We start from the raw sequence: 115,343 nt of genomic DNA, 5'->3' as shown, positions 1-115,343 counted from the left end.
TGCGAGCCGGGCGACGCGGTGTCGCTGTCGGAGGCGCTCGGCGCGCTGCGTCACGACCGCGAGCGCCGCGAGCGGCTCGTGGCGAACGGCTTCGAAACGGCCGTGCGCCGCTTCGGCACGAGCGGTTATGTGGAGGCGGTCGAGCGGATTCTGGTCGAAGTGGCGCGCAAGAAGCGCTGACACCGGGCAGGAGCAGGACTCGAATCGAAAGCGCGTTGCGCGGCATGCAGGAGCCGCGCAACGCGCTTTTTACGTGCAGGCCCGTCCACGATCAATGCAAAAAAGCGGCCGGACGTTTCCGTCCGGCCGCTGCATTCCCACTCAACTCACGCGGTTCAGACCGTCGCTGCCGGCGCCGCCGTGCGCGCCGGCTTGGCCGACGGCTTGAAGCTGGCCGCCCAGCGCATCGCGGGCCGTTCCACGACCTGGTAGACCACCCACGCCACCGGAATCGCGGCTGCCATGAACGCGAACGACGGCCAGATCGAGGTCTGCAACTGCGAGCGGAACAGCACCGAACCGAGGCAGACGAACAGCGGCAAATGCACGAGGTAAAGCGAATAGCTGAAATCGCCGAGCCACGCGAAGCCGCGCACGGCGAGGTTGGCCGGCGCGGGCCGCGCGATCGCCGCGTGCAGGTAGCAGGCGAAGCCGATCGACCAGAGCTGGAATGCGCCGTATTGCCCGAAATGAAACACCACGCAGCCGAGCGCGATGCCGGCCGCGCCCGCCAGATACCAGAGGCGCGACGGCGCGGTGCCGGCCGCGCGGCGCGCGCGCAGGTCGGCGATCAGCGCGCCGAGCGTCCATGACAGCCAATAGGACGTGAAGATCTGCACGTCGTGCCGCTCGAACAGCCAGGCCGACGCCAGATTGACGAGCGCCACCGCCGCCACCAGCGGCGCGATGCCGATCCGCTTGCGCAGCGCGAACCACAGCGGATACACCGCATAGAACTGCACCTCGAGCGACAGTGTCCAGAGCGCGCCGTTCGAGCCGTAGGTTTGCCCGGCAATGCCCTGCAGCGACAGCAGGTTGACCGCGAAGGCCGTCCAGCCGATCTCGCGGATCTTGTGACTGACCGGCGCGAACTGCAGGCTGATCAGGTCGAGCGCCAGCGTGATCAGCAGCGCGGCCAGCAGCACCGGATAGATGCGGGCGAAGCGCCGCGCCCAGAAGTTCGGCGTATCGAGCCGGTAGTCGGGCGACGCGGCCTGCTTGAGCGCGATGTTGCGATGGATGCAGTAGCCGCTGATCACGAAGAACACCGGCACGCCGGCCGAGCCCCACGCGAACGGAAACGTCAGATAGGCGAGCAGCGTGCCCGGATCGTGCAGCTTGGGATGGCCGTGATGGAAGGCCTGCATGCCGATCCATACAACCTGCCGGCAATGGAAATAGGCCACGAGCAACGCAGCGAAGCCGCGCAGCGCGTCGATCAGGGCGTCCTTGTTGTCGGGGGCGGCGGGGCGCGCGAGCGTCGGCGCGCTGAGAGCGTTCATGCGTCGGATTCCTCGGCCTGAGAGTGGATCGGAAGCCCGCGGTGAGCGAAGGCTCGCAGCGGGCTGCGCGTTCATCCTAAGGCGTGAGAAATCGAACATTGAAATAAAAAAACACCCACGAAATTGCAACAAGACGTTTCGACAGGCGGGCTATTCCGGGTTGCGAAATCGGGCCAATTATTTCTCGATTTTTTTTTGATAGTTTGGCTTCGGGTCGAATCAGACGAGGAATGCATCATGGATATGAATTGGATCGCCAGCGGCGCCGTATTACTCGTGATGGTCGTGTTGTCGGCCTATCGCGACGCACTGAAGAACGAACCGATCAGCCGTTTCGGACTCGAGGGCGACGCGCTCGTCGAGGAGTTCGACTGATCGCCGAGGTGCGCCGGGGCCGCCCTGGTGGCGCATCCCGGCGCGCCGACGCACACGCCGTATCAACGGGCCGCGCCGCCGTCGCGGCCCGCAATTTATCCGGGATTTCATCACCATGCTCAAAGTCAAAAAGGCCGTGTTTCCCGTTGCCGGACTCGGCACGCGCTTTTTACCGGCGACCAAGGCCAGTCCTAAGGAAATGTTGCCGGTCGTCGATAAACCGCTGATTCAATATGCGGTCGAGGAGGCGATTAATGCCGGCATTACCGAAATGATTTTCGTGACCGGGCGCAGCAAGCGCGCGATCGAGGATCACTTCGACAAATCGTATGAGATCGAGGCCGAACTCGAAGCGCGCGGCAAGGACAAGCTGCTCGAACTCGTGCGCGGCATCAAGCCGAGCAACGTCGATTGCTATTACGTGCGCCAGCCCGAGGCGCTCGGCCTCGGCCATGCCGTGCTGTGCGCCGAGAAGCTGGTGCACGGCGAGCCGTTCGCCGTGATCCTCGCCGACGATTTGCTGCACGGTGAACAACCCGTGCTCAAGCAGCTCGTCGACGTATTCAACCACTATCACAGCTCGGTGATCGGCGTCGAAACCGTCGCGCGCGAGGACACCCGTTCGTACGGGATCGTCGAGGGCCGCGAGTGGGAAGAAGACGTGATCAAGCTGTCGGGCATCGTCGAGAAGCCGGCGCCGGAAGACGCGCCGTCGAACCTCGGCGTGGTCGGCCGCTATGTGTTCATGCCGAGCATCTTCGATCATCTGCGCCGGATCAAGCCGGGCGCGGGCGGCGAGCTGCAACTGACCGATGCGGTGCAGTCGCTGCTGGCCGACGAGCAGGTGCTGGCGTATCGCTACTTCGGCACGCGTTTCGATTGCGGCAGCAAGATCGGTTACCTGAAGGCGACCGTCGAGCTGGCGCTCCAGCATCCGGAAGTCAGCCGCGAATTCGAGGCCTACCTGCGCACCTGTCTGGCCGTGCTGGCCCAGGCCGCCTGACGGGCCGCACTTACTGTTTCTTCACGTCCATGTGGTGTGGTTGTTGCATTCGCCCCGGCTTCGCGCCGGGGCTTTTTTGTGGGTGCTGTTCGGGAAGGAATTGCCGGGCAGTGGGCGCAAGCCGCCGATCGCAATGACGTGAAGGACGTGGCTTGCCGACAGGGCCTGCGATGTCGCCAGCGACGATGCGTAGCGGTACGGCATGCAGGCGGTGCGACCGGGCCGGTGCGCCTGCAATGCGCACGACATGGCGCTACTCCATCGCCCTCGCCAGTCGCTTCGCACACCGCATCATTGCCCGCGCACGGCCGTCGCCGGAAACGCGCGCTGCAGCCCGCGCTTGACCGGCTCGCGATAGCCGAGCAGCCGCCGCTCGAAATACCGCCACGACAAATGCGCGAGGCCCACCGCCACGGCGAACTGCAGCACGACCGGCAATGCGTCGTCCACCGCCGGCGGCAAATCGAGCCGCGCGTCGAGCGCCGGCCACACGCCGAAGTGCGACGGAATCAGGTTGTGGAACAGGTAGAAGCCGTAGCTGATCGTGCCGAGGTAGGCGAGCGGCGTCCACTCGAGCCCGTCGACCATCGGATGATCGGGCAGCGCCACCACGCACAGCAGCAGCGCGCCTAGCGCGGCGCCGAGGCCGACGTCGGCGAGCCCGTCGTCGATGCCCGATAGCGGCGGCGCCCATGCCGGCAGCGTGACGAGCAGCGCCACGGCGGCCGTCGCGAGCCACGGCAGCCAATGCGCGAGCGGCGCACGCATGATGCGCAGGCCGGCCAGGCCACCGGCCCGGTTCGCGGCGATCCCGCCGATGCCGCCCAGCGCGATCAACGAGAAATTCCAAGGCGAGAACGCATAGATCAGCACCTGCGACGCGTTCGCGTCGTACAGCAGCAGATGGCCGGCCGCACCCAGCGCGACGGCCACCGCGCAACACGCCAGATGGCGCGAGGCGCGCGTCGTCAGCAGCACGACCGGCGCGGCCAGATAGAACTGCTGCTCGACGGCCAGGCTCCAGAAATGCGAGGTGCTGCCCGGCCAGCCCTGTTTCACGACGCCGATCCAGAAGTTCGACAGAAACACCGCATGCCACGCGAGGCCGAGATCGACGCCGCGCTGGTACACCGTGGCGTGCGCGATCGCGAGCGCGGCGAGCAGCAGGTAATAGACGGGGTAGATGCGCAACGCGCGCTTGGCGAGGAACAGGCTCAACGCGTAGCGGCGGGTGGACGTGCCGTGTTCGACGGCGAGCCGCGCGCGGTGCAGCTCGCCGATGATCAGGTAGCCGCTGATCAGGAAAAACAGCCACACGCCGAGCTGCCCGACATCGATCGCCTCGACGTGGGCCTTGTGAGACAGGAAAACCAGAATGACGGCGACGGCGCGCAGGCCGTCCAGACCTCTCACGGTTTTGAGGTTGCGCATGCGAATGTCCGGGCGGAAAACGTCCTCAGTATAGGGATGCAAATATCGAACATAATTCGACGCGCCCGGCTTGCGTTTTGGCGCATCCAGCGCGCGTGGCAGGGCATCGCGCCGGCACAAGACAACAAAACCTGCCGAAAACCCGCGAATTACGCATAAAAGTGCTGCACGAAGCGTCACGCCGCTTGTAGAATCCGGCCTTGGAGCATGCACATTGCGTGCTTCGTATCCAACGACCACACCAGGTAGGAGAAAAATGGCGACTTCCGCAAAAAAGGTGGCTACCAAGGCTGCCGCACCGGCGAAGAAAGTGACGGCAAAGAAGGCAGCCGCGCCGGCTAAGAAAGTAGTGGCGAAGAAGGCAGTCGCGAAGGCGCCTGCCGCTCCGACGCCGATCAAGGACAGCTTCACCAAGGCTTCGCTGGCTACGCACCTCGCCGAAAAGGCTGAAGTCGAGCTGAAGACGGTCAAGGCCGTGCTGGCCCAGCTCGAAAACGTGATTCTCGGCTCGATCCACAAGAAGGGTCTGGGCGAATTCACGCTGCCGGGCCTGCTGAAGATCTCGGCAACGGCAGTCGCAGCGAAGAAGAAGCGCTTCGGCAAGGACCCGTTCACGGGTGAAGAGCGCTGGTTCCCGGCCAAGCCGGCAAGCGTGCGCGTCAAGGCACGTGCGCTGAAGAAGCTGAAGGACGCCGCAGCGTAAGCGAAGCGTCGAGCAGGACGGGGAATTGCCGAGAGGCCCAGCTACACGGTGCCATCGACGCAGCCCAAAAAGATCCCCGCGTGCGGCAAGCGCGCGGGGATTTTTTTATGCGCGCGCGGCGCGAGCGAAGGCGGTGGACGAGCGAGAGCGGCGGCGCAAAACGCGCGGGCGTAAAAAAACCAGCCGTCGGCAAAGCTTCGGGCTGGTTTGATCGTTCCGGCAACGCACGGCACCCGAAGGCGCCGCCGTATTGCCGTGAAGCGGGTATGGCTTAGAACTTGTGGCGCAGACCCAGGGCGACGATCTCTTGCGAGCTCGTGCCGGCCAGGCCGTACGAACCGATCGAAGCTTGTGCCGTTTGCGTCGTACCGTTGGCCAGACGTTGCGTGCCGCTTGCGTGTTGGTACGCGCCGACCAGGTAGATGTCGGTGCGCTTCGACAGCGAGTAGTCCGCGCCCAGCGAAGCTTGGTGGTACTTGGCTTCCGTGTCGCCGCTTGCCTTCGTGTACGAGTAGCCGAGGCCCAGCAGGATAGCCGGCGTTGCCTGGTACGTGGCGAATGCGCGGCCCGTGTTGAACTTCTCGGTCGATGCGAACGACGAGAAGCTGTCACGCTTGTATTGTGCGTTGGAGTAGCCGAGGCCGACCGTGAACGGGCCGAATGCGTATTGGCCTGCAACCTGGCCGATACCGATCGACTTCGCGTTCGTGTAGCCGCTGTTGATCGGGCCGTCGAAGATCGCGTCCGACGAACCGCCCCAGTTTGCGCCACGTGCCGTGCCGTACAGGTTCGAAGCCTGGTAGTAGCCGCCGGCGATGCCGATCGGGCCATTGTTGTAGGCCACGGCTGCCGACCACGTTTGACCCGAACCGTTCGAGCCTGCCACGCCGCCCAGGGCGTAGAAGCCTTCGAATTGCAGGCCGGCGTACACCGGCGACGTGTACTTGATGGCGTTGTTCACGCGCAGGCTGTTGTCGTTGTTGTCGACGTCGCCCGGCGTTGCGAACACGCTGCCGAAGTAGTTGTCTGCCGTCACGGCCTGGACCATGTCGACCAGCGGGTCGTATTGGCGGCCCAGCGTCACGGTGCCGAACTGGTCGCTTTGCAGGCCGACGAATGCCTGACGGCCGAACATCCTGCCGTTTTGGCCCAGCGTGCCGTTGTTGGAGTTAAAGCCGTTTTCCAACTGGAACACTGCCTTCAGGCCACCGCCCAGATCTTCCGCGCCCTTCAGGCCCCAGCGGCTGCCCTGAATGTTGCCGCTGTTCATCTGCCAGCCGTTGTTGCCCGTACCGTTATTGCCGTGCGAATACAGGATTGCCGTGTCGATCACGCCGTACAGCGTCACGCTCGATTGAGCATGGGCTGCGCCGGCAGCGCCGAGGAGTGCCAACGAGAGGGTAGACAGAGCGAGTTTTTTCATAGGTAGTTTTCTCCACGCAAAGTGATTCGTTATTTGTTGCGAAATGGAGAATAGCGCAGTGCGTATCGCGCAAGAAACCCAAAAAAATAAAGTGTCTCCAAAACGTCACAACGGTAAAAAGTCCTTTGGTATCAAGCAATTGCGAAATTATTGCAATTGCGGGAATAAAGGCGAATTGACTCGTTGAGATTGTTGTGAGAATTGGGGATCGTAGTGTTGGCGGGGCGTAAGGTGGCGGTTTCGAGGCGAAAAAGCACGATGCCAAACGTTTGCGCGCGATGTTTCGGTGCCTTGTCGCGAGCGCATCCTGCCGATACGGCGGCGAATGCGTCGATTGATTAAGGGAAAACCCCGAGAGGTTCGAGTGGGGCGAATCCGGGGCGATTCACCCGTCACCGAATCAGGACGAGATGGGCGGTTGCGGGGGAGATGGCGGGTTCGATTGCGCCAATCGCGCCTCGGCGCGCGCGTGTTCGGCGTCGCCGCGGGCCGCCGCGAATTCGGCGCCGAGCAGCAGCACCGCCGCCGAGAAATACAACCACATCAGCAATACCGCGAGCGAGCCGGCCGCGCCGAACGCACTGGCGGTACCCGCATGCGCGAGATAAATCGCGAACAGCTTTTTGCCCGCCGAAAACAGCACGGCCGACACGACGCCGCCGGTCAGCGCATCGCGCCGTGTGACATGTGCGTCGGGCAGGAATTTCAACAGTGCGGCGAACGCGCAGGCAAGAATCGCGATGCCGACCGTGAACTGGATCACGTTGCCGATCACGACGAAACGCGTCGTGCCCCACAGCCATTTGCCGACGATCGTGATCGCCGTATCGAGCAACAGCGACACGATCAGCAGGAAGGCCACGCCCAGCACCAGGCCGAACGAGATCAGCCGCACCCGCACCAACCCGAACATCGACGACCAGCGCTTTTCGCTGGTCGGCCAGACGATGCCGAGTGCCGTATTCAGCGACGAAAACGTGGCCGATGCGCCGATCGCCAGCATGGCGAACGAAATCGCGGCGGCGACCCCGCCGTTGCTGTCGCGCCGATGCGCGTTCTCGACGATGGTCTGCACGCCGGCGGCCGCCTCGTTGCCGATCAGGCTGTGAACCTGGTTGAACACTTCGCCGCGTGCGGCGTCCGCGCCGAAGAACCAGCCGGCCACGGCGATCACCATTACCAGCATCGGCGCCAGTGAAAACGCGGAATAGAACGCGATGCTCGCGGCCATCGTCGTGCAGTGGTCGTTCGAGAAGCGTTTGAACGCGTCGAGCGCCCAGTTCACGTTGGTCTTGACGAGCTTTTGCGGTGGTTGCGAGAGCAGGGGCTTCATGGGCTTGAGCGCGGGGCGCGGCGAGCGCGCCTGAAAAGTTGTTTTGCGATCGGACGCATTCTGTCCCGAAAAGTTTATTCGATCGGGGGCGAAACCGGCCGCGTCATGAGCAAAGGCCATCGAGGCGGAGCACGGGCGAAACACGGGCGGCCGGTACAAGGCAGCCGGTCGCCCATTTGGCGCGCAAACGCCGTGCCCGCGCTCGGTGCGGTAGGGCGCGGCGGCTCGCGCCCCGAAACCGTGCGAATGCCGGTAAGCTGCGGGATTGATTTCCCGCATGCCAACCGATCCTACCGATCATGACAGACGTATCCCCCCGACATCCGAACCCGATTCGCTGTGAAATCGACCTCGACGCCGATGGCAAGCATGCAGGTTATCTACGCCTGCCGCATTCGGTGCATCGTTCCGCATACGGCTGGCTGCCGGTGCCGGTCGCGTCGATTCGCAACGGCGAGGGGCCGGTGGTGCTGGTGATGTCGGGCAATCACGGCGACGAATACGAAGGGCAGATCCTCACCTCGCGACTGATTCGCGAGTTGGAGGCCGAGCAGGTGCGCGGCCAGATCATCGTGCTGCCGATGGCCAATTACCCGGCCGCCGAGGCCGGGTTGCGCACGTCGCCGCTCGACGGCGGCAACCTGAACCGCACCTTCCCCGGCGATCCCGCCGGCACACCCACGCAAATCATTGCCGACTATATCGAGCACACGTTGCTGGCGCGTGCCGATTACCTCGTCGATCTGCATTCGGGCGGCAGCTCGCTGCTGTATCACGGCGGCAACCTGATCGCGCTCGAACCGCGCGACGCCGACGAGGCGCGGCACGTGAAGGCGGTGTTGAGCGCGTTCGGCATGCCGCGCGCGTACCTCACCGCGCCGAATCCCACCTATGCATCGGCCGCCGCGCGCCGTCAGGGCGCGATCTCGATCCTGACCGAACTGGGCGGCGCCGGCATGACCGATGCGACGTTGCTGCGCCAGGGCTGGCAGGGGTTGCTCAACTTCCTCGGCTTCATCGGCGCGGTGCATGGCCCGCTGGTGCCGGACGGCCCGCCCGCCGTCACGCGCTTCATGAGCACGAGCGGCCCGAGTCATTTCGTGTTCGCCTACGAGCAGGGTGTCTACGAGCCGCTCGTCGAGCTTGGCGATGTGGTGCGCGAAGGGCAGCCCGCCGCGCGCATCCATTTCCCCGACACGCCGATGCGCGAGCCGGTCGTGCATGTCTTCGAGGCGAACGGCGAGGTGGTGTGTCGCCGCGTGCCCGCGCAAACCCAGCGCGGTGATTGCCTGTTCCAGATTGCGGAGCCGCGCGACGCGCAGTGAGGCCGTGGGGCGTTTCGAATCGGCAGGCCGGCGCATTGTCGCCGGCCTGTTTGTTTTTGGCCGCCTTAATGGCTCGTTATGTTGTTATATATACAACGAGACCGAGTGAAATCAATCGCATTCGTCGCGAATTGAATGTCAAACGATGTGGAGAATCGTTAAATCAGAGTGGTGCGTTATGTATTTACAAATACAGCGAAGTGGATGAAATTCGCTGAAATCCTTTGTCGACAAGGGTTTGAAGGCGGCGGTGCGCATGCAGGCCGATTTCCGGGGTCATGAATTCGTGTCGATCCGACTTTCCATCTGCAACGCCATTTCCTATAAACAAAATGGCGCAATGTTGATTTTTTCGACATGCGACCGTGGAATGGACGGCGTAAAATCGTCGTGCAATTCCGTCGTCATACGAATTACGTTCCTCAATACCTCCTCGCCGAGACCACCATGCTCCACATGTCCCGGCGCCAGTTCTTGAAGGTGACCGCGTCTACGCTCGCCGGATCGAGTCTCGCCCTGCTGGGATTCTCGCCCGACGCCGCTCTCGCGGAAGTTCGCCAATACAAGCTGGCGCGCAGCGTCGAAACCCGCAACACCTGCCCGTATTGTTCGGTCGGTTGCGGCATTCTCATGTACTCGCTCGGAGACGGCGCCAAGAACGCCAAATCGAGCATCATCCACATCGAAGGCGATCCCGACCACCCGGTCAATCGCGGCACGCTGTGCCCGAAGGGCGCGAGCCTGATCGACTTCATCCACAGCCCGAGCCGGCTCACGCAGCCCGAATACCGCGCCCCCGGTTCCGACAAGTGGGAACCGATCTCGTGGGACGCGGCGCTCGACCGCATCGCGAAGCTGATGAAGGAAGATCGCGACGCGAATTTCGTCGAAACCTCGGCCGATGGCAAGAAGGTCAACCGGTGGCTGACCACCGGCATGCTGGCCGCCTCGGCCGGCAGCAACGAAGTCGGCTATCTGACGCACAAAACCATCCGCAGCATGGGGATGCTCGCATTCGACAACCAGGCACGTGTCTGACACGGCCCGACGGTGGCAGGTCTTGCCCCGACGTTTGGCCGCGGCGCGATGACGAACCATTGGGTCGACATCAAGAACGCAGACATCATCCTGGTCATGGGCGGCAATGCAGCCGAAGCCCATCCTTGCGGGTTCAAATGGGTCACGGAAGCGAAGGCGCACCGCAAGGCGCGGCTCGTGGTCGTGGATCCGCGCTTCACGCGCACGGCATCGGTGGCGGATTACTACGCGCCGATTCGTACCGGCACGGACATCGCATTCCTCGGCGGGGTGATCAACTACCTGCTGACGAACGACAAGATCCAGCACGAGTACGTCAAGAATTACACGGATTTCCCGTTCATCGTCCGTGAGGATTTCGCGTTCAACGACGGAATCTACTCGGGCTACAGCCCCGACACGCACACCTATCCCGATAAATCGACGTGGGATTACGAGCGTGGCGACGATGGCTTCGCGAAGGTCGATCCAACGCTTGCGCACCCGCGCTGCGTCTACAACCTGCTCAAGCAGCATTATTCGCGCTACACGCCCGAGATGGTCGAGCGCATCTGCGGCACGCCGAAGGACAAGTTCCTCAAGGTGTGCGAGATGCTGGCCACCACGGCGGTGCCGGGCCGCGCCGGCACGATCCTCTACGCGCTCGGCTGGACGCACCATTCGGTCGGCGCACAGATGATCCGCGCCGGCGCGATGGTGCAACTGCTGCTCGGCAACGTCGGCATACCCGGCGGCGGCGTGAACGCGCTGCGCGGGCACTCGAACATCCAGGGGCTGACCGACCTCGGCCTGATGTCGAACCTGCTGCCGGGCTACATGACTTTGCCGTCGCAGGCCGAGCAGGATTACGAGGGCTACATCGCGAAGCGCGCCTCGCAGCCGCTGCGGCCGAACCAGCTCAGCTACTGGAAGAACTACCGCGCGTTCTTCGTCAGCTTCATGAAGTCGTGGTGGGGCGATGCGGCTACCGCCGAGAACAACTTCGGCTACGACTACCTGCCGAAGCTCGACAAACCGTACGATCTGCTGCAAACCATCGAGCTGATGGCGCACGGCGAGATGAACGGCTATATCTGCCAGGGCTTCAACCCGCTGGCGGCGGCACCGTCGAAGGCGAAGACGGCGATGGCGCTCGGCAAGCTCAAATGGCTCGTGGTGATGGACCCGCTCGCCACCGAAACCTCCGAATTCTGGAAGCCGCACGACGATTTCAACGTCGTCGACCCGGCCGCCGTGAAGACGGAAGTGTTCCGGCTGCCGACCACCTGCTTCGCCGAGGAACGCGGCTCGCTCGTCAATTCCGCCCGCGTGCTGCAATGGCACTGGCAGGGCGCGGACGGCCCGGGCGAGGCGCGCAGCGACCTCGAGATCATGTCGGGCCTGTTCCTGCGCATGCGCGAGGCCTACAAGAAGGACGGCGGCAAGTTCCCCGATCCGATCGTGAACCTGACCTGGCCGTACGCAAACCCGGAAAGCCCCACGCCGGAAGAACTGGCGATGGAGTTCAACGGCCGTGCGCTGGTCGATCTGACGGACGCCAAGGATCCGACCAAGGTGCTCGTCAAGCGCGGCGAGCAACTGGCCGGCTTCGCGCAACTGAAGGACGACGGCTCGACCGCGAGCGGCTGCTGGATCTTCTGCGGCGCGTGGACGGCGGCCGGCAACCAGATGGGGCGGCGCGACAATTCGGATCCGACCGGCATCGGCCAGACGCTCGGCTGGGCCTGGGCGTGGCCGGCGAACCGGCGCATTCTGTACAACCGCGCCTCGTGCGACCCGGCCGGCAAGCCGTTCGATCCGACCCGCAAGCTGGTCGGCTGGAACGGCCGCGCCTGGGGCGGCGCCGATGTGCCCGATTTCAAGGTGGACGAACCACCTGAAAACGGCATGGGGCCGTTCATCATGAATCCGGAAGGCGTGGCGCGCTTCTTCGCCCGCGACGGCATGAACGAAGGTCCGTTCCCCGAGCACTACGAGCCGTTCGAAACGCCATTGGCCGCGAACCCGTTCCATCCCGGCAACCCGCGTGCGCTGAACAACCCGGCCGCCCGCGTGTTCCCGGACGACCGGGCCGCGCTCGGCAAGCCCGACAAGTTCCCGCACACGGCCACCACCTACCGCCTGACCGAGCACTTCCATTACTGGACGAAACACGCACGGCTGAATTCGATCGTGCAGCCGCAGCAGTTCGTCGAGATTTCGGAAGATCTCGCCAAGGAGGTGGGCGTGGTGCATGGCGACAGGGTCAAGGTGTCGTCGAATCGCGGCTACATCATCGCGGTGGCGGTCGTGACCAAGCGGATCAAACCGCTGATGGTCGACGGGCACAAGGTGCAGACGGTCGGCATTCCGCTGCACTGGGGCTTCAAGGGGCTGGCCAAGCCCGGCTATCTCGCCAATACCCTGACTCCGTCCGTGGGCGACGGCAACTCGCAGACACCGGAATTCAAGTCATTCCTGGTGAATGTCGAAAAGGCATAAAGGGGAAACGAGATGGCATTGCAATCGCTGGACATCAGGCGGCTGTCCGCCACCACCACGCCGCCGCCCACGGCGCGGGATCCCGTCACGGGCACCGTCGCCAAGCTGATCGACGTATCGAAGTGCATCGGCTGCAAGGCGTGCCAGACGGCCTGCATGGAGTGGAACGACCTGCGCGACGAGATCGGCGAGAACGTCGGCGTCTACGACAATCCGGCCGACCTGACCGAGCATTCATGGACAGTCATGCGGTTCTCGGAATACGAGAACCCGGCCGGCGACCTCGAGTGGCTGATCCGCAAGGACGGCTGCATGCATTGCGAGGATCCGGGCTGTCTGAAGGCCTGCCCGTCACCGGGCGCGATCGTGCAGTACAACAACGGGATCGTCGATTTTCACGAGGAGAACTGCATCGGTTGCGGCTATTGCGTGACCGGTTGCCCGTTCAACATCCCGCGGATCTCCAAGACCGACCACCGCGCGTACAAGTGCACGCTGTGCTCCGATCGCGTGGCGGTGGGCCAGGAGCCGGCCTGCGTGAAGACCTGCCCGACCGGGGCGATCATGTTCGGCACCAAGGAGGACATGAAGCAGCAGGCGGCCGACCGGATCGTCGACCTCAAGGATCGCGGGTTCGCCAACGCGGGGCTGTACGACCCGCAGGGCGTGGGCGGCACGCACGTGATGTACGTGCTGCACCACGCGGACAAGCCGACGCTGTACCACGGCCTGCCCGAGAATCCGTCGATCAGCCCATTCGTGAAGCTCTGGAAGGGCATCGCCAAGCCGCTCGCGCTGGCCGGGATTGCGCTGACCGCGCTGGCCGGGTTCTTCCACTACACGCGGGTCGGTCCGAACGAGGTGACAGAGGGTGAGGAGGCTGCTGCCCGGGACGAAGCACGCCGGATCAAGGAGGACGTGAAATGAGCCACGACGACCCGAACCTGATCGTCCGCTACTCGGCGAACGAGCGCTCGAACCACTGGATCACCGCCATCACGTTCGTGCTGCTCGCGCTGTCGGGGCTGGCGCTGTTTCATCCGTCGATGTTCTGGCTGACCGCGCTGTTCGGCGGCGGCCAGTGGACGCGCATTCTGCATCCGTTCGCCGGTGTCGTGATGTTCGTGTCGTTCGCGATCATGGTGGTGCGCTACTGGCACCACAACCTGATCGACGCCGACGACCGTCGGTGGATGATGCAGATCGGCGACGTGCTGAACAACCGCGAGGAGAACCTGCCGCCGGTCGGGCGCTACAACGCCGGGCAGAAACTGCTGTTCTTCACGCTGGTGTGCTGCCTGCTGGTGTTGCTGCTGTCGGGTGTGGTGATCTGGCGGCGGTATTTCTCGATCTATTTCCCGATCGAGGTGATCCGTCTCGCGGCGGTGGCGCATGCGGCGGCGGCCTTCGTGCTGATCGCCAGCATCATTACCCACATCTATGCAGCGCTGTGGGTGAAGGGCTCGATCGGCGCGATGGTGCGCGGCACCACCACGCTTGGCTGGGCGAGAAAGCATCATCCGAAATGGTTCCGCCAGACCGTCAAGGAATCGAGGCGCACGCGTTAGCGCGGCGTTCCGGTGCATTGAGGCCGGCACGCGAAGGCCATCCCTCGGGATGGCCTTTTTCATTGCGGTCGATCACGGCCGACGATCGTGACGTTCGGGATGCCAGTGCCGGCCGGATCGTGTTCGGTTTCCGCCTTGCAATGGATCAAATTTCATCGGCTGTTTTCGGCGTCATTTGCGCCTGCATGCTAGTTTGGCGTCCTCGGTTTTCATTCACTGCGTTGCCGTTCAAGGCGGTTGCAATGCGTGAAATGTGAAAAGAGTCGCGCTGAATCGCCATCGATGATTTGGCGCGATATTTTGTTGTGCGATTCGCTTCCCATGTGCTTTCCTCGCGCGGTCGTGTCCTGCCAAGGCCATCCGTCGCGATGTTTTCCTCCGGTCTAACGCGGCGCGCGAGCTGTGTTCGCCTATTCGGGCGATTCCTGGCCTCGCATTGGCGAATGCTTGCAGGAAGCTGTATTCTTCACGGCGATGATGCATCAGCCTCCGCCGCCAAGCCGGCTCGCGGGCCGGCGTGCATTTCCGATCGGTCAACCCTTTCGCAGCGGCTGCCGCGTCCCGCGCAGGCCGGTTGCGGCAGCCGATTCCGGCGCGCAAATCGCGGCGCCGGCCAGACAGTTTCAGGTGATTCTCGTGACACAACGCATACTCGACCCGAATGACATCACGGCCCTCGATCATTCGGCGATTCCCCGCTTTCGTCTGCCCGAGCGCGCGAGCGCATTTGCCGAGCGCGCCGCGCGCCTGCGCAAGCTGGCCGACCTCAATCCGATCTCGGGCTATCTGCGCCTGATGGCGACGCTGGCCGACGCGCAGCATGCGGTGCTCGGCACGCTCGACGCACCGTTGCCCGATGCCGACGCGATCCGTCACGCGCAAACCCATTCGATGCCGATCCTGCCCGCCATGACGGGCACACGCGATCCACGCTGGCGCGACGTGCTGCAACGCCTGCTCGACAGCGTCGAACAGGGCGGCCTGGTCACGCCGCCGCTCGCCAAGCTGATCGACACGCTGCGCCTGAAAACCGCCGAGCAGCTCGACGCGCAGGCCGATGCGATCGTCGCGCTGCGCGTGGCCGAAGTGGAGCCGGCCTCCGCGCCGTTCATCGCGGCCGCGCTGCAGGTGGTCTGGACCGATCTCGCCTCGCGCGTGCAGCCCGCCGACGTGCCGTATCTCGATCAACCCGGCCTGTGCCCCGTGTGCGGCTCGCATCCGGTCGCGAGCGTGATCCGCATCGGCGGCAAGTATCAGGGCTATCGCTTCCTGCAATGCTCGCTGTGCACGAGCGAATGGCACATGGTGCGCACCAAATGTTCGCACTGCGATTCAACCAAGGGCATCGCGTATCACGGCATCGAAGGCGGCAGCGAGGCGATCAAGGCCGAATCCTGCGACGAATGCCATACCTATCGGAAGATCGGCTATCAGGACAAGGATTTCGCGTTCGAGCCGCTGGCCGACGATCTCGCCAGCCTCACGCTCGATCTGCTGATGAACGAGGCCGGCTACCGGCGCAGCTCGCCGAATCCGCTGCTGTGGCCCGAACTGCCGTCGTCCGACGCGTGAACGGAGAGGCGCCCTTGAGCGATACCGGCGTCAACGACCTGAACGCGCGGCTCGCGCGCGCGCCGTCCGTCGATCGCGTGCTGTCGTCGTCGGCCGTGTTGCCGCTCGTCGAGACGCATGGCCGCACTCGTGTGCTGGCTGCCGTGCGCGCCTCGCTGGACGCATGGCGCGAGACGGTGCGGCGTGATCCGGCAAGTGCCGGCACGCCCGACGAGGCCGGCATGGCCGCCGACGTGCGCGCCCGGCTCGCGGCCGCCGACGCGAGCGCGATGCGGGCTGTCTTCAACCTGACCGGCACGGTCCTGCACACCAACCTCGGCCGCGCGCTGCTGCCCGACGAGGCCGTGCAGGCCGTGGTGGCCGCGCTGACGCGGCCGATGAATCTCGAATTCGATCTGGAAACGGGCCGCCGCGGCGATCGCGACGACCTGATCGACGCGCTGATCTGCGAGCTGACGGGCGCCGAGGCGGCCACCGTCGTCAACAACAACGCGGCGGCCGTGCTGCTCACCTTGTCCGCGCTCGCCGTGCGCAAGGAGGTGGTGGTGTCGCGCGGCGAGCTGGTGGAGATCGGCGGCGCGTTCCGGATTCCCGACATCATGAGTCGCGCCGGCGCGCGGCTGCGCGAGGTCGGCACCACCAATCGCACCCACGCGCGCGACTACGCCGAGGCGATCGGCCCGCGCACCGCGCTGCTGATGAAGGTTCACTGCAGCAACTACGCGATCACCGGCTTCACGCGCGAAGTGACGATCGACGAACTCGCGCCGATCGGCCGAGAACGTGGCGTGCCGGTGGCGGTCGATCTCGGCAGCGGCACGCTCGTCGATCTCGCGCAATGGGGGCTGCCGCACGAGCCCACCGTGCGTGACACGATCGCGGCCGGCGCGGATCTCGTCACGTTCAGCGGCGACAAATTGCTCGGCGGCCCGCAGGCGGGCTTGATCGTCGGATCGCGCGAGCTTGTCGCGAAAATCAAGAAGCATCCGCTCAAGCGCGCGTTGCGCGTCGGCAAGCTGACGCTCGCGGCGCTCGAACCGGTGCTGCGGCTTTACCGTGCGCCCGAATTCCTGCGCGACCGGCTGACCACGCTGCGCCTGCTCACGCGTGCGCAGGCCGAGATCGCCGACACCGCGCAGCGCATGCTGCCGGCCATGCAGCGGGCGGTGGGCGAGGCCTTCGTCGTCAGCGCCGAGCCGATGTTCAGCCAGATCGGCAGCGGGGCGCTGCCGGTGGACGTGCTGCCGAGCTACGGGCTCGTGATGCGGCTCGCCTCGGGCAAGCGCGCCGGGCGCGCGCTCGGTCAGCTCGAAGCACGGTTGCGGGCGCTGCCGCGGCCTGTCGTCGGCCGTATTGCCGACGACGCCCTGCGGCTCGACCTGCGCTGCCTCGAAGCCGGCGACGAGCCGGCCTTCGCGGCGCAACTCGCGGCCGGAGATGCTCACTCATGATCGTCGGGACCGCCGGCCATATCGATCATGGCAAGACCACGCTGGTGCGTGCGCTGACGGGCGTCGACACCGATCGCCTCAAGGAAGAGAAGGCGCGCGGCATCTCGATCGAACTCGGTTATGCGTACACGCCGCTCGACAACGGCGAGGTGCTCGGCATGATCGACGTGCCGGGCCACGAGCGGCTCGTGCATACGATGGCGGCCGGCGCGTGCGGGATCGATGTCGCGCTGCTGGTCATCGCCGCCGACGACGGCGTGATGCCGCAAACGCGCGAGCATCTGGCGATCCTCGAATTGCTCGGTGTCACGCACGGCATCGTTGCATTGACCAAATGCGATCGCGTGGATGCCGCGCGCCGCGCGCAGGTATCGGACGAGATTCGCGCGTGGCTCGATGCCACGGCGCTGGCCGGTGCGCCGATCGTCGAAACCTGCGCGACGCAGCCCGGCGACCCGGGCGTCGCGGCGCTCGGCGCGGCGTTGCGCGAGCTGGCCGCGCAGTGGCGCGCGCGGCGCGACGACGGGTTGTTCCGGCTCGCCGTCGATCGCGTGTTCACGCTGGCCGGGCAGGGCACCGTCGTGACCGGCACCGCGTTCGCCGGGCGGGTTGGCGTGGGCGAGACGCTCAACGTTGCGCGCACCGGCGAGCCGGTGCGCGTGCGCGGCCTGCATGCGCAGAACCGGCCTGCCGAAATCGGCCATGCCGGCGAGCGCTGCGCGCTGAATCTGGCCGGCATCGACAAGGCGGCGCTGTCGCGCGGCGACGTGATCGCCGACGCGCGGCTCGCCGCCACTTCACCGCGTATCGACGTCGAACTGAGCCTGCTGGCCGATGCCGATCTGACGCTCGCGCACTGGTCGCCGCTGCATGTGCATCTGGGCACGCAGCACCATGTGGCGCACGTCGCGCCGATCGACATCGACACGTTGGCGGCCGGCCAGCGCGGGCGCGTGCAGCTCGTGTTCGACGTGCCGGTGTTCGCGATGCCGGGCGACCGCTTCATCGTGCGCAACGCCCAGGCGACGCGCACCGTGGGCGGCGGCCGCGTGCTCGATCCGTTCGGCCCCACGCACAAGCGGCGTGCGCCGGCGCGGCTGGCGTGGCTCGGCGCGATTGCCGCGTGGCTCGACGAAGGGCGCATCGATGCGCTGCTCGACGAGGCGCCGCTCGGCCTGCCGATCGCCACGCTGGTGCACCTGACCGGCTTGCCGGCCGAGCGCTTGCCGCTGCCGGAAAACGCCGTGGTGGTGCCGGGCACCGATGGCCCGCGCGCGATCGCACCGCGCCGCCGCGCGGCGTTCCGCGCGCGCGTGATCGAGGTGCTGGCGGCATTCCACGAGCGCTCGCCCGACGAGCCCGGCCCCGATCTCGATCGCTTGCGCCGGATGGCGTTGCCGCTGGCCGACGCCGCCCTGTGGCGCGCGTTGATCGAGACGATGGCGGGCGAGGGCAGCCTCGTGCGCGAGGGGCGCTGGGTGCGCCTGCCCATGCATACCGCGAGCCTCGATCCGGCCGACGAGACGCTCGCGCAGCGCCTGCTGCCGCTGATCGCGGCGGGCCGCTTCGATCCGCCGTGGGTGCGTGATCTGGCCGCCGCGACCGGCGCGCAGGAAGACGCCGTGCGCGTGCTGCTGCGCAAGCTGGCGCGGCGCGGTGACGTGCATCAGGTGGTGCGTGACCTGTTCTACGACAAGACGGTGGTGGCGGAGTTGGCGCAGCTTGTGACCGGGATGGCGACGGGGTGCACGGGCGGTGTGGATGCCGCTACGTTTCGCGATGGCACGGGGCTGGGCCGCAAGCGCGCGATCCAGATTCTCGAGTTCTTCGATCGCGTTGGGTATACTCGCTTTCACCGTGACCGGCATTTGCTGCGTGCCGAAGGTTCGGAGGTGGAGTCGGGTTGATTGCGGTGGTAAGTGCTGCTTCAGGTTTCAGCTTCAAGTTCGCGGAAGGCATTCGTATCCGGTGGTGCGGCCAGACTTCAAATCTGGTTGGGGACGTCAAACGTTCCTGGGTTGGTTCGACTCCAGCTGCCTTCCGCCATAAGGCTTTGCGGGGTTTCCCGTTTCGGAATTTCTCCCCATTCGTGTTCCGCAAAAGAGATCAGCGCGTCGGTTTTCGACTCCGCACCGCGTTTGCCGGTATTCCTCGATCAACCCCTTTGTTTGCGCGTCGCCACACACACGAAGGCACTCGACAAGCGGACTTGTCAGGCCGGTTCGTAGTGCGGAATCTTCTCGAGTTCTTCCGCCAGGCGATCTTTGGTTGTCGCGGTGTCGTGGTCGAGTTGCAGGCCCGTCCAGAATTCATCGCTCGTTCCGAAGTAGCGGGACAGGCGCAGGCCGGTATCGACAGTCACGGCGCGCTTGCCGGCGATGATTTCACCGATGCGGATCTGTGTGACGCCGATGTCCTTGGCGAGCCGGTAGGCGGTGATCCCCATCGGGGTCAGGAATTCCTCCTGAAGGATCTCGCCCGGAGTCGGATATTTGACTTCGCGTGGCATGGTGTTTTCTCCAGTCAATCAGTGGTAATCGACGATCTCGACGTCGGACGCGGTGCCGTTTTCGAACTTGAAGCACACGCGCCACTGGTCATTGATGCGAATGCTGAACTGACCCTTGGTTACCTTTGAGTGCTTCGAGCCGGTAGTTCGGCGGGATGCGCAAGTCATTCACGTTCGCCGCACGCTGGAGCATCGCAAGCTTGCGCATGGCAACCGTCTCGATGTTGGCGAATCGCGCAACGCGCTTGCCAGCGAACATCTCCGCGGTGTCGGGGCATTTGAAGCTCGAGATCATGAGGTGAATGCTGTCGCGTGGCGGTAGTGTCGTCAAACGATATTAATCAGACTGCAGCCACCCTTGGCGGTGTTTTCTGCGTTTCTCGGACCGGTTCGACTCCGGCTGCCTTCCGCCGCTCCATTCATTCCCCCATCCCCTCCCAAAACCCCCGCCGATCCACCGCCTCCGGCAACGCCTCCCCAATCCTTGCCCGAAATACCGCCGTATCCGCCCCCACCGCCGCGCGTTGCGCCACGATGCGCGCGATCGGCCCGATATGTGTCGCGAGCCGCCGCGCGGTGCGTTCCACCAACGCCGGATCGACAGCCGCCACCGCCGCCACCGTCGTACCCAACCCGCCGCCATCGCGCCGCGCCGCGCGCACGGACGTAATCCCCGACGCCGTCGCATCGCGCGCCAACAGCGCAGCGAACGCATGCCGCGCCGCATCGTCGGGCAGATGCCGCGCCAGTTCGGCGGCCAGCCCGTGCGAATCGGTGGCATGCGCCGCCGCGCGCCGCACCAGCCGCGACGCCACCGGGCCGACGTGGCTCGCGAGTTGCCGCTCGATCCGCGACAAAAATTCCGCCGGCCAATCGGGCACGTGCGCAGGCGCGCTCGCGAGGTCGGGCGGCGCCAGCGCCTGCCGCGCAAGCGGCACGGCCACCACGGTCTGATCGGGATCGCGCGGCGCGGCCAGCGTATCGAGCATCGCCAGCAGTTCGACGCGCCAGCCGTGCGCCGACGCATGACGCTCCGCCGGCGCCTTCGCGAGCGCCTTCAGCACCATCGCATCGAGCACGGCCGGCAAGCCCGGCACGCATGACGACGGCGCGGGCGGCATCGCGGTCAGCACCTGATGCATGGCCGCCGCCGACGAACCCGAAAACGGACAACGCCCCGTCAGCATTTCGTAGAGCACCACGCCGGCGGAAAACAGGTCGCTGCGCGCATCGACCTCGGCCCCGGCATATTGCTCGGGCGACATGTAGTTCGGCGTCCCGATCATCATGCCGGCCTGCGTCAGCCGGCCGGTATCGAGCTGGGCGATGCCGAAATCGGTGATCTTGCATTCGCCGCGCGGCGCGATCAGCAGGTTGGCGGGCTTGATGTCGCGATGGACCACGCCGGCCTCGTGCGCATAGGCGAGCGCGTCGAGCAACTGGCTGAACCACACCAGCACGCGCGGCAGCGGCATCACGGTGCCGCTGGCGGCATGCTGCGCGAGCCGGGCGGCGAGCGTCTCGCCGCGCACGTATTCGAGCGACATGAACGCCACGCCGTCGGCCTCGCCGTAGTCGAACACGCCGACGATATGCGGATGCACGAGCCGCCCGGCCGCGCGCGCCTCGTTGATGAAGCGCGCCGGCAGCTCGGCCTCGGCGGCCGCGCCGCTGGTGTCGTGCAGCAACTCGGTGCGGATCGTCTTCAGCGCGACCTGCCGCTGGATATGCGGATCGGTGGCGAGATAGACGGTGCCCATCGCGCCCCGGCCGAGCACGCGCTCGACCTGGTAGCGGCCGATCCGCAGCGGCAGCGCCTCGGTGCGCGCGATCATGGCCGCGAGCCGGGCGGGGCGGTGTCGCCCGCGCCGGTTTCGTCGAGGATCTCGAACGCGGTCACGAGGCTGGTGCGCATGCGGCCGAACGAGACGGCCAGCGAGGCGATCTCGTCGCTGCCACGGGTGGGCAACGCGACCTCGCCGAGCTGGCCGAGGCTCACCTCGTCGGCCGCGCGCGACAGCGCCTGCAAGCGCCGCGTGACGAGCAGATGCACCATCACGTTCAGCACGATCAGCACCACCGCGAACACCACGCTCAACGCCGCCATGAAGCTGCGCCACAGCGCACGGCCGCGTGCGATCGATTCGGACATCGGCACCGACACGAACTCCGCGCCGATCACGTCGTTCATCTTCCAGCCGAAGCCGTTGGCGGGGCCGTACTTGTCCAGCATGGTGCGCGGCGCGGCGGCGGGCGTGCTGTGGCACTGCATGCAGCTCGAATCGGTGATGCGGCTCGGCCGCGCGAGGAACAGCAGATGTTCGCCGCCGGGCGTGCGGCGCTGCCCGGTCACTTCCTGCAAGGCCGGCTGGTCGTGCAGATGCGCAATCACTTCGGCCTCCCAATCGCTGGGCCGGTCGCGCGGGTTGGTCGGGTTGACCATGGTCGAGCGGTACGAGAAGTTGGGAAACGTGCCTTGCAGCGTGTTGAGCATCTCGATCGCCGAGAACGCCGGCACCGATTCGGGCACGAAGGAATACTGGATCTGCGTCGACAGCAGCGGCGTGATGTGCTGCGCCGTGTAGTTCTGCATCGCTTCGGCCGCGCTCATCAGCACGTTGGCGTCGTGGCGCGTTTCGTCGAGCGCCTGCTGTTGCAGCACGCGGTCGGCGACGATGCCGGCCGCGGTTAGGCCGATCGCGAAGATCGCGACGAACACGAGGTTGAACTTGATGGCGAGTGACAGCTTCATGGGTGGCCGGAGAGCGAGGGGTAGACGGAGATCGGCTTGAAAATCGGCTCGACGACGGGCTTGACGTTCGGCTTGACGGCCGGCTTGAGAAGCGGGCGCGGCGGTGGAAACACCAGCACGCGCCAGTCGGGCAGCGCATCGACGTGCTGCTTCACCTCGGCGCGAAACGCCGGGTCCGACAGCCGCGAACGGAAGCGCGCCGCGAACCGCGTGGCCGGATCGGTGCGTACGGCGAGCGCGCTGTCGAGCCAGTCGGCCACATCGGCATAAGCCACCGGGCGCAGGCCGCGCGCGGGCGTGCCGTGGGTGGCGGCCGGCATCGGCAGCGGGCGCAGCGCGTCGCGGAAGCCCACCGGCATCGCGGCCACGAAGGCCGGGTCGGGGCCGCGCGACAGCGGCAGCGTCGCCCCCTGGCGCGGATGGCTGGCGTAGGCGGCGCCTTGCGCATCGATATGGATGACTGACGATTTGCCATGCGGTGCGCCCAGCGCGACAACCTGCGCCGCGCCGCGTTCGCAGAACACGGCGTCCACGCCGCCGCTTCCGGGCGCGGAGGCGATCACGAGCGCGGTGTCGTTGGCCGGCACGATGCGCGTGTCGGCCGTCTCGACCACCGGCGCGGCGCAGCCCGCGCCATTCCCCGTGCACGCCCGCACCAGCTTGAGCCAGCCGCGCAGCAGCGCGACGTGCGCATCGCGCGTCAGCATCGCACGCGTGCCGGGGCCGAACGCGAGCAGGTTGCCGTTCCCATCCTGAAGCTGGATCGCGCTGTCGGGCGGCGTCTCGACGATGTCGTCCTGCGCGAAGCGCTGGCCGGCCTGCGCCGTATACAGGCTGGCCGCGTGGATCGTCGTGACGGGGGCGCCCGACGGCTCGGCGCGCACCAGCGTCCAGTCGGCCCGCGCGAGCGGCGCGATAGCGAGCAACACCAGCGGCGCGAGCCGCAGCGCCGTATTGCCTGCCATCCGTTCGAAGGTTCCTGAAAGTTTCATGACGTGCGATGCAGTGAATCCGCGCCCGGTTGACGCGCGGGTACTGACTGAACAGCCGGCCGCGCCGGTTTATTCCATCGGCGTGCGAAGCGTGCGTTGCACCCCGCCACGGAATATCCGGCGCTTCCCGGGTGTTCTGATTCACGCAACCCGGCACGCAGGCCACGCCGGTTCGGCCGAGTGAAAAAAAGTGGAATAGACGGCGAGCCTGCGTTGTTCTGTGAACGTGGACGACGGTCGCGGCACGACGCAAGTCCACCGCGATCGGGGCGTGCCGGCTGGCCGCGTCGAATCCCTGAAACCCAAGCACCTGAAAGGAACCAGCGCATGGCAACGAGGCAGAGCAGTCAGAAATTCATTGCCCGCAATCGGGCGCCGCGCGTACAGATCGAGTACGACGTCGAGCTGTACGGCGCGCAGAAGAAAGTCCAGATCCCGTTCGTGATGGGCGTGATGTCGGATCTGTCCGGCGCCAATGCCGGCGATCTGCCGCCGATCGAGGAGCGCAAGGCGCTGGAGATCGACGTCGACAATTTCGACAGCCGCATGCAGTCGATGAAGCCGCGCGTCAATTTCAACGTGGCGAACACGCTGACGGGCCAGGGCAACCTGGAAGTGGACATCGCGTTCGAGAGCATGGACGACTTTTCGCCGGCCGCCGTGGCGCGCAAGGTGGAAGCGCTCGCCAAGCTGCTGGAGGCGCGCACCCAACTGGCGAACCTCGGCACCTATCTCGACGGCAAGGCCGGCGCGGAAAAGCTGATCGAGCGCGCGCTCAAGGACCCGGCGCTGCTGCAATCGCTGAGCGCGGCGCCGAAGCCCGCCGGCACCGAACCCGAACAGGAGTGATGGCGACATGGACAGCCAGCAACAACTCGCCCCGGCCGGCGCGCAGCTCGAAACGAGCGGCGCAAGCGATTTCGCGGCCCTGCTGAACAAGGAATTCCGGCCGAAGAACGAGCGCGCGAAAGAGGAAGTGGAAGCCGCGGTGCGCACGCTCGCCGAGCAGGTGCTGCAGGACGCGAACATCGTGTCCGACGACGTGACGCAAACCATCAACGCCTACGTCGCCGAAATCGATCGCAAGCTCAGCGAACAATTGAACCGCATCATGCATCACGCCGATTTCCAGAAGCTGGAAGGCGCGTGGCGCGGCCTGCATCACCTCGTGACGAATTCCGAAACGGATCCGATGCTGAAGATCCGCGTGATGAACGTGTCGAAGAAGGAACTCGGCAAGAACCTCAAGCGCTTCAAGGGCGTGGCCTGGGATCAAAGCCCGGTGTTCAAGCGCGTGTACGAGGAAGAATACGGCCAGCTCGGCGGCGAGCCTTACGGCTGCCTGATCGGCGATTATTACTTCGACCACAGTCCTCAGGATATCGAACTGTTGCGCGGCATCTCGCAGATCGCGGCCGCCTCGCACGCACCGTTCATCTCGGCCGCCGATTCGTCGCTGCTCGGCATGGAGAACTGGAACGAGCTGGCGAACCCGCGCGATCTGTCGATGATCTTCACCACGCCCGATTACGCCGGCTGGCGCTCGCTGCGCGAGATGGACGACGCGCGCTACCTGGCGCTGACCATGCCGCGCACGCTGGCGCGCCTGCCGTACGGCGCGAAGACCGACCCGGTCGAGGAATTCGATTTCGAGGAAGACACCGAAGGCGCGGATTCGGCCAAGTACACCTGGCAGAACGCGGCGTATTCGATGGCGGTCAACATCAATCGCTCGTTCAAGCTGTACGGCTGGTGCACCCGCATTCGCGGCGTGGAATCGGGCGGCGCGGTGGAAAACCTGCCGGTGCACACGTTCCCGAGCGACGACGGCGGCGTGGACATGAAATGCCCGACCGAGATCGCCATCACCGACCGCCGCTCGGCGGAACTCGACAAGATGGGCCTGATGCCGCTCGTGCATCGCAAGAACTCGGACGTGGCGGCGTTCATCGGCGCGCAGTCGGTGGCGAAGCCCGAGGAATACGACGACCCGGCCGCCACCGCGAACTCGAACCTGTCGGCGCGGCTGCCGTACATGTTCGCGTGCTGCCGCTTCGCGCACTACCTCAAGTGCATCGTGCGCGACAAGATCGGCTCGTTCAGCACGCGCGAGCAGATGGAGAACTGGCTGTCGAACTGGGTCATGAACTATGTGGACGGCGACCCGGTGAATTCCAGCGAGGAAACCAAGGCGCGCAAGCCGCTGGCGGCCGCGCAAGTGGTGGTGGAGGAAGTGGAAGACAACCCCGGCTACTACACCTCGAAGTTTTTCCTGAAGCCGCATTACCAGCTCGAAGGCCTGACCGTGTCGCTGCGTCTCGTGTCGCGGCTGCCGTCCGGGCGCGCGGCCTGAATGGTTCAAGCGGTCTAACCGGCATTCCGGCCGGCGCGGCGACGCGCCGGTCCCCTCGTTCGTCGAACCGGCGAGCAATCTCATCAGCAACGCACAGAGGCAACTATGGCATTCGACATGCACCTGAAATTCGGCTCTGGTTCGGTCACGATCCAGGGCGCATCCAACCACTCGAAGCACAAGAACCAGGTGCCGATCATCGCGTGGTCGTGGGGCGTCAGCAATACCGGCAACCTGCACACCGGCGCGGGCTACGCGTCGGGCGGCAAGGCCAACATCCAGGACATCACCATCACCAAGTACATCGACAGTTGCTCGAACGCGATCCTCAACGCCTGCTGCACCGGCGCGCGCCTCGACAACGCGTTCCTGTACGTGACCAACGCCACCGGCCAGCAGACCGACTTCCTGACGCTCGAACTGAGCGAAGGCGTGCTGATCACGTCGGTGTCCACCGGCGGCACCGGCTCGGACGAACGGCTGACCGAGAACATCACGCTGCACTTCGGCAAGTTCAAGTATTCGTTCCAGCCGCAGGACGACGAAGGCAAGGCCAGCGGCGGCACCAAGGATTTCACGTACGACATCCAGCAGGTCGCCAAGCAGTAAGCCGCCAAGCCGCATCCGCGCCGCGACGGCGGATGCGGCGCGCCGGAGCCGGGCCTCGCGCCCGGTTCCGTTCCCAGCCCGCCCATCAAGGAATGTTTCGCCGTGAGCCCCCTTCCTGTCACTGCCAGCCCCGAAACGCTGCTCGCCAACGGGCAACTGGACGAAGCGCTGCGCGCGCTGTCCGCCGAGGTCAGAAGCCGTCCGGCCGACGCCCGCTTGCGGGTGTTCCTGTTCCAGTTGCTGGCCTTGCTCGGCGATTGGGCGCGCGCCGAACGGCAATTGGCAGTCGCGCACGAGCTGGATGCGCAGAACGCGCTGATGGCGAGCGCCTACGGCACCGCGCTGCACGGCGAGATCGAACGCGCCGCCGTGATGGCCGGCAGCGCGCTGCCGCCGCTCGTCGGCGCGGAGGAGCCATGGCATGCACCGCTCGTGCAATCGCTGGCGGCGCTGTGCAGCGGCCACGTGCAGGCCGCGCTGGCGCTGCGCAACGACGCGTTCGACGCCGCGCCCACGGTGGCGGGGCACATCGACGGCGAGCCGTTCGACTGGATCGCCGACGCCGACCCGCGCTTCGGCCCGTGCCTCGAAGTGATCCTCAAGGCCGGCTATACCTGGGTGCCGTTCTCGCAGGTCCGCTCGCTCGATTTCGAAGCGCCCAGCGACCTGCGCGACAAGATCTGGGCGCCGGTGCGCATCGGCTGGCAGGCCGGCGGCGAGGCGGTCGGCTTCGTGCCGTGCCGCTATCCGGGCAGCGAGCATTGCAGCGTCGCCGCGCTGACGCTGGCCGCGCGCACCGCCTGGGTCGAGCAGGATGCGGACTGCTTCGTGGGCCAGGGCCAGCGCATGCTGGTGACCGACCGCGCCGAGCATTCGCTGCTCGACGTGCGCTCGATCACGTTCGACGTGCGCTAGGCGCCCGGCCATGGCCGAACTCACCCCGCAGGAGCGCCTGCAGCCGTCGCTGCTCGACCGGCTCACCGACCTCGCGCCGCACGAGCCCGACGAAAGCCGCGAGCAGCGCGTGATCACCGCCGCGCGGCTGCGCGAGTGCGTCACGCGCGACATCGCCGCGCTGCTGAACTGCACGCGCCAATGGGATGGCGAGCGGCTCGACGAACTCGACGGGCTCGACCAGGTGCGCAACTCGGTGCTGAATTTCGGCATTCCCGACCTGGCCGGCGCGACGCTGTCGGGCATCGACGCGGGCACCTTGCAGGAGCGCATCCGCGTCGCGCTGCTCGATTTCGAGCCGCGCCTGATCGCCGACACCGTGCAGGTGAGCGTGCATGCCGACGAGGCACGCATGGACAGCCGTTCGCTGAGCTTCCGCATCGATGCGCAGATGTGGGCGCAGCCGATGCCGCTCGGCCTCTACCTGCGCACCGACGTCGATCTCGAAACCGGCGAATTCCGCGTCGCGCAACACTTCGGCTGATCGCTATGGATCCTCGTCTTCTTCGTTACTACAACCGCGAATTGCAGCACGTCCGGGAAATGGGCGCGGAATTCGCGCGCGCCTACCCGAAGGTGGCCGGCCGGCTCGGCATGGAAGGCTTCGAATGCGCCGACCCCTACGTCGAGCGCCTGCTCGAAGGCTTCGCGTTCCTGGCCGCGCGTGTGCAACTGAAGCTCGACGCGCAATACCCGGTGTTCACCCAGCATCTGCTGGAGATGATCTATCCGCATTACCTCGCGCCGATTCCGTCGATGGCGGTGGTGCAACTGCATCCCGATGCGAGTGAGGATTTGCCGCCGGCCGGGCATGCGGTGGCGCGGCACACGGTGATGCGCAGCCTGACCGGCTTCGGCGAGCGCACCGCCTGCGAATACCGCAGCGCGCACGAGGTGACGCTGTGGCCGCTCGAACTGAGCGAGGCGCGCTACTTCGATACGCCGGCCGCGCTGGCCGCCGCCGGCCTCGTGCCGCCGCGCCACCGCCCGGTGCGCGCGGGCTTGCGGCTGCGGCTGCGCACGCTGGCCGGCGTGCAGGCCAACATGCTCGCGCTCGACCGGCTGCCGGTGTTCCTGGCCGGCGCGGACGAACTGCCGGGCCTGATCCACGAACAATTGCTGGCGAATTGCGCCGGCTACACGGTGCGCACCGCGGCTTCCACCGAAGGCGAGTGGCTCGCCGACCATCACGACGCGGCGGCGCTGCGCCCGCTCGGCTTCGACGAGCACGAGGGCATGCTGCCGTACGGCGATCGCTCGTTCAGCGGCTACCGGCTGCTGCAGGAGTATTTCGCGTGCCCGGAGCGCTTCCGTTTCGTCGAGTTCACCGGGCTGCGCGCGCTGCTCGCGCGTGCGCGCACCACGGAGTTCGAGATCGTCGTGTGGCTCGATCGCAGCGTGCCGCGCCTGCACAACGCGATCGACGCGGGCAATTTCCGGCTGTTCTGCACGCCCGCCGTCAACCTGTTCGAGCGGCGCGCGGACCGCATCCATCTGCAAACGGGCAAGACCGAATATCACGTGATCGGCGACCGCACGCGGCCGATGGATTTCGAGGTGCACAGCGTGCTCGACGTGCAGGGCTACGGCGATCGTCAGGAGCCCGAGCAAAGCTTCCTGCCGTTCTATGGCGGCAACGCGCGCACCTGGCATGGCGGGCAGGCGGCGTTCCACACGCTGCGCCGCGAGCCGCGCCTGCTGTCGAGCCGCCAGAAGGAGAAGGGCGCGCGGTCGAGCTATGTCGGCAGCGAGACCTTCATCGCGCTGGTCGACGCCAACGACGCGCCGTATGCCACCTCGCTGCGCCAGCTCGGCCTGCGCGTGCTGTGCACCAACCGCGATCTGCCGCTGCACATGCCGGTGGGCAAGTCGTACACCGATTTCACGCTCGATACCGATGCGCCGGTGGCCTCGATCCGCTGCGTGGCCGGCCCGACCCGGCCGCGCGCGCCCACCGCGATCGGCGACACCGCGTGGCGGCTGATCAGCCATCTGCAACTGAATTACCTCTCGCTGCTCGGCGAGGACGGCGAGCAGGGCGCGGCGGCGCTGCGCGAGATGCTCGGCCTGTATCACGACGAGTTCGACGCCGCCGCGCGCCGGCAGATCGAGGGCATCAAGCAGGTGGTCGCGCGGCCCGCCACGCGCCGCATTCCGGTGCCGGGGCCGATCACCTACGGGCGCGGCCTCGAAATCACGCTGACCTGCGCCGACGCCGCGTTCGAGGGCGGCAGCGCGTTCCTGCTCGGCTCGGTGCTCCAGCACTTCTTCGCGCGCTACGTCTCGCTGAATTCGTTCACCGAAACGGCGCTGCGCACCTTCGAACGCAACGAGGTAGCCCGATGGCCCGCGACCCCCGGCAAGCGTCCGATCCTGTGACGGCCCGCGCCGGCGAGGCCGCCGCCGAGCTGGAGGCGGCGCTGCACGCGCGCCCGTTCGATTTCGAATTCTTCGAGGCGATGCGGCGGCTCGAATGCGCGTATCCGGCGCAGCCGCGCTTCGGCCATTCGACCAAGCCGGCCGAAGACCCGGTGCGGCTCGCCCACGCCGCCTCGCTCGAATTCCCGGCGCGCAGCATCGAGCGCTTCGAGCCGGGCGAAAACGGCGAGCCGGGGCGGCTGCACGGGCTGTTCCTCGGGCTGTTCGGGCCGAACGGGCCGCTGCCGCTGCACCTGACCGAGCACGCCGTCGATCGGCAGCGCAATGCCAAGGACCCGACGCTGGTGGCGTTCGCCGACCTGTTTCATCACCGGATGCTGAGCCTGTTCTACCGCGCCTGGGCCGACGCACAGCCGACCGTGCAGTTCGACCGCCCGGCGCAGGACCGGTTTCGCACCTATATCGGCGCGCTGATCGGCATCGGCTCGCCGCAACTGGAGGGGCGCGACGCGTTGCCCGACGCCTACAAGCGCTTCTTCGCCGGGCGGCTGGTGCCGCAGGCGCGCAACGCCGAAGGCCTCAAGGGCTTGCTCGAACACTACTTCGAGGTGCCGGTGGCGGTGCAGGAGTTCGTGATCGGCTGGATGGCGCTGCCGCCGGAAGCGCACCTGCGCATGGGCGGCGCGATGGCGCAGATGGGCCGCAACGCCACGCTCGGCGCGCAGGTGCGCGGCGCGCAGCACCGCTTCCGGCTGCGCATCGGGCCGTTGAGCCTGAACCAGTTCAACCGCTTCCTGCCCGGCGGCGATGCGCTCGAGGAGCTGGTGGCGGCCGTGCGGCTGTACGTGGGCGGCGAAAAGGGCTGGGACGTGCAACTGGTGCTGAAAAAGGAAGACGTGCCGGGCATGCACCTGGGCCGCGCCGGGCGAATGGGCTTCAGCACCTGGATGGGCCGCTATCCGAAGCCGGCCGACGCCGACGAGGTGGTATTGACGCCGGTGGACTAGCGCCGGGCGGCCCGGCTTTGCCCCGGGTGAAACGCAACGAAGCGCGGCGCGGCCGGCGCTTCGTCACTTTGAACCGGTGGCCGCCGAGCGGCCGCCTCACTGTCTACAGGATGGATCATGGCCGAAATCAGTCGCGGCGCCTTGTTCGGCAAGCTCAATGCGCTGGCTTACCGCGGGATCGAAAGCGCCACCGTGTTCTGCAAGCTGCGCGGCAACCCCGATGTCGAACTGGTGCACTGGCTGCATCAGATCCTGCAATTGCAGGATTCGGACCTGCACCGCATCGTCCGGCACTTCGACGTGAACCCGTCGAACCTGGCGCGTGACCTGAGCGTCGCGCTCGACCGGCTGCCGCGCGGCAGCACGTCGATTTCAGACCTGTCGGCCGACGTGGAGGAGGCGGTGGAGCGCGGCTGGGTGTTCGCCACGCTGATGTTCGGCGAATCGCAGGTGCGCACCGGCTATCTGCTGGTGGGGCTGCTGCGCACGCGCCATCTGCGCCATGCGTTGCAGGCGCTGTCGGCGGAATTCGCGAAGCTCAAGCCCGAGGCGCTGGCCGACGGCTTCGCACAAATCGTGGCCGGCTCGCCCGAAGACAGCCTGCCGGCCACCGACGGCTTTCGCGCCGAGGCGGCCGCGCCCGGCGACGCCAGCGGTGCGCTCGCGCCGCCGCAGGCGAGCGGCCAGCAGGCGTTGCGGCAGTTCACCGTGGACCTGACCGCGCAGGCGCGCGACGGCAGCCTCGATCCGATCGTCGGGCGCGACGGCGAGATCCGGCAGGTGGTCGACATCCTGATGCGGCGGCGGCAGAACAACCCGATGCTGGTGGGCGAGGCCGGCGTGGGCAAGACGGCGGTGGTGGAGGGCTTCGCGCTGCGCATCGCGCGCGGCGACGTGCCCCCGCCGCTCAAGGACGTGGTGGTGCGCACGCTCGACATCGGCCTGTTGCAGGCCGGCGCGAGCATGAAGGGCGAATTCGAGAACCGGCTGCGGCTCGTGATCGAGGCCGTGCAGGCCTCGCCGCAACCGGTCATTCTGTTCATCGACGAGGCGCACACGCTGGTCGGCGCGGGCGGCGCGGCCGGCACCGGCGACGCGGCGAACCTGCTGAAGCCGGCGCTCGCGCGCGGCAACCTGCGCACCATCGGCGCGACCACCTGGGCCGAATACCGCAAGCACATCGAGAAGGACCCGGCGCTGACGCGGCGCTTCCAGACCGTGCCAGTCGACGAGCCGGGCGAGGACAAGGCGATCCTGATGATGCGCGGCGTGGCCGGCGTGATGGAGCGCCACCATCGCGTGCAGATCCTCGACGAGGCGCTGGAGGCGGCCGTCAGGCTGTCGCATCGCTATATCCCGGCGCGGCAGTTGCCCGACAAATCGGTGAGCCTGCTCGACACCGCCTGCGCGCGTGTCGCGATCAGCCAGCACGCCGTGCCGGCCGAGATCGACGATGCGCTCAAGCGCATCGAGGCGCTCGAAACCGAGCAGCGGATCATCGCGCGCGAGGCGCGGATCGGCATCGACACGGCCGCGCGCGAGGCGCAGGTGTTGACCGCGCTCGATGCGCAGCGCGCGCGGCTCGTGGAGCGCGAGGCGGTGTGGGCCGAGGAAAAGGCGTTGGTCGAGCGGATTCTGGCGCTGCGCGCGCAATTGCGCGGCGATGGGGAGGCGGTGGACGGCACCGGTGGCGGGCTGGATGCGATGGGCGATGAAACGCGGGGCGGCGCGTCGGTTGAGGAGCCTGCCACGGCGCGGCTGCAAGCACTGGCTGAAATGCCCGCCGTAACGCATCCGCAAGCACTGGTTGAAGCACCGGGCGCAGCACGGCCCCAAACACCGGCCGAAACGCCTGCCACGGCACGGCCGCAAGCACTGGCCGAAACGCCGGCCGAAGCAAGAGCGCAGGCACCGACCGATTCCACGCTCGACACCTCGCTCCCCCTCGACGCCACCACCCGCGCCGCCACACTCGCCGATCTCCAGCGCCTGCAAGCCGAGCTGGCCGCCTTGCAGGGCGAGACGCCGCTGATCCTGCCGAGCGTCGATTACCAGGCCGTGGCGGCCGTGCTGTCCGACTGGACCGGCATCCCGGTCGGCCGGATGATGCGCAGCGAACTGCGCACCGTGATGAACCTCGCGAGCCTGATCGGCGAGCGCGTGATCGGCCAGGATCACGCGATGGAGGCGATCGCCAAGCGCATCCAGACCTCGCGCGCCGGCCTCGACAACCCCGACCGGCCGATCGGCGTGTTCATGCTGGCCGGCACCTCGGGCGTCGGCAAGACCGAGACGGCGCTGGCGCTGGCCGACGCGCTGTACGGCGGCGAGCACAACCTCATCACGATCAACATGAGCGAGTTCCAGGAGGCGCACACCGTCTCCACGCTGAAGGGCGCGCCGCCCGGCTATGTCGGTTACGGCGAGGGCGGCCTGCTGACCGAGGCGGTGCGCCGCAAGCCGTATTCGGTGGTGCTGCTCGACGAGGTCGAAAAGGCCCACCCCGACGTGCACGAGATGTTCTTCCAGGTGTTCGACAAGGGCGCGATGGAGGACGGCGAGGGCCGCGCCATCAACTTCCGCAACACGCTGATCCTGCTGACCACCAATGTCGGCACCGACCTGATCGCCCGGTTGTGCCAGGACCCCGACCTGATGCCCGACGCCGACGGCCTGGCGCAGGCGCTGCGCGCGCCGCTGCTCGAGGCGTTCCCGCCCGCGCTGCTCGGCCGGCTCGTGACGATCCCGTATTTCCCGCTCAGCGGCGAGATGCTGGCGCGCATCGTGCGCTTGCAGCTCGACCGCATCAAGCGGCGCGTGGAGGCGCGCTACCGTGTGCCGTTCACGTACGACGACGCGGTCGTGCAACGGGTGGTGAGCCGTTGCACCGAAAGCGAATCGGGCGGCCGGATGATCGACGCGATCCTGACGAACACCTTGCTGCCGGCCGTCAGCCGCGCGTTCCTGACGCGCACGCTGGAAGGCGACGCGCTCGAATGCGTGAGCGTGAGCGTCGAGGGCGGCGATTTCGCCTATCGGTTCGAGGCGCCAATCATTGAATCGGGAGCCACCGCATGAAAGCCATTCCGAAGCGCCTCCACATCATCTGGATCGGCGGCGACATCCCGCCGCGCAACCGCGAATGCATCACGTCGTTCACCAAGCTGAACCCCGATTGGGAGATCAACCTGTGGATCGACGCGAACCAGCTGCTGACCGGCGAGCGCCGCCAGCAGATCAGCGAGCGATACAAGGCCGCGCACAACGGCGCGGCGGTACCGGCCGCCCACTGGCAACAGTCGGCCGACACGCTCGGCGAGCGGGGTGGCGACAACGCCACGATCGATTATCTCGAAACCTACCTGGGCCGGCGCGGCGAGGCGCTGGAGGGCAAACGCAGCCGCAACGCCAATTCGATCATGATGTTTTGCGAGGCCAACCGGATCAAGCTGCGCGAGGTGCAGCGCGACCTGAAGATCGGCAAGAACGCGCCGATCTATCGCCAGGAACTGGTCAATCGCGGCGGCAACTTCGGCGCCGCCAGCGACATCCTGCGCATCGAGATCCTGCTGCAACACGGCGGCATCTATGTCGATACCGACATCCGCTGCGTGCAGGCGCTCGGCGAGATCATCTGCCACCAGTCGTACCCGCGCTTCTCGTCCAGCTACGCCAGCGCGAGCTGGAAGACCGTCGACGAGCAGGGCTGGAACAGCGACGAGTGGTGGCAACGCACCGTCACCGGCGCGGACCAGCCGCAGATCAGCAATTCGGTGATCGCTTCGCACGCCGGCTGCCGGGGCCTGACCGCCTACAAATCGCTGATCCACAGCAATTACAAGGCGCTGAAGAAGCCCGGCGAGCTGCGCGACCTGTATGCGGCGAGCGTGCGCCACTCCACGGTCAAGATGACCGGCCCGACCGCGGCGGCCGAAAGCTCGGGCTTCAAGAAGATCCGCGACGCGTTCGGCGACCGGCAATTGCAGTCGCCCGACGCCGGCCAGCGGCTGGAGGATTCCCGCTTCCTGCGCGACAACTGGTACTTCCCCATGTACAAGGTGCGCGACCAGTATTTTCACGACTGGTTGTGAAGCGCTGCCGCCCGCGCGCGGGCGGCGCCGAAAACTCGATGGAATAGATCGCCGCCCCCGGTTGTTATTTGTCGTGAAGCTCATCGACACAGGCACGCGAATCATTCCATGGCTCACGCAATCACACTCAGTTCCAATGTCGGCAGCAGCCTGCTGTTCTCGAACCTGAGCGCGACCGAGGCGCTTGGCAGGCTGTTTTCCTACCGTCTCGAAGCGATCAGCAAGAACACGGCGGTGGACCTGCGCGCGCTACTCGGCACGCCGATGACGGTCAAGCTCGTCACGCCGCAGGGCTACACGCGCTATTTCAACGGCATCGTGTGCGAGGGCGAGCAGGCCGGCTTCGTCAATATCGACGGCGTGCGCTACGCCGTGTACCGCTTCGTGCTGGTGCCGAAGCCGTGGCTCGCCACGCGGCGGCGCGATTGCCGCATCTATCGCGGCAAGAGCGTGCCGCAGATCGTGCAATCGGTGCTGGGCGACATCGGCTACAGCGACCTCAAGCCGAGCCTGACCGGCAGCTATCCGCCGCGCGACTACTGCGTGCAATACCGCGAGAGCGATTTCGACTTCATCAGCCGCCTGATGGAGCAGGAAGGCATCTACTACTTCTTCACGCACACCGAAGGCACCCACACGATGGTGCTGGCCGACGCGCTCGGCGCGCACACCACGGTGCCGAGCTTCGAGCAGATTCCGTACGCGCCGCCCACCGAGCGCGGCAAGCGCATGAAGGCGTCGATCAGCGATTGGGAAACGGCGCGCGCGATGAACACCATGCGCGTGCAGCTCGACGATTACGACTACCTGAAGCCGAAGGCGTCGCTGCTGGCCACCGAGACGCTGACCGAGAGCGACGAAGCCTCGAACCTCGGCGGCCTCGACGCCTACGATTTCTCGTACGACACGGTGGGCTACGACCAGCGCCTGAGCGACGGCCAGCGCTACGCGCAGGTGCGTGCCGACGCGCAGAACGTGCCGCTGTTCACGAGCCGCGGGCAGACCGACGCATGCGGCCTCGCCACCGGAGCGCTGTTCCGGCTCAAGGATTTCCCGGCGGCCGAGGCGAACCAGGAATACCTGGTGATCGGCGCCGAGACGCGGCTGGTCGAGCCGGATTACGCGTCGGGCGGCGGCGGGGACGACGGCGAGCCGCCGTTCCACTGCGCGTTCCAGGTGATCCGCAGCCGCCAGCCGTTCCGCGCGATGCCGGTCACGCCGCGCCCGATCATCGCCGGGCTGCAGACGGCCGTGGTGTACGGCGACACGCCCGAGGACATCGCCGTCGACAAATACGGCCGCGTGCAGGTCACGTTCTTCTGGAGCCGGCCCGGCAAGCCGCACGCCGACAACTCGTGCCCGGTGCGCGTCGCGCAGTTCTGGGCCGGCAAGCGCTGGGGCGCGCAGTTCATTCCGCGCGTGGGGCAGGAGGTGGTGGTCAGCTTCCTCGACGGCAACCCGGATCGGCCGCTGATCATCGGCAGTGTGTACAACGCCGACAACATGCCGCCGTACAGCCTGCCCGACAACAAGACCCAGAGCGGGCTCAAGAGCCGCAGCCACGCGGGCGGCGGCAGCGAGGATTACAACGAGATCCGCTTCGAGGATCGCAAGGGCGACGAGCAGGTGCTGATCCACGCGCAGAAGGATTTGCGCGAGGAATCCGAACACGATCACGACGTGCAGGTGGCGCACAACTACACGCTGACGGCCGGCAACCAGATCAAGCTCGTCACCGGCCTGGCCAGCATCACGATGAACCGCTCCGGCGAGATCGCGATCCAGGGCACCAACCTGACGATCAACGGCGAGATGAACGTGACGCTGGCCTCGGGCCTCGCGATGGAAATCAACTCGAAGGCCAACCTCAACATCAGTTCGGTGGCGGCGATGGAAATCCTGTCCGAAGCCGATTGCCTCGTGCAGTCCACCAACCTGCAATTGATCGGCACGGCCACGGCCATTCTGGGCGGCGCCGCGCCGATGATCCTGTGAGCGCGCTGCTCGACGCCGCGCGGCAGATGAAGCTGTCCGCGCCGGCCCTGGCCCGCCTGCACGACGCGCAGGCGCCGCGTGCGGCCGTGCAGGCGCTGCTCGACGCGGGCCTGTGCGCCGACGCGTTGAGCCTGCTCGCGCGCCTGCTGCCGCATCGCTATGCGGTGGCCTGGGTGTGCCAGTGCGGCAGCCGCCAGACGCTCGACGCGCACGATCGCGCCGGGCTCGCGCTGGCCGAGGCCTGGGTGCGCGACCCGCGCGAGGCGCGCCGCGCCGAGGCCGCCGCGTTCGCGAGCGCGCATCGCTACCGCGGCATCGGCGCCTGGTGCGCCGCCGCCGCCGGCTGGACGGGCGGCGATCTCAATCCGCGGCACGCGCAACCCACGCCGCCGCCCGAGCACCTGAGCGCGCTTGCCGCGATGGCGGCGCTCGGCTACATGGCGGCGCTGGTGCCCGCGCAATTCGATGCCCGCCGGGCCGCGTTCGTCAACGACGCGCTCGGTCTGCTGGGCACGCCCGATGGTTTCGAAGGAGGTGATCAATGAGCAACGTGCAAAGCCTGATTCTGTCGGTGCAGGGCGAACGGGCCGAACGGCTCGGGGCGCGTCGCGAGCACACGTTCGATTGCCGCGACGGCAGCATCGGCCGTTCCGACGAGTGCGACTGGGTGCTCGGCGCCGATGGCGTGTCGCGCCTGCATGCGCTGGTGCGCTATCTGAACGGGCTGTATTTCATCGAGGATCGCAGCACCAACGGCATGCTGTTGAACGGCGCGTCGCTGCGGCGCGGCGAGCCGTCCACGCTGAAGCATGGCGACCGCCTGCAGATCGATACGTTCGAGATCGACGTGCGCCTGCAGGGCGAGGCCGCGACGCAATGGAGCGCGCTCGGCGACGACGGGCGCGCGGTGGCGGATACGGTGTCGCCGGTAGTGGGCGCGGCTTCGTCTTCGTCGTCTTCGATGTTCGAGGCGCAATCGGCGCCGAAGGCCGCGCCGGTCAAGCCGGCGCCGGCCGATGCGCTCGACTTGAGCCTGCTGCTCGCGCCGCGTCGCGGCGAGGCGGCGGGCAATGACGGCGACGGCCTGATTCCGGACGCTGCGCCGGGCGCGAGCCTCGATCCGCTCGCGATGTTCGACGCGCCGTCGTCCTACGACGAGGCGTCGTCGCGGCACGAGCCGCCGGCCGAATCGTGGAATCACACGCCGGCCGTGTCCGACCGGTTCCGGCCGCCGCAAGTGGAGGCGATGCGGACCAGCGCTCCGGTGCTGCCCGACGATTGGGACATGACCGGCAGCCGCGTGGTGGCGCGGGTGGAGCCGGTTCGGCGGGATGAGCTGAGCGTGCCGGAGGTGGGCGTGCCGTCGATGCCGCCGATTCAGCCGATTCAGCCCGAGCGGGCCGTGGTGGTGCCGCCTGCTGCGCCGGTCGCGATGGAGCCGGCCTCGCTGATCGACGCGCCGTCGCAGGCCGCAACGCCTCATGTCGTGCCGCAGCAGCAACCCGCGCCGGCATCGGCTGCCGATGCGGCATCGGCGCCGGCTGCCATCCCGGCACCGGCCTCGACCTCGACTTCAGCACCGGCCTCGACTCCGATTCCGACAGCGGCATTCGCACCGGCACCGGCCTCGTCTCCGGTATCGGCATCGGCATCGGCTCCGTCTCCGGCCTTGGCACCGTCACCGGCCTTGGCTCCGGCATCGGCATCGACGCCGGCACCCGCACCCGCTTCGACGCCCGCGCCGCAATCGCAATCCGTCCCCGCACCGCAAGCCTCGCCCCCATCCCCCGACCTCGAAGACATGTTCCGCATCGCCGTGGACGCGATGATGGACGTGCTGCGCGCGCGCGCCGAGCTGAAGAACAGCTTCCGCCTGCCCGCCACGCTGATCCAGCGCACCGAGAACAACCCGCTGAAGTTCGCGCCGACCGCGCAGGAAGCGGTCAAGCGGCTGTTCGCGCCGCCCGACCAGGGCTTCCTGGCCGGCAGCGCCGCGCTCCACGACGCCGCCGCCGACATCCGCAATCACCAGATGGCGATGCTGGCCGGCGTGCGCTCGGCGTTCCACTCGCTGCTCGAGCATTTCGATCCGGCGCGCATCGAGGAGGCCGAGGGCGGCAGCCCGCGGCGGCTCTCGCTGGGTGGCCGGTCGCGCCACTGGGAGCGCTACAAGGCGCAGTTCGAGGCGCTCACGCGCGACCCCGACGATTGCTTCCGACGCCTGTTCGGCGACGAATTCGCGCGGGCCTACGAGGAACAACTGGTGCGCCTGAAAAGCCGTCGCGACTGACCGCAGCCGCAGCCGTAGCGCACCACCCCCGCCGCCCGCGCCGGCGGCCACGCACACCGAACCCTGGATCGACGTATCGCCATGACCCAAAGCAACAAGATCGTATGGAGCGAAGGCCTGTTTCTGCGGCCGCAGCACATGCAGCAGCAGGAGCGCTATTTCGAGCGCTACGTGGAGCTGCGCTCGGGCGGCCTGCGCCCGCACGCCTGGGGCTTCCAGGAACTCGAACTCGAAACCGACCTGCTGGCGATCGGCAAGCTCGGCATCAAGCGCGCGAGCGGGGTGTTTCCCGACGGCACGCCGTTCTCGATGCCCGGCGACGATCCGCTGCCGCCGCCGCTCGACATCGAATCGAACTGGCGTGACCAGGTCGTGCACCTGACCTTGCCGCTGCGCTCGGTTACCCAGCCCGACAGCGCCTGGCCCTCCGCCACGGCCGATCAGCTGACGCGCTACCGCGTGCGCGAAACCGAGGCGCGCGACGCGTCCGGCAGCATGGACGGCCTGACCACGCTCGAAGTGGGCGGCATGAGCACGCGCCTGCTGCCCGATTCGCAGCCCACCGAGGGGCTGATGCGGATTCCGCTGGCGCGCGTGGTGGAATGCCGCGCCGACCGCCGCGTGATCCTCGACGACGGCTTCATGCCCACCGCGCTGCGCACCGAGGCCGCCGACCGGCTCGTCACGTTTCTGTCCGAACTGCTGGGGCTGCTGCACCAGCGCGGCGAGGCGCTGGCCGGCCGCGTGGTGGAAACCGATCGCGGCGGCGCGGCCGAGATCGCCGATTTCCTGATGCTGCAGGTGGTGAACCGCTACCAGCCGCTGATCGCGCATCTGGCCGCCGCGCCGCTGCTGCATCCCGAGGCGCTGTATCGGCAGTTGCTCGAACTGGCCGGCGAACTGGCCACGTTCACCGAGCCGGGCAAGCGCAGCCGCACGTTCACGCCGTATCGCCACGAAAGCCTGCGCGACAGCTTCGAGCCGCTGATCGCCGCGCTGCGCATGGCGTTGAGCGCCGTGCTGGAGCAGAGCGCCGTGCCGATCCCGCTGCAACAGCGCAAGTACGGCGTGTGGGTGGGCGTGGTGCCCGATCCCACGCTGCTCGACACGGCCACCTTCGTGCTGGCCGCCAAGGCCGACATGAAGGCCGAGGACATGCGCCGCCAGTTGCCCGCGCAATCGAAGATCGGCCCGGTCGAGAAGATCCGCGACCTGGTCAACCTGCAACTGCCGGGCATCGGCGTGTCGCCGATGGCGGTCGCGCCGCGCCAGTTGCCCTATACGTCGGGCTTCGTGTATTTCGAGTGCGACCGGCAATCGTCGATGTGGCGCATGTTGAAGACCTCGGGCGGCATCGCGATGCATTTCGGCAGCGGCTTCGCCGGCCTCGACCTGCAATGCTGGGCGGTGCGCACATGAGCACGAACTCCCGCAACGGCGAGCGCAATCCGCCACCCGACGCCACCGTGCTGCGCCCGCGCGAAGCGGCCGGCGCCGACGACGCCACGCGCATCGCGATGCCGCGCCCGGCGCAGGCCGCCGGCGCGGCCAACCACGCACGCACCGCCCGCGCCGAACGCCGCGCCGAGTTGGGCGATTTCATGAGCGGCGTGGCCAATCCGCTGGTGCGCGCCGCCAATCCGCTGCTGCTGCTGACCGTGCAGTTGCGGCACAGCGTGGCGCCGCCGGCCGATGTCGCCCGCCTGCGCGAGCAGGCCGTCGCGCAGGTGCGCAGCTTCGAGCATTACGCGCAGGACGCCGGCATTAGCACGCAGACGGTGATGGCCGCGCGCTACGTGCTGTGCACGCTGATCGACGAGGCCGTCAACATCGCGCCGTGGGGCGACCTGAGCGGCTGGGCGCAGAAGACGCTGCTGGTCACGTTCCACGGCGAAACCTACGGCGGCGCGAAGTTCTTCCAGATCCTCGACCGCCTGAGCGCCGATTTCTCGCGCCATCTCGACCTGATCGAGCTGATGTACATCTGCCTCGCGCTCGGCTTCGGCGGGCGCTATCTGGTGGAGCCGGGCGGCCTCGGCCGGCTCGCCGACATCCAGGACGACCTGTACCGCCGCATTCGCGGGCTGCGCGAGGCGCCGGCCGCCGAACTCGCGCCGCACTGGCGCGGCGTGGAGGATCGCCGCAACCCGGTGATGCGTCACGTGCCGCTGTGGGTGGCGCTGGCCGCCTCGGCCGTGATCGTGCTCGGCGCGTTCCTGTATTTCTTCACGCGCTTGAATGGCCTGAGCGAGCCGGCCAGCGCGCAGCTTGCCGCGATCGGCCTGGAGAACGCGCCGCTGCCGCAGGGCGGGGCCGCGCCGAAGCCGGCGCGCAGCCTCAAGGCGCTGCTCGGCCCGCTCGAACAGGCCGGCGCACTGAGCGTGGACGAGCAGGCCGACGGCCGCGCCACCGTGCGGCTGGCCGCCGGCGCGCTGTTCCCGTCGGGCGGCGCCGACCTCGCGCCCGACGAGATCCCGGTGCTGCGCCAGGTGGCCGCCGCGCTGAACCAGGTGCGCGGCCGCGTGATCGTGGTCGGCCACACCGACGATCAGCCGGTGCACTCGCTGCAATTCAAGGACAACTTCGCGCTGTCCACGGCGCGCGCCCAGCACACGCTGGCGATCCTCGCGCAAGGGCTCGACGATCCGCGCCGGCTGGAGGCGAACGGCGCGGGCTCGTCGCAGCCGATCGCCACGCCGCCGAGCCTGCCGGCCAACCGGGCGCGCAATCGCCGCGTGGAAATCCTGTACACCCCGGAGAACTGAACCCATGAACACGTTGAAAACGGCGGCCACGTCCCGCTGGTTCGCGGTGTCGGCCGGGCTGCTGCTGATCGCCGTGCTGATCTGGCTCGGCGGCCCGTATCTCGGCATCGGCGCCTATCAACCGCTCGCGAGCGCGGCGGCCCGGCTCGCGCTGATCCTGGCGATGGTGCTGGCCGCGGTGCTGGTGGCGCTGGCGCTGCAATGGCGCGACCGCCGCAAGGCCGCGCAACTGTCGGGCGAACTGGCCGGCCAGGAAGCGCGGCTTGCCGCCGAGGAGCCGGGCAGCGCCGAGCGCGCGCAATTGCAGCAGCGCTTTAGGGAGGCCATCGACACGCTGCGCAAGACGCGCCGCAACGGCCGCAACCTCTACGCGCTGCCGTGGTACGTGGTGATCGGCCCGCCCGGCTCGGGCAAGAGCACGCTGCTGCAGAATTCCGGCTTCGATTTTCCGTTATCCGAACGATTCGGCAAGGAAGCGCTGCGTGGCATCGGCGGCACGCGCGATTGCGACTGGTGGTTCACCGACGAGGCCGTGTTCCTCGACACCGCCGGCCGCTACACGACGCAGGATTCCGATGCCGGCGCGGACGCCTCGGCCTGGCAGTCGTTCCTCGCACTGCTGCGTCGTCACCGCCGCCGCCGTCCGCTGAACGGCGTGATCGTGACGATCAGCGTGTCCGACCTGCTCGGCTTCGACGACGCCGCGCGCGCGCAGCACATCCGCGCCGTGCGCCGCCGCCTCGACGAGATCAACCAGCACCTGAAGATCGCGATCCCCGTGTATCTGGTGTTCACCAAATGCGACCTGGTGGCCGGCTTCAGCGAATTCTTCGACGATCTCGGCCCGGACCTGCGCAGCCAGGTGTGGGGCGCGACGTTCCCGCTCGACGCCAGCCTCGACGGCAGCGCCTGCCTGCGCTTCGCCGGCGAATACGACCTGCTGCTGGAGCGGCTCAACACGCGGCTCATCGAGCGCCTGCACGCCGAGCGCGACCGCAGCCGGCGCGCGGCCGTGCTCAGTTTTCCTCAGCAACTCGGGGCGTTCCGCGAGATCGCGCGGCAGTTCGTGGAAGGCACGTTCGCGCGTCACGAGTACGGCACGCCGCCCGTGCTGCGCGGCACGTACCTGACCTCGGGCACGCAGGAAGGCGCGCCGATCGACCGGATGCTGAGTGCGGTGGCGCGCACCTTCGGCGTGGATGCCGCGCGCGTGCAGGTGGGCGCGGGGCAGCGCCATACCTATTTCGTCGAGCGGCTGCTGCGCGACGTGCTGTTCCGCGAATCGGGCCTGGCCGGCACCAACCCGCGCCTGGAGCGGCAGAAGCTGCTGATGCAGGCGGCCGCGTATATCGGCCTCGCGGTGCTGACGGTGGGGCTGGTGGCCGGGTTCGCCACCAGCTACGCACGCAACCGCGTGCTGATCGCCGACGTGCAGGCCACGCTCAAGGATCTGCCGCCGGCCGACACGCTGAACGGCACGCCGGATCTGCCGACCTATTTCGCGCGCGCGCTGGCCCGGCTGGAGGTGATCTCGGCCGCGCAGGACGTGGCGGGCCAGTATCAGGGCCACGTGCCGTTGGCGATGCGCTTCGGGCTGTTCCAGGGCCACGCGCTGTTCGCGCAGGCGCACGGCGCCTATTTGCGCGAGAGCGACGCCACCTTGCTGCCCGGCATCGGCGTGCGCTTTCGCGAGGGGCTGAGCGAAAACGCCAACGATCCGCAGGCGCTGTACGACACGCTGAAGGGCTATCTGATGCTCGGCCAGCCGCAGCATCTCGACCCGGGCGAGCTGGCCGCGCTGGCGCGCCTCGAATGGCAGCGGCTGTACCCGCGCGATCCCGAGATCGCCCGGGCGCTCGACCGGCATTTCTCGGCGCGCGTCGGCGATCCGCAAAAGCCGCGCGCCTTGCCGCTGGACGCCGCGCTGATCGATCAGGCCCGCGCCACGCTGAAGACGGCCGATCTCGCCACGCTGATCTACGGCAGCGTGCAGCTTGAAGCGCAGCGCTCCGGCACCTCGCCGGTGCGGCTCGATCAGTCGCTCGGGCTGCTCGGCAACGTGTTCGTGCGCAAGAGCGGCACGCCGCTCGCGCAGCCGCTGCCGGTGCTGTTCACGCGGCCGTATTTCGCGTCGGAAGCCAACGGCGGCATTGCGCAATCCGTCGACGATTTCGTCAAGGATTACTGGGTATTCGATGCGGGGCGCGTCGATCCGCTGGCGCGCTCGCGCTACGAGCAGCAGGTGCTGACGCTGTACGAGCAGGACTACATCCGCAACTGGGACGCGCTGCTGGCCGACCTGCAACTGCAGCCGGTGGCGAGCATCCAGGATGCGAGCGCGCTGGCCGCCAAGCTGTCGGGGCCGAGTTCGCCGCTCAAGGCGCTGCTGAACCTGGTGCGCGACAACACCAGCGACATGCTGCGCGGCAGCGCGGGAACGAGCGCAGCGGGCGGCGTCGATGCGAGCGCGGCCGGCGCGCAGGCGAAGACGGTGGGCGAGAACCTCGCCGCCAAGCGCGCGCTGAACACGCGCCTCGCGGGCGAGCTGCGCTCGGCCGGCGCGCCGCTGCCGGTGGGCGTCACGCTCGGCGCCAATGGCGGCAGCGGTGGCGGCAATGGCAACGGCACGCAACCGGGCGCGGCGATCGAGGCGCATTTCGCGCAGCTCGACCAGTTGAGCATCGGCACGCCGGGCGCGACACCGCTCGATCACACCATCGGCGTGCTCGATCAACTGGGCAAGGCGCTGCTGACGATGAACGACCTGAGCGACCCGGCCGCGCAGAACAACGCCGCTGTGCTGGCCGCGCGTCAGGAGGCGGGGCAGTTGCCGCCGCAGGCGGCCGGGCTGATCGCCGGGCTGACCGGCAAGAGCGCGGCGCTGGTGGCGAGCGGCAGCAGCGCCGCGCTGGCCGAGCAGTTTCGCGCGGCGGCCGGCAACGATTGCGCCAGCTTCGTGGATGGCCGCTACCCGTTCGCGCCGGGCGGCGCGTCGGACATCCCGGTGCAGAACTTCGCCGAGCTGTTCGGCAACGGCGGCCGCTTCGACAGCTTCTTCAAGTCGACGCTCGCGCAGCGGGTGGACACCGGCGCGCGCGCCTGGCGCTGGAAGCCGGGCGCGCCGCCGGGGCCGGACAGCGTGCTGGCCGGCGCGCAGGTGGCCGACGAAATCCGCCAGGTGTTCTTCGGCAGCGGCGCGCAGGCGCATGTCGGCTTCACGCTGCTCGCGCCGCAGTTCGATGCGTCGATCGCGCGGCTGGTGGTGGAGGTGGACGGGCAGAAGTTCGACGTCTCGGCGAGCGGCGCGGCGGCGGCATCGAGCGCCGCGATGGTGTGGCCGGGTCCGCAGCCGGGCCATGTGGTGATCAGCGCGTTCGACGCGTCGAATCATCCGGTCGGCACGCCGTTGCGCTTCGACGGCGATTGGGCGTGGTTCCATGCGCTCGACGCCGGGCATGTGCAGAAGCAGGGCGACCTGCGCGTGGTGGCGAGCTTCACGTTCGATGGGCACGCAGTGGGCCTGCCGATCCAGCCCGCGAGCCTGCGCAATCCGTTCCAGAGCGATGCCGTGCGGCGCTTCAGGTGCCCGCGATGAGCGGCGTCGGGTTCTACGGCAAGCTGCCCGCGGCCGGCGATTTCGTGCGGCGGCGGCTGCCGGGCGAGTTCGTCGAGGGCTGGGACCGGCATTTCCAGCGTGCGCTCGATGCCGGCCGCCGCGAGCTGGGTGCGCGCTGGGATGCGGCGTGGCGCGACGGCCCGGTGTGGCGCTTCGTGCTGCCGGCGCTGGTGTGCGGCGGCGGTGCGTGGTGCGGCGTGATCGGGCCGGGCGTCGACCGCGTGGGCCGCGCGTTTCCGATGGTGTTGGCCGCGCCGTGCGCGGGCGATGCCGCCAGGCTGTTCGGCCAGGGCGCGTGGTTCGATGCGCTGACGCGGGTCTGTCGGCATGGGCAGGACGGTGCGCTCGATGTCGAAGGGTTCGACGCCTGCGTGGCCGCGTTGCCGCCGGTGCCGGTGGAGGCGGACGATGCGGCCGCTCGCTGGCGCGATCTGCCGTGGGAAGCCGGGCAGTGGCAACTGACGCAGCCGGACCCGCTGGCCGAAGCCGCCGTGCTGGGCGAGACGTGGCGTCAGCTTGGGTTGCGCGCCGAGCCGTGGAGCCTGTGGTGGCGCGAAGGCGCGATGCATCGGCTCGCGGTGCGCGGCTTGCCGCGCAGCGTGGCGAGTTTGTTGGCCGTGCCGGATGAGCGCATGGCCATGCCGATGTCCTCCGCAGCGCAGGCCATCGAACCGGACTGGCTGCCGATGCCCGCCGCAGTGCCGATCGTCGAACCGGACTGGCTGCCGATAGCCGCCGCAGCGCCGGTCATCGAGCCCGACTGGCTGCCCATGCCAGCCGCAGCGCCGGTCATCGAACCGGACTGGCTGCCGATGCCCGCCGCAGCGCCGGTCATCGAGCCCGACTGGCTGGCCGACGCCCCCGGCGACGGTTTGTCCGCCGCCGATTTCGTCCTGCCGCCCGCTGTCGCGTACGTATCGGATGCGGCGTTGCTGCGCCTCGATGCCGGCCGCATCGTCGTGCTGGCCGCCGATGACGGCCCCGGCGGCTACGGTGGCCCGCCGCGTCAGGCAGCGCGACTGATCCGCGAGACGGTCGCGGCGCGCGGGCAGGGCGCGGCCGGCCCGCGCGCGGCGCTGATGGCGCTGCACGCCCAGTTGCGCGACGCGCCGGGCCATGCCGAAGGCAGCGCCGCCGCATTGCACGCCGCATCTCATGCCGAATTGCCCGCCGCATCGCCCGCCGCCGAAAACGGCGCGGCCGTCGTGGTGCGCTTCGACGGCCCCGACGCGCAGGTGCTGCGCATCGGCGCCGCCGCGCTCTGGCATTGGCGGCGCGGCCAGTTGCGCGCGCCGTTCGTCGAGCGCGAGAGCGGCGCGGGCGGCGAATTCGACGATCTGCTGTTCGGCGAGGCCTGGTTCGACATGCCCGGTGTCGGCACGCCGGGCGAGCCCGATTGCGACGAAGCCTCGCTGCGGCTCGAACCGGGCGACCGCCTGCTGCTGCTGGCCACCCGCGCGCTGACGCAACTGCCGCGCGAATGTCTCGCGCAGGCGCTCGATCTGCCCACCGGCGACGACGCGCGTGCGCATCTGGCGCGGCTCGCCGACCTGCGCACGCTGCCCGCGCAGTGGCCGATCGCCGTGCTGGAGGTGCCGGTATGAGCGCCACCTACCGCTCCGCCGGCCGCACCGAAACCGGCAAGGTGCGCCGCCGCAACGAGGACGCGATCCTGGTGCGCGACGACCTCGGCCTGTGGGTCGTGGCCGACGGCCTCGGCGGCCACGCGGCCGGCGATTACGCGAGCACGCTGATCGTGACGCGGCTCGGCGGCCTGACGCGCGACGGCGACGTGCACGCGTTCGTCGCCGCGATCGAGGATTGCCTCCAGCAGGTCAACGACGAGCTGCGCGCCGCCGCGCTCGAACGCCAGGTGGACGTGATCGGTTCGACCGTCGCGCTGCTGGTGCACGACCCGGCGTTCATGCTGTGCGGCTGGGTGGGCGACAGCCGCGTGTACGTGCACGAGGACGACGCGCTGGTGCAACTGACGCGCGACCACGTGCACGGCCAGCCGGTCGACATCACGCACTTCGGCGCGCCCGGCGCGGCACGCTCCGCGCCGCCGGCCGGCTCGGGCGTGCTGACCCGGGCGGTCGGCGTGGAGGACACGCTGTTCGTCGATTGGGCCGTGGCCGGCAGCCGCCCCGGCATGGAGTTCCTGCTGTGCTCGGACGGCATCAACAAGGAACTGAGTGACAGCGAACTGGCGAGCGCCTGCCGCGAGCCGCTCGCCCCCTGGCAACGCGTCGACCGGCTGTGCGCGCTCTCGATGGCGCGGCGCGCCCGCGACAACCTCTCCGCCGTGATCGTGCGGCTCGATACCCCGTGAAGACTTTCCGATGACCTCTCCCCACGCCTACCTCAAAGCGGGCCGTGCGCAGGTGCGCACGCTGGCCGACCTGTTGCGGCGTCGCGCGCGCAAGCTGCTGGCGCAGCGTCGCGGCGGTTCGCCGACCGCGTCCGCATCGTCTCCGGCGGGGCGCGCGAACACCTTGGCGCCGGCCGCGCGGCTCGCGCCCGACGACGATATTGGCTTGACCTACGTGCAGCCCGCCCGGCCCGCCGCGCCGGCCGCCGATGCAAGCGATACGGTGCGCACCGCGCAAGCCTGGCACGACGCGGGCGACGCCACCGTCGTCAAGCCGGGCAGCCGGCCTTCGGCTAACGCAGGCAACACCGGCAACACCGGCAACACCGGCAACACCGGCAACACCGGCAACACCGGCAACACCGGCAACACCGGCAACACCGGCAACACCGGCAACACCGGCAACACCGGCACCCTCACGTCCGGCACCGGCGCGGACAGCAGCCTGAGCCGCGAAAGCTGGCAGCGCATCGCGCAGGCGCAGGGCGGCGACGACGCGGCCGTCGGCAAGCTGCTGAAAGGCCGCTTCCTGCTCGAGCGCGAGCTGGGCCGGGGCGGCATGGGCGTGGTCTATCTGGCGCGCGACGAGCGCAAGGTCGAGGCGCGCGACCGCGATCCGTACGTGGCCGTCAAGGTGCTCAACGACGAGTTCCGCCGCCATCCCGATTCGCTGATCGCGCTGCAACGCGAGGCGCGCCGCGCGCAGCGGCTGGCCGACGACAACATCGTCCATGTCTACGATTTCGACAAGGACGGCACGATCGTCTTCATGACGATGGAGTACATCGACGGCACCGACCTGCGCACGCTGATACGCGGGCGGCCGTCGGGCCTGCCGTTGCGCGAGGCGTGGCCACTGATCGCCGGCATGGCGCGCGCGCTGCAGCGCGCGCACGCGAGCGGCATCGTGCATTCGGATTTCAAGCCCGGCAACGTGATGGTCACGCGCGACGGCGTGCCGAAGGTGTTCGATTTCGGCATCGCCCGGGCGGGCCACGCCGGCGCGGGCGCGGCCGGCGAGCAGACGGTGTTCGACGCCGGCACGCTCGGCGCGATGACGCCGGCCTACGCGAGCCTGGAGATGATCCAGGGCGCCGAGCCCACCGCCCGCGACGACGTGTACGCGCTCGGCTGCGTGGTGTTCGAGCTGCTGACCGGCCGCCATCCGTTCGACCGGCATGGCGCCGACGTCGCGCTGGCCGAGGGCGCGGTGCCGCCCGCCGTGCCGGGGCTGCCGCGCCGCCAGTACCGCGCGCTGTGCGAGGCCGTGGCGTTTCGCGGCGAGGCGCGCCTGGCCACCGTCGGCGCGCTGATCGACGGCCTGCGCCCGCGCCGCTCGGGCGAGCGCATCGCCCCCTATCTGCTCGGCCTGCTGGCGGTGGCCGCCTGCGCGGCCGGCGGCGTGGCGCTGCACAACCACGACCGGCATCGCCAGTACGACGCGGCCGTGGCGCGCTTCGCCGCCGCCGATCCGCATCGCTACGCCAACGAGGATCAGGCGATGGCGGCGCTGGCCGCGCTCGACGTGGACGACCGCCAGCGGCTCGTGCTGAACCAGAACGATGCGATCCTGCGCTTCCTGTCCGAACGGCTCGATGCCGATTGGAGCCCGCCGCTCGGCCGCTTCGATTACGCGGCCGTGCAGCACGTGTTCCAGGTGCGCGATCAGTTGAAGCTGTTCTCGCCGGCGTTCGACGCGCGCCGCAAGCAGATCGACGACGAGCGCACCGGCATGCTGGCGAGCCTCGGCGGCAGCCTCGACGAAGCGGTGGATCGCGATGCGCTGTTCGAGGATCAGCCGGGCAGCGCCGCCGACATCCTGCGGCGCATCCGGCTGCTCGACCCCGGCAGCGCGCTCACGCGCAGCACGCGCCTGCAGTTGAAATACGACGCCGCGATCGGGCAGTCGATCGATTTCGGCAAGTTCGACGAGGCCCGCGCGCGGCTCGCGCTGGCGCTGCAACTGTTCCCCGACGCGTCGCGGCTGCTGCGGCGGCGCGACCAGCTCGACGCGGCGATCGCCACCGCGGTTGCGCATCCGGGGCCGCACGTCGGCACCCTGAGCGTGGCCGACGCGCGGCGCTCGCTGAACGACCTGGCCGCCAATCCGTCCACCGCCAAGCCGTGGCTCGACGCGCTGTCGGCCGCGATGACCGCCTTGCAGGGCGACGAGGCGCCCGAAACCGCGCAGGCGATCGAGACGCTGACCGACGGCATCGTCAACGCCGCGGCGCGCGTGAGCGATGCCGCGCAGGCGCACCCGACGCTCGACCTGATCGAGATCGGCCTGCGCTACGCGCCGAACGCGCCGGGCCTTGCCGCGCAGCGCGACCGCATGCTGATGCTGCTGCAACAGCAGCGCATCGACCAGCAGATCGCCAGCGGCGACGCCGCCGCGCAGATCGACGCGATGCGCCTGGCCGCCACCGCCAACGACGGCCCGCGCGCGCTCGCCGCGCTGAACCGGCTGCGCGCGCTGCAGCCCGACAACGCGTTTCTCGGCAGCGCCGGGCCGGCGCTGGTGGCCGATGCGTATCTCGGCAACGCGCGCCTGCTGGGCCGCACCGGCAAGCTGGCCGACGCCGCGCAGGCCGCGTCGAACGGCGCCGATGCCGTGCCTGGCGACGCGCGGCTCGGCGCGGCGGTGCAACGCTACCGGATCGCCGCCGCGATCCTCGAGGCGCGCGGCAAGCCGATGGTCGATGCCGACTGGCAGGCCTTGCAGGCGCGTTTCGCGGCCGCGCGCGACGGCGACCCCGACGCCATGCGCCAACTGGAACGCGACATCGGCAACACGGTGTCGCTGCCGCCGGGCGGCTTGAGCGCGGTGTTGCAGCAGATCCGCGCGCAGGCCGGCAGTGCCGATGGTGGCGATGCCGATGGTGCGAGCGATTCGGCGGTGGCCCGTTGAGCGCCGCGCGTGCGGGCCGCGTGACGGCAACGGTGACGGCAAGGGAGGAGGCGCGATGAGCGTGCGCGAGCAGCAGGTCAACGACGCATTGCGCAGCCTCGACGAGATGCACCGGCAACGCCGGATCGCGCGGGACGAATACCGGCAGCGACGCCGGCGCCTGCTCGATTCGTTGAGCGAGGCGACCGAGCTGGCCGGGCGCGACACGGTGCGGCGCGCGGTACCCGATGGCGATGCGCCGGTGGCGCGTCGCGAGGCGAGGGGCGATGACGCCGGCACGGGCGGGGTTCGTCAGGAAAACGAAATGCCTGCGCGCGGCATGTCGCGATGGCGCGTGGCGATTTGCGTGGTGGGGATCGGCGCACTGGCGTGCGCCGCGTGGTGCTGGTTTTCGGTGGGAACGTGAGCGGCCGGGCGCGTGGTTCAGGTGCGGCGCAGGCTCGGCTCGAGCCTGATTCAAGCGCTCCCCGCCGCTCAATCGCGGTTCGGCCCGGCCAGCGTCCGAAGCTCCGACAGCCCGCCCGGCGCGATGTCTTCCAGCACTTCGGCGAAGCTCTTGCCGACCAGCCGCCGCGCGCGCTTGAGCAGCACCGGCAGCGGGCTCGACGGTTCGGCGCGTTCGTAGTATTCGCAGATCTCGTCGAGCCGGCGGATCACGTCGGCCTGGCTGGCGATCGTGTCCGGGCGCGCCGGGGCGGCGACGGGCGCTGGCGCGGCCTCGCCCTCGTTGCCCGGCGCGGCGGTGGTCGTGCCGGCCGCCGCCAGTTCCGGAAAGCGCCGCGCCACCTGCGCATCGACGAACTTGCGCAGTTCGTCGATATCGCCGCCCAACAGCGCGAGATCCGGGCTGGCGGTGCCGAGCCGCTCGCGCAGCAGCGCGACGATCGCCTGCGCGTGCTCGTGCGCCGCGGCCAACTGCGCGGCCGCTGCCGGCAACTGCGCCTCGCCGCAATCCATACAACAGGCTTCCAGATCGGCGAGCGTCGGCGGCGGCGTGCCGTCCTCCGACGGTGCGGCGACGATCGCGCCGGTCGCCACGCGCAGGTCGCGCAGCGAAAAGCGCCCGAGCCTGGGCGAATGCACGAACGGCGCGAGCCGCAGGTAGCCGAGCACGCTTTGCGGATCGGCGAGCGGCATCAGCGCATTGGCGCGCGCGGTCGGATCGTTGTCGTCCTCGGCGTCGAGCTGCGGGTGGACGTCGTCCCAATACGCTTCGAGCAGGCCGCGCACCACAGCGAGGCCCGCCGTCCAGCCGGCCACGCCGTCCAGGCGCGTGCGCGCCGCGCACAGATGCACCGCCACGCGCACATCCTTGGTGCGCGCCAGCAGCGCCTCGGCGGCCTGCGCGACCCGGTCCCAGTCCGGCTCTTGCGCCGCCTTCAGGCTGTCGCCCATGATGCGCTCGGGCATCGGCGTGGCGAGCTGGTCGAGCGCCGCGAAGGCCGGATCGTATTCGAGGTTCGGGCCGGTGCGCGCGTCGCCGTCGATGGGCGCGAGCAGGGCCGGGGGCGTGACGGAATCGTTCATTGCAGGCCAGGGAAGGTTGGTGACGAAAGCTTGCTTGGGTTGCATCGATGGCGGCCGGATCGGGCCGCGCCGATGCGCTCGCGCGAAGCGGCTTCGTCCAACACAACACCTGAGTACGCCGAACTATTCCGGCACGAAAGGATGCGCATCGATGCCCGGCCGCCCGGTCGGGAAATCCGTGACGCGAAGCACTAGCATTTACTTACAATTTTGCGGATTTCACGCATGCCGCACGCAAGGCCTTGTTATTACAGGAGGCCGCGCCGCGCGACACCCGCAATGCGTCGCTCGATAACGAAATGAATGCGCATTTTGCCCCGAACAGGCGCAATTGATTTCGGCAGACGCCCGACCCCGGTTGTACAATCCGCGAACTTTTTACCACCTCCTTAGCCACGGCCGGTTTCCGGTCGGCGAGCCGGTCGCCACCCCGTTTTCAGTCAGCCAAACATGTCTACAGCAGATGTCGAGAATTTGCCCGCACTTCTGCCGGGCATGCTGCCGCGGCTCTGGGCATTCTCCCTTCGCCTGTGCGGGAATCAGCACGATGCCGAGGACCTGGTCCAGCGTGCCTGCTTGCGGGCGCTGGAGCGTGCCCATCAGTTGCAGCCGGGCACCGCGCCGCTGAGCTGGATGTTCTCGATCGTCCACTCCACCTGGATCAACGAGCTGAAGGCGCGCAGCGTGCGCAGCCGCTCGAGCATGGAGTGGGACGACGCGTTTCTCGAGACCGTGCCCGACCCGGGTGCGTGCGACCCGGAATCCGCCATGATGAGCAGCGAGATCATCGCGGCCGTCGAGCGCTTGCCGGAAGCGCAGCGCGTGGTGATGCTGCTGGTGGCCGTGGAGGGCATGAGCTATTCCGAGGCGGCCGAGGTGCTGGAGGTGCCGATCGGCACCGTCATGAGCCGGCTGTCGCGGGCGCGGCAAACCATCGGCGCGCGCTTCGGCGAGCGCAGTGCGCCGGCTCCGCGCGCGTTTCAAGCGCAACGGGTCACGCCATGAGCGTCGGCGACGCCAGCCTGCTGGCCTATGTCGACGGCAGTCTGCCCGCGCAAGCGCACCGTCGGATCACGGCAGCCATTCAGGAATCCGATGCATTGCGGCAACGCGTCGCGCGGCTGCGGGCGGCCGATCTGCCGTATCGCGATGCGTTCGCGCGGCAGGCGCTGCCGCCCGTGCCCGCGTTGATCGTGCATACGGTGGATGCGTTGATCGCGCGGCATCGTGTGGGGCGGGGCGATGGCGCGCCTGCCGCCGAGCCCGCGATGGCGAGCGGCAACGTGCATCGCCTGACGCCGCGCGGGCAGGCCGCGCCGCGATGGACGTGGCCGAAGTTCGCGGTGGCGTTCGTGGCGGGCGTGTTCTGTTGCAGCCTGGCGCTGCGCCTCGCGCCGGGCTTGTCGAGCCGGGGCGCGGATGTCGAGACGCAGGCCGATGGCGGCGAGGCTGACGATCGTGGCGACATGCGGAGCATGACGCCCTGGATCAAGGCCGCCGCCGATTACCAGCAGCTTTACACGCGCGACACGGTTGCCTTGCTGCAACCCGACATGAAGGCCGCCGCCGCCGAACTCGCCGCCATCAATACGGTCGACAGGCTGCCCGTGCGGATTCCCGATCTGCGCGACCAGGGCCTTGCGTTCAAGCGCGTGCAACGGCTGCGCTTTCATGGCAAGCCGCTCGTGCAGATCGTCTATCTGCCGATGCAGGGGCAGGGCAAGCCCGTCGCGCTGTGCGTGCTGCGCGAAGCGATGGCCGACGCCGCGCCGTCGCGCCGCCGCGTCGATGGCTTGACCGTCGTGAGCTGGCGGCGCGGCCAGCTTGGCTACGCGCTGCTCGGCGAGGCCGGCGCGGCCGATCTCGATGCGCTCGGCGCGCGGCTTTACGGCGACGAGGCCGAGGCCACGCTCGGCAGCGACGATTCGGGTGGGCATGTCCGGCGCGGGTGAACGCAGCGAGGGCGAGCCGATGGGCCGGGCCGGGTTGATGTTGCGCTGGGCCGTCGTGCTCGGCGTGCCGGCCGCGCTGACCGGCGCGTTCGTCTGGTGCGGCGGCTGGTTGAGCGCGCCGGTCGATGCGCCGCGCATCGTCGATGCGTTCGAGGCCACCGCCGCCCGCTATCCGGGCTTCCGCCGCAATCATGCGAAGGGCATCTGCGTGACCGGCCATTTCGACAGCAACGGCGCCGGCCGCGCCGTGTCGCGCGCCAGCGCGTTCGCGCCGGGCCGCTATCCGCTGGTCGGGCGGCTGTCCATGCCCGGCACCGATCCCACCCGCGAGGACGCCACCGGCATGGTGCGCAGCTTCGCGTTGCGCATGACGATGCCCGGCGGCGAGCAATGGCGCCTCGCCATGAATTCCGCGCCGATCTTCGCCGTGCGCACGCCGCAGGCGCTGTTCGAGCAATTGCGGGCCGACGCGCGCGACCCCCGCACCGGCCGCGCCGATCCCGAGAAGATGCAGGCCTTCCTCGACGCCCACCCCGAGGCGGGCGCGTTCGATCGCTATCTGGCCGCGCATCCGTCCTCGTCCGGCTACGACAACGCGCGCTACTACGGCATCAGCGCGTTTCGCGTGGACGATGCGCGCGGTGCGCGGCGTTTCGTGCGCTGGGAGGTCGTGCCCGACGATGCGTACCGCCCCGTCGATGCGCGCGAGCAGCGCGACCCCGATTTCCTCGCCTACGATTTGACGCAGCGGCTCGCGCGCGGGCCGCTGCGCTGGCATCTGGTGCTGAACGTCGCGCTGCCCGGCGACCCGCTCGACGATTCGACGCGCGCGTGGGCGCCTTCGCCGAGCCGGCCGCGCATCGATGCCGGCACCGTGGTGATCGACCGCGCGCAGACGCAGATCGACGGGCCGTGCCGCGACGTCGTGTTCGACCCGACGGTGCTGCCCGCCGGCATCGCGCCGTCCGCCGATCCGTTGCTGGCCGCGCGCTCGGCGACCTACGGCGAATCGTTCCGGCGGCGCATGACGGAGGAGGCCGCGGCGATCCGCGCGAGCCGGCATCGAGGTGGCGGCGCGGGTTGACGGGTGACTGGGGGAAAGGCGATGGGTGCGCGCCACAATACCTGCTATACGGCATTGGGGCGCGGCGAGAGTCCGTTTATCATAGCGGCTTCGTGGCGCACCCACCCGCGCTTAAGGCCCGGTTGCGATCCAATCGGGCGCCTTCCATTTTTCAGCTATTCGTCCCATGACCCCCGACGACAGCCAACTGATCGCCTACGCCGACGGCCGACTCAGCGCGACCCAAACCGCCTGGGTCGAGCGCGAACTGGCCGCGTCCGCCGCGCTTCGCGACAGTATCGGGCGGCTGCGTGCTTCCCGATTGCCTTATCGGCAGGCGTTTGCCGCGCAGATCCTGCCGGCGGTGCCGGCGGCGTTGCGGCGGTTTGTGGAGGGGATCGGGGGAGAGGGGAAGTCGTAACGGCGCCCCGGCCGAGCTAGTTCGCCGGCTTGCAGCGCTGCATCCGGATCGGTGCGTGGGTTCGCACCACGTCTGCCTCCGCCTTGGAGCGAAATGATTCGGCCGTGATGCCCGAGAGATCCACCTCGGCGGCATAGAAGCCGATTCGGTGCTGCGCCAGCACGGTGGCCAGGGTGGAGACCGGCACACATTGCGGGGCCAACATGTCGCCCATCGTGTCCAGATCGAGATCGACCACATCGTTCTCGTCGTCAAGGCCGAATGCCTGAGACAATACCTTGCCGTACACCGCCTCGAACCCGCCCGCCAGCAGGGCGCGATACAGCGCCTGGATGTCGGGCGCCGAATCCGCGGCGCGAATCAGCAGATAAAGCTTGTCCGGCAGGCAGAACAGGAACGACATCGACTCGAGCGCATCGACCAGGGTCATGACGTCCGCACTCGAATAGGCCAGCGGGCCGACGGTTTGCCTCGCGTCGGGATCGACCAGCACGGCCTTCGCACCGTCGGCGCGGCGAATCATGTTGGCGAATCCCGCCACGGATTGCGCCGTGATGGTGGCCGATGTCGCGCTCGCGACGTGCGTGTGGAAGGTTCCATAAAACTGCCAGGGCGGCTGGATGTCCGAGACATCGACGGCGGCGTGCGCGCGATCGTTGACCGCCGCGCCGCTGAAGGCCAGCAGCGGGCCGGCGGACTCCGCGTGTGCGCGCGTGTTGAACGCCAGCGCCGCCGACGTCTCGCACTGGCAACCGGCCGAGGTCACGGCCATCGAACGTATCGGCAGCGCGAGCGAGGCGGGCAGCGCAACCATGTCGGGCAGTTGTGCATGGATGGGCGGCGGCGGCATGGACGCCGCGAGATCCCGGAGATTCATCCTGTCCTCCGTGGCGTGCCGCGTTCAACAGGTGGACTCTGCATGAGCGGGTTCCTGGTCGGTGGGATGAACGGATCGCGCGGAGGCAACCGGCCCGGCTCACGCGGCGCCGAGGCGCGGACGCTTGGTGCCTTGTGCGAACGACGCGGCGGCTTTTTCCGCGGCCGCGTCGTCGATCACGTTGAGCTTGAACTTCGCGGGAGGACGGAGCAGGTTGCCGGACGGCGCATCGGGCCGCACCCAGCCCTCATGGCGTCGCCAGACCGAGAACAGGATGTCGATTTCGCCGGCCAGCAGGCCCGGGACGTTCGGCCCGAGGATCGATGCGAAGATCGGCCCGGTTTGTGTGGCGATTCGCGTCAGGCCGTCCACGCCGGATTGGCTGAACGCAATCGCCATCATCACGCAGTCGCAGGCGGAAAACTGCGCGTTGCGCTGCGTTTCCAGCTTGTCGAGATCCTTGAGCACGCCGTCGACGAAGGCCGAGCAATTCTGCAGCGATTCCGCCTTGATCTCGACCGGGATCATGTCGTCGTCCATCATGGCGTTCGCGTTCAGCAGCAGGTCGACGCGGCGCCTCCCGCCCCGGTAGATCGCTTGTTCGCGAAGGATGTCGAGCGTCGGATCGTCCTGCAGCATCTCGCTGACAAGATCGACCTGTGCCCAACCTTCCCAGCCCCCTTTGACGGGCCATTTCGAGCCGAACGAATCGGATCGGGCGACGGCCCAGGTTTGGACCAGCAAGGTGAAGTCGTCGATGCTGAGAATCGTCATGGCGGCGTGGCTCCGGAAATACGTAGGCGAGAACAGGCGGTGTCGAATCGATGCCTTCAGTCTACGAATGGCTGCCGGGCCGGGCTTGAACGAATCGACGAATATTGCGTCGCGGCGGCGTGACAATAACCGGGTAAAGCCGGCAAATCCGGCAAATCAAAATGACGGCGCACGACGAAACTTCCATTTCCAGGGCGATCGTTTTCGATTGCGCGGAATTCGCGTCGACGCATTATTAAATGCATCGAAATGCTGGTTTTATCGAGCGCCAGGTAATTAATTTCGCATCGAATCGTCAGATCGGACGAATCGATGCGAAAGGGGCGGGCATTTTGTTTTGCGAATATCGATTTTCAGCGAATTCGGGCCGGTTTATTCCGATTCATATTCACTGTTTTTTGCAAGCTTTGAATCGCAACGATTCATAGAATTTTCTCCAAGACAACGCCGAGACACGATTCGACGCGGGTCGATTTCCTCACTGGTAGCGGTGAGTCCCACTGAATATCGACAGAAGGAGTCTTACATGGCATTTCCGACCTCCGTGAACGACCAGATCACCGATTCGGTCACGCAAGCGAACACCAAGGTGCTCGGCGACGCGCCCGCGATGGCAATGGGCAATCTGTATCAGGCGACCGCCCAGGCACTGGCGAATGCCGCGCACAACGCCACCAACGCGCAGCAACAAAGCTACGTGACGTCGCAGTCGTCCACCACGATGGGCGTGGCCACGCTGTACGCGATCGACACCGCCACCGACGGTGTCGCCGTCAGCCAGATTCTGACGACCGGCGTGAAAGGGCTCGGCACTTACTGAGTCGCGGGCAAGACGTTCTCCGAATCCACCACCGAGGAGCTAAGACATGGCATTTCCGACCGCAGTCAACAGCCAGATCACCGATTCCGTCACGCAGGCCAACACGAAAGTGCTCGGCGACGCGCCGGCCATCGCGATGGGCAATCTGTTCCAGGCCACCGCCCAGGCGCTGGCGAACGCCGCGCACAACGCGACGAACGCGCAACAGCAGAGCTACGTGACGTCCCAGGCCGCGACGACCATGGGTGTCGCCACGCTGTATTCGATCGACACGGCCGCCGACGCGATCGCCACGCGCACGATCCTGGCGAGCTGAACTTCATGTTGTTCCCGTAGCACCGAGGTACCGCCGTTCCATCGTTCTCAACCAACCCGAGGAGTTGAATCATGGCATTTCCCACTTCCGTCAACGACCAGATCACCGATTCGATCACGCAGGCCAACACGAAGGTACTCGGCGATGCGCCGGCCATCGCGATGGGCAACCTGTTCCAGGCCACCGCCCAGGCACTGGCGAACGCCGCGCACAACGCGACGAACGCGCAGCAGCAAAGCTACGTGACGGCCCAGACGGCGACCACGATGGGCGTTGCGACGCTGTACTCGATCGACACGGCGACCACCGGCGTGGCGACGAAGAAAATCCTCTCGTCGTAATCGGTAGTGCGCAACCGGAGACGTCACCATGGCCTTCCCGACAGCCGTCAACGATCAGATCACCGATTCGGTCACCCAGTCCAACGTTCAGGTGTTGGGCGTCGCGCCCAGCGTCGCGATGGGCAATCTCTACCAGGCCACCGCTCAGGCGCTTGCCAACGCCGCGCACAACGCGACGATGGCGCAACAGCAGATGTACGTGACCGCGCAGGCTGCCACGACCATGGGCGTCTCGTTGCTTTACTCGCTGGACACGGGCGCGACCGGCATGGCTGCCAAGAAGCTGCTCGGCACCTGAGGCCGGTCCACTTTTCCCTTTTTGAAACGGAGCAATCAAGATGGCTTTCCCTACCGCAGTCAACAGCCAGATCACCGATTCGGTTTCCCAGGCCAACACGGAGGTCGTCGGCGCGGCGCCGGCGGTCGCGATGGGCAACCTGTTCGTCGCGACGGGCCAGGCGTTGTCGAACGCCGCGCACAACGCGACCAACAACCAGAACCAGTCGTACGTGACGCTGCAGACGGCCACCACGCAGGGCGTCTCGACGCTGTTCGGCATCGACACGGCCACCACCGGCGTGGTCAGTCGCCAGATCCTCGGGCTGGTCTGACCGTCCTTGGGCGCCACCCGTTACCGCCATTGCCGTGAGCCCGGCGTTCGCCGGGGGCCGTCGTCATGAGCGTGGCCGAACCGGACGGGCTGCAGATCGGGTTGGCGCCCTCCACCGCGATGGCGATGTGCTACCTCGCGATGGCCGACAGCCTCGCGCTGGCCATGTCGAACGCCGTCGCCTGTCAGCAACGTGGCCAGGTGCTCGGTGAAGCGGCGCTGGCGCAGGTGCTTGCAAAAATATTGGCGTCTGCCGCAGGCAAGTAGCCGCGGCGACGGGTCCACCACATCAAACGGAAATCGACATGAGCGACGTGCCCGACACTGTCAACAGTCAGATCATCGATGCCAACGCCAGCATCGTCACCCTCGCCACGGGCCAAGCGCCGGCCCAGGCCTTCGGCATGCTCGACGCGGTGTTGCTGGAAACGCTCGGCATTGCGATGTACAACGCGGTGAACCGGCAGCAGGGCTCCGGCATGATGAGCGCGGCCGCCGTGACGTCGGCCTGCGCGAAGATGCTGAGCGTGCCGTTCGACTTCAAGCCGCCGCCGCCACCACCCGTCGTGCCGCCGCCGAGCGTCGAGCCGCTGCCCGGCCCGCCGCTCGCATCGGACCCTGCCGCCGTGGTGGCCGCGGCGAACGCGCAGGCGCAGGTGGCACTGGGCGTGCTGCAGGCCGAGGCGCAGCAGGCCCAGAACACGGCGACGCAGGCGCAGCAGGACATGCAGAACCTGTCGGCCAGGCTGCAGGGCGGCACGCCGCCGTCGGATGCCGGCGGCTCGGGTCATGCCGGCGGCGCGAGTGCGCCGAGCCCCGCGCCCGCAGCCGCCGATACACCGGCGAAGCAGGGCGATCCGGCGGACGGCGCCGTTCGCGGCGCATCGCCCGCGTAACGCACATCGGCACGCCCTGCGAGGGCGCGCGCGCCGTCATGCCGATGCCACGTTCGCATTGAATGCGCGGCATGCGGCGATCCACTCAAATTACGGAGTTTTCGATGAGTCTCTCCAACGTCAACGCTCAAATCGTCGATGTCGTCAATCAGGTGCAACTGGCGACGATGAGCCCGCAGGTGGTGCTGACGAGCGGCGCAGGCAAGGCCTATCAGGCCGTGGCGCAATCGTCGGCGATCGCGATCCAGGACGCCACCGATGCACTGCGCAACATCGCGACGATCGCCACCACCGCGGCCGGGGTCGCGATGGCGCAACTGCTTGCCACGGGCGACCCGAAGTACGTCACCGTGCTGCAGCAGGCACAGTCGATGGTCAGCGCCGCGTCCACCGATTTCGGCCAGATCAGCAGCACCGCCTCGGCGCTGCTCAAAGAGTTTCCGGCCGGTTGACCGGACGACGACGGAGACGCTTCCATGACACTGAGTATCGCTGCGAGCCAGATCCAGCAGCCCTCCCGGCTTTCCGCTTCCGCGCGCGCATGCCTGGGCCTGATCGACGGCGGGATTCCCTGGCTGCAATGGGCGATTCAATCGCCGGCGCAGCATTTCAGGGTGCCCGACGAAACCCGGATGCTGTGCGAGGTACAGCAGGGCCTGCACGGCGACCCGTTGTGCCTGCTGCCCGCGGCCGGATTGCTGGTGAGCCCCGCCAAGCTGATGACGATGGACGAAGCCGACCTGCGGACGTTGATCGGCGTCGAGGCGCATGGCGAGGGGCAACCGGACGCCGTGCTCGACAACCAGCTCGCGAGCCTGGTGGCGCGGCATCGTCTGGTGCGCGGCCCCGACATCGCGGTGTTGCAGGCCTGGCTCGGCCAGTTGGGCATCGCCGCTCATCCCTTGTTCCAATGCCTGTCGATCGACGACGCGGCTGCGCTGATCGATCTGATGCGCGCCTCGCCGAGTGTGACGAGCGTCGAGGCGGATGACGCCGGGGACGCGCCGGGCTCGCCGTCGGCCACCGTGGTCGCCGCCGCGTTCGCCGCGCGGGAGGCGCGCTCGCCGATGGAGTTCGTCGACTACATGCGTTTTTATCAGGTGCTGTCGGCGCGCAATCTGGCCGCGCAGGCCCAAGCGCTGTTGCAGGTCACGCTGCCGGAACTGTTCGGCAGCCTCGAGTGCCCGCAATTGCATGGGCTGCCTTCTCCCGACACGGTGGTGCAGGTCGTGCGTAGCTGGTATGCGCAGTCGCGTCAGCTCGGCTTTTCGCGGCTGTCGCTCGGTGCGCTGCGCATGGTGCAGCGCACCGGTTATCCGGGCGGCGGCGAAGCCGAGGTGAGAACCGCGTTGTGGCGTTACATGACCTCCGCGCAGATCCTCCTGTCGTCGATCCAGGATGTCACGGCGCGAATGGGACAGGACGGTCGAACCTGCACTTACGAACTGAAGCGCGGCACGCAGAGCGCGGTGCTCTGCCTCGACAAGCACGGCGTGATCTCGCTCGACGATTTCGTGGCGGACACCACGCCGACTACGTTGCCGGGCGGCGCATCGGGCGCAGCGGCCGCACAGGCCGCCGAACCGAATGCAGCCGGCGCCGTACCCACCGCGCCCAACAGCCTCATGCTTGGCAACGCTGCCTGACTCCTTCCACTTTCCGGACTGCCATCATGCCGAACGCCCGCTCGACCAACCCGACCCCGCCGCCGTCAGCCGCCCCCGCGCCTGCCGCGTCGGGCAATCCCGCCGCGCCGGCGCCCTCCGCCGCGAATCCATCGGGCGACGCCACGGACCCCTATGCCGTGATCGGGGCCGCGACCCGGCGCGCGCAAGCCGCCATGGCGCTTGCGCAGCAGCTTGTCGCGTCCAACGTCGAGCAGTGCGATGCCGCGCTACAAGACGCGATGCATACCGTCCAGCAGCAGATCGACGCGGCCATGAAGGCGGCCGAACTGGGCGTGGCCGATGCGATGCGCGACGCCCACGCGGCGACCGCCACCGATGCGGACCAGAGCGCCGGCGCGGCCGAGGCGGCCGTGCAGCGTGGCGTGCGCAGTGTTCAGGACACCGAGGCTGGCGTCGCCGGCGGAACGGGGCGGCGCCCCGACCCGACCGCCTGAGTTCCCGCGCGCCTCGCGCTCGTTCGGCCGATGCGGGGCGGCGACACGGTCGCACGTCGCGCGTGACGAACCTGGACGATGTCGTCGAGGCATCGGCGGCCACCCGGTTTTTCGCGCCTGCGAAAGCTGGCGTGATTTCCCATTCGATCAGGATGTCGAATGGATTTCATGGAGTAGGACGCACCGGGGAGGGAGGCGGGATGCGCACGCCGCGCCCTGGGGCGAAGCCGTTCTCGCCAACCGCATTCCGCGACGTATTCGCATTCCGGGACTGTGCGATGCGACTGGCGCGAGCGGAATCACGGGGCCGAATAATGAAGACGCAGTTGGAGTACACCAACCCGGGGCGGGCCGTTGCCGAGACGAGTGCGCTGCTGAGGCCGCTCAACCTGAACGAACTGGAGTTTCTCTGGCGCGACGCGGCGGCGCAGGGTTGCGGGAGCCGCGGGTTTCTCTCGTCCCTGATCGAACGTCTGGCTGCCTGGCTTCCGGTGGGCGAGATCACCCTCACGATCGAGCCGGGGATCGTTCGGCAACATGGGGGGGCGGGGGACGGGTTGCCCGAGTCCTGGTCGGCCAGCGGCGCGGCGCGCCCGGGTGAGGCGTTCGCGGGACGCACGGGCGACGTATTCGAATTGCGTTTTGCCGGCCGCCGGCTCGGCACGCTGCAGATCGTCTGGCGACTCGGGGCCGGGGCGGACGCCGCCACGGCGGCGTTGATCGTCGAACTGGTGCGGCGCTTGCGCTGGGTTGCGCTACGCTATCTTTTCCAGGCCGCAAGCTTTGGCCCGATGTCGCGTTCGACGCTCTGGATCGGCGCCGGTCACGCGATCCAGCGCCTGACCGAGCATTTCGAGGTCGCGGTGCGCAGCCATTTCCCGGTATATATCGCTGGCGAGTTCGGCACCGATCCGAGCTCGGTGGCCGGCATGCTGCATGTGTTTCGCTGCGGATCCGATGCGCCGTTCGTCGAGATCCTGGGCGCGCATCCCGAAGGCACGCCGGCCGAGTGGTTCGCCCGAGCCAAGGGCGGCACGCTCTACCTCAACGGCATCCAGGACATGCCGCCCGCGCTGCTGTGCGAACTGCCCGCCTATTTGCCTTCGCGGCTCGGCCAATGGGCGAGGTCGCCCGCGAGCGCCGACACCTGCCACTTCGTCTCGTCGGGGCTGTTGCGGGCCGAGCAACTGATGGACCGGCCCGGGTTTCCGCGGGCGTTGATGGCCGAACTCAGCCTGGTCGAACTGCATGTGCCGCCGTTGCGGGAGCGTGCCGACGACCTGCGCGCGCTGTTCAACCATGTTTGCCAATGCGTGGGCCACGACATCGACCTGCAGTGCGACGAGGCGGTCTGGCAGGCCCTCGAGCACCACGCCTGGCCGGAGAACCAGTTCGAACTGACTCGACTGGTGGCGCAACTGGCGTTGTATGTCCAGAATCGTCGCGTGCGGCGCGACGATCTCGCGTCGTGCGCGCCCGCGCTTGCGCCGCTGCCTGCCGAGGCAAGCGAGGCGGGCATCGATGGCGACGCGCCGTCGCGGCAATCTGCGGTGCCGGAGGCATCGCTCGGGGCGGTGGCGCATGACATGCCGGCGGCATTGGCGCCCGAAGCGCCGCCGGGCGCAATGGACGAAGCGGCCTACGCACCGCGTTCCGACACGCTGGACACGGACCACGACGAGGTATCGAGCGCGCCGCTCACGGCGTCGTCCTGGGCGTGCCATGTGCTGGAGAGCGAGCCGGGTGCCGGGTTCGACCTCGATGTGGCCTTGCCGCGCGCGCTGGTGCGCGCCTTGCGTCATCTCGCGGCGCATTACTGCGATCCGCTGACACAACCCGACCTGGCAGCTGCGGCATGCACCAGCGCTTCGCATCTGACCGCGCTGTTCCGTCAGCACCTCGGCGTCAATTTCAAGACCTTGCTGCAGCACATGCGGGTGCAGCGCGCGCGGCACCTGCTTTGCGAATCGCCCAGGATGCGCGTGTCCGACGTGGCCATCGTGCTCGGATTTGCCGACCTGAGCCACTTCGAACGCTGCTTCAAGCGCATCAGCGGGTGCAGTCCTCGCGAATACCGGATGCAGTTCGCACCGTGACGCATGCGCCGCCCGTGCAGGCGGCCGAAATCAGCCGCCCGCCGGGCGGCGCGGCATGCGCCGATCAAGGCGCCGGCGCGGCGAGCGGGTTGGCGATGGTCGTGACGTCGTCGCAACTGAGCATGGGCGTGACGCCGTCGTAGTAGAGCCACTCGGTTTCGCTTTTGGAGATCAGCTTCGTTGGCGAGGGGCGAAACACCATATTGAAGGGTGCCGAAAAGCTGACCAGATTCGGCGTGTTCTGGATAATCTTCTGAACCCAGCCTTCGCCGTGGTCGTAAAGCGCCTGATAGCTGGTGGCGACCGAAACGAACGGGTTGCCCTCGATGCCTTCGGCCTGGGAGCCGTACGAAGTCTGCTTGAGCGCCCATTCGTTCAGGGCGGGTGGCGACAGCATCGGAAAACCACCGGGATGCGCCTGGCGCATGCGCGACAGCCAGTCGCGTGGGACGGCGGCATTGCCGAATCGATAAAGGATCACGTGGTTCGGTCTTGCGGGATCGAGGGTATAGGTCTCGCCGTTGGCGGTGATTGGCGAGAAATTTTTCGGCGTGGGCATGGGCGGTTCTCCTGGTCGGATCGTCGTGAGTGAGCAAGCGAGACGTTGATACGAAGCCCAGTGTATGAATGACGTGGGAGGCTGGCGCGAACGAAACGATGAAGAATCGGCCGGCGGCGGGGAAGCGTGTGGCGCCTGCTGGCGAGATGCGGCGGAATCGATGAATCGGAGAGGGCGGCGGCGCATCGGTCATGCGCGTCCGGGTACCGGACGGGCTTGCGGCGCGAGGATGGTGTCGATTACCGGTACCGCGACAGGGTCGCCGACCCGGCCGAAAGCGGCGGCGATTTCGCGTCGCAGTCGCAATCGCAAGACAGAGGAAAGCACCTCACCCGCTTCGAACCGTCGCATAACGCGACGGGTTTTACCTCAAGAACCCGCGCGCCATGGTAAACCGCGCCTTATGGCTATCCGTATATCGGGTTTGTCTGATTGACCCTCGATCCGCCGATCCATAGCGTATCGCTCAATCCCCATTGAGCGCCGCGTGGCTCCCACCGGCGATGTGCGAGTCGATCGGAAGCATGAATAAAAATAACCATCGCCTGATATTCAGCCGTGTACGCGGCATGTTGATTGCCGTCGAGGAGACCGCCAGTGCGTCGGGTGGCGCCGGCCGAGGCGAAGGCACGCGGCGAGTGTCGCCGGCCTTTGCTCGCTTCGCGTTGCGTCAAGTGACGTTCGCCGTGCTGATCGTGGCCGGTGCGATGCCCACGTGGTCGAACGCGCAGATCGTCGGCGGCGGCGCGCACGCCCCATCGGTCATCCCCACGCAAAACGGCCTACCCCAGGTCAACATCAACAAGCCCGGCGGCGCGGGCGTCTCCGTCAATACCTATCACCAGTTCGACGTACAAAAACCCGGCGCAATCCTCAATAACTCGCCGACGATCGTCAACACGCAGCAAGCCGGCATGATCAACGGCAATCCGAATTTCGGGCCGAACGATGCCGCTCGGATCATCGTCAATCAGGTCAACAGCAACAACCCGTCCTCGATTCGGGGATTCGTCGAGATCGCTGGCCGCAAAGCCGAACTCATCCTGTCGAATCCTGCCGGTTTGCAGATCGATGGCGGCGGGTTCATCAATACCTCACGCGCTGTTTTGACAACCGGCGTGCCGCAATACGGCGCGGATGGCTCCGTGGCCGGATTCAACGTGAATCGCGGCCTCGTCACGGTGGCGGGCGCCGGGCTGAATGTCGCGAACATCGATCAGGTCGACCTCATTGCCCGTGCCGTCAAGTTGAATGCTGCGATCTACGCAAAAAAACTGAACGTGATCGCGGGCGCGAATCACGTCGATCACGCCACGCTTGCTGCGGCCCCGACTCACGCCGACGATGCCACGTCAGGCGTGGCGATCGACGTGGCGCTGTTGGGTGGCATGTATGCGAACCGCATTTTCCTGGTCGGCAACGCGAACGGTGTCGGCGTGGCAAGCGCCGGGACGATTGCCGCCGAAGCGGGCGACCTCACGCTGCTGTCGGACGGCCGGCTCGTTCTGACAGGGGAAACCACCGCCAGCGGCAACCTCAGCGCGAACGCGAGTGATATTCAGAACACCGGAACGATGTACGCGCAACAAAATGCGAACCTCGCCGCCGATACCGTCGCGAACAGCGGCACGCTCGCCGCGCAACAGGACCTCGACATCAAGGCGGGATCGTTGGCATCGACCGGCGCGATCGGCGCAGGGGTGAACAGCGAGGGCGCAGTCACGCAAAGCGGCAATCTGCACATCGCCACGACGGGCCGGTTGAATGCCACTGGACGAAATCTCGCGGGAGGCAATGCAACGCTCGCGGGCGGCAGCGTTGATCTTGCCGGCAGCCAGACCGTGGCTCATGGCGGCCTGGAGATAAACGCCCAGGCAGGCGATCTCAATGTGTCGAACGCAACGACGAGCGCCGGACATTCACTCACCGCCACCGCATCGGGCGCGCTGCTCAACGACCACGGCAAGTTGTCGAGCCAGGGCGGCGCAGCGTTGACGGCAGGCACCCTGTCGAACCAGGGCGGCACGGTGTCGGCACAAGGGCCGCTGTCGGTTCGCACGTCCGGCGCGATGTCGAATCGGGGCGGCACGATGGTGTCGCAGAACACCACCGACGTGGCTGGCGGCGCGATCGACAATCGGCAAGGCATCATCCAGAGCGCCGGCCACATGAAGGTAGCCGGTGCTTCACTGCAGAACACAGCCGGGCGCGTCACATCTCTGAACGGTGACGGCCTGTCCATCACGGCCAGCGGCCTGCTGACGAACGCAGCGGGCTCGACCGCGAACGGCGCGCAAGGCGGTGTGATCGGCAGTGATGGCGACGTCACGGTGCAAGCCGGCACCCTCGCCAACCAAGGATCGATCAGCGCTGCTGACGATTTGAACGTCGGCGCGCAGTCCATCGACAACGGTAGTGGGTCACTGACGGCTGGTCGGAACGCATCGATCGATGCCGGTTCGCACCTGGCCAACGTATCCGGCAGCATCGCTGCCGGCGCATTGGCACAGGTTCACGCGACCCATCTGGACAACCGTGCTGGTTCCATTCAAGGCAGCCGGTTGTCGCTGTCGGCAACCGACCTCGCGAACCACTCGGGCACGATCACGCAAACCGGCACGAACCCGGCCGACATCGCCGTGTCCGGCACGCTCGACAATCGTTCGGGCACGGTACAGACCAACAGCGCCGAACTGAGCCTCACGCCGGCCACGCTGATCAACGACCACGGCAAGATCCTGCACGCCGGCAGCGGCACGTTGACCATCGGCACCGGCGCGTTGTCGAACCAAGGCGGGTCAATTGCGACCAACGGCGCGCTGGCGCTGACCGCCTCCGCCGTGTCGAATCAAGCCGGTGCACTCTCCGCGCAACGGCAGGCCACGCTCGGCGTTCGGTCGCTCGATAACAGCGCGGGTGGTTACATCGGCGCCGATCGCGTCACGATCCAATCTCAAGGCGCGATCGACAACACAAGCGGTGCGATCGAATCGAATCATGCCTTGACGATCGCGGCCGACAGCCTGTCGAACGACGGCGGTGCCGTCAAGGCGCTCGGCACGGATGCGCTGTCCGTGACGACTGCGAATGCCTTGACCAACACCGCAGGCGGCACGATCGGCGGCAACGGCGACGTATCGGTGTCGAGCGGCACGGTCGATAACACGAACGGCTCGTTACTGGCGGCTCGATCGCTGTCCGTGCAATCGAACGGCCGGCTCGCCAATGCGGCCGGCCTGATTCAAGCGAACGACAAGCTCAAGCTTGCGGCGCTCGGCGCCATGCTCAACAACGGCGGGCAAATCGAGGCGAATGGTTCGACGGCCACGCTTGAATTGTCCGGCGCGAGCCTGGATAACAGCGATGGGCGGATTGCCAATATCGGCACTGGCGCAACAACGATCGACGGCGCCGCCGCGATCACCAACACCCATGCATCCGGCAAGGCCGGTGCCGGCACGATCGGCGGCAATGGCGATGTGACGCTCACCGCGCAAACGCTCACGAATGCGCATGGCGGTCAGACGCTGGCCGGCCACGATCTGACGTTGAATATCGCAAGCAATGCGAACAATGCCGGCGGTGTGCTGTCGGCTGCGAACAATCTGACGTTCAACGGCGCAAACGCAGCGCTGTCGAACCGAGACGGATCGATGCGGGCCAACGGCGCACTGTCGTTGACGGCGGCATCGATCGAAAACACGTCCGGGAGGATCGGCAACGACGCCGGCAGTGGCGGCAGCGTATCGATCCAGGCCAGAGCGCTGTCGAATCAGGGCGGCGCGATCGGTAGCGATCAAGACTTGACGCTGAACAGCGATACGTTGCTGGGCGATGGTTCCCTCGTCGCAGGCCGCGACGGTTCGATTACGCTCGCGAACGACTACACGCAGACGGCAACCAATCAGTTGCACGCCAACGGCGACCTGAATTTCACCACGTCGGGCGCGCTGACGAACCAAGGCGTGATGGATGCCAACGGCGCACTCACGGTGAACGCGGCGAACGTCGACAACCAGCGCGGCGCGGATTTGAATTCCGCGAACACCACCATCAACGCGCACGGCGGCACGATCGATAACGCCGGCCGCATCGAAGGCGATTCGGTCACGACCCATAGCGCAACGCTGAACAACACCGGCACCGTGATCGGCGCCAACGTGACGGCGAACGCGGCAACCATCACGAACACGGGCGCCGTCGCCGTTTTCGCCGCCGTGAATCAATTGAGCCTGCACGCAACGAACCAGTTGTCGAATACGGGCGGCGCGAATCTGTTCAGCCTCGGCGATATCCATATCGCCGCCAACGACCAGCGCGACGCGAACGGTTTGTTCGCGAACCGCACGCAGAACGTGCTGAACGATCAATCCACGATCGAAGCGCAAGGCAATATCGAACTCGCGGCCGACACGTTCACCAACAGCCGCCCTGCGCCGACGGTTGCGACCGAAACCACCGCAACGACCACCTCGCACCAGACCAAGCGCCAGAAATACATCGTGTGCGCCACGATGAACGCGGCCCCGAACGGCGGCTGCTCGCAGGCGATGTGGGTGAATGGCTACAAGACGCCGCTCACTTCGAACTATCTCGCGTCGCAGGTCATATCGGAATCGGCCGGCCCAAATGCGACCGACAAGGTGCTGGTCGTCGACGTCGACGGCAAGCCGCAGACGATTTACTACAACACGCTGACGAAAAACGCGGACGGGTCGGTTTCGGTCAACTATTGGGACGCATATGACCCGCACGTCAACTACGCCCCCGACACGGAATACACCACGCGCAGCGATGGCCATCACGGCTATCAGCGCGTTGAAATCTGGCGCGATACCACGTCCACCACTCGGCAGGACAAGGTAACGAGCCAGGCGCAGCAGGCCCAGCTCGTCGCGGGCGGCAGCATCACGATGGCGAACGTCGGCACGATCAATAACGACTACAGCGCGATTGCGGCGGGTCAAGCGATTCGGATCGGTGGCAGTTATGGCGACACCGTTGTGAACAACGTCGGGCGGACGCTGTATCAATATCAGACCGACGACATCGTCTCGATGTACGCATGGAACGAGGACACGACGCGCGATCGCGGCACGATCGTCGAGCCGACGGTTGTGCATACGCCCGTCGCAATCGGTGGAACCGGTGGCACGATCATCGCGAATCAGTCGGTGAAGATCGACGCGCAGGACGTCAATAACCAGAACGTTGCCGCGCAAGATTCGTCAACCGGGGCGACAGGCGGCACGCTTGGCAACAATTCGGATAACCAAGGTATTTCGGGAAATCAACCGTCCAAGGTTGGCGCGGCAAGCGGCGCGACGACGGTTCCCGCACTGCAATCGGTTGCGAGCGCAACCGGTTCGCTGTCGATCACATTGCCGACCAGCGGCATGGTTTCGATTCATCCCGCGCCGGAACAACCGTATCTGATCGTCACCGATTCGAGGTTGACGAGCTATACGACATTCATTTCGAGCGACTACCTGCTCGGCCAGTTGAACCTGAACCCCGCGAGCATCGAAAAGCGCCTGGGCGACGGGATATATGAACAGCGGATGGTGCGCGATCAGATCACCCAGCTCACCGGGCGCACCTTCCTGCCCGGTTACGCGAGCGCCGAAGACGAATATCGGGCGCTGATGACGAACGGCGCGAACTACGCGAAGTCATTCAGCTTGGTGCCCGGCGTGGCGCTGACCGCCGCGCAGATGGATGCGCTGACGAGCGATATCGTCTGGCTCGTCAATCAGACCGTCACGCTGCCTGATGGCAGCACGACGCATGTGTTGGCCCCGGTTGTGTACATGGCGAAAACGCATGCCAACGATCTTCAACCGACCGGTGCGTTGATCGCAGCCGACGATATCGAGATTCATACGGTTGGCAGTACGACCAATTCGGGCGTGATCAAGGGCGGCACGAAGACGGTACTCACCGCGACCGACATTCTGAATCGCGGCGGCACGATTTCGAGCGATCCCAAGAACGGCACGACGGTCGTATCGGCCAGCAATGACGTTGTGAACGCGTCGGGGATGATCACCGGCAATCGCGTTGCCGTCAGCGCGGGCCGCGATATCGTCAACACGACACTGGTTGATGCGGTGGGTGCGATCGGTGCGTCTGGCGCAAGCAAGGTCAATACGAGCGTGATCGGCCAGCAAGGCACGATCGCGGCGACGGGCGACCTGTCGGTTCAGGCTGGGCGTGATCTCACGCTTCACGGTGCGAATCTGTCGGCAGGCGGTGACGCACTTGTCACAGCGGGGCGCGATATCAACGTCGATACAGTTCAGTCCACGACGAACCAATCGATGCATCTGAACGATCGGCATCATTGGGAAGAATCGAAGACGACGAACGTGACGAGCGGCATCACCGCCGGCGGCAGTTTGGGAATGCAAAGCGGCAACGGTACGACGCTCAAGGGCACGACTGTTTCGGCCGGCAAGAATGTGTCGGTGCTCGCAGGCGGCAACCTGACGGCGACGACGGTGACCGATACCGCCAAGCTCGATAACGTCGCGGCGGACAGCAAGACGCGAAAGGAAGTCGATCACCATTACGACGAACACACCGTGGGTACGCAGTTCACGGCGGGCGGCAACGTGAATCTGGCTGCCGCCAGCGCTGATGCGTCGAAGGGCAACGTGACGCTCACGGGTTCGTCCGTCACAGCCGGCATGACGAACGGTGTCGACAACGGCGCCGGTGCGGCGAACATCGTTGCAACCGGCAACGTCATCATCGACGAAGCCCGCGAGGAACACGATGCGTATCAGTCGGTAAAGGTCGCTCGTGGCAGTTTCGTCAGCAGTACGAAGACCGATTCGATGCACAGCACGCAGGCGAACGTCGGTGTCGGCAGCACGGTGTCGGGCAGCACCGTCAATATTCAATCGGGCCACGATCTGGCCGTGCAAGGCAGCACGGTTGTCGGCACGAACAATGTGAATCTCGCGGCAGCGAACAACGTCACGATCACGACGTCCACGGATACGGTCGAGCAGGACAACAGTTACCACGAAACGCATTCGGGCCTCGGCACCAGCGGCCTGACCGTGAGCATCGGCACGCAGAAGAAAAGCGATACCGATCATGCCTCGTCCGTTACGAACAATGCGAGCACAGTCGGGTCGCTCGACGGCAACCTGACCATCCGGGCGGGCGACACCCTGCACGTGACCGGTAGCGATTTGGTCGCCGGAAAGAATCTGACCGGCAGCGCCGCCAACGTCGTGATCGATTCGGCAACAGATACCTACAACACGACGCATCGAGAAACCACCAGCAGCAGCGGCGTCACGCTCGGCCTGTCGGGGAGCATCGGCGATGCGATCAATGGTGCGTATCAGCAGGCGCAGGCGGCCAGGAGCGGTGCTGGTGATAGCCGTGCAACGGCCCTGCACGCGATCGCGGCGGCCGGCGATGTGGCGATCGGTGTCGCGGGCGTTACGGGGGGCGCGCTCGCGGGTAAGGGAGCACCGAGCATCGGTGTTCAAGTCAGCATTGGATCGAGCCATAGCCGGCTCGATACGTCGGAGAACCAGACGACGCAGCGCGGATCGAGTGTTTCGTCCGGCGGCGCCACGTCGCTGATTGCGACTGGCAACAACACGCCAGGTAGCGGCAATCTCACGGTAGCCGGCTCGAACGTATCGGGTCGCGATGTATTGTTGGCCGCGAAAAATCGGATTGACCTGAAAAACACGACGGATACCGATTCGACGCGCAGTTCGAACTCGTCATCGAGCGCGAGCGTCGGCGTGTCGATCGGTTCGAATGGGATCGGGGTGTCGGCAGCGATGTCGCGTGCGCATGGCGATGGCAACAGCGATGCCGTGATGCAGAACAATTCGCATGTAGCGGGTGCGAACGGCGTGACGCTTGTTAGCGGTGGCGATACGAACGTGATCGGCTCGAATGTGAACGGCGGCACAGTCACTGCAAATGTGGGCGGCAATCTGAACGTGCAAAGCGTGCAGGACACAACGTACAGCGCGGCGCATCAAAGCAGCGTGGGCGGCGGTATCAGCGTCAGCACGATGGGCGGAAGCGCGAGTTTCAGTGCGCAGAACGGCCATGCGGGTGGCAACTATGCGGGCGTGAATGAGCAGGCTGGGATTCAAGCGGGCAGCGGTGGATTCGATGTCACGATCAAAGGCAACACCGATCTGAAAGGTGCATATATCGGCAGCACGGCCGATGCAGCGAAGAACACGTTGACGACGGGATCGTTGACCTACAGCGACGTCGAAAATCACTCGCATTACGCGGCGAACAGCAACGGGTTCGGAGCGGGCGTGGGAGTGAGCAGTACCGGCAAAGCGATCGGGCCGGGGTCGGTCGGCGGCGCGGGCGGTGTGACACCGATGATTTCGCAATCGGACAGCGGCGATGAAGACGCGACGACGCGTAGCGGTGTCAGCGCGGGCGCGATCGATATCACGGATTCTGCGGGCCAGACACAGGATCTGGCGAACCTGAATCGCGATACGTCGGATCTAAACGGAACGGTATCGAAGACGCCAGACGTGCAGCATCTGCTGGATAAGCAAGCCGATGTGATGAATGCGGCGCAGACTGCGGGGCAAGTGGTCGCCCAAGGCATTGGGGCTTATGCGGATACGAAGCAAAAGGAAGCGCAACGCGCGGCCGAGGCTGCCGGGATCGCGGGTGATAAGACGGCGCAAGCGGCCAATCAAGCCGAAGCGGATTCATGGAATGAAGGTGGGGCCAACCGACTCTACTTGCACATTGCAGGCGGTGCGCTCATTGGTGGCTTGGGCGGAGGTGGCATCGGCAGTGCGGCGCAGGGGGCGGCTGGAGCAGGATTGGCGGCATTGCTGGCCGATCAGACGGCGCAAGCAGCAAAAGAAGTTGCTGTTGCGACGGATTCGACACTGGCCGGGAAGGTGTCGGGCAACTTGCTCATCGGTGCGCTGGGCTGGCTGATTGGTGGAACGGCAGGCGCTGCCACGGCTTCGAATGCCAACCTGTACAACCAGTGGAACCACACGGATACTGATGCGCTTGAAGCGGCCAGTGGGCAAGGTCCGTCCCGGAAGAAAACGACGGCGCTTGATCTGGTCTTGCAGGGGATCGCCAATGGGTTGAATGCGGTTGTTGGCGTTGGTGGTGGAAAACCGCCGACGGCGAGTCCGGGGGCGGTGCTGGTCGGAGAGGCGGCGGGCGGGCAAGTCGTTAAGCCGGGTGTTGCGGGGTATGTGCCGGGGAATGCGATACTCAACAACGGCGGTGATGAAGGTGTTCAACAAAGTACATCTAAATCGTCTGGTGACGCGGCACGACTGACCGGAAAAGAGCGCGAGGAACGAGTTGCTAACATCGTCAATGGTTCAACTTCAGGCGAAAAGGTCGCAATTTCGGGCATGGGATCGACAGACATCGATGTGGTTGCGCCGAACGGCGACCTGATTGCTGTTGGTGGCCCCGCCAAGGCGAACAATCTTGGAAAGTTGGGGCAGGAACTGCGAATCTATCAAACGATAGCTGATCAACGTGGCGTGTCCGCACAGGTTTACTTTGCCGAAGGAACTCCACAGTCGGCAATCAACCTTGCGACCAAGATTCTTGGTGAAGAGAACGTGAAAATATTTTCCGGGAGTAAATAATGACGGCTGGCATTTTTCGCGTTTCGATTCCTGAAAGCCTAGATATGGCGTTTACTTTCATTAAAAATTGCCTCAATTCTTCGGGTTTGATGATTCAGAATTCAGAGACTGGAATAATAACTTCCTGGTCTGAAGAGGGTGAGCAGATTGTGACTGCCTCGGAGGATTTGCTGCACAAAATAAAATCCGGATACCTTAAAAACGTGCAATTTTGGATTTCATCTAGCGACGATATATTTGTATCGTGGAGCGAAAATGATCGAGGATTGAGTGTTTTTTCTATCTATCTTGATGGAGTTGACATCGGCTGTTCTTTAGATGTGGCTTCTAAGATCATGGAAGGATTGCTTACCCAATACACGAATATGAACTTGTCAGGATGCGTTTTTTCCATGGCGTTCGAATAAATCTCACACCGGGATATGTGTCGGGAAATGCGGCGATCAATAGCGGAAATGGTGATGATGCGAAAGGTAACGCCAACATTGATCCGGGGGCAACGCCCTATGCGCAAGAGATTCGTGATAATCAAGGATTGGTGAATGCTCTGGATATGATGTAAGCCATTGGAGCAGCCTCCTGAATCCCAGGAGTATCGTCGGGCGGTAGCGTCGGTGCATCGATCGATTCGAATGGGATCGGAGTGTCGGCAGCGATGTCTCACGCGCATGGCGACGGCAACAGCGATGCCGTGATGCAGAACAATTCGCACGTGACGGATGCGAACAGCGTGACGCTTGTTAGTGGTGGCGATACCAACGTGATCGGGTCGAACGTGAACGGTGGCACCGTCATCGCAAATGTGGGCGGCAACCTGAACGTGCAAAGCGTGCAAGACACGACGTACAGCACGGCGCATCAAAGCAGCGTGGGCGGCGGTATCAGCGCCAGCACGATGGGTGGAAGCGCGAGTTTCAGCACGCAGAACGGCCACGCAGATGGCATCTATGCGGGTGTGAACGAACAGGCCGGGATTCAAGCCGGCAGCGGTGGATTCGACGTCGCCGTCAAAGGCAACACCGATCTGAAAGGTGCATATATCGGCAGCACAGCCGATGCAACGAAGAACACGTTGACGACGGGATCGCTGACCTACAGCGATATAGAAAACCACTCGCACTACGCGGCGAACAGCAATGGGTTCGGTGCGGGCGTGGGTGTCGAAGTGACCGGCAAGGCGATCGGGCCGGGATCGGTCAGCGGCGCGGGTGGTGTGACACCGATGATTTCGCAATCGGACAGCGGCGATGAGGACGCGACGACGCGTAGCGGTGTCGGCGCGGGCACGATCGATATCACGGATTCTGCGCGACAGACACAGGATCTGTCGAACCTGAATCGCGATACGTCGGATCTAAACGGAACAGTATCGAAGACGCCAGACGTGCAGCATCTGCTGGATAAGCAAGCCGACGTGATGAATGCGGCGCAGGCCGCGGGGCAAGTGGTCGCGCAAGGCATCGGAGCGTATGCGGACACGAAGCAAAAGGAAGCGCAACGCGCGGCCGATGCTGCCGGGATCGCGGGTGATAAGACCGCGCAAGCGGCCAATCAAGCCGAAGCGGATTCATGGAATGAGGGTGGGACCAACCGACTTTACTTGCACATTGCAGGCGGTGCGCTCATCGGCGGCTTGGGCGGCGGTGGCATCGGCAGTGCGGCACAAGGTGCGGCGGGCGCGGGGTTGGCGGCATTGCTGGCCGACCAAACGGCGCAAGCCGCAAAAGAAGTAGCTGTTGCGACGGATTCGACACTGGCCGGGAAGGTGTCGGGTAACTTGCTCATCGGCGCGCTAGGCTGGCTAGTCGGTGGAACGACAGGCGCGGCCACTGCGTCGAATACCAACCTGTACAACCAGTGGAACCACCCGGATACTGATGCGCTTGAAGAGGCCAGTGGATCGGATTGACCTGCAGAACACGACGGACACGGATTCGACGCGCAGCTCGAATTCGTCATCGAGCGCGAGCGTCAGGTCACTGAGCCGAGCACAGTCGATGGCGGTTCATGGGCACGGGCGTCGCCTGGATTGCCGTGTTCGACTCGGCTACGAACGTCACCGCTACGATTGCTGCCGCGCTGGCTTGTTAGCTGAGCCCTTCTTTGCCGAGCGTCTTGATCACCGAAGGCCATTCCTTCATTCGCGCGAGATGATCGGCAAGGTGCCGTGGCAGCGCGACGCCCATCATGACCGCCCACGACAACATGACAAATAGATAGCAGTCGGCGATCGTCATTTGCTCGCCTATCAAAAACGGCTTGTCTCCCAACAAGGTGCCGATGGTGTCGAAGCGCGTGAGCAGGGCCTGTTCAGCCTGCTCCTTTTCCTGTTGGGTGCCGCCGCGAAAAAACGGCAGGAAATGACGGTGGATCTCGGTACTCATGAACGCAGTCGCTTCCAGTGCCTTCCAACGTGCCAGTCCGCCAGCGGCCAGAAGTTTTCCCGAGGTCTCGGCAATATAGGCGAGGATGACGAGACCTTCCGTCAGGATGGTCCCGTCCCCCAGGTCCAACGCCGGCGTATAGCCTTTGGGATTGATGAGGTTGAAGTCCTGCCCGTCTTCCGTGCGCCTGTCGCGTCCGGTCTTGACGATTCGATGGGGCAGACCTGCCTCGATCAGGGCGATATGACAAGCCTGGCTGCAGCCGCCGGGAGCGTAATAGAGAATCATGGAGTTCCTTCGTGTTGAGTCGCAATGACTGACTGACATGAAGTATGAGACGATCGGCCATTCCACAAAAACGCATATTTTTGAGGCTAGGTCATATGGATATGACTACCCCGCCCGACACCAGAAGCTGTCGCGACGTGAGTGAAGTTCTCAATCGGGTCGGTGACAAATGGAGCATGCAGGTGGTTGTCGTGCTGCGCTACCAGCCACGCCGTTTCAACGATCTGCGCCGACACATCGACGGTATTTCACAGCAGATGCTGACGCGCACGCTCAAGGTGCTCGAGCGCGATGGCCTCGTCGAGCGCACCGTGCGCGCAACCTCGCCTCCGCAAGTCGACTATTGCCTGACGCCATTCGGGCGCTCGCTCGCGTTGCCCGTGCGGGAACTGGCCGAATGGGCACGCGCGAACCTGAACACACTGTACGAAAATCGCCTGCGCTACGACGCAGACAACGACACGACTGACGGGAAAAGCGCTGGCAAGAAGCCGGCGTCGCGTTGATCTCGGCGTCGAATGGCGTCGATCGCCGGTGCGGCGACAGCGTCGCCGGCCTGGCCGAAAAAGGGCGCCTATGTTCGGGGCGAAGCCGCGACGGTCCGGCATCGGTAAGACCGGCGCTTGCCTCGCATCACGCACCGCCCGCCGCCGTGGTCCGCCTTTTCATGTCGCAATATATTCAAACATCCCCGCATTAATCCCTTCGCCTTTTATTCCCCAACAATTCCCCCCAATCCCCATTGCCGGTATAATCGCGCCGAAATCAGACACCGGGAAGCCGCGCCCGAAAAAACCCAAGCCGTTATCAGGCCGACAACAACATGGATGACGCATGAACATGAGCGATTTAATTCAGGCCATCCAGGGTGGGCTGATTCAGCAGGACCGGCTGATCAAGGTGGACATCCCGGCCCTGCCGGCCAATACCATGGTGCCTCGCCGGGGGCTGGCCGCGTCGCGGCTGGGCCGCGAATTCAGCGTCACGCTCGACCTGATTTCCACCGCCGGCGATGTGGAACTGAAAACGCTGATCGCCCAGCCGATCACGCTCTGGATTCAGCAGGCCGATAAATCGTATCTGCCGGTCAATGGTTACATTCATACGGCGCGTCGGCTTGGCGCAGATGGAAGTTTTACCGTTTATCAACTCGGTTTCGCTTCGTGGATGTATTTTTTACGCTTTCGAAGCGATATGAAGTACTGGCAGGATAAATCGGTCGATCTGATTATTACCGACGTATTCAATCAGCATCCCCAGGCGCAAGGTTTCTTTCAGTTCGCCCTGTCCAAACCGCTGCCGTCGCGCTCGTACTGCCGGCAGAGCGAATCGGACTGGAATTTCGTTCATCGGCTGATGGAAGAGGAAGGGCTGTTCGGTTTCTGGCGTCAAGCCAAGGACGGCAAGTCGCACACGCTGGTCGTGACCGACGACCTCCACCAGCTCGACGTGGCGTCGCCGAACCCGGTGCCGTTCTACCGCGCCGGCACCGGCAGCGAAACCGACGCGTTCACGCAATGGGGCGGCGCGCGCACCCTGCAGAGCACCGCGCACACCACGCGCACGTTCGACTACAAGGCGCCGGCGGACCCGGCCAACCCCAAGGGCACGACGCTGCCGACCATGACGGGCCAGGGCGATCTGCCCCAGCAGGCCGAGGTCTACGAATACACGGGCGCCTATACCTATTCGAAACAGGACCGCGGCGAGCACCTGTCGAAGGTCCACCTGGAAGAATGGGAGTCGCGGGCGAAACGGTTCTTCGCGGCGGGCGGCGTGCGCGGCATCGACGCGGGCCTGCGCTTCGATCTGAACGGGCATCCCGAGCACGATCGCGATCCGTCGAACCAGCGAGAGTTCGTTGCGATCTCAGTTCAGCGCTATATCGAGAACAACCTGCCGCTGTCGGACAAGGAAGCCAGCTTCCCGCACAGCCTGCAGGCCGCCGTGGCGCAGGCCAAGGCCGGTTACGCGGGCGCCTCGGTGCCGCATGACGACGGCTCGGCCGGCTTCTATCTGGCCGAAGTCGAGGCGCAGCGCACCACGGTGCCGTATCGCAGCCCGTTCGAGCATCCGAAGCCGGAGATGCACCTGGAGACGGCGATCGTCGTCGGGCCGCAGGGCGAAGAGGTCTACACGGACGAACTGAACCGCGTGAAGGTGATGTTCGTCTGGGATCGGCTGAATCCGGGCGACGAAGGCGCGTCCTGCTGGGTGCGCGTGGCGCAGTCGGATACGGGCGGTGGGTATGGCGGCGTGCACATGCCGCGGGTGGGCGAGGAAGTGATCGTCGGTTATGTCGGCGGCGATTGCGACCGGCCGATCGCGCTGCATCGCATCTACAACGGCGCGGTGAAGCCGCAGTGGCACAGCAACGGCATCCTGTCGGGCCATCGCTCGAAGGAATACGGCGGCAGCGGCTACAACCAGATGGTGATGGACGACGCCACCGGCCAGAACCGCCTGCAACTGATGAGCAGCAGCGCGAACAGCATGCTGCATCTGGGCTATCTGATCGATCAGAGCGGCAATTCGCGCGGCGGCTACCTGGGCAGCGGCTTCGACCTGCGCACCGACGATTACGGCGCGGTGCGCGCGAGCCAGGGCCTGTACGTCACGACCTATCCGAAGGCGGCGAACACCCAGCCGCTCGACGTGAAGGAAACGCAGCAGCAGCTCGTCAACGCGGAAAGCATCGTCGAATCGATGTCGGACGCCAGCGTCCAGCATCAGGCCGAAAGCCTGCAGGATGCGCACGACGCGATGCGCGCGCTGACCGACGCAACCCAAAACACGGTGGCGAGCGCCGCCGCCTCGGGCGGCAACACCGCTGGCGGCGGCACCGGCAGCGCGAACGCGTTCCGCCAGCCGGTGATGGTGTTCGGCAGCCCGGCCGCGATCGGTTTGTCGTCGCAGCAATCGATCCATGCCGCCGCCACCGAGCACATCAACCTGGTGAGCGGGCAGAGCACCCACGTGGCGGCCGGCAAATCGCTGATCGCGAGCGTCGGCGAGAAGTTGAGCCTGTTCGTGCAGAACGCGGGCATGAAGCTGTTCGCGGCGAAGGGCAAGGTGGAGATCCAGGCGCAGGACGACAACATCGAACTGACCGCGCAGAAAACCCTCAAGCTGCTCTCCGCGACCGAGAAGATCGAGATCGCGGCGGACAAGGAAGTGCTGCTGACCTCGGGCGGCGCGTATATCCGCCTGTCGGGCGGCAACATCGAGATCCACGCGCCGGGGAAGATCGACGTCAAGGGCGCGCAGCACCTCTTCGCGGGGCCGGCCAGCCAGGGTTACCCGCTGCCCGCCGCGCGGCCCGACCAGCCGGGCCAGCTCAACCTGCTGCATCAATACGCCAACGGCGAGGCCGTCAAGGGCGGTCAGTTCTCGGTGTTCGACGCGAACGGTTCGCTGCTGCGCAAGGGCGCGCTCGACGCCAGTGGCCGCACCACCGTCAGCGGCCTGCCGCCCGGCGCAGCGCAGGTGCAGTTCGGCACCGATCCGCGCGACCCGTCGCAGCCGGCCAATTACTTCAAGAGCGTGCCGTGGCCGCTCGCGCCATCCACGGGCGGCAGCGCCGCGGCCGGTTCGCAACTGGCCTCGCTGCTGCCGGCGGCGGGCGGCGCGGGGGCGCTCGCATCGTCGGCGGCCGGGCTGGCTTCGGCGGGCGCGAGCCTGGGCGGGGCGACCTCCGCGCTGTCGGCGGTCGGCAGCGCGGGCTCGATGGCCTCGGCGCTGGGCGGCGCCGGCTCGGCCGTGGCCGGCCTGACCGGGGCGTCCGGTGCCTCGGGTGCATTGGGCGGCGGCGTGAGCAGCCTGCTCGGGGCGGCCGGCAAGAACGTCTCGCAACTGGGCAGCCTGGCCTCGATCGCCTCGAACCCGCTCGCCGCCGCACCGGGCATGGTGAGCAAGCTGCTGCCCTCGGCCGGCGCGAGCCCGATGGCCGGCGCGGCCCAGCAGGTCGGGTCGCTGGTGCAGTCGGCGCGTGGCGCGCTGCCTGCCATCAAGGGGCTGGTCTGATCCATCGCAGCGACAAGTACAACCATCGCAGCGACAAGCACAACCGACGATAAGAAACCGATAACGATGAGCACACCGTCCACCACCGCGCCGGCCGCGCCGCAGAAAAGCCACGAAACCAAGGTCGCGATCATGCCCTTGGTGACGATCGCCAAGGAAGACGTCGGCAGCGCGCTGGACAACTTCGACCAGTGGCTCAAGAGCGTCAGCGACGGCTACGTCACCCTGGCGCGCGTCGAACAACTGGCCAGCTATATCCCGGTGGTCTCGAACATCATCTCGGCCGTTGACGTGGTGATGGACATCAAGCGGCTGATCGAGGCCCAGCACAAGGATGTGTTCGATTACCTGAACCTCGGCATCGACCTGATCGGCATCATCCCGATCCCGCCGGTGATGGGCGAGTTCCGCATGGGCGCGCGGCCGCTGCTCAAGCTGGCGCGCCAGGAGCTCGAACGCAGCGCGGTGGCGGTGGCCGAAGGCGGCGCGCAGATGATCGCCGACGCGGTGATCTCGGTGCTGGTCTCGCACCTGAGCACCAAGTTCGCGGGCGAGATCGACGCCTTCGTCCAGCAGGTCAAGGCCAAGCTGCAGCAACTGCTCGACGATTGCGCGAACCATGCGCATCAACTGCTCGAAGGGCTCGCGCAGATCTTCGAGAAGGCCGCCTCGGGCGCGCTGTTCGACACCGCCGGCAACGAGCGGGCGGCCGCGCAGCATCTGAAGCAGGCCGGCGACGGCTTCACCGCGCACGATGCGAGCAAGATCGCCCACAGCCTGTGGTCGTATCTGGAGGATGGCGCGAAGGAACTCGTCAAGGACACGGCGAACGTCGCCACCAAGGCGGCCAACCTGGTCTCGCCTTCCACCAACGCGAAACTGCGGGAGTTGGCGGCCACCGCGCGCGGCGCGATCCCGATGGTGACGGCGAAGATCAAGGGCTTGAATAGTTCCGATGTGGGCGGCCTGATGTGGCTGCTCAACGCGCTGACGATCGCGGTCGAGAAGTGGCGCGCGCTGAAGGCCCATCGCGGCCAGGTGGTCGGCATCAAGGAAGCGGGCACCGTCAAGGCGGAACTCAAGAAGACCGAAGGCGAACTGGAAACGATCGCCAGCCAGGCGGCCGCCAAGCACCCCGGCGCAAACACCTGCAAGACCTGCGGCGGCGGCGCGGCAGCGGGCCGCTCGCCATCCTCGATCGGCTTCGCGCTTGGAGACGAACTGTTCGCGCACGAGGATTTCTCGCTGCCGGGCGTGTTGCCGATCGTCTGGCTGCGTACCTATCGCTCGTTCCTGTCCGCCTACGACGACGGCGAACTGGGCGCGCGCTGGGTCACGCCGTACACCACGCGCCTGGATATTCGGGAGGCCGAACAAAAGCTCGTGTATCACGATGCGACCGGCCGCAGCCTCGACTACCCGCTGCTGGCCGCCGGCGAATCGCACGACGATTTCGGCGAGGAACTGACGCTGTCGCGGCTCGACGATCAATGGCTCGCGCTCACGCGCGGCCACAAGCTGATCGAGGTGTACGAGCGGCATGCCGACGTGTTCCGCCTGGCGTTCCTGCGCGACCGCAACGGCAACCAGATCGTGCTGGTGTACGACGAAGCCGGGCGGCTCGCGCGCGTGGCCAACGAACAAGGCAGCGTGCTGCTGACCCACGACGCGAAGGGGCGGCTCGCCAGCGCGCTGCATATCGATGCCGATGGCGAAAAGCTCGGCACGCTCGCCAGCTACCACTACGACGAGCAGGGCGATCTGATCGCTGCCGTGGATCGCGACGGCAATCGCCGCGAATACCGCTATCGTCACCATCTGATCACGCGCTACACCGATCGCACCGGCCGGGGCATGAACCTCGAATGGGACGGCACCGGGCCGAAGGCGCGTTGCGTGCGCGAGTACGCGGACGACGGCAGCTACGAAACGCGCCTCGCCTGGGACCCGAACATCCGGCTGGTGCAGGTCACGGACGGCCTCGGCCGCGTCACGAGCCATTACTACGACATCGACGGTTACACGTACCGCGTGATCCAGCCGGACGGCCTCGAGGAATGGTTCTATCGCGACGCGAATCACAACCTGACCCAGCACATCTACCCGGACGGCAGCGTCGAACGTTTCGGCTACGACGCGCGCGGCAACCTGATCGCGCTCACGCACCGCAACGGCAGCGTGACGCACATGACGTACGACGGCAAGGATCAACTGATCACGATCGTCGATCCGCAGGGCGCACGCTGGCAGCATGCCTATGACGACGCCGGCAACCTCGTCAGGCAGACCGATCCGCTCGGCCACGAAACGAAGCATGCCTACGACGGCAAGGGGCAACTGGTCGCCGTGACCGATGCGCGGGGCGGCACGCGGCAGCTCGCCTACGACGACGCGGGCCAGCTCACCGGCTACACCGATTGCTCCGGCAAAACCTCGCAATGGCGCTACGATGCGCGCGGCCGCGTGCTGGAAAGCAAGGACGCGGCGGGCGGCGGCGCGACGTTCCGCTATGGCGCCAACGGCCAGTTGACCGCAACCGAATCGGCGGCCGGCACCGAGCGTTTCGACTACGACGCCGAAGGCCGCCTGCTGGTGCATACCGACCCGATGGATCGAGCCACGCGCTACAGCTACGACGTGGCCGGGCGGCTCGCCACGCGCCGCAACGCGCTGGGCGAAACCATGCAGTACCGCTACGATCCGCTCGGCCGCCTGTCGATGCTGACCGACGCCAACGGCGCGAGCCATCGCTTCCGCTTCGATGCGGGCGGGCGTTTGCTGGAGGAGACCGGCTTCGATGGCGTGAGTACGCGTTACGTCTACGCGCCGACCACCGGGCGGCTCGTGTCGTCGCAGGTTGCGCAGCAGATCACCGAGGTCGAATACGACGAGGCGGGGCGGCTCGTGCGGCGCGTGGCGGGCGACGAGGACGAGCGCTTCATGTACGACGCCAACGGGCGTCTGGTCGATGCGCAGAACCGTCACGGCGGCATCCAGCACTTCTTCGACAGCGCCGGCAACCTGGTGCGCGAGCATCACGAGCATCGCTGGCAAGGCGGGCGCCGCAGCTACGTCTGGCGTCATGCCTACGACGAGAACGGCACGCGCATCCGCACGGTGCGCCCGGACGGCCATCGCATCGACTGGCTCGTGTACGGCTCGGGCCATGTGCACGAGATCCAGCTCGACGGCCAGGAACTGATCCAGTTCGAGCGCGACGACCTGCATCGCGAGGTGCAGCGCACGCTGGCCAACCGCGTCGGCGAGGAGACCAAATACGATCCGGCCGGCCGGCTCGAAGCCCGCACGGCGCAGCGTCTCGGTGCACGGGCGCCGTTCATCGATCGGGGCTATCGCTACGACCCGGCGGGCCATCTCGCGCAGATCGACGACAACCGCAAGGGCGTGAGCACCTACCGTTACGACCCGGTGGGCCGGTTGGTGGAGGCGCTCGCGCCGGCCGGCAACGAGCGCTTTGCGTTCGATCCGGCCAGCAACCTGCTGGATACGCCCAACCCCGAGCAAGCGCGTACGGGTCCGTCGATCCTGAGAGGCCCCGACAACAGCTTGCCGGCCGCGGTCTCGCCGGTGCTGGGCAATCTGCTGACCACGTACGCGGGCAGCCACTTCAGCTACGACGAGCGGGGCAACCTCGTGGAGATGCGCTCGCCCGAGGCCCATCATCGCTACGACTGGGACGGTTTCGGCCGCTTGACGGGCGCGAGCGTGGCGGGGGCGCAGCATCATCACGAAGCGAAGTACTACTACGATCCGTTCGGCCGACGGATCGGCAAGGACGTGGACGGCGAGCGGACCGTGTACGGATGGGATGGCCAGAAGCTGGCGTTCGAGAGCCGTGCGGCGGGCGGCACGCATTACCTCTACGAGCCTTACGGCTTCGTGCCGCTGGCGCAATTCGCGACTGCGGCGGTAGAGGGCATCGACACGCCCGAGTGGACCGCCGAGCATCGCTACACCCCGGAGGACGATCCGCTGCTGGCGTATCGCGAGGCAGCGGGGCCGGCGACGGTGTTCTACTACCACTGCGATCAGATCGGCACGCCGAAGCTGATGACGGACCCACTGGGCGAGATCGTCTGGGAAGCCGAATACAAGGCGTGGGGCGAGGCGGCCGAGGTGATCGCGCGCGTGTCGCAGGCCACCGGCGGCGTGGTGCACAACGCGCTGCGTTTCCAGGGCCAGCAATGGGACGAGGAAACCGGGCTGCACTACAACCGCTTCCGCTATTACGCGCCGCGGATGGGCCGCTATATCAGCAAGGACCCGATCGGCTTGTCGGGCGGCGCGAACGCGTATCTCTACACCGTGGTGCCGACCGGGCAGGTCGATCCGTTCGGGTTGAGCCCGACCTGGTGCGACAAATCCCAGCGCTGGCGCGAGAGCGACAACGGCCAGTTCCGTTCGCGGCCGACCGAGCTGATGAAGACGCAGCCCGATACCGCGTTCTTCTGGTCGGGCCGGACCAATGGCGTGGGGGGCATGGACCCTGCCGCCGAAATCGCCAAGGCCAACGGCGGCACCACGCTGGAAATGTTGCTCGCGCAACAGAAAGTGCAGATGCCTGCCTGGGATGCCAACAATCCGACCGTGGTCAACGAGTGGGGGCAGATGTCGAAGGCGTATGCTCAGGGCACATGCGGCCTGGTGCGCGGGGTGATCGGCAAGGAACTGCGGCCGGGCAATGTCTGGGAAGGGTACGAAAAGGGCACGTTGATGAGCAATCCGAACGTCAAGACGATTCAGACCATCGACCCGAGTACCCAGGAAGTTACGACTATTTTTCAGAGGTAAGCGATGAGCTTCGTTGTCACTCACGTTTCGCGCGGCGATATTCTTCTGAGCAAGGGCTCACAGCAGGCCCGGGTGCTGGGGGAGGGGTTGCTGGTGTCCAAGCCGGGTGATCCGGCGTTTGTGGTGTATCTGAATTCCATCAACGAGGTGGAATCGGATGGGAAGAAGGCGCCGGTGAGCGAGGCGGTTCGGCAGGAGATCGTCGAGGCGATCAAGGGGTATTTCGCGGGGAAGGGGATGGGGGTGGATTTCGAGTGAGGGGGTGGGGCGCGGGTTGGCCAGGTTGACCCGTGTCGGGCGGCTTCCGGCCATCTTGAGACATGCGGCAACTCACCGGGAGTCGCCGATACGTGCCGCCTAACGGCGGTTCAGGCTGCCGCGATAGCGCTGTTGCCCCCCGGAGGTTCGCTCATGCCCCGTGGCCAGCCGTTACGGCCGTTGGTCGAAATCTCGACGCGCGTTTTCCACCGCATCCAGATTATTGGCCGCCCAGACCCAGACTCCGCAAAATGCAGCGCCCAATGTGATCCCCAGGTCGGTGAGTTTGTATTCGACCTTCGGTGGCACGACCGGATACACCGTACGTATCACCAGGCCATCGCGTTCCATCGCGCGTAGGGTTTGCGTGAGCATTTTCTGGCTGATTCCCTCAACCAATTCGCCAAGTCGGCTGAAACGCAGCGGCGACTTTTCCGCGAGCGTGTCGAGGATCAGCATTGTCCATTTGTCGGCAACGCGGCCGATGAGATCTCTGACCAACGAAGCGATGCGAGGATCAAGATCGATCGGCGGTGTCAGGCTCGCGTAATACTGCGCGGCGGCGATCTGTTCCGTGGTGAACTCCGGGACTCGTTCCACTTTCACACTCTCTTTTTGGTACGTATAGAACTTTCAGGTGCCTTCTTTCTTTTGAAGAGTGTACCGGGCAGACTACGCTCGTGCTCGACAAAACAGGGAGTGACATCATGAAAATGACAGGAAGAACCGTATTGATTACCGGCGGAACAAGCGGGATCGGCATGGAGTTGGCACGGCAACTCATCGCCAAGGGCGGCAATACGGTGATCGTCACCGGGAGGGACCCGGGCAGGCTGAAAGATGCACAGCGGGCCGTGCCGGGGCTGCATGCTTTTCAAAGCGACGTAAGCGATCCGGCCGATATCGCGTCGATATACAAAATCGTGTCCGAGCAGTTCCCGGCGTTGGACACCCTGGTGAACAACGCGGGAACGATGCGCAACATCGGGCTGGATCGGCAGTATCCGTTGAGTGACCTGACCACTGAAATCGATGGAAACTTGAAGGGCCCGATGTGGATGGTTCAAACTTTCCTGCCCTTGCTCATGAGGCGGAAAAACAGCTTGATCGTGAATGTTTCATCGGGTCTGGCATTTATTCCCTTCCCTGCGGCGCCGATATACAGCGCGTCAAAAGCCGCACTCCATGCCTATACACAGTGCCTGCGGGCGCAGTTGGCCGGCACCGGTGTGTCCGTAGTCGAATTGGCGCCCCCGGGCACCGAAACGCCGCTGTTTCGAGGCGAGTTTGCCGAGGCGATGAAAAATGAAAAAGGCATGAATGTCGGCGTGCTCGCGAAACGCGCCATTGCAGGTATCGAAGCCGGGAAACTCGAGATTCGTCCTGGTGTGAGCAATGTCCTGAAGATCGCCAGCCGCGTTGCGCCGCAGTTCATGTTTCGGCAAATGGTCAAGCTCGGCCGTCCGAAACCGTCTGGCGTCTGAGCCGAGTTGCTTCGGCCAGCGATGTTGCACGACGAGTGCGCCGGCTCCGATACAAAATAACCGATAGAGGTTGATCGACATCGCACGAAACATTGATTTTGAGACTGAATGGTCCTAATATCGCTCGTATGAACACGACTGACACACACCTCCCCCGCAAGGAGCGCGCCGCCGAGCGTGGGCGTCCACGAGAGTTCGACGTCGACCAGGCTGTCGAGGCTGCCGCGCGAGTGTTTTGGGAAAACGGCTACCACGCGACCCCCGTCGATGCGCTATGTGACGCAACCGGCGTCTTTCGCGGCAGCTTGTACCGAACGTTCGGCGACAAGCACGGATTGCTCGTCGCGGCGTTCGATCGTTACGCGGAAGGCGCCGTTGCCCGACTGAAGGAGCGGTTGGCCGCCGATTTGCCGCCAAGGCAGGCGCTTCGCGAAGCGCTGCTGCACTATACGAAGGTGAGCGTGAACCTGTCGGAGCGCCATGGCTGTTTCATTACCAATACGGTGATCGAACACCTGCCGGGCGATGATGTTCTGCGCTCACGTATCGAATCGACGTTGCAGCGGATCGCAACGCAGTTCAGTCTAGCGATAGCAAGAGGTCAGCAGGCAGGCGAATTCGATCGTCACCTCGACGCCGAGGAAGTCGGGCGTTTCCTGCTGTGCATGGTTCAAGGCATACGCGTGCTCGGCAAGGTCGACATGAGCGAGGCCGCACTCGCATCCATTGTCGAGATGGCGTTGCGGGCACTGACGTAGCGCGTCTGCGCATGTCGTAGCCGGGCCGGTGGCATTCGCGAACAGCGGATGCCAATTTTTTATCTATTTTGAGAATGATCGTTCATGAATTCATCAACCGGTTTGGCTTCGAGGTCTTTGGGCTACTGGAACGGGATTGCGGCGTGCCTCGTCGCGACCATCCTGTTCGGCGTGATGTTTCCGGTCATGACGGACGCGCTGCGTTACATCGATCCTTTTACCTTTACTTCGCTCCGTTACCTGATCGCCGGTGCGGCCTTTGTCGTCCTGTTGCTGAGACGGGAAGGACTCGGCGCGTTGCGAATCGACGGCAAATCGTTGTCGATTGCCTGGTTGCTCGGCTCGGTGGGGTTCTGCGGGTTCGGATCGTTTGTCTTTCTGGGGCAGCAACTGGCGGGAGAGCAAGGGGCGCTTGCCGCGTCCATCATGATGGCGACGCAACCGATGATGGGCTTGCTCCTCAATGCGCTGGTGCGGAGAACCGCGCCCCCGCTTCCTTCATTTCTGTTCGTGGTCATCTCGTTCACCGGCGTCGCCCTCGTCATCACACGGGGGGATTTTCTGGCTGCATTGGCCGCGCCACAACACTACGCGGCAAGCGGCCTCATCGTTCTGGGCGCATTCTGCTGGGTTGTCTATACGTTCGGCTCCGCGTACTTCACACGATGGTCGGCGTTGAAATACACGACAGTGACGACATGGCTGGGCCTGACCACCGTCATCAGCGTGAATGTGCTGCTCGTCGTGACGCACGCCGTCGCCGCTCCCACGCTCACGGCATGGTGGACGATCACGCCGCATCTGATTTACATGGGGCCGATCGCCGGTTTCGTGGCCATTCTCTGCTGGATTTCCGGTAACCGAATTCTCGGGCCGATGAATGGCGTGCTGTTCATGGACGTGGTGCCCGTGACTACGTTTGCCGTGTCTGCATTGACAGGCGTCGTGCCGAGCGGAGCGCAAATACTCGGTGCGGCGATAACGGCGTCTGCCCTGGTTCTCAACAACCTGTATTTGCGGCGACGGGCTCGACGAATGGCGGCGTCCGCGTTGGCCTGACCGGCACCTGCCCGCCGTCAGCCCTCGTCAATGTACCTTCGGAAACCCATGCCGTTCTGCCAACAACGCAAGAATCCGCTTCGTTTCCGTCACAAACCGCTTGTCTCCAAGCCGCTGCGCATCGTCCGGCACCGGATGCTCATCCCCGAGCACCAGCACCGGCAGCCCCTGATGCGCCTCGTCCAGCGCGGCAATCGCCGTCTGGCGCGGGCGCGCGAACGGCACGCGCTGCACGTCGAGTTGCGCCGCGCGGGCCGGATCGGAGGCGAGCAGGCCCTCGATTGGAATGCCGTCGGGGCAGACGAAGCGCTCGCCGGGATGGGCCGGATCGGTGAAGCCCGGTTCGAGCAGAATCAAAAGGTCGCGACTCATGGTGTGGATTCCTGAATTCATGAAGACAAAAAACAACGAATGGGGCGACGCTCAGGCCGCATCCCGAGCCTGGGCATAGCGGTTGACAGGCACATCCAGCCCGAGGTGTTCGCGCAGCGTCGATCCTTCGTAATCCTGCCGATATGCGCCGCGTTCCTGCAGCACCGGCACCACCTGTGCGGCGAAATCGGCGAACGCGGTGGGCGTGCCGCCGCGCACGATGAAGCCGTCGGTGGCGCGCGCCTCCACCCACGCCTGCAAGCCGTCGGCCACCTGTTCGGGCGTGCCGGAAAAGCTCGGCCGCGGCGTGGCCGCTTCGAGTGCGACCTCGCGCAGCGTCAGCCGGCGCTCGGCAGCGTCGCGCTTGATTGTGTCGGTGGTGCTGCGGAACTGGTTGCTGCCGAGCGCGCCGATGTCGGGGAACGGCGCGTCGAGCGCGTAGCGCGAGAAATCGTGATGGTCGAAATAGCGGCCCAGGTAATCGAGCGCGTTGTCGATCGTCACGAGCCGCGCGGTGTCCTGGTAATGCGACTCGGCCTCGGCGGCCGAACGCGCGACGATCACGCTCACGCCCTGGAAAATCTTCAGGCTGCCGGGCGCGCGGCCGTGCGCGGCGAGCCGCTGCTGCACGTCGGCGTAGAACGCCTGCGCGAGCGGAATGGTTTCCTGGCGCGTGTAGATCGCATCGGCATGGCGCGCGGCCACGCCCTTGCCGTCGTCGGACGCGCCAGCCTGGAACAGCACCGGGCGGCCCTGACGCGAGCGGCCGATGTTGAGCGGGCCGGCCACCTGGAAGAACTCGCCCGCGTGATTGAGCGCATGCAGCTTGGCGGGATCGAAGAACCGGCCGCTGGCCTTGTCGCGCACGAACGCGTCGTCTTCCCACGAATCCCACAGCCCCTTGGTCACGTCGAGGAACTCGGAGGCGATCCGGTAGCGCAGCGCGTGCTCGGGATGCTGCTTGCGCGAGAAGTTGGCGGCGGAGCCTTCGAGCGGTGACGTGACGACGTTCCAGCCGGCGCGGCCGTCGCTCAGGTGGTCGAGGCTGGCAAACTGCCGCGCGACGGTGAACGGATCGCTGTACGAGGTGGACAGCGTGCCGACCAGGCCGATCCGCTCGGTGGCGAGCGCGAGCGCGGACAGCAGCGTGATCGGCTCGAAGCGGTTCAGGAAGTGCGGGATCGATTTGGCGTTGATGTGCAGGCCGTCGGCCACGAACAGCAGATCGAAGCGGGCCGCCTCGGCCTGACGGGCCAGCTCGCGCACGAAGCCGAGGTTGATGCTGGCGTCGGCGACGGCGTCGGGGTGGCGCCAGGCCGACATGTTGCCGGAAGCGCCCTGGATGATCGCGCCGAGATGCACGCGGCGCGGCGATGACGGAGTGGTTGAGGTCATGGCGTGAGAGCGGAGAGGTCAGGCCGGCGACGCGAGCGGCGCGGCCGGATGATGAATGGAAGAGGGCGCAGCGCGAGCCGGCAGCGTCGGCAGGGCCGCCAGCAGCGAGGCGGTGTACGGATGCGCGGGCGCGGCGAACACGGCCTCGACCGCGCCGTGCTCGACCACCTGCCCGCGCCGCATCACCAGCACGCGGTCGGCGACGTGATGCACCACGCCGAGATCGTGCGAGATGAACAGCATCGCGGTGCCGTGCTCGGCCTGCAGATCGGCGAGCAGATCGAGCACCTGCGCCTGGATCGACACGTCGAGCGCGCTGACGGGCTCGTCGGCCACCAGCAGCGACGGGTTCGGCGCAAACGCGCGCGCGATCGCCACGCGCTGCCGCTGGCCGCCGGACAGCTCGCGCGGGTAGCGCGTCAGGCAGCCGGCGCCGAGCCGCACCTCGTCGAGCAGTTGCCGCACGCGGTGGCGGCGCGCGTCGCCGGACACGCGCACGGCATCGAGGCTCTCGCCGATGATCTGCTCGACGGTGTAGCGCGGGTCGAACGAACTGCCGGGGTCCTGCGCGATCAGTTGCAGGCCGGCGCGGCGCGCCCGGCGCGCGGCTTCCGGCACGTCGCTCCACGGTTCGCCGCCGAGCGTGACGCGGCCGGCGTCGGGCGCGACCAGGCCGAGCACGATGCGCGCCACGGTCGATTTTCCGGAGCCCGATTCGCCGACGATGCCGAGCGTTTCGCCCTTCGCGAGCGTGAACGAGATGTCGGCCACGGCCGGCGCGGTGTCGTCGTGGCCGTAGCGTTTGGTGACGGCGTCGACGGTCAGCACCTGGGCACTTGTGTCGATGCGTTTGAGGGGCAGCGGCAGGCGGGCCTGCGTTATGTCGGATGCGTGGGGTGCGACGTCACCCGCCACGTCCCCATCCCGCGTCTGCGGCGACAAACGAAACCCGCGCGAGGCCGGTGTCGGGATCGCCGCCAGCAGTTGCCGCGTGTACGGATGCGCGGGCGCGGCCAGCACCGCGCGTGCATCGCCTTGCTCGACCACGCGGCCGTGGCGCATCACCAGCACGCGGTCGGCCAGCTCGGCCACCACGGCCAGGTCGTGGCTGATCAGCAGCAGCGCGTCACCGGCCTCGCGTCGCGCCTGCAGCAGCGACAGGATCTGCCGCTGCACGGACACATCGAGCGCGGTGGTCGGCTCGTCGGCGATCAGCAGGTTCGCGCCGCCGGCCAGCGCGGTGCCGATCAGCACGCGCTGGCGCAACCCGCCCGACAACTGATGCGGATATTGCGGCAGGCGGCGCTCGGGCTCGTCGATGCCGACCGCGCGCAAAATCTCGGCGCTGCGGGCGGCGCGCTCGCGGCGCGGCGTGTCGTGCAGCGCCTCGGCCAGCAGGTCGCGCACGCGCCAGAGCGGATCGAGCGAGGTCAGCGCGTCCTGCAGCACGTAGCCGATCCGGCGCCCGCGGATGGCGCGCCAATCGCGTTCGCGAAAGCGTCGCGCGTCCACGCCCGCGATCTCGAAGCGCTCGGCCTGCACCACGGCGTTCGCGCCGTTCAGCCCCACGAGGCTGCGCGCGGTGACCGATTTGCCCGAACCCGATTCGCCGACCAGCGCCACGCATTCACCGGCCCGCACCTCGAGATCGAGCGGCCCGACCACGGCGCGGGTGCCGTGCCGCCCGGCGAAACCGATCGTCAGACCCTCGATGCGCGCGAGCACGTTGCCGGCGAGGGCACGGGGCGAGGCGATGTCGCCGCGCGGAGCGGGAGCCTCGAACCGGTCAGGAGAGCCGATCGAATCGGAAGAATCGCGCCGGCCTGGCGAGTCGGGCAAATTCGATGATCCCGGCGACTCGGACGAAGGCCCACGCTCCCGCGATGCAGGCGCGCCGGCTCCGACACGCCCGATACGATTCCCACCCCCCAACGGCGGCACAACGGCTGCGTTCCTCATGATGCCTCCCGGCGCTCGAAGCGCTGCTGCCAGTAGCCGCCCAGTGCGTTGACGGCCACCACGGTCGCGGTGATCGCCACGCCGGGCCAGACGGCGATCCACCACGCGTTGTAGAGATAGTTGCGGCCCTCGGCCAGCATCAGCCCCCACTCGGCGGTGGGCGGCTGCGGCCCCATGCCGAGGAAGCTCAGGCCCGAGGTGCCGATGATCGCGGTGCCCAGCCCGATGGTGGCGAGCACCGGCACCTGCGCGATCGCGTGCGGCAGCACGTGCCGCCAGATCAGCACCAGCGGCGGCAGGCCCAGCGTGCGCGCCTGCTCGACGTAGCCCGAACCGGCCACCACGAAGGTTTGCGCACGCACCACGCGCGCGAAGCGCGGCACCGACGCCACCCCGAGCGCGAACACCAGGTTGACCGCGCCGGGGCCGGTAAACGAAATCAGCATCAGCGCCAGCAGCAGGTCGGGAAATGCCGACACCACGTCGAGCAGCCGCGTGACCAGCTCGTCGAGCCAGCCGCGCGCGAGCCCGGCGGCCAGCCCGAGCACGGTGCCGGCCAGCGTGGCGATGCCGATCGCGGCGGCGCTGATCGACAGCGAATGGCGCGCGCCGTAGATCACGCGCGCATAAATGTCGCGGCCCAACTGATCGGTGCCGAGCCAGTGTTCAGCACTGCTGCCGAGCTGGGCCGACACCGGGTCCGCCGCGAGCGGGTCGTAATGGGTGAGCCAGCCCGGCGCGAACACGGCCACGGCGTTGAGCAGCAGGTAGAGCGCGGCCAGCGCGAGGCCGGGGTGGCGGCGCAGCCAGCCGAATGCCTGCAGGCCGGGGCGTGCGCGCAGGGGCAGGTCGAGGGGGACGGACATCGCGGGCTCCGGGTCAGCGCCGTGCGCGCGGTTCGCGCAGGCGGGGGTCGATCAGCAGGTAAAGCAGGTCGACGGCGGTGCTGAGGGCGACGTAGATCGCCGCCGACAGGATCGCGATCGCGAGGATCACCGGCATGTCCTTGGCCAGCACCGCATCGACGGTGATCTTGCCGAGGCCGGGCCGCCCGAACACCTGCTCGGTGATCACCGCGCCGCTCAACAGGCCGCCCACCAGCCAGCCGGCCAGCGTGACGGCGGGCAGCGCCGCGTGACGCAGCGCATGGCGCGCGCGCAGCGCGAAGCCGCCCACGCCCCACGAGCGCACCGTCAGCGCATACGGCTCGTCGAGCGCGCGCTCGATGCCCAGGCGCAGCACGCGGCCGATGGTGGCGCCTTGCGCGAGGCCGAGCGACAGCGCGGGCAGCACCAGCGACGAGAACCCGCGGTCGCCGGCCACCGGGAACAGCTTCAGCGTGAAGCTGAACACGAACAGCAGCATGATCCCGAGCCAGAACGACGGCGTGGACGCCAGCAGCAGCTCGGTGCCCGACGCCGCGCGCCCGCCCCAGCGGCGGCCGGCCGTCAGCACGGCAAGGCTCACCGAGAACACCAGCGTGACGACCAGCGCGGCGGCGGTCAGCTTCAACGTCGGCCACAGCTGGCCGATCACGAGCGGCGCGACCTCGGTGTTGAGGATGTACGAACGGCCGAAATCGCCATGCAGGATGCGCCAGACGTAATGCACGTATTGCAGCCACACCGGCTCGTCGAGGCCCCATTCCTTGCGGATCGCGGCCTCGATCTCGGGCGTGCTCAGTTGCTCGCCGATCAACAGGCTGACGATGTCGCCGGGCGCCACCTGCACCGCCACGAACGACAGCGTGATGGCTGACCACAGCACCAGCAGGCCGGTGCCCAGGCGCGTGAGGACGGGCGAGCGCAGGCGGCGGGGTCGCGCGGGCGCCGTTTGCGGTGGCGGCGAGGATGACGTTGAAGCAGGGCCGGCGAGCGGCGCGGTGCGGGTCATGATCGGGATTCCTTCAGGTTCGGGTACGCACGCGGGCGCGTCAGTCCGGCCGCACGCGCACGTCGTACGGCGCATCCGGCATTTGCTTGAAACTGCGGAATGCGAGGCCGCTCACGCGCTCGCTGGCGGCGATCTCGTCCTCGGGCTGGTAGAGCGGAATCGCATAGGCCTGCTCGACGATCGCGAAGCGTTGCAGTTGCGCGTACAACTTGCCGCGCGCGGCGTCGTCGCGCGTGCCGGCCGCTTCGCGCAGCCACGTGCTCAGGCGCGGGTCGGTGGCGCGGCTGTAATTGATCACGCCGCCGCGATCGGGCGGCAGGTAGTGGTTCTCGGTATCGATGCCGTCGGTATCGGTGTTCGAGTTCGGGATCGCGCCGAAGCGGCCCGTCTTGCGCGCCTCGACGTAGGTGCCCGCATCGACGTAGCGCAGCGTCAGCTCGACGCCGAGCCGTTGCCGCGCCTGCGCCTGCAAACCTTGCAGCAGCACGTCGCGCTGGTCGCGCACGGTGGCCTGCGCCTGCACCACGTCGATCGTCAGGCGCTCGGCCTGGCCGTTCGCATCGCGCCGGGTGCGGAACCCGGCCGCGTCGCGCCCGGTCCAGCCGGCCTCGTCCAGCAGCCGGTTGGCGAGTGCGGGATCGTTGCCGTAGGTCTTTTCGATCGTGCGGTCGTAGAGCGGATCGACGGGCGAGGTGATGCCCCACGCGCGCACGCGCTTGCCGCGATAGATCGCGCCCACCAGCCTATCGAGATCGAACGCCTGCAACAGCGCGCGCCGCACGCGCACGTCGCGCGTCGGCCCCCAGGTGGTGTTCAGGTACAGCGAATAGGGCGAGCCGGTGTTCAGCGCGCGCTGGTAGCGCAGGTTCGATTGCCGCTCGATCAGCGCGGCGTCGTTGCCCGAGATGCCCTCGATCGCATCCACCTGCCCCGACAGCAGCGCGCCGGTGCGCACCGACGATTCGGGCAGGAAGCGGTACACCACGCGATCGAGATACGCCGGCCCCTGATGGCCGACCGTGGCCGGCGCCCATCGATAGTCGGGATTCCGCACGAAATCGGCTTCCTGGCCTTTGCGATAGGCCGCCAGCACGAACGGGCCGGTGCCGGCCACGGCCGGCCCGCCGGCCTTCAGTTGCGGCGACGCGTAGGCGGCTGGCGAGATCAGCTTCAAGCCGGCCGCGAACGACAGGAACGGCGCATACGGCTCGGCCAGCGTCAGTGCGACCGTCAGCGGGCCGGTGGCGCGCGCCTCGACGAGCCGCGCGGCGATGCCGCAATAGCTGGAACCGGCGCAATAGGCCGGGTCGCGCATGTGCGTGAAGTTGACGGCCACCGCGTTGGCGTCGAGCCGCTGGCCGTCGCTGAAGCGCACGTCGTCGCGCAGCGTGAAGCTCAACGTCTTGCCATCGGCCGACACGCTGTAGCTGCGCGCAAGCCACGGCACGTAGCCGCCGTCGGGCCGGCGCGCGAGCAGCGATTCGAAGCTCGCGCGCAGCAGCAACTCGGCCTTGGCCTGCCCGTTCAATTGCGGGTTGAAGGTGGTCGGCTCGGTTTCCACGCCCCAGCTTAACGTGCCGCCCGATGGCGGCGCGGCGTGCGCGAAGCCGGCCAGCAGCGCGAGCGGTGCGATCGACTTGATCGACTTGAGGAGGGCCCCCGTTGCGCGGCGCATCGCTTACTTCCTGATCCAGACGTCGTACGGGTTTTCGGGCATCTGCGCGTAGGGCCGGAACCGCAGCCCCTGCACCGCCTTGGCCGCCGCGATCTGATCTTCCGGCTCGTAGAGCGGCACCGCGTAGGCCTGTTCCTTGATCGCGAAGTGCTGCAATTCGCCGTACAGCTTCTTGCGCTCGGCCTGGTTCTGCGTGGCCGCCGCCGCTTGCAGCCAGCGCGTCAGTTCGGGCGCGGAGGCCCGGCTGTAGTTCAGCGCGCCGCCGCGATCGATCGGCAGGTAATGGCCTTCGATGTCGATGCCGTCGGGCGGCGTGTTCGAATTCGCGATCGAGCCGAACTTGCCGCTCTTGCGCGCATCGGTGTAGGTGCCGTCGTCCACGTACTGGATCTTCAGGTCGATGCCGAGCCGTTGGCGTGCCTGCGCCTGCAAGGCCTGCAGCAGCACGTCGCGCTGGTCGCGCACGGTGGCCTGCGCCTGAATTACCGTGACGGTCAGTCGCTCGCCGCCCTTGGCGCGATAACCGCCCGCATCGCGTGCGCTCCAGCCCGCTTCGTCCAGCAGGCGGTTGGCGAGCGCCGGATCGTTGCCGTAGGTCTTTTCGATGCCGCGGTCGTACAGCGGATCGATCGGCGAGGTGATGCCCCAGGTGCGCGTGCGCTCGCCGCGATAGATCGATTGCACGATGCCCGACACGTCGAGCCCTTCGAGCAGCGCACGGCGCACCTTGGCGTCCTGCGTCGGCCCGTAGGTCACGTTCAGGAACAGCGAATACGGCGTGCCGGTGTTGAGCGCGTGCTGGTAGGTCAGATCGGGGTTCGAGCGGATCAGCCCGGCGTCGTTGCCCGAGATGCCCTCGATCACGTCCACCTGGCCCGACAGCAGCGCGCCGGTGCGCACCGACGATTCGGGCAGAAAGCGATACACCACGCGATCCAGATACGCCGGCCCCTGGTGGCCGGCCGTGGCCGGCGCCCAGCGATAGTCGGGATTCCGATCGAATTCGATCTGCTGGCCCTTCACGTACTTGCGCAGCACGAACGGGCCGGTGCCGGCGATGTCCACACCGCCCGCCTTGAGGTCCGGCTTGTCGAACGCGTTCGGCGAGAGCAGCGGCAGGCGGCCCGAGAACGTCAGGAACGGTGCGTACGGCGCGTCGAGCGTGATGACCAGCGTGTGCGCGTCGGGCGTCTTGACGTCGGCCACGTGCGAGATCAGCCGCGCCAGGTTGCTGCCGCCCGAGTAGGCGAGGTCGCGCGCGTTGAGGAAGTTGCGGGCCACGGCCTTGGCGTCGAACGGCGCGCCGTCGCTGAACTTCACGCCGTCGCGCAGCGTGAACGTGTAGGTCTTGCCGTCCGGCGACACCTTCCACGCGGTGGCCAGCCACGGCACATAGCTGCCGTCCGGGCGCTGCGCGAGCAGGCTTTCATAGGCGTTGCGCAACAGCAGCTCCACCTTGTCCTGGCCGTTCAATTGCGGGTTCAGCGTGCGCGGCTCGGTTTCCACGCCCCAGGTCAGCGTGCCGCCGGTGGCGGGGGCCTGCGCGTGCGCCAGCGGCGACAGCGCGAGCGCAGCGGCGGCGAGCGCGGCGGCGCGGTGCGAAGCGGAAAGCGGGAGGAACGGAGACGTCATGTCGGAGTGGCGTGGTGGAAAAAATTCGGGGGCGGGGCGCGCCGGCGAGCGTATCGCCGCGCGTCGTTCAGTTGATCGAAGCGATGCCCGCGGGCTCCGCATCGGCCTGTGTCGATGCTTCGTACAACTCGGGAATCAGCACCTTGCGCAGCCACACGAGCGAGGTGCCGAGCGCATTGACTGAGCGATCGAACGGCACGTAGCCGCGCTGCCGGTAGTACTGCGGCAGCCACGGATGTTCGATCGCGGTGGCGAGGTAGGTGGCCGGCGCCTTCACCTGCGCGGCCAGGAACTGCTCCTCGACGTGCGCCAGCACGATCGAGCCGAGGCCTTGCCGCTTGAACGCGGGCGCCACGGCGAACCAGTGCAGGAACGGATACGGCGTGCGCTGCCGGTCGCTGTCCACCCACGGAAAGCGCACCGTCACGGTGGCGGCGAGCACCGGGCGGCCATCGTCGCCGGGCCGTTCGAGCACGAAGCTGGTCTGGCTGGCGACGGCCTGCTCGACCTGTGAGACGGGCGCGCGCGTGATCGTGAAATGCACGCCGTGCTGCGCCAGCGACGCATACGACTGCTGGAGCAGGGCATACAGCGCCGGCGCGTCGGCGGCGGTGGCGATGCGGATCGTGTCGCTCATGAGGCGTTCGCCGGTTCGGTGTGGAGTGCGTGCGACGGCGCGGTTTCAAACGCGCGCGTGCTCGTCGATTTCCCGGCCAGCAGATGCAGCGACGCAACGCGCGGTGCAGCCTCGGCCAGCGGCGTATCGATGATGAATTCCTCGATGCCGTAGCGGCGGTGCAGCGCATCGAATTCGTCGAGCACCGCATCGCGCGTGCCGTGCACGATGCGCGCCTCGCGTTCCTCGATGCGGTGCTCGCCGCCGCCGGCCTGCCGGATATAGGCATGCGCCTGCGCCAGGCTGCCCACGTTGATCGCGGGGGTATCGCCGACCTGCACGCGAAAGCGCTCGTAGCCGCTCGCCAGTTGCACGGCCTCGTCGTGCGTGGCCGCCACGATCGCCGCGATCGCCAGCAGCGGCGTGCGGCCGCCCGATGCGGCGCGATAGGCGTCGAACGCCTGTTCGAGATCGGTGCGCGACGCGTTGATGTGCGACGCGTAGACGAAATCCCAGCCGAGCCGCGCGGCCAGCGTGGCGCTGTCCACGCTCGCGCCGAGCAGGTAGGGCCGCGCGGCGGCGGGCGGCAGCGGCGTGGCGCGCAGCGCGCTCTCGTCGTTTTCGGTGCCGGCCGGCGGCGTGCCGACGGTGCGCAAATGATGATTCAGTTGCTCGGCGAGCGTGGCGAAGCTGCCGCGCCGCGCGCGGTCGTAATCGCCCTGCAGCGCCCGCGTCGACAGCGGCAGCCCGCCCGGCGCCTTGCCGATGCCCAGATCGATGCGGCCCGGCGCGAGCGTGGCGAGCAGGTTGAAGTTCTCGGCGATCTTGTACGGCGCGTAATGCTGGAGCATCACGCCGCCCGAGCCGATGCGGATGCGCGCCGTGTGGGCGAGCAAATGCGCGATCAGGATTTCCGGCGACGGGCACGCGAGGCCCGGCGAGTTGTGATGCTCGGCCACCCAGTAGCGGTGGTAGCCGGCCGTATCGGCGAAGCGTGCCAGCGCGACGCTGCGCGTCAGCGCGTCGCCGGCCGATTCGCCGGGCGCGACGGGGCTCTTGTCGAGCACGCCCAGCCGGAACGGCAGCGCGCGCAGGTCGGTGGGGAAGGAGCGAAGGGTTAACGTCATGGAGAGCCGGAGGCGATCGGTGCGGGCGGCGGCAGGGCGATTGCCGGGTTGGACATGCCGGATTATTTTTCGCCGCGCGTGGCCCGGTCAAACAAGCAAGAGGAATATCCAAAGCCAAAAATAATGGTTCCTGCACGCCGGGCACGTTGCAGTAAGGTCGAGGGCGCGAGCGGGCGATGCCGCGCCGGAAAACTGCATCGGAGTGCGTATCGATGCTGCGGCGTGCATCTCGATGCTGCCGCGTTCGAGTGCGGCGCCGGCCCGCGCAAATCGATAAGGAAACCAGATGAACGACACGAGACCCCGCCGCCTGAAGACGCTGGTTGGCGCGACCAGCGTGATTCACGCCACGGGCGATGCCCACCCCTCGCAGGGCATCCGCCGCGCCGCCGCGCTGGCCCGCAAGGCCGAGGCCGAGCGCATCACCGGGCTGTTCACGGCGGATTTGCTGCAGACGGACCCCGAGGGCCTGGCCGGCATCACCGGCAGCCAGGAGCCGATCGTCGCGCTGGCCGCGCTCAGTCAGGCAACCGAACGCATCGGCCTGGTGGCGACGGTCTCCACCACCTATCACCATCCGTACAACCTGGCCCGCCTGATCGGCACGCTCGATCATGTGAGCGGCGGCCGTGCGGCATGGAATGCCGTGACGTCGTCGGTGGGCGAGGAGAATTTCGGCGAGGGCGCGCTGCCCGATCCGGCGCAACGTTATGCGCGCGCGGCCGAGTTCGTCGAGATCGTGCATGCGCTGTACGACGCCAACGATCCCGCGGCCACCACCCGCAAGGCGGGGGGCGGCGTGTCGGTCGATCCGCGCAAGCTCGGCGCAATCCACTATCGCGGCGCGCATTTCCAGGTGCGCGGGCCGCTGAACGTGCCGCCGTCGCCGCAGCTTCGGCCCGTGCAGTTTCAGGCCGGGCAATCGGCGGCCGGCGTGACGCTGGGCGCGCGGCATGCGGAGGTGGTCTACACCTCGCAGCCGACGCTCGACGAGGCGCGCGCGTTCGTCACCGAACTGCATCGCCAGGCCACCGCGTTCGGGCGCGCCGGGCGGCTGCCGTTCGTGATGAACTCGTTTCATTCGCTGATCGGCGAATCGGATGCGGATGTCGCGCGCCGGCTCAAGGAACGTCACGAGCGGATCGATTACGAGCAGGGCCGGCTCAAGCTGGCCGACATGCTCGGCGGCGGCCTCGACCTGCGCGAGCTGTCGCTCGATCGGCCGTTGCCCGAGGTGCTGCTGCCTTCCGTGGAGGCTGTCAACCGGCGGCGCGGACGGGTGGCGATCTTCGTCGGTTTCGCGCGGCAGGGCCTGACGCTGCGCGAGCTGATCGTGCGCGCGCAGGACACCGGGCACTGGTCGGTGGCGGGCACGCCCGAGCAACTGGCCGACGCGATCGAGGCGCGCTACCGCGCCGGGCTGGTGGACGTGCTGTCGCTGCACGGGCTCGGGCAGCCCGATCAGGAAGACCTGCTCGTCAACGGCCTGCTGCCGGAATTGCGGCGGCGGAACATCATCGATCACGATTACGTGGGCGACGATTTCCGCTCGAACCTGGAACTGCCGCCGCTCGCGTTGCCGCATGCCGCGCAGGCGGTGGCGTGACGTGACGTGAGCGCCCGGAAAAGCATTCCCCAATTGATTGGTTAAGCATCGCGAAGCGCGCTGCTATTGTCGGTGGCTCTTTTCCAGCCGACAGTTCGGCATCTCGTTCGAGGAGCGCTTCGCATGTCCGGTCACGATCCCGTGAGTCTTACCCGTCGCCGTGCGTTGCAGGCGGCCGCCGCCGCCGCGCTCGGTTCGCTTGCGCCGCTTTCGCATGCAGCCGACGCGGCGCAAGGCACGCTGCGACGCGGCGGGCGCGTCACGCTGCTCGTGAATCCCGAGCCGAACGCGCTGGTGGATTTCGCGACGACTGCGGGCGCCGAGGAGAAGATCGCGCCGAAGGTGACCGAAGGCCTGCTCGCCTACGATTTCGACGTCAAGCCGAAGCCGCAGCTTGCCACCGCGTGGTCGGTCAGCGCCGACGGCCTGCAATACCGCTTCGAGCTGCGCCGCAACGTGCGCTGGCACGACGGCCAGCCGTTCACGTCGCGCGATGTGGCCGTGTCGATCGACCTGCTGCGCCAGTATCACGCGCGGGGGCGCGCGACGTTCGCCAACGTCGCCGCCGTGCACACGCCCGATCCGCACACGGCCGTGTTCGAACTGTCGAAGCCCGCGCCGTATCTGCTGTATGCGCTGGCTGCGTCCGAATCGCCGATCCTGCCCGCGCACCGCTACGCAAGCGGCAACCCGCTGGAGAACCCGAACAATCTCGCGCCGATCGGCACCGGCCCGTACCGCTTCGTGCGCTGGGATCGCGGCAGCGCGGTCACGTTCGTACGGAATCCGGACTATTGGGATGCGCCGAAGCCGTATCTCGACGAACTGGTGGTGCGCTTCATCGGCGACCCGGCCGCGCGCGCGGCGGCGCTCGAAACCGGCGAACTGGATCTGGCCGGCGAGAACCCGGTGCCGCTGACCGACATCAAGCGGCTCGCGGCGCTGCCGCACCTGGCCGTCGAAACGCGCGGCTACAGCTACGACGCCGCGCAAACGCAGCTTCAGTTCAACCTCGACAACCGCTATCTGGCGAAGCTGCCGGTGCGTCAGGCGATCGCCCACGCGATCGACCGCAATGCGATCCTGCGCACCGTGTGGCAGGGCTACGGCATCGTCTCGCCCACGCCGATCAGCCCGTTGCTGACGCAATTCCACGACGCCACCACGCCGGTGCCCGCGTTCGACCCGGCGCGGGCGCAAAAGCTGCTCGACGCGGCCGGCTACCCGCGCGCCTCGGGCGGCTTTCGTTTTCCGCTGACGATCGACTACAACCCGTACGATCCGACCTTCGCGCGGCTCGCCGAATACCTGCGCCAGACGCTGCGCGGCATCGGCATCGACGCCACCGTGCGCTCGCAGGATTTCGCGTCGTACGTGAAGCGGATCTACACCGATCGCGCGTTCGACCTGGATGCGAACTTCCTCGGCAACACGTTCGATCCGACGGTGGGCGTGCAACGCCTGTACTGGTCGAAGAATTTCCGCCCCGGCGTGCCGTTCTCGAACGCCACGCATTACAACAGCCCCGAGGTGGACCGGCTGCTCGAATCGGCGGCGGTGGAAATCGACCCGGCCAAGCGCGTCGCGCTGTTCCGTCAGTTCCAGCAGCAGGTGGCGCGCGACCTGCCGATCGTCAATCTGGTCACGCTCAAGCAGGTGACGATCTACAACCGGCGGGTGCGCAATCACACGCTTACGGCCGACGGGCTTCAGGGTAATCTGGCCGACGTGTACGTGGTGTCGTGAGCGCGGCGCGCCCGCACGATCAACGCAGTGCAGTGCAGCAATGCTTTCTTTTTTCATCAGGATGACGGAATGGAATACCGACAACTCGGCCGCAGCGGCCTCCAGGTGTCCGAACTGACGCTCGGCACCATGAACTTCGGCGGCCCGACCGACGAGCGCGCGGCGGCCTCGATCATCGATCGCGCGTTCGAGCAGGGCGTGAATTCGATCGACACGGCCGACGCCTACACGGGCGGCGAATCCGAACGCATCGTCGGCCGTGCGATCGCCGCGCGCCGCGATAGCTGGGTGCTGGCCAGCAAGTTCGCGAACCCGCAGGGCAGCGGCCCGAACGATCGCGGCGCGTCGCGCAAGCACATCGTGCAGGCGGTGGACGCGAGCCTGAAGCGGCTCGGCACCGATTATCTCGACATCGTCTATGTGCACCGCGAGGATCACCTGACGCCGCCGGAAGAAACCATCCGCGCGCTCGGCGATTTGATCCGCGCCGGCAAGCTGCGCTATTACGGGCTGTCCAATTTTCGCGGCTGGAAGATCGCCGAATTCGCGCACACGGCGCAGGCGCTCGGCATCGACGGGCCGGCCGCGAGCCAGCCGCTCTACAATCTCGCGAATCGCCAGGTCGAGGCCGAGCAATTGACGTCGGCCCATCGCTACGGCCTCGGCGTGATTTCGTTCAGCCCGCTCGCGCGCGGCGTGCTGACGGCCAAGTACGAACCCGGTGCGCAGCCGGGTGCCGATACGCGCGCCGGCCGCGCCGACCGCCGCCTGCTGCAGACCGAATGGCGGCCCGAGACGATCGAGCTGGCACGGCGCGTGCACGCTCATGCGGCCGAGCGCGGCCTGAGCGCGAGCCAGTTCGCGCTGGCCTGGGTGCTGAACAGCCGCTACATCGCCTCGGCCATCGCCGGGCCGCGCACGCTCGAACAGTGGGACGACTACCTGCCGGCGCTGGCCTATCGCCTGACGGAAGCCGACGAGGCGTTCGTCGATTTGCTGGTGGCGAGCGGCCATCCGTCCACGCCGGGCTTCAACGATCCGGGGCATCCGTTCTTCGGGCGTCTGACGCGCACGGGCGGTTGACGCCGTCACGGCTTGCGCTGGTCCGGCTTCGACAACCGGGGCATCCTTTTTGGGCGGCTGACGCCGTCACGGCTCGCACTGGTCCGGCTTCACCGACCCGGGCCATCCATTCTCGGGCGGCTGGCGCGCATGGGCGGCTGACGCCATCGCGGCCTGCCTGGATCGCGACCGACCGGCCCCGCGCACCCGCGTGCGGCCGGCCCGGTGCGGGCCGTTGCCGAATCCGGCATATCCATAGCTGAAATCGAACGTTCCCGCGCGGTTCGCGCATTTCTATACTTTCACGATGCGCTTCGGGCGCGCCGCGCGGCGTGTCCGGGCATCCGTTCATGACGGCGCGCGGCCAAGCCACCGCCGCCAGCCCGATCCACGATTCCCTCTTCATCCTGCCATGACCGCATCTCAGACGACTTCCTCACCCTTGGCCGACGCGCTGGCGGCGCTGCCCGCGCTCGCCGCCGAACTGGGCCACGACACCGCGCGCCGCGAGGCGAACCGCGAACTGCCATTCGAGGGCTTCAAGCTGTTTCGCGCCACGCCGCTCGGCGCGTTGCGCCTGCCGGAGGCGAGCGGCGGCCTGGGCGGCTCGCTGGTCGATCTGTTCGAGGTGATCTCGACGCTGGCCGCGGCCGATTCGAACCTCGCGCACGCGCTGCGCATCCATTACGACTTCACCGAAGTGCTGCGGCTTTCGCCGGCCTCGCCGTTCAATGCATTGCAGATCGACCGCGTGTTGTCGGGCGCGATCTTCGGCGGCGCGTCCACGGAACTGGGCACGTCGCGCCCCGGCGAAGTCAGCACCACGCTGACGGCCGACGGCGACGGCTATCGCGTGTCGGGCACCAAGTACTACTCCACCGGCACGCTGTTTTCGGACTACGCACGAATCAACGTGGTGCGCGCCAGCGACGACGCACGGGTGGCCGTGGTGGTGCCGGTGCGCCGCGAGGGTTTGCGCGTGGTGGACGACTGGGACGGCATGGGCCAGCGCATGACGGCCAGCGGCAGCCTGCTGCTCGACAACCTGCGGGTGGAGGCCAACGAGGTGATCGACCGTGGCAACACCACGCTGGTGGGCCGGCATGGCGGGGCGCTGCGCCAGCTTCACCTGGTGGCGGTGGCCGCCGGCATCGTGCGCGCGATCGCGGCCGACGCGACGCGCTACGTGATCGAGTTCGGCCGGCCGGTGCTGCACAGCCCGGCGCCGTCTGCGCGCGAGGATCATTTCATCCAGCAGACGGTGGGCGAACTGAGCGCGCACAGCCACGCGATCGACGCGCTGGTGCGCGAGAACGCGCGCGCGCTCGACCGCTCGGCCGACGCCATTCAGGCCGAAGCGCCCGAGGCCGAGGCGCTGGTGCTCGAAGGCGCGCTGGCCACCGCGCGCACCCAGTTGATTGTCAGCAAGCTGGCGCTGCATGCCGGCGAGCGGCTGTTCGAGGTGGGCGGCGCATCGGCCACCGCGCGGCGTCACAATCTCGACCGTCACTGGCGCAACCTGCGCACGATCTTCAGCCACAACCCGCTGCTGCACAAGGCGCGCGTGGTGGGCGACTACGCGCTGAACGGCGTGACCACGCACCTGACCGAAGGCCGGGTGTTCTGAGGGGCGTTTCGTTGTCCGACAGGATTTCTACGGTGTCTTCTGGGCGGCGACTGCCAGTGCAATATGGCGTGGATACCTGGCCGAGGGCCGGGTGTTGCGAGCGACGTTCCGTCCGGCTGGAATCCTACGTGTTATTCCGGGCTGCTGCTGCCGGTGCATCACGGCCCGGATAGCTGACCGAAGGCGGGTATTCCGGGCACCGCCATGGCATGAGCGCATGGCGACACGAAAAGGACGGCGCCCGCCGTCCCATCCACCAGCACGCCTACGCCTTCTTCCGCACAGCCGCCGCCGCCAGCGCATCGCGGCCCAGATTCGCGCGCAGCAGCGGATTGGTCGGCGCATGAATGCCGCTGCACAGCACGTTGCGCTGATGGCGTTCGAGCGGGTTGGCGCGCGCGATGCCGTGATTGCCGGCCAGCTCCACGGCCAGCGCCACCGCCTGCTTGGCGTTCTCGATCACCGTCTGCTTGACCACCGCGCCGAGCGTGGGCGGCGCATCGCCGCTGTCGATATGGCGCGCGTGCGTGCTCATCAGCCAGTCGTTGGCCGCGAGCCAGGTCTCGATCCGCCCCACCTGTTCCTGCACCGATGCCACGCTCGCCAGCGCCGCGCCGCCGAGGCTGCCGGGCCGCCGTTCGTTGAGGAAATCGAGCAGCCAGTCGCGCGCGGCGCGCGCCGCGCCGTCGTACACGGCGCTGACGAGGCTGAAATACCAGGCCAGCGCGAGCGGGTCGCGTTGCAGGCCGAGGTGCGCGGGGCGCAGGCCGGCCGCGTCGTCCAGCGGGATCGCCACGTCACTCAGCACCACGTCGTGGCTGGCCGTGGCGCGCATGCCGAGCGGGTCCCACGCGTCGATCACCACCACGCCGGGCGCGTCGCGCGGCACCAGGAAATGGCCGACGCGCGGTTCGGCCTCGTCGGTGATGGCCAGCACGTTGATCCACGACAGCAGCGGCACGCCGGTCACGTAGCGCTTGTGGCCCGACAGCCGCCAGTGCGCGCCCACGCGCCGCGCGACGGTGGCGGGCAGGCCGCCATGCGACGGCGAGCCGAGTTCCGGCTCCACTTGCGCGGCATTGATCAGCGCCGGCTCGATGGCGGCCTCGCGCGCCAGGCGCTCGGCCAGCGCGGCCGGCCATTCGGCGTTGCGGCCCGAGGTGGCGCGTGCGATGGCGCTGTGCTGGCTGTAGTGCATGGCAAGGATCAGCGCCACCGACGGGTCGCCATAGGCGATCTCGCCGACGATCGCGCGCGACACGGCCAGGCCCGCGCCGTCGCCGCCGAAGCGGCGCTCGATCGGCGCGCGCAACAGGCCGGCTTCCTGTAGTCGTGCGAACTGTTCGGCCGGCGGTGCGCCGCTGCGGTCGTGCTCGGGGGCCAGTGCGGCGAATTCGGCGGCCAGCTCGCGGGCGCGCTCGACGGCGGGGCGCGCCGCGCCATCTGCGTGGGACGCATCGATCGGGGCGGGGGGAACCAGTACGGCGCTCATCGCGCAACCTCCGGGAAAACAGGAAAAAGGCGGGTCATCGCTTGAGCCACAGGTCGGCGAAGCTGCCCGACACGCCGTCGGGCGACACGGTATGCGCCTGCACGGCGCGCGAGGCGACGGTCACGTATTGCGGCGCGACCAGGTTGATGTCGGGCAGGTCGCGCTCCAGCGTCTGCTGAATCTGCGCGAACGCGCGCTTGCGGGCGGCCTCGTCGGTTTCCTCGGCGGCCTGCGCGAACAGCGTGTCGATCTCGGGGTTGCTGTAGTGGGAGCCGTTGGTGAACGGCACGCCGCGACGGAAGCTGGCGGTGGTATAGAGCCGCGCGACACCCGCCACCGGGTCGAACAGGTTGCTCATGCCGTTCAGGCTGAAGTCGAACGCGCGGTCGGTATAGATCCGCTTCAAATAGGCGGGCAGATCCTGGTTGCGGATCGTCACGGCGATGCCGACGCGCGCCAGCGCCGATTTCACGTAGGCGGCGGTGCGCGCGGGGATGTCGCCGATCGGCAGCGGATCGATCGTCAGCGCGAAGCGCGTGCCGTCGTCGTGGCGCGGGTAGCCGGCCGCGTCGAGCAGCGCGTTGGCGCGGTTCGGGTCGAACGGGTAGGGGTTCGGCGCCGGGTCGTAGTACGGGTTGGTCGGAATCAGCGGGCTGACCAGCGGCGTGGCGTAGCCGTAATAGATCACCTTGCGGATCACCTCGCGATCGAGCGCATGCGCGATCGCCTGCCGCACCTTCAGGTTCTTCAGCACCGGGTTGTCGAGATTGAACTCGATGCGCGCCACGCCGGCCTGGAATTCGTAGCCGCGCGTGTCGAGCGCGAGCTTCGGGTCGGCTTTCAGGCGCGCGAGGTCCGCCAGCGGCACCGGGATGTCGCCGCCCAGGTCCACCGCGCCGCTTTCGAATGCGGCGGTGCGCGCGCCCGGGTCCGCGATGATCTTGACGAACAGGCGGTCGAGGTAGGGCTTGCCGGGCTGCCAGTAATCGGGGTTGCGCGCGTATTCGATGTAATTGCCGCGCACCCATTTGACGAAGCGGAACGGCCCGGTGCCCACCGGCGCGTTGTTGGCCGGGTTGTCGAGCGGGTCGCCGTGCATGTACAGGTGCTTCGGCAGGATCGGCGTTTCGGTGGCGGAGAACGCCTTGATCAGGTACGGCGTGGGCTTGCTCAGCGTCAGCACCACGGTGGTCGCGTCGGGCGTGGCCACCGAGGTGACGTTGGCGAACGTGCTCTTGGCGCGCGGGTGGACCTTGCGCAGCAGGTCGAGCGAGAACGCCACGTCGGCCGATGTGAACGGCTGGCCGTCATGCCATTTCACGCCCGGGCGCAAGTGGAACACGTAGCGCTTGCCGCCGTCCTCGATCGACCAGGACGCAGCCAGCAGCGGCTTCGGATTGAACGCGAAATCGTAGTCGAGCAGGCCTTCGACTACCTTCGGGCTGACCTTGAGCACGTTGACGGCCGTGGTGGCGAAATCGACCAGCGCGGTCGGCTCGGGCGTGACGACGAAGTTCAGCGTGCCGCCGCGCGTCTGCGCCGTTGCCGTGGCGGGCGCGAGCGTGAGCGCGGCGAGCAGCGCGCAGGCCGTGGCGGCGATGGCGGTCGCCCGCGTGAGCGGGCGGGGGAAGCGGCGGGAGCGGCTTGAAGGGCGAACGACGGTGCGGCGTGCGGCGAAGGCGGTCATGAACGATCGGGGTGGCGAGGAAAGGGCGCGCGGCGGCGCGGCAACGCAAGCGGGCAAGGCGGGCGAGCGCTGCGTCAGCCGACGGCCGGCGCAACCTGCGGCAACGCACTTGCCGGTACGGCACGATGTATTTCGGGTTCCTTGACATTGCCGCGAACGGATTCGCCCGCTTCGTCGGCCAGCCGCTCGTAAGCCGCCGCGAGCGGCGCGGGATCGACCCAGTCGTCCAGATCGAAATCGGTCGGCAGAAAGCCGTGACGATGCAGGAAGCGCTTGAAATCGTCGAGCGCGGCCAGCGAGCCGCGGTCGATGCCGACCGTCATCTGCCGGTGCACGTCGGGCCGGTACGCGCGGCGCACCCAGTGCTCGGCGCTGCGCGTCTCGCGCGCCAGGTAGGCGATCGTGTCGTCGGCATGCGTGGCGGCCCAGCCGCCCGCCTCCAACGTCCGCATCAGCACGCGCTCGACCAGGTCGGGCCGTTCGCGCAGCAGTTGCGCATCCACCGTGAGCGGGCGCGGCGTGCCGTTGTTGGCGTGACGGCGGCGCTCGGGTTGCTCGGCGATTTCCACCAGCACGGTTGCACCGAGCTGGTTCGCGATATCGAGGCCGGTCGCGCCCTTGACGAACACCACGTCGGCCTCGCCGCGCAGCAGCGCGGCGGCCTCGCGCGAGAATTCGTGCGGGCGCTGCTGCGCGAGCCACTGGCTGACGGGCAGGTCCGTGCCGGCGGCGGCGTCTTCCAGGCTGCGCGGCGCGTGCGGCAATTCCACCAGCGTGATCGCTTCGAGCGCGATGCCGCGCACGGCCAGCAGCGAATCGAAGCCGCGCAGCGCGGTGGCGCGATGGAAATCCACCACGCTCGCGCGCGTGTTGACGGGCAGCCCGAAGCGCGCCCGCGCGAGCGCCTCGGGCGAGGCGGCCAGCGCCGGATCGAGCGTGATCAGCGCCTGGAATTCGTCCACCCACGACAGCGCGATCAGCCGCGTGTCGCTGCCCTGGGCGCGCGCCCACAGCGCCGGGATATTGCCGCCCTGACGGAACGACCAGGGCTGGCTGTGGGTGAAGTGCGAGCGGCGGATCTGCGGATCGTCGGCATCCTGCAGCGCCGCGATGGTCAGCCCGTCGCGCGCGAATTCGTCGTGCAGGCGGCCTTGGCGGATCGCCACGCCGAACGGCGTCGGCGCGGGACATCGGGTGTACCAGAGATGAGTCATCGCGGGTTCCTCGGAATGAACGCGGTATCGGGCGGATGAGACGGCCGGTGAGCGGGCCGGTAAGACGAACCGCTGCGCGCAGGTCAGTGGCGCAGGCCGGCTTCGCGCAGCAGCGGCAGCACGCGCCGGCCGAACAGGTCGAGATCGGGCGCGAAATCGTAAAAGCTCAGTTGCACGCCGTCCACGCCGGCCGCGTGCAGGCGGATGATCGCGTCGGCCACTTCCTCGGGAGAACCGACGATCGACATGTTGCCGCCGAGCGCGCGGTGCTCGGCCTTGGCGCGCTCGTCCGCGCCGCCGCGCCACGCCTGGGCGTCGCTGTCGAAGCGGTGGAAGCTGCCTTCGTCGGCATGCGCGACGATCGCGTCGCGATACTCGCGCGCCTCGGCGGCCGTCTCGCGGCAGATCACCATCGGATTGAGCAGCGTGCGTACGCGCCGACCGTGCGCGGCGGCGGCGGCTTTCACGCGTGCGGCGTGGGTCGGCACCGAGTCGAGCGCGGCCGCCAGCGTCGGGCCGCCGGGGCTGGTGATGAACACCACGTCCGAATGGCGCGCGGCGAATTCGATGCCGGCGTCCGAGCCGGTGGCGTTGATCAGCAGCGGCCGGCCGTAGCGCGGCTTCGGCGTGACGAACGCCTCGCCGAGCTTCCAGCTCGACAGCTCGGGTTCGAACGAGAAATTCTCGGGTTGCACCCACAGCTGCTTGACGGCGTCGAGGAACTCGGCGGCCATCGCGTAGCGCTGGTCGTGCTCGATGCGCTGCCAGCCGAACATTTCGTGCTCGATCGCGCGGTGGCCGGTGACCACGTTGATGCCCCAGCGCCCCTTCGAGATATGGTCCAGCGTGGCCGTGAACTTGGCGAAGTGCAGCGGATGCCACGGGCCGTACAGCACGTGGCTGGTGGCGGCCAGGATGATGCGTTCGGTGCGCGCGGTCAGCGCCGCCAGCGTCATGAACGAATCGAGCGCCTGGCCGTTGAACACGCCGCCATAGCCGCCTTTCGGCAGCCATTGCGACAGCGCGAACACCAGGTCGAAGCCGAGCGCCTCGGCCTTTTCGACCAGCGCGGCGTTGTAGTCGAAGCTCCAGTCGGTGCCGCGCGGCAGCGTCGAGGCGCTCCAGCCGCCGGCCTGGATCGGCAGGAACAGGCCGAGCATCAGCGGCTGCGCGAACACGCGCGAGGCGGGGCTGTCGGGGAAGTCGGCCGGCGACGGCACCGGCAGGAACGGCGAGCGTAGGGCGGTGTCGTGCGCGGGGAGCGCGAGAGTCGTGTTCACGGAATCGATCGGTTCGTTCGTCGGCCGCGCTCTCGCACGGCCGTTACATTGGCGCGGATGCCGCGATAGCGCCGGTCGGCGCGCCGGCGGCGCTCGTGTCACAGCCGCTGCATTCAAGCACGCGCCGATTCTCGCGGACAACGAACGAAATCTGATTTCCTATTGCCGATTGCCGGCCATGCATTGCGATATGCAAAGCGTGAATGCTTGGTTGGCGGGGCCGCCCCTGCGTTCGATACTGCTTCGATATTGCCTTGCCGTTTCAATCAACCTGATACGCGGGCCGGCTCGTCGGCCGGCCCGTTGCTCCGCCGGAGGGACCCGATGTCCGACTTGCCGAACCCCGATCGCGACGCGCTCGATACGCTGCGCCTCGCCGGCCCCGACCCCGAGAACTGGGTGCCCGATCGCCCCGGCATCGACCACAACGTGCTGATCGTGGGCGGCGGGCAGAGCGGCGCGGCCTATGCGTACGGCCTGCGCCGCGCCGGCATCGGCCGCGTGAGCGTGATCGACGCGGCGCCCGATGCGTCGCAGGCCGGCGTGTGGCTCACGCGCGCCCGGATGCGGCTGCTGCGCACCCCGAAAACGCTGGTGGGGCCGGAAGCGGGCCTGCCGGGCTTGGGCTTTCGCGCCTGGCACGACGCGCAATACGGCGAGGCGGCGTTCGATGCGTTCGAGCGGATTCCGCGCGAGCGCTGGGCCGAATACCTGGCGTGGTATCGCACGTTCCTTCGGATTCCGATCCGTTATGGCGTGACGCTCGCGCGCATCGAGCCGGCCGGCGATCATTTCCGCGTGCATCTGCGCATTCGCGATGCCGACGGCGAGCGCGACGCGGTGGAAACCACGCGCAAGGTGATTCTGGCCAACGGCGTGGCCGGCAACGGCCGGCCGAACCTGCCGCCGGTGCTGGCGGCGCTGCCGGCCACGCATCGCGCGCACACCGCCGACGCGATCGATTTCGCGGCGCTGCGCGGCAAGCGGGTGGCCGTGATCGGCGGCGCGGCCTCGGCGTTCGACGCTGCCGCCACGGCGCTCGAAGCGGGCGCGGCGGCCGTGCATCTGTTCGTGCGGCGCGCGGCGATCGCTTCGCTGCCGGTGTCGCGGGCGCGCGCCTATCCGGGCGCCTATGACAATTACCCGAGCCTGCCCGACGCGCTGCGCTGGCAGCTCGCGCGCCGCTTCCGCCAGGCCGGCTCGACGCCGCCGCCCGACGCGGTGGAGCGCGTGACGCGCCACGACGCGTTCCATCTGCATCTGGGCGGCGAGTGGACCGCCGCGCATGTCGAACAGGGAGAAGTGATCGCCGAGGCGGCCGGCGAGCGCTTCGCGTTCGACTTCGCGATCGCGGGCACCGGCTACGCGATCGATCTGCATGCGCGGCCCGAGCTGGCCGATTTCGCCGCCGAGGTGCTGCTGTGGCGCGATCGCCACCAGCCCGACGCGGCCGATCGCGACGATGCGCTCGGCGCGCATCCGTACCTCGGCCGCGCGCTCGAATATCTCGAACGCACGCCGGGCGCGGCGCCGTACCTGCGCCATATCCACGCGCACAACCCGGCCGGCTTTGTCAGTTTCGGCGTGCCGGTGGGCGACGTGCCGTGCATGAAGCGCGACATCCCGGCCGTGATCGCGCGCATCAGCGAGGATCTGTTCACGGCCGATCTGGCTGCCCACGCCGCGCGGATGGCCAGCGAGGTGCCGGCCGATTTCCCCGAATCGGCCTATGCGCACCGGGTCTGGCAGGGCGCGGCAGCATCGGCCGATGCCGCCGCCGCATGACGCCCGGAGCCCGCCATGACGCATAACGGACGATGGATCGCGGTGCTGCGGCGCACCGCGTGGCAGGCGCTGCCGACGGCGATCGGCATCGTGATCTTCAATTTCTTCCTGCTCAAGCTGCTGCCCGGCGACGCGGCCGACGTGCTGGCCGGCGAGGCCGGTTCGGCCACCGCCGAAACCATGACGATGCTGCGCGCCAAGTTCGGCCTCGACCAGCCGATCCTGCACCAGCTCGCCAGCTACCTGTCGCATCTCGCGCATTTCAGCCTCGGCTATTCGCCGCGCTACGACATGCCGGTCATGCAACTGATCCTCGCGCGCCTGCCGAACACGCTGCTGCTGATGGGCACCGCGCTGGCGCTGGCGGTGATCGTCGGCATCGTGCTGGGCGCGGTGATGGCGCACTGGTCGGGCAAGTGGCCCGACCGCGTGCTGTCGGTGCTGGCGCTGCTGTTCTATTCGACGCCGGGCTTCTGGATCGGCCTGCTCGCGATCGTGCTGTTCTCGGTGCGGCTCGGCTGGCTGCCGAGCGGCGGCAACGTCACGATCGGCGCGTCGCTGCACGGCCTCGCGTGGCTGGCCGATGTCGGCAAGCACGTGCTGCTGCCGGCCGTGACGCTGGCGGCGTTCTTCGTGGCGATCTACGCGCGGCTGGTGCGCGCGGCGATGCTCGAGGTGCAGCGCCAGGATTTCGTGCGCACCGCGTATGCGAAGGGCCTGCATCCGGCCCGCGTGACGATCCGCCATGTGCTGCGCAACGCGCTGATGCCGCTGACCACGATGGTCGGCATGCACGTGGGCACGCTGCTCGGCGGCGCGGCCGTGACCGAGACGGTGTTCAGTTGGCCCGGCCTCGGCCGGCTCGCGCTCGACGCCGTGCTCGCGCGCGATTTCGACGTGCTGCTCGGCGTGCTGCTGCTGTCGTCGCTGGTGGTGATCGCGGCCAACGTGCTGGTCGATGTGTTGCAGGCGTGGCTCGATCCCCGGATCGCCTGATGCGCCGTTTTCCCCTTTCGATGGAGCGTTTCCATGAGCACTGAATCGTCGAACGCGGTGCGAGCCGCGCAATCGGCCGCCACCGCCTCGCCGTGGCGCAACCAGTTGGCCGGCGCGCTGTTCGGCCGGCTGGCGGCCGGTGCTGCCGGTTCCCCCGGGCAGGCGGCCGCCAGCCGCGGCCCCGGCCTGCGCACCTGGCGCGCGCTGCTGCGCAACCCGTCGGCGGTGGCCGGCCTGGTGCTGCTGGCCACCATCGTGCTGCTGGCGCTGTTCGCCTCGAAGCTGTTTCCGGGCGACCC

89 protein-coding genes, 1 tRNA gene and 2 pseudogenes (2 of these 92 cut by a window edge) are annotated in these 115,343 nt (G+C 67.2%); 63 read left to right on the top strand and 29 right to left on the bottom strand.

All coding sequences use genetic code 11. The features are described 5' to 3' along the window. Nucleotides 1-180 carry the final stretch of a glycosyltransferase family 4 protein gene (locus AB4851_RS15220; RefSeq protein WP_414447910.1) on the top strand. The gene continues 2,241 nt to the left of window position 1, outside the view, so 180 of the gene's 2,421 nt are visible here — the last part of the coding sequence; its start codon lies beyond the left edge, outside the window; it ends in the stop codon at nt 178-180. Between the two features lie 155 nt (nt 181-335). Here AB4851_RS15220 and AB4851_RS15215 read toward each other — a convergent pair whose 3' ends face one another. Beyond that, complete coding sequence (locus tag AB4851_RS15215) at nt 336-1,502, bottom strand: acyltransferase family protein (protein WP_414447909.1); 1,167 nt, start codon at nt 1,500-1,502, stop codon at nt 336-338. A gap of 237 nt (nt 1,503-1,739) precedes the next feature. Between AB4851_RS15215 and AB4851_RS15210 the strand changes: the two genes are divergently transcribed. Beyond that, the gene (locus AB4851_RS15210) at nt 1,740-1,877 is read left to right on the top strand and encodes a hypothetical protein (RefSeq protein ID WP_414441611.1); all 138 of its coding nucleotides are present in this window, start codon (nt 1,740-1,742) and stop codon (nt 1,875-1,877) included. A 115-nt stretch (nt 1,878-1,992) separates the two neighbouring features. Next, the gene (galU, locus tag AB4851_RS15205) at nt 1,993-2,880 is read left to right on the top strand and encodes a UTP--glucose-1-phosphate uridylyltransferase GalU (protein ID WP_414441612.1); all 888 of its coding nucleotides are present in this window, start codon (nt 1,993-1,995) and stop codon (nt 2,878-2,880) included. Nucleotides 2,881-2,901: 21 nt separating this feature from the next. Here the strand turns inward: galU and AB4851_RS15200 are convergent, their stop codons facing one another. Both AB4851_RS15200 and AB4851_RS15195 read right to left on the bottom strand, forming a co-directional pair. After that, a complete protein-coding gene (locus AB4851_RS15200) occupies nt 2,902-3,129 on the bottom strand; it encodes a hypothetical protein (protein ID WP_414447908.1) in 228 nt (75 codons plus the stop codon). 42 nt (nt 3,130-3,171) lie between these two features. After that, nucleotides 3,172-4,311 carry an acyltransferase family protein gene (locus AB4851_RS15195; protein ID WP_414447907.1) on the bottom strand — a complete coding sequence of 380 codons (1,140 nt, stop codon included), beginning with the start codon at nt 4,309-4,311 and terminating at the stop codon, nt 3,172-3,174. A 256-nt stretch (nt 4,312-4,567) separates the two neighbouring features. Here AB4851_RS15195 and AB4851_RS15190 point away from each other — a divergent pair, with 256 nt between their 5' ends. Beyond that, entirely contained in the window at nt 4,568-5,014 is a 447-nt protein-coding gene (locus AB4851_RS15190; protein ID WP_414441614.1) for an HU family DNA-binding protein, read from the top strand. Nucleotides 5,015-5,285: 271 nt separating this feature from the next. On the opposite strand, the gene AB4851_RS15185 is transcribed toward AB4851_RS15190, so the two are convergent. After that, nucleotides 5,286-6,437 (bottom strand): porin, encoded by a 1,152-nt coding sequence (locus tag AB4851_RS15185; protein WP_414447906.1) that lies wholly within the window; start codon nt 6,435-6,437, stop codon nt 5,286-5,288. Between the two features lie 400 nt (nt 6,438-6,837). Then, a complete protein-coding gene (locus tag AB4851_RS15180; RefSeq protein WP_414441971.1) occupies nt 6,838-7,770 on the bottom strand; it encodes a YihY/virulence factor BrkB family protein in 933 nt (310 codons plus the stop codon). Between the two features lie 299 nt (nt 7,771-8,069). Here AB4851_RS15180 and AB4851_RS15175 point away from each other — a divergent pair, with 299 nt between their 5' ends. From AB4851_RS15175 to AB4851_RS15140, 8 genes are all read left to right on the top strand, one after another. Then, nucleotides 8,070-9,095 carry a succinylglutamate desuccinylase/aspartoacylase family protein gene (locus AB4851_RS15175; protein ID WP_414447905.1) on the top strand — a complete coding sequence of 342 codons (1,026 nt, stop codon included), beginning with the start codon at nt 8,070-8,072 and terminating at the stop codon, nt 9,093-9,095. A 447-nt stretch (nt 9,096-9,542) separates the two neighbouring features. Then, nucleotides 9,543-12,614, top strand: a complete 3,072-nt coding sequence (fdnG, locus tag AB4851_RS15170) for a formate dehydrogenase-N subunit alpha (RefSeq protein ID WP_414447904.1) — start codon at nt 9,543-9,545, stop codon at nt 12,612-12,614. Nucleotides 12,615-12,626: 12 nt separating this feature from the next. Then, the gene (gene fdxH, locus AB4851_RS15165) at nt 12,627-13,541 is read left to right on the top strand and encodes a formate dehydrogenase subunit beta (protein WP_414447903.1); all 915 of its coding nucleotides are present in this window, start codon (nt 12,627-12,629) and stop codon (nt 13,539-13,541) included. Beyond that, on the top strand, nt 13,538-14,182 hold the full coding sequence (locus tag AB4851_RS15160; RefSeq protein WP_414447902.1) for a formate dehydrogenase subunit gamma: 645 nt from the start codon (nt 13,538-13,540) through the stop codon (nt 14,180-14,182). Before fdxH ends, AB4851_RS15160 begins: the two co-directional genes overlap by 4 nt. Before the next feature lie 636 nt (nt 14,183-14,818). Then, nucleotides 14,819-15,754 carry a formate dehydrogenase accessory protein FdhE gene (gene fdhE, locus AB4851_RS15155; protein WP_414447901.1) on the top strand — a complete coding sequence of 312 codons (936 nt, stop codon included), beginning with the start codon at nt 14,819-14,821 and terminating at the stop codon, nt 15,752-15,754. A 14-nt stretch (nt 15,755-15,768) separates the two neighbouring features. Further along, nucleotides 15,769-17,205 (top strand): L-seryl-tRNA(Sec) selenium transferase, encoded by a 1,437-nt coding sequence (selA, locus tag AB4851_RS15150; RefSeq protein WP_414447900.1) that lies wholly within the window; start codon nt 15,769-15,771, stop codon nt 17,203-17,205. After that, nucleotides 17,202-19,112, top strand: a complete 1,911-nt coding sequence (gene selB, locus AB4851_RS15145; RefSeq protein ID WP_414447899.1) for a selenocysteine-specific translation elongation factor — start codon at nt 17,202-17,204, stop codon at nt 19,110-19,112. The genes selA and selB overlap by 4 nt, the downstream gene beginning before the upstream one ends. A 43-nt stretch (nt 19,113-19,155) precedes the next feature. Further along, nucleotides 19,156-19,251, top strand: a tRNA-Sec gene (locus tag AB4851_RS15140). A 166-nt stretch (nt 19,252-19,417) separates the two neighbouring features. Here the strand turns inward: AB4851_RS15140 and AB4851_RS15135 are convergent. The 5 genes and pseudogenes from AB4851_RS15135 to AB4851_RS15115 form a co-directional block, all read right to left on the bottom strand. Beyond that, nucleotides 19,418-19,714, bottom strand: coding sequence for a HigA family addiction module antitoxin (locus tag AB4851_RS15135; protein ID WP_414447898.1), 297 nt, complete (start codon nt 19,712-19,714; stop codon nt 19,418-19,420). An 18-nt stretch (nt 19,715-19,732) separates the two neighbouring features. Beyond that, nucleotides 19,733-20,009, bottom strand: a pseudogene (locus AB4851_RS15130) (type II toxin-antitoxin system RelE/ParE family toxin). Between the two features lie 124 nt (nt 20,010-20,133). Beyond that, a complete protein-coding gene (locus tag AB4851_RS15125) occupies nt 20,134-21,549 on the bottom strand; it encodes a serine/threonine-protein kinase (protein WP_414447897.1) in 1,416 nt (471 codons plus the stop codon). Beyond that, nucleotides 21,546-22,466 (bottom strand): DUF3365 domain-containing protein, encoded by a 921-nt coding sequence (locus AB4851_RS15120; RefSeq protein WP_414447896.1) that lies wholly within the window; start codon nt 22,464-22,466, stop codon nt 21,546-21,548. The genes AB4851_RS15125 and AB4851_RS15120 overlap by 4 nt, the downstream gene beginning before the upstream one ends. Then, a complete protein-coding gene (locus AB4851_RS15115) occupies nt 22,463-23,458 on the bottom strand; it encodes a hypothetical protein (RefSeq protein ID WP_414447895.1) in 996 nt (331 codons plus the stop codon). The genes AB4851_RS15120 and AB4851_RS15115 overlap by 4 nt, the downstream gene beginning before the upstream one ends. Nucleotides 23,459-23,785: 327 nt before the next feature. Here AB4851_RS15115 and tssB point away from each other — a divergent pair, with 327 nt between their 5' ends. From tssB to AB4851_RS15020, 19 genes are all read left to right on the top strand, one after another. Then, the gene (gene tssB, locus AB4851_RS15110; protein WP_414441628.1) at nt 23,786-24,307 is read left to right on the top strand and encodes a type VI secretion system contractile sheath small subunit; all 522 of its coding nucleotides are present in this window, start codon (nt 23,786-23,788) and stop codon (nt 24,305-24,307) included. 7 nt (nt 24,308-24,314) lie between these two features. Continuing rightward, the gene (tssC, locus tag AB4851_RS15105; RefSeq protein WP_414447894.1) at nt 24,315-25,811 is read left to right on the top strand and encodes a type VI secretion system contractile sheath large subunit; all 1,497 of its coding nucleotides are present in this window, start codon (nt 24,315-24,317) and stop codon (nt 25,809-25,811) included. Nucleotides 25,812-25,916: 105 nt separating this feature from the next. Continuing rightward, nucleotides 25,917-26,420, top strand: a complete 504-nt coding sequence (locus tag AB4851_RS15100) for an Hcp family type VI secretion system effector (RefSeq protein ID WP_414447893.1) — start codon at nt 25,917-25,919, stop codon at nt 26,418-26,420. Between the two features lie 102 nt (nt 26,421-26,522). Next, the gene (locus tag AB4851_RS15095) at nt 26,523-27,335 is read left to right on the top strand and encodes a type VI secretion system accessory protein TagJ (RefSeq protein WP_414447892.1); all 813 of its coding nucleotides are present in this window, start codon (nt 26,523-26,525) and stop codon (nt 27,333-27,335) included. Nucleotides 27,336-27,345: 10 nt separating this feature from the next. Next, nucleotides 27,346-27,858, top strand: coding sequence for a type VI secretion system baseplate subunit TssE (tssE, locus tag AB4851_RS15090; protein ID WP_414441632.1), 513 nt, complete (start codon nt 27,346-27,348; stop codon nt 27,856-27,858). Nucleotides 27,859-27,863: 5 nt separating this feature from the next. Continuing rightward, entirely contained in the window at nt 27,864-29,753 is a 1,890-nt protein-coding gene (gene tssF, locus AB4851_RS15085; protein ID WP_414447891.1) for a type VI secretion system baseplate subunit TssF, read from the top strand. Beyond that, nucleotides 29,717-30,760 carry a type VI secretion system baseplate subunit TssG gene (gene tssG, locus AB4851_RS15080; RefSeq protein WP_414447890.1) on the top strand — a complete coding sequence of 348 codons (1,044 nt, stop codon included), beginning with the start codon at nt 29,717-29,719 and terminating at the stop codon, nt 30,758-30,760. The genes tssF and tssG overlap by 37 nt, the downstream gene beginning before the upstream one ends. Before the next feature lie 117 nt (nt 30,761-30,877). Then, the gene (locus AB4851_RS15075) at nt 30,878-33,838 is read left to right on the top strand and encodes an AAA family ATPase (RefSeq protein ID WP_414447889.1); all 2,961 of its coding nucleotides are present in this window, start codon (nt 30,878-30,880) and stop codon (nt 33,836-33,838) included. Then, on the top strand, nt 33,835-34,851 hold the full coding sequence (locus AB4851_RS15070) for a TcdA/TcdB catalytic glycosyltransferase domain-containing protein (RefSeq protein ID WP_414447888.1): 1,017 nt from the start codon (nt 33,835-33,837) through the stop codon (nt 34,849-34,851). The genes AB4851_RS15075 and AB4851_RS15070 overlap by 4 nt, the downstream gene beginning before the upstream one ends. Before the next feature lie 108 nt (nt 34,852-34,959). Next, complete coding sequence (tssI, locus tag AB4851_RS15065; protein ID WP_414447887.1) at nt 34,960-36,846, top strand: type VI secretion system tip protein TssI/VgrG; 1,887 nt, start codon at nt 34,960-34,962, stop codon at nt 36,844-36,846. Further along, nucleotides 36,843-37,391 carry a DUF6931 family protein gene (locus AB4851_RS15060; RefSeq protein WP_414447886.1) on the top strand — a complete coding sequence of 183 codons (549 nt, stop codon included), beginning with the start codon at nt 36,843-36,845 and terminating at the stop codon, nt 37,389-37,391. The genes tssI and AB4851_RS15060 overlap by 4 nt, the downstream gene beginning before the upstream one ends. Beyond that, a complete protein-coding gene (gene tagH / locus AB4851_RS15055; protein ID WP_414447885.1) occupies nt 37,388-39,136 on the top strand; it encodes a type VI secretion system-associated FHA domain protein TagH in 1,749 nt (582 codons plus the stop codon). The genes AB4851_RS15060 and tagH overlap by 4 nt, the downstream gene beginning before the upstream one ends. Nucleotides 39,137-39,217: 81 nt before the next feature. Next, nucleotides 39,218-40,555, top strand: coding sequence for a type VI secretion system baseplate subunit TssK (tssK, locus tag AB4851_RS15050; RefSeq protein ID WP_414441640.1), 1,338 nt, complete (start codon nt 39,218-39,220; stop codon nt 40,553-40,555). Continuing rightward, nucleotides 40,552-41,901: a type IVB secretion system protein IcmH/DotU gene (icmH, locus tag AB4851_RS15045; RefSeq protein WP_414447884.1), complete on the top strand. Its 1,350-nt coding sequence runs from the start codon at nt 40,552-40,554 to the stop codon at nt 41,899-41,901. Before tssK ends, icmH begins: the two co-directional genes overlap by 4 nt. Before the next feature lie 4 nt (nt 41,902-41,905). Beyond that, nucleotides 41,906-45,496, top strand: coding sequence for a type VI secretion system membrane subunit TssM (gene tssM / locus AB4851_RS15040; protein ID WP_414447883.1), 3,591 nt, complete (start codon nt 41,906-41,908; stop codon nt 45,494-45,496). After that, nucleotides 45,493-47,121 carry a type VI secretion system-associated protein TagF gene (tagF, locus tag AB4851_RS15035; RefSeq protein WP_414447882.1) on the top strand — a complete coding sequence of 543 codons (1,629 nt, stop codon included), beginning with the start codon at nt 45,493-45,495 and terminating at the stop codon, nt 47,119-47,121. Before tssM ends, tagF begins: the two co-directional genes overlap by 4 nt. Further along, the gene (locus tag AB4851_RS15030) at nt 47,118-47,849 is read left to right on the top strand and encodes a PP2C family protein-serine/threonine phosphatase (RefSeq protein ID WP_414441644.1); all 732 of its coding nucleotides are present in this window, start codon (nt 47,118-47,120) and stop codon (nt 47,847-47,849) included. Before tagF ends, AB4851_RS15030 begins: the two co-directional genes overlap by 4 nt. Before the next feature lie 10 nt (nt 47,850-47,859). Continuing rightward, nucleotides 47,860-50,799 (top strand): protein kinase domain-containing protein, encoded by a 2,940-nt coding sequence (locus AB4851_RS15025; RefSeq protein WP_414447881.1) that lies wholly within the window; start codon nt 47,860-47,862, stop codon nt 50,797-50,799. Then, nucleotides 50,753-51,205, top strand: a complete 453-nt coding sequence (locus AB4851_RS15020; RefSeq protein WP_414447880.1) for a hypothetical protein — start codon at nt 50,753-50,755, stop codon at nt 51,203-51,205. The genes AB4851_RS15025 and AB4851_RS15020 overlap by 47 nt, the downstream gene beginning before the upstream one ends. A 68-nt stretch (nt 51,206-51,273) precedes the next feature. Here the strand turns inward: AB4851_RS15020 and tssA are convergent, their stop codons facing one another. Beyond that, nucleotides 51,274-52,326, bottom strand: a complete 1,053-nt coding sequence (gene tssA, locus AB4851_RS15015; protein ID WP_414447879.1) for a type VI secretion system protein TssA — start codon at nt 52,324-52,326, stop codon at nt 51,274-51,276. Nucleotides 52,327-52,776: 450 nt separating this feature from the next. Between tssA and AB4851_RS15010 the strand changes: the two genes are divergently transcribed. From AB4851_RS15010 to AB4851_RS14995, 4 genes are all read left to right on the top strand, one after another. Beyond that, nucleotides 52,777-53,331, top strand: coding sequence for an RNA polymerase sigma factor (locus tag AB4851_RS15010; protein ID WP_414447878.1), 555 nt, complete (start codon nt 52,777-52,779; stop codon nt 53,329-53,331). Next, nucleotides 53,328-54,278, top strand: coding sequence for an anti-sigma factor family protein (locus tag AB4851_RS15005; RefSeq protein ID WP_414447877.1), 951 nt, complete (start codon nt 53,328-53,330; stop codon nt 54,276-54,278). Before AB4851_RS15010 ends, AB4851_RS15005 begins: the two co-directional genes overlap by 4 nt. Continuing rightward, nucleotides 54,262-55,362, top strand: coding sequence for a catalase family peroxidase (locus AB4851_RS15000; protein ID WP_414447876.1), 1,101 nt, complete (start codon nt 54,262-54,264; stop codon nt 55,360-55,362). Before AB4851_RS15005 ends, AB4851_RS15000 begins: the two co-directional genes overlap by 17 nt. Before the next feature lie 166 nt (nt 55,363-55,528). Further along, the gene (locus AB4851_RS14995) at nt 55,529-55,762 is read left to right on the top strand and encodes a hypothetical protein (RefSeq protein ID WP_414447875.1); all 234 of its coding nucleotides are present in this window, start codon (nt 55,529-55,531) and stop codon (nt 55,760-55,762) included. Nucleotides 55,763-55,778: 16 nt separating this feature from the next. On the opposite strand, the gene AB4851_RS14990 is transcribed toward AB4851_RS14995, so the two are convergent. Both AB4851_RS14990 and AB4851_RS14985 read right to left on the bottom strand, forming a co-directional pair. Beyond that, on the bottom strand, nt 55,779-56,639 hold the full coding sequence (locus AB4851_RS14990; RefSeq protein ID WP_414447874.1) for a hypothetical protein: 861 nt from the start codon (nt 56,637-56,639) through the stop codon (nt 55,779-55,781). A gap of 99 nt (nt 56,640-56,738) precedes the next feature. After that, nucleotides 56,739-57,539, bottom strand: a complete 801-nt coding sequence (locus AB4851_RS14985) for a hypothetical protein (protein WP_414447873.1) — start codon at nt 57,537-57,539, stop codon at nt 56,739-56,741. A 400-nt stretch (nt 57,540-57,939) separates the two neighbouring features. Between AB4851_RS14985 and AB4851_RS14980 the strand changes: the two genes are divergently transcribed. The 11 genes from AB4851_RS14980 (at nt 57,940) to AB4851_RS14930 (ending at nt 64,614) form a co-directional block, all read left to right on the top strand. Further along, nucleotides 57,940-58,233 (top strand): RebB family R body protein, encoded by a 294-nt coding sequence (locus AB4851_RS14980; protein ID WP_414441654.1) that lies wholly within the window; start codon nt 57,940-57,942, stop codon nt 58,231-58,233. A gap of 46 nt (nt 58,234-58,279) precedes the next feature. Then, a complete protein-coding gene (locus AB4851_RS14975) occupies nt 58,280-58,549 on the top strand; it encodes a RebB family R body protein (protein ID WP_414441655.1) in 270 nt (89 codons plus the stop codon). A 71-nt stretch (nt 58,550-58,620) separates the two neighbouring features. Further along, a complete protein-coding gene (locus AB4851_RS14970) occupies nt 58,621-58,890 on the top strand; it encodes a RebB family R body protein (RefSeq protein WP_414441656.1) in 270 nt (89 codons plus the stop codon). 28 nt (nt 58,891-58,918) lie between these two features. Then, nucleotides 58,919-59,188: a RebB family R body protein gene (locus tag AB4851_RS14965; protein ID WP_414441657.1), complete on the top strand. Its 270-nt coding sequence runs from the start codon at nt 58,919-58,921 to the stop codon at nt 59,186-59,188. A gap of 40 nt (nt 59,189-59,228) precedes the next feature. Continuing rightward, complete coding sequence (locus AB4851_RS14960; protein ID WP_414441658.1) at nt 59,229-59,501, top strand: RebB family R body protein; 273 nt, start codon at nt 59,229-59,231, stop codon at nt 59,499-59,501. A gap of 65 nt (nt 59,502-59,566) precedes the next feature. Next, nucleotides 59,567-59,767 carry a RebB family R body protein gene (locus tag AB4851_RS14955; protein WP_414441659.1) on the top strand — a complete coding sequence of 67 codons (201 nt, stop codon included), beginning with the start codon at nt 59,567-59,569 and terminating at the stop codon, nt 59,765-59,767. Nucleotides 59,768-59,805: 38 nt separating this feature from the next. After that, nucleotides 59,806-60,396, top strand: coding sequence for a RebB family R body protein (locus AB4851_RS14950; RefSeq protein WP_414447872.1), 591 nt, complete (start codon nt 59,806-59,808; stop codon nt 60,394-60,396). A gap of 104 nt (nt 60,397-60,500) precedes the next feature. Then, entirely contained in the window at nt 60,501-60,848 is a 348-nt protein-coding gene (locus tag AB4851_RS14945; protein ID WP_414441661.1) for a hypothetical protein, read from the top strand. Between the two features lie 24 nt (nt 60,849-60,872). Then, nucleotides 60,873-62,042, top strand: coding sequence for a hypothetical protein (locus AB4851_RS14940; protein ID WP_414447871.1), 1,170 nt, complete (start codon nt 60,873-60,875; stop codon nt 62,040-62,042). Between the two features lie 26 nt (nt 62,043-62,068). Continuing rightward, complete coding sequence (locus tag AB4851_RS14935) at nt 62,069-62,518, top strand: hypothetical protein (protein ID WP_414447870.1); 450 nt, start codon at nt 62,069-62,071, stop codon at nt 62,516-62,518. A 62-nt stretch (nt 62,519-62,580) separates the two neighbouring features. Beyond that, complete coding sequence (locus AB4851_RS14930) at nt 62,581-64,614, top strand: helix-turn-helix domain-containing protein (RefSeq protein ID WP_414447869.1); 2,034 nt, start codon at nt 62,581-62,583, stop codon at nt 64,612-64,614. A gap of 64 nt (nt 64,615-64,678) precedes the next feature. Here AB4851_RS14930 and AB4851_RS14925 read toward each other — a convergent pair whose 3' ends face one another. Continuing rightward, nucleotides 64,679-65,173, bottom strand: a complete 495-nt coding sequence (locus tag AB4851_RS14925) for a hypothetical protein (protein ID WP_414447868.1) — start codon at nt 65,171-65,173, stop codon at nt 64,679-64,681. A 524-nt stretch (nt 65,174-65,697) separates the two neighbouring features. Between AB4851_RS14925 and AB4851_RS14920 the strand changes: the two genes are divergently transcribed. The 3 genes and pseudogenes from AB4851_RS14920 to AB4851_RS14910 form a co-directional block, all read left to right on the top strand. After that, entirely contained in the window at nt 65,698-74,814 is a 9,117-nt protein-coding gene (locus AB4851_RS14920; protein ID WP_414447867.1) for a hemagglutinin repeat-containing protein, read from the top strand. Then, the gene (locus AB4851_RS14915) at nt 74,814-75,221 is read left to right on the top strand and encodes a hypothetical protein (protein WP_414447866.1); all 408 of its coding nucleotides are present in this window, start codon (nt 74,814-74,816) and stop codon (nt 75,219-75,221) included. The genes AB4851_RS14920 and AB4851_RS14915 overlap by 1 nt, the downstream gene beginning before the upstream one ends. 188 nt (nt 75,222-75,409) lie before the next feature. Then, nucleotides 75,410-76,714, top strand: a pseudogene (locus AB4851_RS14910) (hemagglutinin repeat-containing protein); the annotation flags it as partial. A gap of 187 nt (nt 76,715-76,901) precedes the next feature. Here the strand turns inward: AB4851_RS14910 and AB4851_RS14905 are convergent. Further along, nucleotides 76,902-77,486 (bottom strand): glutathione S-transferase C-terminal domain-containing protein, encoded by a 585-nt coding sequence (locus tag AB4851_RS14905; RefSeq protein ID WP_414447865.1) that lies wholly within the window; start codon nt 77,484-77,486, stop codon nt 76,902-76,904. Nucleotides 77,487-77,581: 95 nt separating this feature from the next. Here AB4851_RS14905 and AB4851_RS14900 point away from each other — a divergent pair, with 95 nt between their 5' ends. The 4 genes from AB4851_RS14900 (at nt 77,582) to AB4851_RS14885 (ending at nt 86,579) form a co-directional block, all read left to right on the top strand. After that, nucleotides 77,582-77,992 carry a winged helix-turn-helix transcriptional regulator gene (locus AB4851_RS14900; RefSeq protein ID WP_414447864.1) on the top strand — a complete coding sequence of 137 codons (411 nt, stop codon included), beginning with the start codon at nt 77,582-77,584 and terminating at the stop codon, nt 77,990-77,992. A gap of 328 nt (nt 77,993-78,320) precedes the next feature. Beyond that, complete coding sequence (locus AB4851_RS14895; protein WP_414447863.1) at nt 78,321-81,509, top strand: type VI secretion system Vgr family protein; 3,189 nt, start codon at nt 78,321-78,323, stop codon at nt 81,507-81,509. Nucleotides 81,510-81,575: 66 nt separating this feature from the next. Beyond that, nucleotides 81,576-86,321 (top strand): RHS repeat-associated core domain-containing protein, encoded by a 4,746-nt coding sequence (locus tag AB4851_RS14890; RefSeq protein WP_414447862.1) that lies wholly within the window; start codon nt 81,576-81,578, stop codon nt 86,319-86,321. A 3-nt stretch (nt 86,322-86,324) separates the two neighbouring features. Beyond that, nucleotides 86,325-86,579 carry an Imm74 family immunity protein gene (locus AB4851_RS14885; protein ID WP_414447861.1) on the top strand — a complete coding sequence of 85 codons (255 nt, stop codon included), beginning with the start codon at nt 86,325-86,327 and terminating at the stop codon, nt 86,577-86,579. Between the two features lie 171 nt (nt 86,580-86,750). Here AB4851_RS14885 and AB4851_RS14880 read toward each other — a convergent pair whose 3' ends face one another. Then, nucleotides 86,751-87,179 carry a winged helix-turn-helix transcriptional regulator gene (locus tag AB4851_RS14880; RefSeq protein ID WP_414447860.1) on the bottom strand — a complete coding sequence of 143 codons (429 nt, stop codon included), beginning with the start codon at nt 87,177-87,179 and terminating at the stop codon, nt 86,751-86,753. Between the two features lie 107 nt (nt 87,180-87,286). On the opposite strand from AB4851_RS14880, the gene AB4851_RS14875 reads away from it, so the two are divergent. From AB4851_RS14875 to AB4851_RS14865, 3 genes are all read left to right on the top strand, one after another. Continuing rightward, on the top strand, nt 87,287-88,063 hold the full coding sequence (locus AB4851_RS14875) for an SDR family oxidoreductase (protein ID WP_414447859.1): 777 nt from the start codon (nt 87,287-87,289) through the stop codon (nt 88,061-88,063). 128 nt (nt 88,064-88,191) lie between these two features. Next, nucleotides 88,192-88,821, top strand: a complete 630-nt coding sequence (locus tag AB4851_RS14870; protein ID WP_414447858.1) for a TetR/AcrR family transcriptional regulator — start codon at nt 88,192-88,194, stop codon at nt 88,819-88,821. 84 nt (nt 88,822-88,905) lie between these two features. Then, nucleotides 88,906-89,880, top strand: coding sequence for a DMT family transporter (locus AB4851_RS14865; RefSeq protein ID WP_414447857.1), 975 nt, complete (start codon nt 88,906-88,908; stop codon nt 89,878-89,880). A 27-nt stretch (nt 89,881-89,907) separates the two neighbouring features. Here AB4851_RS14865 and AB4851_RS14860 read toward each other — a convergent pair whose 3' ends face one another. The 9 genes from AB4851_RS14860 to AB4851_RS14820 form a co-directional block, all read right to left on the bottom strand. Continuing rightward, nucleotides 89,908-90,252: a DUF3088 domain-containing protein gene (locus AB4851_RS14860; RefSeq protein WP_414447856.1), complete on the bottom strand. Its 345-nt coding sequence runs from the start codon at nt 90,250-90,252 to the stop codon at nt 89,908-89,910. Nucleotides 90,253-90,303: 51 nt separating this feature from the next. Continuing rightward, a complete protein-coding gene (locus AB4851_RS14855; RefSeq protein WP_414447855.1) occupies nt 90,304-91,647 on the bottom strand; it encodes an LLM class flavin-dependent oxidoreductase in 1,344 nt (447 codons plus the stop codon). Nucleotides 91,648-91,665: 18 nt separating this feature from the next. After that, nucleotides 91,666-93,402, bottom strand: coding sequence for a dipeptide ABC transporter ATP-binding protein (locus tag AB4851_RS14850; protein WP_414449200.1), 1,737 nt, complete (start codon nt 93,400-93,402; stop codon nt 91,666-91,668). A gap of 200 nt (nt 93,403-93,602) precedes the next feature. Continuing rightward, nucleotides 93,603-94,472 (bottom strand): ABC transporter permease, encoded by an 870-nt coding sequence (locus AB4851_RS14845; RefSeq protein WP_414441679.1) that lies wholly within the window; start codon nt 94,470-94,472, stop codon nt 93,603-93,605. A gap of 13 nt (nt 94,473-94,485) precedes the next feature. Beyond that, entirely contained in the window at nt 94,486-95,499 is a 1,014-nt protein-coding gene (locus tag AB4851_RS14840; RefSeq protein ID WP_414447854.1) for an ABC transporter permease, read from the bottom strand. Between the two features lie 40 nt (nt 95,500-95,539). Further along, the gene (locus AB4851_RS14835; protein ID WP_414447853.1) at nt 95,540-97,174 is read right to left on the bottom strand and encodes an ABC transporter substrate-binding protein; all 1,635 of its coding nucleotides are present in this window, start codon (nt 97,172-97,174) and stop codon (nt 95,540-95,542) included. A gap of 3 nt (nt 97,175-97,177) precedes the next feature. Beyond that, the gene (locus AB4851_RS14830; protein ID WP_414447852.1) at nt 97,178-98,806 is read right to left on the bottom strand and encodes an ABC transporter substrate-binding protein; all 1,629 of its coding nucleotides are present in this window, start codon (nt 98,804-98,806) and stop codon (nt 97,178-97,180) included. Between the two features lie 67 nt (nt 98,807-98,873). After that, complete coding sequence (locus AB4851_RS14825; protein ID WP_414447851.1) at nt 98,874-99,443, bottom strand: GNAT family N-acetyltransferase; 570 nt, start codon at nt 99,441-99,443, stop codon at nt 98,874-98,876. After that, nucleotides 99,440-100,549, bottom strand: a complete 1,110-nt coding sequence (locus AB4851_RS14820; protein WP_414447850.1) for an MsnO8 family LLM class oxidoreductase — start codon at nt 100,547-100,549, stop codon at nt 99,440-99,442. Before AB4851_RS14820 ends, AB4851_RS14825 begins: the two co-directional genes overlap by 4 nt. 286 nt (nt 100,550-100,835) lie before the next feature. Here AB4851_RS14820 and AB4851_RS14815 point away from each other — a divergent pair, with 286 nt between their 5' ends. The 4 genes from AB4851_RS14815 to AB4851_RS14800 all read left to right on the top strand — a co-directional run bounded on the left by AB4851_RS14815 (nt 100,836) and on the right by AB4851_RS14800 (nt 106,590). Continuing rightward, the gene (locus AB4851_RS14815) at nt 100,836-102,155 is read left to right on the top strand and encodes an NtaA/DmoA family FMN-dependent monooxygenase (RefSeq protein ID WP_414447849.1); all 1,320 of its coding nucleotides are present in this window, start codon (nt 100,836-100,838) and stop codon (nt 102,153-102,155) included. Between the two features lie 123 nt (nt 102,156-102,278). Next, nucleotides 102,279-103,901, top strand: coding sequence for an ABC transporter substrate-binding protein (locus AB4851_RS14810; protein ID WP_414447848.1), 1,623 nt, complete (start codon nt 102,279-102,281; stop codon nt 103,899-103,901). 69 nt (nt 103,902-103,970) lie between these two features. Further along, nucleotides 103,971-104,984 carry an aldo/keto reductase gene (locus AB4851_RS14805; RefSeq protein ID WP_414447847.1) on the top strand — a complete coding sequence of 338 codons (1,014 nt, stop codon included), beginning with the start codon at nt 103,971-103,973 and terminating at the stop codon, nt 104,982-104,984. Between the two features lie 391 nt (nt 104,985-105,375). Beyond that, a complete protein-coding gene (locus tag AB4851_RS14800; RefSeq protein WP_414447846.1) occupies nt 105,376-106,590 on the top strand; it encodes an acyl-CoA dehydrogenase in 1,215 nt (404 codons plus the stop codon). Between the two features lie 265 nt (nt 106,591-106,855). Here the strand turns inward: AB4851_RS14800 and AB4851_RS14795 are convergent, their stop codons facing one another. The 4 genes from AB4851_RS14795 to AB4851_RS14780 form a co-directional block, all read right to left on the bottom strand. Further along, the gene (locus AB4851_RS14795) at nt 106,856-108,082 is read right to left on the bottom strand and encodes an acyl-CoA dehydrogenase family protein (protein ID WP_414447845.1); all 1,227 of its coding nucleotides are present in this window, start codon (nt 108,080-108,082) and stop codon (nt 106,856-106,858) included. A gap of 34 nt (nt 108,083-108,116) precedes the next feature. Further along, nucleotides 108,117-109,769 (bottom strand): ABC transporter substrate-binding protein, encoded by a 1,653-nt coding sequence (locus AB4851_RS14790; protein ID WP_414447844.1) that lies wholly within the window; start codon nt 109,767-109,769, stop codon nt 108,117-108,119. Between the two features lie 74 nt (nt 109,770-109,843). Beyond that, nucleotides 109,844-110,983, bottom strand: a complete 1,140-nt coding sequence (locus tag AB4851_RS14785) for an ABC transporter substrate-binding protein (protein ID WP_414447843.1) — start codon at nt 110,981-110,983, stop codon at nt 109,844-109,846. Nucleotides 110,984-111,066: 83 nt separating this feature from the next. Continuing rightward, nucleotides 111,067-112,263 (bottom strand): LLM class flavin-dependent oxidoreductase, encoded by a 1,197-nt coding sequence (locus AB4851_RS14780; RefSeq protein ID WP_414447842.1) that lies wholly within the window; start codon nt 112,261-112,263, stop codon nt 111,067-111,069. Nucleotides 112,264-112,587: 324 nt separating this feature from the next. On the opposite strand from AB4851_RS14780, the gene AB4851_RS14775 reads away from it, so the two are divergent. The 3 genes in view from AB4851_RS14775 to AB4851_RS14765 are tightly spaced (at most 33 nt apart) and all read left to right on the top strand, a layout consistent with a single transcriptional unit that may run on beyond the window. Next, nucleotides 112,588-114,048 carry an NAD(P)-binding domain-containing protein gene (locus AB4851_RS14775; RefSeq protein ID WP_414447841.1) on the top strand — a complete coding sequence of 487 codons (1,461 nt, stop codon included), beginning with the start codon at nt 112,588-112,590 and terminating at the stop codon, nt 114,046-114,048. Nucleotides 114,049-114,063: 15 nt separating this feature from the next. Further along, nucleotides 114,064-115,044, top strand: coding sequence for an ABC transporter permease (locus AB4851_RS14770; protein WP_414447840.1), 981 nt, complete (start codon nt 114,064-114,066; stop codon nt 115,042-115,044). Nucleotides 115,045-115,077: 33 nt separating this feature from the next. Further along, nucleotides 115,078-115,343, top strand: the 5' portion of a protein-coding gene (locus AB4851_RS14765) for an ABC transporter permease (RefSeq protein ID WP_414447839.1). Its footprint extends 733 nt past the window's final position; the window shows 266 of its 999 coding nt (coding positions 1-266); its start codon is at nt 115,078-115,080; its stop codon lies off the right edge, out of view.

The organism is Burkholderia sp. 22PA0099, assembly GCF_047497165.1.
GTDB lineage: Bacteria > Pseudomonadota > Gammaproteobacteria > Burkholderiales > Burkholderiaceae > Burkholderia.
This window is presented reverse-complemented; position numbering and strand designations above follow the sequence as displayed.

Coding starts and splice junctions, on each gene's coding strand:
- AB4851_RS15215 (WP_414447909.1), bottom strand. CDS start 1,502: ATGAACGCTCTCAGCGCGCCGACGCTCGCGCGCCCCGCCGCCCCCGAC.
- AB4851_RS15210 (WP_414441611.1), top strand. CDS start 1,740: ATGGATATGAATTGGATCGCCAGCGGCGCCGTATTACTCGTGATGGTC.
- galU (WP_414441612.1), top strand. CDS start 1,993: ATGCTCAAAGTCAAAAAGGCCGTGTTTCCCGTTGCCGGACTCGGCACG.
- AB4851_RS15200 (WP_414447908.1), bottom strand. CDS start 3,129: ATGTCGTGCGCATTGCAGGCGCACCGGCCCGGTCGCACCGCCTGCATG.
- AB4851_RS15195 (WP_414447907.1), bottom strand. CDS start 4,311: ATGCGCAACCTCAAAACCGTGAGAGGTCTGGACGGCCTGCGCGCCGTC.
- AB4851_RS15190 (WP_414441614.1), top strand. CDS start 4,568: ATGGCGACTTCCGCAAAAAAGGTGGCTACCAAGGCTGCCGCACCGGCG.
- AB4851_RS15185 (WP_414447906.1), bottom strand. CDS start 6,437: ATGAAAAAACTCGCTCTGTCTACCCTCTCGTTGGCACTCCTCGGCGCT.
- AB4851_RS15180 (WP_414441971.1), bottom strand. CDS start 7,770: ATGAAGCCCCTGCTCTCGCAACCACCGCAAAAGCTCGTCAAGACCAAC.
- AB4851_RS15175 (WP_414447905.1), top strand. CDS start 8,070: ATGACAGACGTATCCCCCCGACATCCGAACCCGATTCGCTGTGAAATC.
- fdxH (WP_414447903.1), top strand. CDS start 12,627: ATGGCATTGCAATCGCTGGACATCAGGCGGCTGTCCGCCACCACCACG.
- AB4851_RS15160 (WP_414447902.1), top strand. CDS start 13,538: ATGAGCCACGACGACCCGAACCTGATCGTCCGCTACTCGGCGAACGAG.
- selB (WP_414447899.1), top strand. CDS start 17,202: ATGATCGTCGGGACCGCCGGCCATATCGATCATGGCAAGACCACGCTG.
- AB4851_RS15135 (WP_414447898.1), bottom strand. CDS start 19,714: ATGCCACGCGAAGTCAAATATCCGACTCCGGGCGAGATCCTTCAGGAG.
- AB4851_RS15125 (WP_414447897.1), bottom strand. CDS start 21,549: ATGATCGCGCGCACCGAGGCGCTGCCGCTGCGGATCGGCCGCTACCAG.
- AB4851_RS15120 (WP_414447896.1), bottom strand. CDS start 22,466: ATGAAGCTGTCACTCGCCATCAAGTTCAACCTCGTGTTCGTCGCGATC.
- AB4851_RS15115 (WP_414447895.1), bottom strand. CDS start 23,458: ATGAAACTTTCAGGAACCTTCGAACGGATGGCAGGCAATACGGCGCTG.
- tssB (WP_414441628.1), top strand. CDS start 23,786: ATGGCAACGAGGCAGAGCAGTCAGAAATTCATTGCCCGCAATCGGGCG.
- tssC (WP_414447894.1), top strand. CDS start 24,315: ATGGACAGCCAGCAACAACTCGCCCCGGCCGGCGCGCAGCTCGAAACG.
- AB4851_RS15100 (WP_414447893.1), top strand. CDS start 25,917: ATGGCATTCGACATGCACCTGAAATTCGGCTCTGGTTCGGTCACGATC.
- tssE (WP_414441632.1), top strand. CDS start 27,346: ATGGCCGAACTCACCCCGCAGGAGCGCCTGCAGCCGTCGCTGCTCGAC.
- tssF (WP_414447891.1), top strand. CDS start 27,864: ATGGATCCTCGTCTTCTTCGTTACTACAACCGCGAATTGCAGCACGTC.
- tssG (WP_414447890.1), top strand. CDS start 29,717: ATGGCCCGCGACCCCCGGCAAGCGTCCGATCCTGTGACGGCCCGCGCC.
- AB4851_RS15075 (WP_414447889.1), top strand. CDS start 30,878: ATGGCCGAAATCAGTCGCGGCGCCTTGTTCGGCAAGCTCAATGCGCTG.
- AB4851_RS15070 (WP_414447888.1), top strand. CDS start 33,835: ATGAAAGCCATTCCGAAGCGCCTCCACATCATCTGGATCGGCGGCGAC.
- tssI (WP_414447887.1), top strand. CDS start 34,960: ATGGCTCACGCAATCACACTCAGTTCCAATGTCGGCAGCAGCCTGCTG.
- tagH (WP_414447885.1), top strand. CDS start 37,388: ATGAGCAACGTGCAAAGCCTGATTCTGTCGGTGCAGGGCGAACGGGCC.
- tssK (WP_414441640.1), top strand. CDS start 39,218: ATGACCCAAAGCAACAAGATCGTATGGAGCGAAGGCCTGTTTCTGCGG.
- icmH (WP_414447884.1), top strand. CDS start 40,552: ATGAGCACGAACTCCCGCAACGGCGAGCGCAATCCGCCACCCGACGCC.
- tssM (WP_414447883.1), top strand. CDS start 41,906: ATGAACACGTTGAAAACGGCGGCCACGTCCCGCTGGTTCGCGGTGTCG.
- tagF (WP_414447882.1), top strand. CDS start 45,493: ATGAGCGGCGTCGGGTTCTACGGCAAGCTGCCCGCGGCCGGCGATTTC.
- AB4851_RS15030 (WP_414441644.1), top strand. CDS start 47,118: ATGAGCGCCACCTACCGCTCCGCCGGCCGCACCGAAACCGGCAAGGTG.
- AB4851_RS15025 (WP_414447881.1), top strand. CDS start 47,860: ATGACCTCTCCCCACGCCTACCTCAAAGCGGGCCGTGCGCAGGTGCGC.
- AB4851_RS15020 (WP_414447880.1), top strand. CDS start 50,753: ATGGTGGCGATGCCGATGGTGCGAGCGATTCGGCGGTGGCCCGTTGAG.
- tssA (WP_414447879.1), bottom strand. CDS start 52,326: ATGAACGATTCCGTCACGCCCCCGGCCCTGCTCGCGCCCATCGACGGC.
- AB4851_RS15010 (WP_414447878.1), top strand. CDS start 52,777: ATGTCTACAGCAGATGTCGAGAATTTGCCCGCACTTCTGCCGGGCATG.
- AB4851_RS15005 (WP_414447877.1), top strand. CDS start 53,328: ATGAGCGTCGGCGACGCCAGCCTGCTGGCCTATGTCGACGGCAGTCTG.
- AB4851_RS15000 (WP_414447876.1), top strand. CDS start 54,262: ATGTCCGGCGCGGGTGAACGCAGCGAGGGCGAGCCGATGGGCCGGGCC.
- AB4851_RS14995 (WP_414447875.1), top strand. CDS start 55,529: ATGACCCCCGACGACAGCCAACTGATCGCCTACGCCGACGGCCGACTC.
- AB4851_RS14990 (WP_414447874.1), bottom strand. CDS start 56,639: ATGAATCTCCGGGATCTCGCGGCGTCCATGCCGCCGCCGCCCATCCAT.
- AB4851_RS14980 (WP_414441654.1), top strand. CDS start 57,940: ATGGCATTTCCGACCTCCGTGAACGACCAGATCACCGATTCGGTCACG.
- AB4851_RS14975 (WP_414441655.1), top strand. CDS start 58,280: ATGGCATTTCCGACCGCAGTCAACAGCCAGATCACCGATTCCGTCACG.
- AB4851_RS14970 (WP_414441656.1), top strand. CDS start 58,621: ATGGCATTTCCCACTTCCGTCAACGACCAGATCACCGATTCGATCACG.
- AB4851_RS14965 (WP_414441657.1), top strand. CDS start 58,919: ATGGCCTTCCCGACAGCCGTCAACGATCAGATCACCGATTCGGTCACC.
- AB4851_RS14960 (WP_414441658.1), top strand. CDS start 59,229: ATGGCTTTCCCTACCGCAGTCAACAGCCAGATCACCGATTCGGTTTCC.
- AB4851_RS14955 (WP_414441659.1), top strand. CDS start 59,567: ATGAGCGTGGCCGAACCGGACGGGCTGCAGATCGGGTTGGCGCCCTCC.
- AB4851_RS14950 (WP_414447872.1), top strand. CDS start 59,806: ATGAGCGACGTGCCCGACACTGTCAACAGTCAGATCATCGATGCCAAC.
- AB4851_RS14945 (WP_414441661.1), top strand. CDS start 60,501: ATGAGTCTCTCCAACGTCAACGCTCAAATCGTCGATGTCGTCAATCAG.
- AB4851_RS14940 (WP_414447871.1), top strand. CDS start 60,873: ATGACACTGAGTATCGCTGCGAGCCAGATCCAGCAGCCCTCCCGGCTT.
- AB4851_RS14935 (WP_414447870.1), top strand. CDS start 62,069: ATGCCGAACGCCCGCTCGACCAACCCGACCCCGCCGCCGTCAGCCGCC.
- AB4851_RS14925 (WP_414447868.1), bottom strand. CDS start 65,173: ATGCCCACGCCGAAAAATTTCTCGCCAATCACCGCCAACGGCGAGACC.
- AB4851_RS14920 (WP_414447867.1), top strand. CDS start 65,698: ATGAATAAAAATAACCATCGCCTGATATTCAGCCGTGTACGCGGCATG.
- AB4851_RS14915 (WP_414447866.1), top strand. CDS start 74,814: ATGACGGCTGGCATTTTTCGCGTTTCGATTCCTGAAAGCCTAGATATG.
- AB4851_RS14905 (WP_414447865.1), bottom strand. CDS start 77,486: ATGATTCTCTATTACGCTCCCGGCGGCTGCAGCCAGGCTTGTCATATC.
- AB4851_RS14900 (WP_414447864.1), top strand. CDS start 77,582: ATGGATATGACTACCCCGCCCGACACCAGAAGCTGTCGCGACGTGAGT.
- AB4851_RS14895 (WP_414447863.1), top strand. CDS start 78,321: ATGAACATGAGCGATTTAATTCAGGCCATCCAGGGTGGGCTGATTCAG.
- AB4851_RS14890 (WP_414447862.1), top strand. CDS start 81,576: ATGAGCACACCGTCCACCACCGCGCCGGCCGCGCCGCAGAAAAGCCAC.
- AB4851_RS14885 (WP_414447861.1), top strand. CDS start 86,325: ATGAGCTTCGTTGTCACTCACGTTTCGCGCGGCGATATTCTTCTGAGC.
- AB4851_RS14875 (WP_414447859.1), top strand. CDS start 87,287: ATGAAAATGACAGGAAGAACCGTATTGATTACCGGCGGAACAAGCGGG.
- AB4851_RS14870 (WP_414447858.1), top strand. CDS start 88,192: ATGAACACGACTGACACACACCTCCCCCGCAAGGAGCGCGCCGCCGAG.
- AB4851_RS14865 (WP_414447857.1), top strand. CDS start 88,906: ATGAATTCATCAACCGGTTTGGCTTCGAGGTCTTTGGGCTACTGGAAC.
- AB4851_RS14860 (WP_414447856.1), bottom strand. CDS start 90,252: ATGAGTCGCGACCTTTTGATTCTGCTCGAACCGGGCTTCACCGATCCG.
- AB4851_RS14855 (WP_414447855.1), bottom strand. CDS start 91,647: ATGACCTCAACCACTCCGTCATCGCCGCGCCGCGTGCATCTCGGCGCG.
- AB4851_RS14845 (WP_414441679.1), bottom strand. CDS start 94,472: ATGTCCGTCCCCCTCGACCTGCCCCTGCGCGCACGCCCCGGCCTGCAG.
- AB4851_RS14840 (WP_414447854.1), bottom strand. CDS start 95,499: ATGACCCGCACCGCGCCGCTCGCCGGCCCTGCTTCAACGTCATCCTCG.
- AB4851_RS14835 (WP_414447853.1), bottom strand. CDS start 97,174: ATGCGCCGCGCAACGGGGGCCCTCCTCAAGTCGATCAAGTCGATCGCA.
- AB4851_RS14830 (WP_414447852.1), bottom strand. CDS start 98,806: ATGACGTCTCCGTTCCTCCCGCTTTCCGCTTCGCACCGCGCCGCCGCG.
- AB4851_RS14825 (WP_414447851.1), bottom strand. CDS start 99,443: ATGAGCGACACGATCCGCATCGCCACCGCCGCCGACGCGCCGGCGCTG.
- AB4851_RS14820 (WP_414447850.1), bottom strand. CDS start 100,549: ATGACGTTAACCCTTCGCTCCTTCCCCACCGACCTGCGCGCGCTGCCG.
- AB4851_RS14815 (WP_414447849.1), top strand. CDS start 100,836: ATGAACGACACGAGACCCCGCCGCCTGAAGACGCTGGTTGGCGCGACC.
- AB4851_RS14810 (WP_414447848.1), top strand. CDS start 102,279: ATGTCCGGTCACGATCCCGTGAGTCTTACCCGTCGCCGTGCGTTGCAG.
- AB4851_RS14805 (WP_414447847.1), top strand. CDS start 103,971: ATGGAATACCGACAACTCGGCCGCAGCGGCCTCCAGGTGTCCGAACTG.
- AB4851_RS14800 (WP_414447846.1), top strand. CDS start 105,376: ATGACCGCATCTCAGACGACTTCCTCACCCTTGGCCGACGCGCTGGCG.
- AB4851_RS14795 (WP_414447845.1), bottom strand. CDS start 108,082: ATGAGCGCCGTACTGGTTCCCCCCGCCCCGATCGATGCGTCCCACGCA.
- AB4851_RS14790 (WP_414447844.1), bottom strand. CDS start 109,769: ATGACCGCCTTCGCCGCACGCCGCACCGTCGTTCGCCCTTCAAGCCGC.
- AB4851_RS14785 (WP_414447843.1), bottom strand. CDS start 110,983: ATGACTCATCTCTGGTACACCCGATGTCCCGCGCCGACGCCGTTCGGC.
- AB4851_RS14775 (WP_414447841.1), top strand. CDS start 112,588: ATGTCCGACTTGCCGAACCCCGATCGCGACGCGCTCGATACGCTGCGC.
- AB4851_RS14770 (WP_414447840.1), top strand. CDS start 114,064: ATGACGCATAACGGACGATGGATCGCGGTGCTGCGGCGCACCGCGTGG.